This window comes from Arthrobacter sp. KN11-1C (assembly GCF_052180225.1).
In the GTDB taxonomy this organism is placed as follows: domain Bacteria; phylum Actinomycetota; class Actinomycetes; order Actinomycetales; family Micrococcaceae; genus Arthrobacter.
The window spans coordinates 793,019-907,986 of sequence record NZ_CP197467.1 but is presented as its reverse complement, the minus strand read 5'-3'; the positions used below and the strand labels follow the sequence as shown (position 1 = coordinate 907,986).

Annotated in this window: 99 protein-coding genes and 2 pseudogenes (2 of these 101 running past the window's edge); 36 read left to right on the top strand and 65 right to left on the bottom strand. The window is 63.9% G+C overall.

What is annotated here, in order from left to right:
- From ACSBOX_RS04260 to ACSBOX_RS04235, 6 genes are all read right to left on the bottom strand, one after another.
- Window positions 1–361: the 5' portion of a DUF779 domain-containing protein gene (locus ACSBOX_RS04260; protein ID WP_442544954.1), read on the bottom strand. Its footprint begins 56 nt before the window's first position; the window shows 361 of its 417 coding nt (coding positions 1–361); its start codon is at window positions 359–361; the stop codon falls past the left edge of the window.
- Window positions 361–1,383 carry an alcohol dehydrogenase AdhP gene (gene adhP, locus ACSBOX_RS04255; protein ID WP_442544953.1) on the bottom strand — a complete coding sequence of 341 codons (1,023 nt, stop codon included), beginning with the start codon at window positions 1,381–1,383 and terminating at the stop codon, window positions 361–363. The genes ACSBOX_RS04260 and adhP overlap by 1 nt, the downstream gene beginning before the upstream one ends.
- A gap of 114 nt (window positions 1,384–1,497) precedes the next feature.
- Window positions 1,498–3,021: an acetaldehyde dehydrogenase ExaC gene (gene exaC / locus ACSBOX_RS04250; RefSeq protein WP_442544952.1), complete on the bottom strand. Its 1,524-nt coding sequence runs from the start codon at window positions 3,019–3,021 to the stop codon at window positions 1,498–1,500.
- A 132-nt stretch (window positions 3,022–3,153) separates the two neighbouring features.
- Window positions 3,154–3,765 (bottom strand): hypothetical protein, encoded by a 612-nt coding sequence (locus ACSBOX_RS04245; RefSeq protein ID WP_442544951.1) that lies wholly within the window; start codon window positions 3,763–3,765, stop codon window positions 3,154–3,156.
- A gap of 83 nt (window positions 3,766–3,848) precedes the next feature.
- On the bottom strand, window positions 3,849–5,213 hold the full coding sequence (locus tag ACSBOX_RS04240; RefSeq protein WP_442544950.1) for a GAF domain-containing protein: 1,365 nt from the start codon (window positions 5,211–5,213) through the stop codon (window positions 3,849–3,851).
- A gap of 108 nt (window positions 5,214–5,321) precedes the next feature.
- A complete protein-coding gene (locus tag ACSBOX_RS04235; protein WP_442544949.1) occupies window positions 5,322–6,755 on the bottom strand; it encodes an FAD-dependent oxidoreductase in 1,434 nt (477 codons plus the stop codon).
- Between the two features lie 216 nt (window positions 6,756–6,971).
- Here ACSBOX_RS04235 and rarD point away from each other — a divergent pair, with 216 nt between their 5' ends.
- A complete protein-coding gene (gene rarD / locus ACSBOX_RS04230) occupies window positions 6,972–7,943 on the top strand; it encodes an EamA family transporter RarD (RefSeq protein WP_442545956.1) in 972 nt (323 codons plus the stop codon).
- Between the two features lie 122 nt (window positions 7,944–8,065).
- On the opposite strand, the gene gabT is transcribed toward rarD, so the two are convergent.
- Together gabT and ACSBOX_RS04220 are read right to left on the bottom strand one after the other, a co-directional pair.
- Window positions 8,066–9,421 (bottom strand): 4-aminobutyrate--2-oxoglutarate transaminase, encoded by a 1,356-nt coding sequence (gabT, locus tag ACSBOX_RS04225; RefSeq protein ID WP_078107999.1) that lies wholly within the window; start codon window positions 9,419–9,421, stop codon window positions 8,066–8,068.
- A gap of 58 nt (window positions 9,422–9,479) precedes the next feature.
- Complete coding sequence (locus ACSBOX_RS04220; protein WP_078107998.1) at window positions 9,480–10,910, bottom strand: gamma-aminobutyraldehyde dehydrogenase; 1,431 nt, start codon at window positions 10,908–10,910, stop codon at window positions 9,480–9,482.
- A 144-nt stretch (window positions 10,911–11,054) separates the two neighbouring features.
- Between ACSBOX_RS04220 and ACSBOX_RS04215 the strand changes: the two genes are divergently transcribed.
- From ACSBOX_RS04215 to ACSBOX_RS04205, 3 genes are all read left to right on the top strand, one after another.
- Window positions 11,055–12,497 (top strand): PucR family transcriptional regulator, encoded by a 1,443-nt coding sequence (locus ACSBOX_RS04215; protein ID WP_442544948.1) that lies wholly within the window; start codon window positions 11,055–11,057, stop codon window positions 12,495–12,497.
- Window positions 12,498–12,680: 183 nt separating this feature from the next.
- Window positions 12,681–13,946, top strand: coding sequence for an MFS transporter (locus tag ACSBOX_RS04210; protein ID WP_442544947.1), 1,266 nt, complete (start codon window positions 12,681–12,683; stop codon window positions 13,944–13,946).
- Entirely contained in the window at window positions 13,943–14,623 is a 681-nt protein-coding gene (locus ACSBOX_RS04205; RefSeq protein WP_442544946.1) for a FadR/GntR family transcriptional regulator, read from the top strand. Before ACSBOX_RS04210 ends, ACSBOX_RS04205 begins: the two co-directional genes overlap by 4 nt.
- Window positions 14,624–14,926: 303 nt before the next feature.
- On the opposite strand, the gene ACSBOX_RS04200 is transcribed toward ACSBOX_RS04205, so the two are convergent.
- The 12 genes from ACSBOX_RS04200 to ACSBOX_RS04145 form a co-directional block, all read right to left on the bottom strand.
- Window positions 14,927–16,306 carry a rhodanese-like domain-containing protein gene (locus ACSBOX_RS04200; protein WP_442544945.1) on the bottom strand — a complete coding sequence of 460 codons (1,380 nt, stop codon included), beginning with the start codon at window positions 16,304–16,306 and terminating at the stop codon, window positions 14,927–14,929.
- Window positions 16,307–16,400: 94 nt separating this feature from the next.
- A complete protein-coding gene (locus ACSBOX_RS04195; protein ID WP_442544944.1) occupies window positions 16,401–17,867 on the bottom strand; it encodes an FAD-dependent oxidoreductase in 1,467 nt (488 codons plus the stop codon).
- A 30-nt stretch (window positions 17,868–17,897) separates the two neighbouring features.
- A complete protein-coding gene (gene cobA, locus ACSBOX_RS04190; RefSeq protein WP_442544943.1) occupies window positions 17,898–19,154 on the bottom strand; it encodes a uroporphyrinogen-III C-methyltransferase in 1,257 nt (418 codons plus the stop codon).
- 79 nt (window positions 19,155–19,233) lie between these two features.
- On the bottom strand, window positions 19,234–20,274 hold the full coding sequence (locus ACSBOX_RS04185) for an LLM class flavin-dependent oxidoreductase (protein WP_442544942.1): 1,041 nt from the start codon (window positions 20,272–20,274) through the stop codon (window positions 19,234–19,236).
- Window positions 20,275–20,340: 66 nt separating this feature from the next.
- Complete coding sequence (locus tag ACSBOX_RS04180) at window positions 20,341–21,291, bottom strand: ABC transporter permease (protein WP_442544941.1); 951 nt, start codon at window positions 21,289–21,291, stop codon at window positions 20,341–20,343.
- Window positions 21,281–22,018: an ABC transporter ATP-binding protein gene (locus ACSBOX_RS04175; RefSeq protein WP_234748948.1), complete on the bottom strand. Its 738-nt coding sequence runs from the start codon at window positions 22,016–22,018 to the stop codon at window positions 21,281–21,283. The genes ACSBOX_RS04180 and ACSBOX_RS04175 overlap by 11 nt, the downstream gene beginning before the upstream one ends.
- 108 nt (window positions 22,019–22,126) lie before the next feature.
- A complete protein-coding gene (locus tag ACSBOX_RS04170) occupies window positions 22,127–23,281 on the bottom strand; it encodes an ABC transporter substrate-binding protein (protein ID WP_442544940.1) in 1,155 nt (384 codons plus the stop codon).
- Between the two features lie 277 nt (window positions 23,282–23,558).
- Window positions 23,559–24,971, bottom strand: a complete 1,413-nt coding sequence (locus tag ACSBOX_RS04165; RefSeq protein ID WP_442544939.1) for a sulfate adenylyltransferase subunit 1 — start codon at window positions 24,969–24,971, stop codon at window positions 23,559–23,561.
- Entirely contained in the window at window positions 24,971–26,032 is a 1,062-nt protein-coding gene (gene cysD, locus ACSBOX_RS04160; RefSeq protein ID WP_442544938.1) for a sulfate adenylyltransferase subunit CysD, read from the bottom strand. Before cysD ends, ACSBOX_RS04165 begins: the two co-directional genes overlap by 1 nt.
- Window positions 26,029–26,745 carry a phosphoadenylyl-sulfate reductase gene (locus tag ACSBOX_RS04155; protein ID WP_395798429.1) on the bottom strand — a complete coding sequence of 239 codons (717 nt, stop codon included), beginning with the start codon at window positions 26,743–26,745 and terminating at the stop codon, window positions 26,029–26,031. Before ACSBOX_RS04155 ends, cysD begins: the two co-directional genes overlap by 4 nt.
- A complete protein-coding gene (locus ACSBOX_RS04150) occupies window positions 26,742–28,487 on the bottom strand; it encodes a nitrite/sulfite reductase (protein WP_442544937.1) in 1,746 nt (581 codons plus the stop codon). The genes ACSBOX_RS04155 and ACSBOX_RS04150 overlap by 4 nt, the downstream gene beginning before the upstream one ends.
- Window positions 28,488–28,619: 132 nt before the next feature.
- On the bottom strand, window positions 28,620–29,348 hold the full coding sequence (locus ACSBOX_RS04145) for a sirohydrochlorin chelatase (protein WP_442544936.1): 729 nt from the start codon (window positions 29,346–29,348) through the stop codon (window positions 28,620–28,622).
- 63 nt (window positions 29,349–29,411) lie between these two features.
- On the opposite strand from ACSBOX_RS04145, the gene ACSBOX_RS04140 reads away from it, so the two are divergent.
- Both ACSBOX_RS04140 and ACSBOX_RS04135 read left to right on the top strand, forming a co-directional pair.
- Window positions 29,412–30,083: a trimeric intracellular cation channel family protein gene (locus ACSBOX_RS04140; protein ID WP_442544935.1), complete on the top strand. Its 672-nt coding sequence runs from the start codon at window positions 29,412–29,414 to the stop codon at window positions 30,081–30,083.
- Between the two features lie 13 nt (window positions 30,084–30,096).
- Window positions 30,097–30,522, top strand: coding sequence for a hypothetical protein (locus tag ACSBOX_RS04135; RefSeq protein WP_442544934.1), 426 nt, complete (start codon window positions 30,097–30,099; stop codon window positions 30,520–30,522).
- A gap of 141 nt (window positions 30,523–30,663) precedes the next feature.
- Here the strand turns inward: ACSBOX_RS04135 and ACSBOX_RS04130 are convergent, their stop codons facing one another.
- From ACSBOX_RS04130 to ACSBOX_RS04110, 5 genes and pseudogenes are all read right to left on the bottom strand, one after another.
- Window positions 30,664–31,131 carry an endonuclease domain-containing protein gene (locus ACSBOX_RS04130; protein WP_442545955.1) on the bottom strand — a complete coding sequence of 156 codons (468 nt, stop codon included), beginning with the start codon at window positions 31,129–31,131 and terminating at the stop codon, window positions 30,664–30,666.
- A gap of 357 nt (window positions 31,132–31,488) precedes the next feature.
- Window positions 31,489–31,569, bottom strand: a pseudogene (locus ACSBOX_RS04125) (hypothetical protein); the annotation flags it as partial.
- A 518-nt stretch (window positions 31,570–32,087) separates the two neighbouring features.
- Window positions 32,088–33,191: a polyprenyl synthetase family protein gene (locus ACSBOX_RS04120; RefSeq protein WP_442544933.1), complete on the bottom strand. Its 1,104-nt coding sequence runs from the start codon at window positions 33,189–33,191 to the stop codon at window positions 32,088–32,090.
- Window positions 33,192–33,200: 9 nt separating this feature from the next.
- Entirely contained in the window at window positions 33,201–34,532 is a 1,332-nt protein-coding gene (locus tag ACSBOX_RS04115; RefSeq protein WP_442544932.1) for a geranylgeranyl reductase family protein, read from the bottom strand.
- Window positions 34,533–34,554: 22 nt separating this feature from the next.
- Entirely contained in the window at window positions 34,555–35,331 is a 777-nt protein-coding gene (locus ACSBOX_RS04110) for a demethylmenaquinone methyltransferase (RefSeq protein ID WP_078107836.1), read from the bottom strand.
- A 94-nt stretch (window positions 35,332–35,425) separates the two neighbouring features.
- On the opposite strand from ACSBOX_RS04110, the gene ACSBOX_RS04105 reads away from it, so the two are divergent.
- From ACSBOX_RS04105 to ACSBOX_RS04090, 4 genes are all read left to right on the top strand, one after another.
- Window positions 35,426–36,838, top strand: a complete 1,413-nt coding sequence (locus tag ACSBOX_RS04105; RefSeq protein ID WP_442544931.1) for an isochorismate synthase — start codon at window positions 35,426–35,428, stop codon at window positions 36,836–36,838.
- A 200-nt stretch (window positions 36,839–37,038) separates the two neighbouring features.
- A complete protein-coding gene (locus tag ACSBOX_RS04100; protein WP_442544930.1) occupies window positions 37,039–37,992 on the top strand; it encodes an ABC transporter substrate-binding protein in 954 nt (317 codons plus the stop codon).
- 35 nt (window positions 37,993–38,027) lie between these two features.
- Window positions 38,028–39,002, top strand: a complete 975-nt coding sequence (locus ACSBOX_RS04095) for an amino acid ABC transporter permease (RefSeq protein ID WP_236812447.1) — start codon at window positions 38,028–38,030, stop codon at window positions 39,000–39,002.
- Window positions 38,999–39,775 carry an amino acid ABC transporter ATP-binding protein gene (locus ACSBOX_RS04090; protein ID WP_272909590.1) on the top strand — a complete coding sequence of 259 codons (777 nt, stop codon included), beginning with the start codon at window positions 38,999–39,001 and terminating at the stop codon, window positions 39,773–39,775. The genes ACSBOX_RS04095 and ACSBOX_RS04090 overlap by 4 nt, the downstream gene beginning before the upstream one ends.
- Before the next feature lie 68 nt (window positions 39,776–39,843).
- Here ACSBOX_RS04090 and ACSBOX_RS04085 read toward each other — a convergent pair whose 3' ends face one another.
- The 4 genes from ACSBOX_RS04085 to ACSBOX_RS04070 form a co-directional block, all read right to left on the bottom strand.
- Window positions 39,844–40,845, bottom strand: a complete 1,002-nt coding sequence (locus tag ACSBOX_RS04085) for a hypothetical protein (RefSeq protein ID WP_442544929.1) — start codon at window positions 40,843–40,845, stop codon at window positions 39,844–39,846.
- A gap of 180 nt (window positions 40,846–41,025) precedes the next feature.
- Entirely contained in the window at window positions 41,026–42,735 is a 1,710-nt protein-coding gene (menD, locus tag ACSBOX_RS04080; protein WP_442544928.1) for a 2-succinyl-5-enolpyruvyl-6-hydroxy-3-cyclohexene-1-carboxylic-acid synthase, read from the bottom strand.
- Between the two features lie 159 nt (window positions 42,736–42,894).
- Window positions 42,895–44,979, bottom strand: coding sequence for a PhoX family protein (locus tag ACSBOX_RS04075; RefSeq protein ID WP_442544927.1), 2,085 nt, complete (start codon window positions 44,977–44,979; stop codon window positions 42,895–42,897).
- Between the two features lie 109 nt (window positions 44,980–45,088).
- Entirely contained in the window at window positions 45,089–46,078 is a 990-nt protein-coding gene (locus ACSBOX_RS04070; protein ID WP_442544926.1) for an o-succinylbenzoate synthase, read from the bottom strand.
- A gap of 225 nt (window positions 46,079–46,303) precedes the next feature.
- Here ACSBOX_RS04070 and ACSBOX_RS04065 point away from each other — a divergent pair, with 225 nt between their 5' ends.
- A complete protein-coding gene (locus tag ACSBOX_RS04065) occupies window positions 46,304–47,371 on the top strand; it encodes a LacI family DNA-binding transcriptional regulator (RefSeq protein WP_442544925.1) in 1,068 nt (355 codons plus the stop codon).
- Between the two features lie 115 nt (window positions 47,372–47,486).
- On the opposite strand, the gene ACSBOX_RS04060 is transcribed toward ACSBOX_RS04065, so the two are convergent.
- Genes ACSBOX_RS04060 through ACSBOX_RS04045 form a run of 4 tightly spaced genes read right to left on the bottom strand, consistent with a single transcriptional unit; the run spans window position 47,487 to window position 52,237 of the window.
- Entirely contained in the window at window positions 47,487–48,932 is a 1,446-nt protein-coding gene (locus ACSBOX_RS04060) for a glycoside hydrolase family 32 protein (protein ID WP_442544924.1), read from the bottom strand.
- Window positions 48,933–48,957: 25 nt separating this feature from the next.
- Window positions 48,958–49,845, bottom strand: coding sequence for a carbohydrate ABC transporter permease (locus tag ACSBOX_RS04055; protein WP_442544923.1), 888 nt, complete (start codon window positions 49,843–49,845; stop codon window positions 48,958–48,960).
- Window positions 49,846–49,853: 8 nt separating this feature from the next.
- Complete coding sequence (locus ACSBOX_RS04050) at window positions 49,854–50,822, bottom strand: carbohydrate ABC transporter permease (protein ID WP_442544922.1); 969 nt, start codon at window positions 50,820–50,822, stop codon at window positions 49,854–49,856.
- On the bottom strand, window positions 50,819–52,237 hold the full coding sequence (locus ACSBOX_RS04045; RefSeq protein ID WP_442544921.1) for an ABC transporter substrate-binding protein: 1,419 nt from the start codon (window positions 52,235–52,237) through the stop codon (window positions 50,819–50,821). The genes ACSBOX_RS04050 and ACSBOX_RS04045 overlap by 4 nt, the downstream gene beginning before the upstream one ends.
- A 361-nt stretch (window positions 52,238–52,598) precedes the next feature.
- Here ACSBOX_RS04045 and ACSBOX_RS04040 point away from each other — a divergent pair, with 361 nt between their 5' ends.
- From ACSBOX_RS04040 to ACSBOX_RS04030, 3 genes are read left to right on the top strand one after another with little or no spacing between them, the layout of a single operon-like run.
- The gene (locus tag ACSBOX_RS04040) at window positions 52,599–54,770 is read left to right on the top strand and encodes an amylo-alpha-1,6-glucosidase (protein ID WP_442544920.1); all 2,172 of its coding nucleotides are present in this window, start codon (window positions 52,599–52,601) and stop codon (window positions 54,768–54,770) included.
- Window positions 54,771–55,793 carry a glycosyltransferase gene (locus ACSBOX_RS04035; RefSeq protein WP_442544919.1) on the top strand — a complete coding sequence of 341 codons (1,023 nt, stop codon included), beginning with the start codon at window positions 54,771–54,773 and terminating at the stop codon, window positions 55,791–55,793. It begins immediately after the preceding gene.
- A gap of 32 nt (window positions 55,794–55,825) precedes the next feature.
- Window positions 55,826–56,746 carry a phosphatase PAP2 family protein gene (locus ACSBOX_RS04030; protein WP_442544918.1) on the top strand — a complete coding sequence of 307 codons (921 nt, stop codon included), beginning with the start codon at window positions 55,826–55,828 and terminating at the stop codon, window positions 56,744–56,746.
- A 21-nt stretch (window positions 56,747–56,767) separates the two neighbouring features.
- On the opposite strand, the gene ACSBOX_RS04025 is transcribed toward ACSBOX_RS04030, so the two are convergent.
- From ACSBOX_RS04025 to ACSBOX_RS04015, 3 genes are read right to left on the bottom strand one after another with little or no spacing between them, the layout of a single operon-like run.
- Window positions 56,768–58,003: a hypothetical protein gene (locus ACSBOX_RS04025; protein WP_442544917.1), complete on the bottom strand. Its 1,236-nt coding sequence runs from the start codon at window positions 58,001–58,003 to the stop codon at window positions 56,768–56,770.
- A 10-nt stretch (window positions 58,004–58,013) separates the two neighbouring features.
- On the bottom strand, window positions 58,014–58,802 hold the full coding sequence (locus tag ACSBOX_RS04020; RefSeq protein ID WP_442544916.1) for a TIGR03943 family putative permease subunit: 789 nt from the start codon (window positions 58,800–58,802) through the stop codon (window positions 58,014–58,016).
- Window positions 58,792–59,844, bottom strand: coding sequence for a permease (locus ACSBOX_RS04015; RefSeq protein WP_442545954.1), 1,053 nt, complete (start codon window positions 59,842–59,844; stop codon window positions 58,792–58,794). Before ACSBOX_RS04015 ends, ACSBOX_RS04020 begins: the two co-directional genes overlap by 11 nt.
- Before the next feature lie 396 nt (window positions 59,845–60,240).
- On the opposite strand from ACSBOX_RS04015, the gene ACSBOX_RS04010 reads away from it, so the two are divergent.
- The gene (locus ACSBOX_RS04010) at window positions 60,241–62,223 is read left to right on the top strand and encodes an S-layer homology domain-containing protein (protein ID WP_442544915.1); all 1,983 of its coding nucleotides are present in this window, start codon (window positions 60,241–60,243) and stop codon (window positions 62,221–62,223) included.
- Between the two features lie 103 nt (window positions 62,224–62,326).
- On the opposite strand, the gene ACSBOX_RS04005 is transcribed toward ACSBOX_RS04010, so the two are convergent.
- Entirely contained in the window at window positions 62,327–63,109 is a 783-nt protein-coding gene (locus tag ACSBOX_RS04005) for a hypothetical protein (protein WP_442544914.1), read from the bottom strand.
- Between the two features lie 160 nt (window positions 63,110–63,269).
- Between ACSBOX_RS04005 and ACSBOX_RS04000 the strand changes: the two genes are divergently transcribed.
- Entirely contained in the window at window positions 63,270–64,064 is a 795-nt protein-coding gene (locus ACSBOX_RS04000) for an alpha/beta fold hydrolase (RefSeq protein ID WP_442544913.1), read from the top strand.
- Window positions 64,065–64,093: 29 nt separating this feature from the next.
- Here the strand turns inward: ACSBOX_RS04000 and ACSBOX_RS03995 are convergent, their stop codons facing one another.
- The 12 genes from ACSBOX_RS03995 to ACSBOX_RS03940 form a co-directional block, all read right to left on the bottom strand.
- Window positions 64,094–65,365, bottom strand: a complete 1,272-nt coding sequence (locus ACSBOX_RS03995; RefSeq protein WP_442544912.1) for an acyltransferase family protein — start codon at window positions 65,363–65,365, stop codon at window positions 64,094–64,096.
- Between the two features lie 159 nt (window positions 65,366–65,524).
- Window positions 65,525–66,745, bottom strand: a complete 1,221-nt coding sequence (locus ACSBOX_RS03990) for an MFS transporter (RefSeq protein ID WP_442544911.1) — start codon at window positions 66,743–66,745, stop codon at window positions 65,525–65,527.
- Between the two features lie 109 nt (window positions 66,746–66,854).
- Entirely contained in the window at window positions 66,855–67,805 is a 951-nt protein-coding gene (locus ACSBOX_RS03985; protein WP_442544910.1) for a hypothetical protein, read from the bottom strand.
- 136 nt (window positions 67,806–67,941) lie between these two features.
- A complete protein-coding gene (locus ACSBOX_RS03980; RefSeq protein WP_442544909.1) occupies window positions 67,942–68,793 on the bottom strand; it encodes a hypothetical protein in 852 nt (283 codons plus the stop codon).
- A 369-nt stretch (window positions 68,794–69,162) separates the two neighbouring features.
- Window positions 69,163–70,452, bottom strand: coding sequence for a MinD/ParA family ATP-binding protein (locus tag ACSBOX_RS03975; RefSeq protein ID WP_442544908.1), 1,290 nt, complete (start codon window positions 70,450–70,452; stop codon window positions 69,163–69,165).
- 359 nt (window positions 70,453–70,811) lie between these two features.
- The gene (locus ACSBOX_RS03970) at window positions 70,812–71,258 is read right to left on the bottom strand and encodes a DinB family protein (protein WP_442544907.1); all 447 of its coding nucleotides are present in this window, start codon (window positions 71,256–71,258) and stop codon (window positions 70,812–70,814) included.
- Between the two features lie 7 nt (window positions 71,259–71,265).
- On the bottom strand, window positions 71,266–72,603 hold the full coding sequence (locus tag ACSBOX_RS03965) for an FAD-dependent oxidoreductase (protein WP_442544906.1): 1,338 nt from the start codon (window positions 72,601–72,603) through the stop codon (window positions 71,266–71,268).
- A gap of 50 nt (window positions 72,604–72,653) precedes the next feature.
- Window positions 72,654–73,073 (bottom strand): arsenate reductase ArsC, encoded by a 420-nt coding sequence (locus ACSBOX_RS03960; RefSeq protein ID WP_442544905.1) that lies wholly within the window; start codon window positions 73,071–73,073, stop codon window positions 72,654–72,656.
- Window positions 73,070–73,789 (bottom strand): aquaporin, encoded by a 720-nt coding sequence (locus ACSBOX_RS03955; protein WP_442544904.1) that lies wholly within the window; start codon window positions 73,787–73,789, stop codon window positions 73,070–73,072. The genes ACSBOX_RS03960 and ACSBOX_RS03955 overlap by 4 nt, the downstream gene beginning before the upstream one ends.
- Window positions 73,786–74,136, bottom strand: coding sequence for an ArsR/SmtB family transcription factor (locus tag ACSBOX_RS03950; protein ID WP_364535614.1), 351 nt, complete (start codon window positions 74,134–74,136; stop codon window positions 73,786–73,788). Before ACSBOX_RS03950 ends, ACSBOX_RS03955 begins: the two co-directional genes overlap by 4 nt.
- Window positions 74,137–74,198: 62 nt before the next feature.
- Window positions 74,199–75,689, bottom strand: a complete 1,491-nt coding sequence (locus tag ACSBOX_RS03945; RefSeq protein ID WP_442544903.1) for an SDR family oxidoreductase — start codon at window positions 75,687–75,689, stop codon at window positions 74,199–74,201.
- 57 nt (window positions 75,690–75,746) lie between these two features.
- Window positions 75,747–78,092: a glycosyltransferase family 2 protein gene (locus ACSBOX_RS03940; protein WP_442544902.1), complete on the bottom strand. Its 2,346-nt coding sequence runs from the start codon at window positions 78,090–78,092 to the stop codon at window positions 75,747–75,749.
- A 219-nt stretch (window positions 78,093–78,311) separates the two neighbouring features.
- Here ACSBOX_RS03940 and ACSBOX_RS03935 point away from each other — a divergent pair, with 219 nt between their 5' ends.
- Window positions 78,312–79,880 carry a chitinase gene (locus ACSBOX_RS03935; RefSeq protein WP_442544901.1) on the top strand — a complete coding sequence of 523 codons (1,569 nt, stop codon included), beginning with the start codon at window positions 78,312–78,314 and terminating at the stop codon, window positions 79,878–79,880.
- A gap of 30 nt (window positions 79,881–79,910) precedes the next feature.
- Here ACSBOX_RS03935 and ACSBOX_RS03930 read toward each other — a convergent pair whose 3' ends face one another.
- The 3 genes from ACSBOX_RS03930 to lgt all read right to left on the bottom strand — a co-directional run bounded on the left by ACSBOX_RS03930 (window position 79,911) and on the right by lgt (window position 83,722).
- Entirely contained in the window at window positions 79,911–80,516 is a 606-nt protein-coding gene (locus ACSBOX_RS03930) for an NUDIX hydrolase (RefSeq protein WP_442544900.1), read from the bottom strand.
- A gap of 112 nt (window positions 80,517–80,628) precedes the next feature.
- A complete protein-coding gene (locus ACSBOX_RS03925) occupies window positions 80,629–82,737 on the bottom strand; it encodes a transglycosylase domain-containing protein (protein ID WP_442544899.1) in 2,109 nt (702 codons plus the stop codon).
- Between the two features lie 85 nt (window positions 82,738–82,822).
- Entirely contained in the window at window positions 82,823–83,722 is a 900-nt protein-coding gene (lgt, locus tag ACSBOX_RS03920; protein ID WP_442544898.1) for a prolipoprotein diacylglyceryl transferase, read from the bottom strand.
- A 76-nt stretch (window positions 83,723–83,798) separates the two neighbouring features.
- Here lgt and ACSBOX_RS03915 point away from each other — a divergent pair, with 76 nt between their 5' ends.
- On the top strand, window positions 83,799–84,326 hold the full coding sequence (locus tag ACSBOX_RS03915) for a MarR family winged helix-turn-helix transcriptional regulator (RefSeq protein WP_442544897.1): 528 nt from the start codon (window positions 83,799–83,801) through the stop codon (window positions 84,324–84,326).
- A 13-nt stretch (window positions 84,327–84,339) separates the two neighbouring features.
- Here ACSBOX_RS03915 and ACSBOX_RS03910 read toward each other — a convergent pair whose 3' ends face one another.
- The gene (locus tag ACSBOX_RS03910; protein ID WP_241706989.1) at window positions 84,340–84,483 is read right to left on the bottom strand and encodes a hypothetical protein; all 144 of its coding nucleotides are present in this window, start codon (window positions 84,481–84,483) and stop codon (window positions 84,340–84,342) included.
- 146 nt (window positions 84,484–84,629) lie between these two features.
- Between ACSBOX_RS03910 and ACSBOX_RS03905 the strand changes: the two genes are divergently transcribed.
- From ACSBOX_RS03905 to ACSBOX_RS03895, 3 genes are read left to right on the top strand one after another with little or no spacing between them, the layout of a single operon-like run.
- Window positions 84,630–85,079: an ArsR/SmtB family transcription factor gene (locus tag ACSBOX_RS03905; RefSeq protein ID WP_442544896.1), complete on the top strand. Its 450-nt coding sequence runs from the start codon at window positions 84,630–84,632 to the stop codon at window positions 85,077–85,079.
- Entirely contained in the window at window positions 85,076–86,026 is a 951-nt protein-coding gene (locus tag ACSBOX_RS03900; RefSeq protein ID WP_442544895.1) for a cation diffusion facilitator family transporter, read from the top strand. The genes ACSBOX_RS03905 and ACSBOX_RS03900 overlap by 4 nt, the downstream gene beginning before the upstream one ends.
- Before the next feature lie 38 nt (window positions 86,027–86,064).
- Complete coding sequence (locus ACSBOX_RS03895; protein WP_442544894.1) at window positions 86,065–86,637, top strand: cation transporter; 573 nt, start codon at window positions 86,065–86,067, stop codon at window positions 86,635–86,637.
- Here ACSBOX_RS03895 and ACSBOX_RS03890 read toward each other — a convergent pair.
- Window positions 86,634–87,449, bottom strand: coding sequence for an MBL fold metallo-hydrolase (locus ACSBOX_RS03890; protein WP_241706980.1), 816 nt, complete (start codon window positions 87,447–87,449; stop codon window positions 86,634–86,636). The two genes, ACSBOX_RS03895 and ACSBOX_RS03890, sit on opposite strands and share 4 nt — an antisense overlap.
- 193 nt (window positions 87,450–87,642) lie before the next feature.
- On the opposite strand from ACSBOX_RS03890, the gene ACSBOX_RS03885 reads away from it, so the two are divergent.
- A complete protein-coding gene (locus ACSBOX_RS03885; RefSeq protein ID WP_442544893.1) occupies window positions 87,643–88,734 on the top strand; it encodes an EAL domain-containing protein in 1,092 nt (363 codons plus the stop codon).
- A gap of 25 nt (window positions 88,735–88,759) precedes the next feature.
- Here ACSBOX_RS03885 and ACSBOX_RS03880 read toward each other — a convergent pair whose 3' ends face one another.
- A complete protein-coding gene (locus ACSBOX_RS03880) occupies window positions 88,760–89,404 on the bottom strand; it encodes a TetR/AcrR family transcriptional regulator (RefSeq protein ID WP_442544892.1) in 645 nt (214 codons plus the stop codon).
- Between the two features lie 250 nt (window positions 89,405–89,654).
- Here ACSBOX_RS03880 and ACSBOX_RS03875 point away from each other — a divergent pair, with 250 nt between their 5' ends.
- From ACSBOX_RS03875 to ACSBOX_RS03865, 3 genes are all read left to right on the top strand, one after another.
- Window positions 89,655–91,160 (top strand): FAD-dependent oxidoreductase, encoded by a 1,506-nt coding sequence (locus ACSBOX_RS03875; protein WP_442544891.1) that lies wholly within the window; start codon window positions 89,655–89,657, stop codon window positions 91,158–91,160.
- A gap of 62 nt (window positions 91,161–91,222) precedes the next feature.
- Window positions 91,223–92,269 (top strand): type IV toxin-antitoxin system AbiEi family antitoxin, encoded by a 1,047-nt coding sequence (locus tag ACSBOX_RS03870; protein WP_442544890.1) that lies wholly within the window; start codon window positions 91,223–91,225, stop codon window positions 92,267–92,269.
- Between the two features lie 61 nt (window positions 92,270–92,330).
- A complete protein-coding gene (locus ACSBOX_RS03865; RefSeq protein WP_442544889.1) occupies window positions 92,331–93,080 on the top strand; it encodes a hypothetical protein in 750 nt (249 codons plus the stop codon).
- A 34-nt stretch (window positions 93,081–93,114) separates the two neighbouring features.
- Here the strand turns inward: ACSBOX_RS03865 and ACSBOX_RS03860 are convergent, their stop codons facing one another.
- A complete protein-coding gene (locus ACSBOX_RS03860) occupies window positions 93,115–93,690 on the bottom strand; it encodes an NADPH-dependent F420 reductase (RefSeq protein ID WP_442544888.1) in 576 nt (191 codons plus the stop codon).
- Between the two features lie 1,015 nt (window positions 93,691–94,705).
- On the opposite strand from ACSBOX_RS03860, the gene ACSBOX_RS03855 reads away from it, so the two are divergent.
- The 5 genes from ACSBOX_RS03855 to ACSBOX_RS03835 all read left to right on the top strand — a co-directional run bounded on the left by ACSBOX_RS03855 (window position 94,706) and on the right by ACSBOX_RS03835 (window position 98,348).
- Entirely contained in the window at window positions 94,706–94,852 is a 147-nt protein-coding gene (locus tag ACSBOX_RS03855) for a hypothetical protein (protein WP_442544887.1), read from the top strand.
- A gap of 72 nt (window positions 94,853–94,924) precedes the next feature.
- Window positions 94,925–95,068 carry a hypothetical protein gene (locus tag ACSBOX_RS03850; RefSeq protein ID WP_442544886.1) on the top strand — a complete coding sequence of 48 codons (144 nt, stop codon included), beginning with the start codon at window positions 94,925–94,927 and terminating at the stop codon, window positions 95,066–95,068.
- Window positions 95,069–95,205: 137 nt separating this feature from the next.
- On the top strand, window positions 95,206–95,865 hold the full coding sequence (locus ACSBOX_RS03845; RefSeq protein ID WP_442544885.1) for a response regulator: 660 nt from the start codon (window positions 95,206–95,208) through the stop codon (window positions 95,863–95,865).
- Window positions 95,862–97,652 (top strand): hypothetical protein, encoded by a 1,791-nt coding sequence (locus ACSBOX_RS03840; protein ID WP_442544884.1) that lies wholly within the window; start codon window positions 95,862–95,864, stop codon window positions 97,650–97,652. Before ACSBOX_RS03845 ends, ACSBOX_RS03840 begins: the two co-directional genes overlap by 4 nt.
- Window positions 97,653–97,742: 90 nt before the next feature.
- Window positions 97,743–98,348, top strand: coding sequence for a YdcF family protein (locus ACSBOX_RS03835; RefSeq protein ID WP_442544883.1), 606 nt, complete (start codon window positions 97,743–97,745; stop codon window positions 98,346–98,348).
- A gap of 217 nt (window positions 98,349–98,565) precedes the next feature.
- Here the strand turns inward: ACSBOX_RS03835 and ACSBOX_RS03830 are convergent, their stop codons facing one another.
- The 5 genes from ACSBOX_RS03830 to ACSBOX_RS03810 form a co-directional block, all read right to left on the bottom strand.
- Window positions 98,566–99,387 carry a hypothetical protein gene (locus ACSBOX_RS03830; RefSeq protein WP_442544882.1) on the bottom strand — a complete coding sequence of 274 codons (822 nt, stop codon included), beginning with the start codon at window positions 99,385–99,387 and terminating at the stop codon, window positions 98,566–98,568.
- A 103-nt stretch (window positions 99,388–99,490) separates the two neighbouring features.
- Window positions 99,491–100,633 (bottom strand): acyltransferase family protein, encoded by a 1,143-nt coding sequence (locus tag ACSBOX_RS03825; RefSeq protein WP_442544881.1) that lies wholly within the window; start codon window positions 100,631–100,633, stop codon window positions 99,491–99,493.
- Between the two features lie 262 nt (window positions 100,634–100,895).
- Window positions 100,896–102,326 carry a dihydrolipoamide acetyltransferase family protein gene (locus ACSBOX_RS03820; RefSeq protein ID WP_442544880.1) on the bottom strand — a complete coding sequence of 477 codons (1,431 nt, stop codon included), beginning with the start codon at window positions 102,324–102,326 and terminating at the stop codon, window positions 100,896–100,898.
- A 2-nt stretch (window positions 102,327–102,328) separates the two neighbouring features.
- Window positions 102,329–103,456: an alpha-ketoacid dehydrogenase subunit beta gene (locus tag ACSBOX_RS03815; protein ID WP_442544879.1), complete on the bottom strand. Its 1,128-nt coding sequence runs from the start codon at window positions 103,454–103,456 to the stop codon at window positions 102,329–102,331.
- Window positions 103,453–104,685, bottom strand: a complete 1,233-nt coding sequence (locus ACSBOX_RS03810; RefSeq protein WP_442544878.1) for a thiamine pyrophosphate-dependent dehydrogenase E1 component subunit alpha — start codon at window positions 104,683–104,685, stop codon at window positions 103,453–103,455. Before ACSBOX_RS03810 ends, ACSBOX_RS03815 begins: the two co-directional genes overlap by 4 nt.
- A 171-nt stretch (window positions 104,686–104,856) precedes the next feature.
- On the opposite strand from ACSBOX_RS03810, the gene ACSBOX_RS03805 reads away from it, so the two are divergent.
- From ACSBOX_RS03805 to ACSBOX_RS03795, 3 genes and pseudogenes are all read left to right on the top strand, one after another.
- On the top strand, window positions 104,857–105,321 hold the full coding sequence (locus tag ACSBOX_RS03805; protein WP_234748882.1) for an Lrp/AsnC family transcriptional regulator: 465 nt from the start codon (window positions 104,857–104,859) through the stop codon (window positions 105,319–105,321).
- Window positions 105,322–106,037: 716 nt separating this feature from the next.
- A pseudogene (locus ACSBOX_RS03800) lies at window positions 106,038–107,356 on the top strand (ISL3 family transposase).
- A 258-nt stretch (window positions 107,357–107,614) separates the two neighbouring features.
- Window positions 107,615–109,126 carry a polysaccharide biosynthesis tyrosine autokinase gene (locus ACSBOX_RS03795; RefSeq protein WP_442544877.1) on the top strand — a complete coding sequence of 504 codons (1,512 nt, stop codon included), beginning with the start codon at window positions 107,615–107,617 and terminating at the stop codon, window positions 109,124–109,126.
- Window positions 109,127–109,635: 509 nt separating this feature from the next.
- On the opposite strand, the gene ACSBOX_RS03790 is transcribed toward ACSBOX_RS03795, so the two are convergent.
- Window positions 109,636–110,100: an alpha-1,2-fucosyltransferase gene (locus ACSBOX_RS03790; protein WP_442545953.1), complete on the bottom strand. Its 465-nt coding sequence runs from the start codon at window positions 110,098–110,100 to the stop codon at window positions 109,636–109,638.
- A gap of 1,016 nt (window positions 110,101–111,116) precedes the next feature.
- Between ACSBOX_RS03790 and ACSBOX_RS03785 the strand changes: the two genes are divergently transcribed.
- The 3 genes from ACSBOX_RS03785 (at window position 111,117) to ACSBOX_RS03775 (ending at window position 113,735) form a co-directional block, all read left to right on the top strand.
- The gene (locus ACSBOX_RS03785; protein ID WP_442544876.1) at window positions 111,117–112,184 is read left to right on the top strand and encodes a glycosyltransferase; all 1,068 of its coding nucleotides are present in this window, start codon (window positions 111,117–111,119) and stop codon (window positions 112,182–112,184) included.
- 138 nt (window positions 112,185–112,322) lie between these two features.
- Window positions 112,323–113,495 (top strand): glycosyltransferase family 4 protein, encoded by a 1,173-nt coding sequence (locus ACSBOX_RS03780; RefSeq protein WP_442544875.1) that lies wholly within the window; start codon window positions 112,323–112,325, stop codon window positions 113,493–113,495.
- Window positions 113,496–113,609: 114 nt separating this feature from the next.
- The gene (locus tag ACSBOX_RS03775) at window positions 113,610–113,735 is read left to right on the top strand and encodes a hypothetical protein (RefSeq protein WP_442546100.1); all 126 of its coding nucleotides are present in this window, start codon (window positions 113,610–113,612) and stop codon (window positions 113,733–113,735) included.
- Here ACSBOX_RS03775 and ACSBOX_RS03770 read toward each other — a convergent pair.
- The 3 genes from ACSBOX_RS03770 to ACSBOX_RS03760 form a co-directional block, all read right to left on the bottom strand.
- Window positions 113,701–113,937, bottom strand: coding sequence for a transposase (locus ACSBOX_RS03770; protein WP_442544874.1), 237 nt, complete (start codon window positions 113,935–113,937; stop codon window positions 113,701–113,703). The genes ACSBOX_RS03775 and ACSBOX_RS03770 overlap by 35 nt on opposite strands.
- A gap of 69 nt (window positions 113,938–114,006) precedes the next feature.
- Window positions 114,007–114,384 carry a hypothetical protein gene (locus tag ACSBOX_RS03765; protein ID WP_442544873.1) on the bottom strand — a complete coding sequence of 126 codons (378 nt, stop codon included), beginning with the start codon at window positions 114,382–114,384 and terminating at the stop codon, window positions 114,007–114,009.
- Between the two features lie 440 nt (window positions 114,385–114,824).
- A protein-coding gene (locus tag ACSBOX_RS03760; protein ID WP_442544872.1) for an oligosaccharide flippase family protein crosses the window boundary here: on the bottom strand, window positions 114,825–114,968 show its end. The gene runs 1,248 nt beyond the window's last position; the window shows 144 of its 1,392 coding nt (coding positions 1,249–1,392); its start codon lies beyond the right edge, outside the window; its stop codon occupies window positions 114,825–114,827.

Below are 114,968 nucleotides of genomic sequence, written 5' to 3'. Positions count from 1 at the left end.
CCTCAGGCGATTCCACGGAGAAGCCACTCCCACGGCCGTCCACGACGTCCACGGTCAGATGGGTGTGGGACCAGTAATTGAACTGCTCCCTGGACATCCAGAACTCCAAAGGCTGCGCCCGTTCGGCGTCGCCAATGTCGAAAAGTCCGAGCAGAACGTCCGAATCACCGGTAATGAATTCGCCGGCCGGGTAGCACATGGGTGAGGAACCGTCGCAGCAACCACCTGACTGATGGAACATGAGCGGACCATGCTGCTTCCATAGCTTCCGGAGGAGTTCGATGGAAACGGCGGTGAGCGCCACCCGGGAAAAGTCTTCCCCGGGCAGCGTCACTGCGGCGTCAAGCCTGTTGTGGTGCATTAGAACCTCAACACCACGCGGCCGTCGATCTTGGCATGCTTCATTTCGTCAAAGACCGCGTTCACCTCGGAGAGCTCACGCGTGGAAACGGTCGGGTGGATCTTGCCTTGCGCGTAGAAGTCCAGCGCTTCCTCCAGGTCCTGGCGCGTTCCCACGATCGAGCCCCGGACGGTCAGGCCCTTGAGCACAATCTCGAAGATCGGCGCAGGAAAGTCGCCCGGCGGGAGTCCGTTGAAGACAATGGTCCCGCCACGCCTAGCCATGCCGATCGCCTGCCCGAAAGCCGAAGGATGCACGGCCGTGACCAGGACCCCGTGGCAGCCTCCGGTTTCCCGCTGGATGACTTCCGACGGATCTTCGTGCAGCGCGTTGACCGTGAGCTCGGCGCCATGTTTCCTGGCGAGGGCGAGCTTGTCGTCGGCGATGTCCACCGCGGCGACCCGCAAGCCCATCGCCACCGCGTACTGGACCGCGATGTGACCCAGGCCGCCGATGCCGGAAATGGTGACCCATTGGCCCGGCTTGGCCTCAGTCATCTTCAAGCCCTTGTAGACCGTGACTCCGGCGCACAGGACCGGAGCGACCTCCACGGGATCCGAACCTGCCGGAATCCTCGCTGCGAACCGGCTGTCCACCAGCATGTACTCCCCGAAAGAGCCGTCCACGCTGTAGCCCGCGTTCTTCTGGGCTTCGCACAAGGTTTCCCAACCCGTTCGGCAGAATTGGCAGTGGCCACACGCGGACCAGAGCCAGGCGTTGCCCACGAGGTCTCCGACGGCGAGGTCGGTGACGTCTTCACCGAGGGCCACCACTTCGCCCACACCTTCGTGGCCGGGCACAAAGGGCGGTGAAGGCTTGACCGGCCAGTCCCCCTCCGCGGCGTGCAGGTCTGTGTGGCAGACACCGCTGGTGATGACCTTGACCAGCGCTTCCCCCAGGCCGGGAGTGGGAAGGGGAAGGGACTGGATTTGTAGGTCTTTTCCGAACTCGGTTACTACGGCTGCTTGCATTGTCGTCGTCATTGGCGAAATCCTTGCGTCGTTAAAACATTGGTATGGGTGCTGCTTTCCTGAGGGGTGGCCAGGGAGGGCCGGCGGAGGGACCTGGATTGGTCCCTCCGCCGGGTCAAGCGCGGCTTAGAAGAAGCCGAGCTTGTTTTCGTTGTAGCTGACCAGCAGGTTTTTGGTCTGCTGGTAGTGGTCCAGCATCATGGCGTGGTTCTCGCGTCCGATGCCGGAGGACTTGTAACCGCCGAACGCGGCGCCTGCCGGGTAGGCGTGGTAGTTGTTGACCCAGACGCGGCCGGCCTGGATTTCCCGGCCTGCCCGGTAAGCGACGTTGCCGTTGCGGGACCAGACGCCGGCGCCGAGCCCGTAGAGGGTGTCGTTGGCGATGCCGATGGCGTCGTTGTAGTCGCTGAACTTCGTCACGGACACCACGGGGCCGAAGATCTCCTCTTGGAAGATCCGCATCCGGTTGTGGCCTTCGAAGATGGTCGGCTGGACGTAGTAGCCGCCGGCGAGGTCGCCGTCGAGCTGTGCACGGGCGCCCCCGCTGAGGATCTTGGCGCCTTCCTGCTTTCCGATGTCGATGTAGGAGAGGATCTTCTCGAGCTGGTCGTTGGAGGCTTGGGCACCGAGCTGGGTGTCCGTGTCCAGCGGGTTGCCCTGGATGATCTTGTTGGTGCGGGCCACGGCGTCTGCCATGAAGGAGTCGTAGATGCCTTCCTGGACGAGTGCACGGGAGGGGCAGGTGCACACTTCGCCCTGGTTGAAGGCGAAGAGCGTGAAACCTTCCTGGGCCTTGTCGTAGAACGCGTCATTCTGCGCGGCGACGTCGTCGAAGAAGATGTTCGGGCTCTTTCCGCCCAGCTCCAGGGTCACCGGGATCAGGTTCTGGGACGCGTATTGGCTGATCAACCGGCCCGTGGTGGTCTCGCCGGTGAAGGCGATCTTGCGGATCCGCGGGCTGGACGCCAAAGGCTTGCCGGCCTCGACGCCGAAACCGTTGACCACGTTCACGACGCCGGCAGGCAGCAGATCGCTGATCAGTTCCATGAGGACCAGGATGGAGGACGGTGTCTGCTCTGCGGGCTTGAGGACGACGGCGTTGCCCGCGGCGAGTGCCGGAGCGAGCTTCCACACGGCCATCAGGATCGGGAAGTTCCAAGGAATGATCTGGCCCACCACGCCCAGCGGCTCGTGGAAGTGGTACGCCGTGGTGTCCTCGTCCAGCTGGGACAAGTGGCCTTCCTGGGCACGGATCGCGGAGGCGAAGTAGCGGAAATGGTCGGCCGCGAGGGGAATGTCCGCGTTCAGGGTTTCCCGGATCGGCTTGCCGTTGTCCCACGTCTCGGCCACAGCAAGCAGCTCGACGTTCTCATCGATCCGGTCGGCGATTTTGTTCAGGATCGCGGCGCGTTCCGTGGCCGACGTCTTGCCCCAGGACGGAGCCACCTTGTGCGCGGCATCCAGTGCCAGCTCAATGTCCTCGGCCGTGCCCCGGGCCACCTCGCAGAAGGCCTTCCCGGTAACCGGGGTGATGTTCTCGAAGTACTGCCCCTTGACCGGGGCAACCCACTCCCCGCCGATCCAGTTCTCGTAACGGTCCTTGAACGTGACCTTCGAACCCTCGGCACCCGGCTGTGCATAAACAGTCATCTGTAGCTCCTTTGCTGCGCATGATGGTGGCGTTACTGTGCCATCAGCGTAGGAGCGGGAAGGTTGCAATCACGTTGCAACCCTGTGGTTCAGATCACTTCGGGGACGTACTCCCCTGCCGTGCCGAGGAAGCTAGAGTCCTGCGGGGAAATCGTAGGAGCTCGGAACCGGCGAAGGTGCGGCTCCAAAGGAGAGCACCACCTCGTCGTGGGCCTTGAGAACCACGTCCGACACCGGCGCATTCTGCTTTGCGCCGTTCACGTACGCGGTCCAACCGCCGGTCCCGCTGTGCGGTGCTCCGGTGGCATCCTTACCGTCCAGGACTCCCCATTCGCTGAGGACCTGACCGAGCGTGTACTTCAGGCCGGGCGTGGGCGCTTCGATGTGGATGACGCCGGACGTGTCGTGGGTGTGCAGCGCCGAGATTCCGTTGGGCTGCCCGTCGGCACCGAAACTGAAACCGATCTCAGCCGGGACCGTGACGGCTTTGCCATCAACCAGGACGTCCAGATGGGCGTGATAATGCTCGGCTGTGCCTTCGGCGGTCAGGATATCCAGGCCTGCGGCCTTGATTCTCTGGGCGCCGGCGGCTGGAACGAGTTCCCAACCGGCAGGGGCAGCTGTGGTGGCCGCAGTCGAAGGCGCTGCCGATGCAGGCGCGGTCTGGGCAGGCGCCCCGCAGGCTGTGGCTCCGGCAAGGAGTCCGGACATGGTCAGGGCAACGGCGAGGCGTTTGTTCAACACGGAGGAGGCTTCTTTCGTTTGGCTCGCTTCTACGATACGGGCCAAAACCGGGTATTTCCCCACAGCCACACGAGGGGCCGGCGTCAGGCCGACAGTTCGCTCTCCAGGCGTTCAAGTTCGGCGACGACGGCGGCCCGCTTTGGCGAGCGCGGCGGCAGGAGCCTCAGGGCGGCACGGCGGACGTCGACGTCGTCCTTCGCCTCAGGCATCCCGGCATACTTGAGCAGCGCCTCGGCACTGCCGTCGTTCAGGACTGCCTCGCGCAAGAGCGCCGAGACCTTCTCGCGGAGCTCGACAATGCCGGGCGCTTCCGAATGCGGTAGGACTGCGCCTTTGTAGATCTCCAGCGCGATGCGGTGGGCGCCCCGCTGCAGGCAGGACAGAACCTGGGCGGCATCCTGGCCGAGGTCGATCGGGAGCCGGTACGGGCGCGATTCCGGGACCGCGGCGGGGTCGAGCTCGTGGAGAACCTTCCGCAAGCGCACCATTTCGGCCCGCAATGTCACGCTCGAGCCGTCCCCCGGATACAGGTCCAGAGCGAGTTCCTCGGCACTGAGTCCCTCGGGACGGGTACCCAGCAATGCGAGGATCTCGCTGTGCCTCGCGGACAGCGGAATACTGCGTCCTCCCATGCTCAGCAAGGCCTGGTCCCGGCCGAGGAGCTGGAGGCTGTTCCGGTACAGTCCGGTCCCCTGGCGCGAGCCGACCGCGGAAGGCGAGTTCCGGCGTCGGGCAGGCGCAGCGTGTTTGGTGGCCGCGAGCTGGAGCCGCTCCACGCGCAATTGCGCCTGCGCGGCCGCCACGGTTGCCTCGACGAGCGAAAGCGTATGGGGTGCGACGGCGGCTTCCGTGCCGGTGATGTCGACGACCCCGAGCAGGGCTCCGGAGTCAGGGTCGTGGAAGGGCACCGCGGTGCAGCTCCACGGGTGGACGGAGCGTTTGTAATGCTCGGCGCCGGAAATCTGGATGCCGCGGCCCAAGGCGAGCGCCGTGCCCGGCGCACTCGTGCCGACCGCGGCTTCGGACCAGTCCGCGCCGGCCACGAACATCATGCCTTCGGCTCGGCGCCGCATCGCGGGATTCCCGTCCACCCACAGCAAGCGGCCGAGCTCGTCCCCCACGGCGACCAGCAGCCCGCTCTCATAGCTGGGCTGGATGAGGAGCTTCTGGATGACGGGCATGATGGTGGCCAGCGGGTGCTGCTGGCGGTATTCCTCCAGCTCGTCAAGATCGATGACCAGCGGCGCCTCGGGCTGGTCCGGGTTCGCCTTGAGCTGCGCGGATCGCTGCCAGGATTCCTTGATCAGCTTGCGCAGCCCGGGAAGCTCGGCGGCGTCCCCGAGACCATAACGCCACGATTCCAATTGCTCGTGCCCTGCCCGGGCGTGATGCTGCAGCAGCTCGGCGGGGTCGGTGACCGAAGCTGCCGGATGGATCGGATTCTTCATCGAACTCCCAAAACCGGACGCAGCACAGTACGGGCCAGTCTAGTTGCGTCGCAAGGCTTTGCCTATGTTGTGCGATCGAATTCGTGGGTGCGGGCCGGCGGCAAGCCGCTAGTCTCGCGAAACCTCGATCATGTCCTCGCGAGGAACCACCTTGATGCGTTCGCGTACGACGCCGACATCCGGGTTTTCGGCGGTCCATGCGGCGCCGAGGGCCAATTCATGCGCATCGAGCTTGTTCCAGCCTTCCCAGGTGGTGTACTCGATGCCCCGCTCTTCCAGGAGATTGATGATGGCCTGGGGATCCGGGTTTTCGGCCGGGGGCAGCGTGAGGCGGTCCTCCAGGAGGCAACCGATGGTCTCCAGGGCGTCGCCCTTGGTGTGCCCGATCAGGCCGACCGGTCCACGCTTGATCCAGCCGGTGGCGTAGATCCCTGGCACCGGCTTGCCGTCGGCGTCCAGCACCCGACCGCCGTCGTTCGGAATGACACCGCGGCGGGCGTCGTACTCAAGTTCATCCAGCGGGGAACCGTGGTAGCCGATGGCGCGGTAGACGGCCTGGATCGGATAGTCCACGAACTCGCCGGTGCCTTTGGCATTGCCTGTGCCGTCGAGTTGCATGCGCTCGAACTTGATGCCGGAGACTTTCCCGGAGCCGTCTTCGGAAACGATCTCCACCGGGCTGTGCAGGAAATGCAGGTGCAATCTGCGGGATGAGGGCTGCTCAGCTTCGGCATGTTCCTCGACGAGCCAGTTGGTCAGCGTGTTGACCATGGTCTTGATCTGGTTGTTGCTGCGGATAGCCTCGTCCGAAGCTTCGTCAAACTCGAAATCTTCCGGGTACAGCACAATGTCCACGTCGTTGGAGTGCGAGAGCTCGCGCAGTTCCAGCGGAGTGAACTTGATCTGGGCTGGACCGCGCCGGCCGAAGACGTGCACATCCGTGACCGGGGAGGCCTTGAGGGCAGCATAGACGTTGTCCGGGATTTCGGTCACCAGGAGGTCGTCGGCGTGCTTTGAGAGCATGCGGGCCACGTCCAGCGCCACGTTGCCGTTCCCGATGACTGCTACTTCCTTGGCATCCAGCGGCCATTCGCGGGGCACGTCGGGGTGGCCGTCGTACCAGGAGACGAAATCGGCTCCGCCGAAGGAGCCTTCCAGCTCGATGCCCGGGATGTTCAGCTCCGCGTCCTTGATGGCGCCCGTGGAGAAGATCACGGCGTCGTAGAAGGAGCGGAAGTCATGCAGCGTGAGGTCGCGGCCGTACGTCACGTTGCCAAGGAAGCGGATGTCTCCGCGGTCGAGGACCTTGTGCAGCGCGTTGACGATGCCTTTGATGCGGGGATGGTCCGGGGCGACGCCGTAGCGGATCAGGCCGTATGGCGCGGGGTATGCCTCGAAAAGGTCGATACTGACCTCGACGTCGCCATCCTTGACCTCATTCGATTTGGTCAGGATATCCGCGGCGTACACGCCGGCCGGTCCTGCGCCGACAATGGCGACGCGCAATGGACGTTTTGAGGTGGTTTCGGCCGAGTTGGACACCGTGAACCCTTCTGAGACAGGAATCCGCCCCGCGTAGTGGGGCGCGCAGTTTCCAATTCTAGTTCTCAGTTGTGACCCTAGCGGCAGTACGTGGCGGGAGGTGACACAACCGGGCGAGGAAAATCACAAAAACTTTCCGGCCGTACGGTCAGGAATACCCTCGCAAAATGTGATGTTGTTGATTTTGTGTCTACGCCCGAACAAACCGTGCCTGCCCTGTCCGCCACCAGTGCTTCCGCAGCTTCAGCCGCTGCTGCTGCCACGGCAAAGAAGGAGACGACGGCGGGCGTCGTGTTCGGTATCGGGGCGTACGGCCTGTGGGGCCTGCTTCCGCTCTACTTCGTGGTGCTGCAACCCGCCGGCGCCGTTGAAATCGTCGCAAACCGGGTGGTGTGGTCGCTCACTTTCTGCGCCCTGCTCATCACCATCACCCGGACGTGGCGCCTCCTCGGCAATGCCTTCAGGGACCGGTCCGTCCTCGGACCGCTGGCGATGGCTGCCGGTTTGATCGCCATCAACTGGCTGACGTACACCTTCGGAGTCACCACCGGGCACGCGGTCGAAGCCTCGCTCGGCTACTTCATCAACCCGCTCGTGTCGGTGCTCCTTGGGGTGTTCGTCCTGAAGGAAACGCTCCGCCCGCTCCAGTGGGCCGCCGTCGTGATCGGATTCATCGCCGTCGGCGTCCTGACGGTTTCCTATGGAAAGCTGCCGTGGATCGCTTTGGTCCTGGCGTTCAGCTTTGGGCTCTACGGTTTCGTGAAGAAGCGCGTCGGGCCGAAGGTCAATGCCATCACGAGCCTCACGGTGGAGACCGTGGTCCTCGCTCCGATTGCCGGCGCCACGATGATTGTCCTCGGCCTCACCGGCGCCGGAACTTTGGGAAGCAATGGTCCGGGCCACTTCTGGCTGCTGGCAGCTTCGGGCATCATCACCGCTGTGCCGCTCCTGTTTTTCGGTGCCTCCGCACGCCGCCTGCCCATGACCACCATCGGCCTGCTGCAATACTTCGCGCCGATCCTCCAGTTCATCGTGGCTTTGGCGGTCCTCCACGAGGCCATGACGCCGGACCGCTGGGTGGGCTTCGGGATCGTTTGGCTGGCGCTACTGCTCCTAACCCTCGACATGCTGCGCACGGCGCGCAAGAACTCGGTCATCAGGAAGAACGCACGGCTCAGCGCGGCCTAAATCAGCACCCCAACGCCGCCACTCACGGGGGACATGCCCCCCGTTAAACGCCAAGGATGGACATAGTCACACTATGTCCATCCTTGGTGCGTAGAGGCGGGCATGTCCGCCTGAGGGTGAGGCTAAGCGTTGGCCTTGATGGCTGCAGCCAGGACCTCGAGGCCGTCCAGGAGCAGTTCGTCGCTGATGACGAGCGGCGGCAGCAGACGGATCACGTTGCCGTAGGTACCGCAGGTCAGGATGATGACGCCTTCCTGGAGGCACGCTGCGGCAACAGCCTTGGTCAATTCCGCGTTCGGTTCCTTGGAGCCGGCCTGGACCAGTTCGATGGCCAGCATGGCACCGCGGCCACGGACGTCGCCGATGGCGGGAACTTCCGAGGCGAGCTCACGCAAGCGGCCGAGTGCTACTTCCTCGATGTGGCGGGCTCGGGCGTTGAGGTCGTGCTGCTCCATGGTGCCGATGGCAGCAAGCGCGGCAGCACAAGCAACCGGGTTGCCACCGTAGGTTCCGCCGAGGCCGCCCGGGTGGACGGCGTCGAGCAGGTCTGCGCGGCCGGTGATCGCGGACAGCGGGAGGCCGCCGGCAATGCCCTTGGCCATGGTGATGATATCCGGGACAACACCCTCGTGGTTGACGGCGAACCATTCACCCGTGCGGCAGAAACCGGACTGGACCTCGTCGGCAATGAAGACGATGCCCTTTTCCTTGGCCCAGGCGGACAGTGCCGGCAGGAAGCCCTCAGCCGGGACGATGAAGCCGCCCTCGCCCTGGATCGGCTCGATGATGATCGCGGCAACCTGGTCGCCGCCGATCTGCTTCTCGATCATGGTGATGGCGCGCTTGGCGGCCTCGGCACCGGTGATCTCCGGGTTTTCCTCGCGGAACGGGTAGCTCATCGGCATGCGGTAGACCTCGGGCGCGAACGGTCCGAAGTTGGTCTTGTACGGCATGGCCTTGGCGGTGAGTGCCATGGTCAGGTTGGTGCGGCCGTGGTAAGCGTGGTCGAAGGCGACGACGGCGTCACGGCCGGTTGCCAGGCGTGCCACCTTGACGGCGTTCTCCACTGCTTCGGCGCCCGAGTTGAAGAGCACGGTGCGCTTTTCGTGGTCGCCCGGCGTGAGGCGGTTCAGCTGCTCGGCGACGGCGACGTAGCCCTCGTACGGGGTGACCATGAAGCAGGTGTGGGTGAAGTGCGCTGCAGCGTCCTGGACGGCGGCGACGACGGCGGGGTCCGAGGCGCCAACGCTCGTGACAGCGATGCCGGAGCCGAGGTCGATGAAGGAGTTGCCGTCGACGTCGCGGATGATGCCGCCGTCGGCGTCCTCAACGTAGACCGGCACGCCCGAGGACACGCCGGCAGCGACGACGGCGGCGCGGCGCTCGTTCAGGGCCTGCGACTTAGGGCCGGGGAAGGCGCCGTTGATGCTGCGCTTCTGATCCAGGCGGTAGGTGATTTCATGTGCTGTTGCGGTCATGATGGTTCTTTCTTTCTTATGCTTGCCGTGTGTGGGCGTCGGGCGCTAGGCGCCTGAGTCAGGCATCAAGGGCGGACATGACGTGCTTGATGCGCGTGTAGTCCTCGACGCCGTACATGGACAGGTCCTTGCCGTAGCCGGACTGCTTGAAGCCGCCGTGCGGCATCTCAGCGGTCAGCAGGATGTGGGTGTTGATCCAGACCGCACCGAAGTCCAGGTCGCGGCTCATCCGCATCGCGGTGCCATGGTCCGTCGTCCAGACGCTGGAAGCCAGGGCGTATTCGACGTCGTTCGCGAGCTCGAGCGCCTCGGCCTCGGTGGTGAACTTCTGGACGGTGATGACGGGGCCGAAAGTTTCCTTCTGGACGACGTCGTCAGTCTGCTTGGCGCCGGTGATGATGGTGGGCTCGAAGAAGAAGCCCTTCTCACCCGCACGGTGGCCGCCGGTTTCGATCTTGCAGTTGGCCGGGAGGTGCTCCACCACCGAGTTCACGGCGTTGAAGTGGTTCACGTTGTTGAGCGGGCCGAAGTAGTTCTCGTCGTCGTTCTGCGAACCGGTGTGCAGCGTCTTGGTGTGCTCCACCATGGCGGCAACCATGTCGTCGTGGATGGAGTCCTCGATCAGCACACGGGTGATGGCCGTGCAGTCCTGTCCGGCGTTGAAGAAGGCGAATTCGGCGATGGCCGCTGCGCTCTTCTTGATGTCGGCGTCCTTGAAGACGATGGCCGGGGCCTTGCCGCCGAGCTCCAGGTGGGCACGCTTGAGGCCCTTGGCCGCTCCGCTGGCAACGGCAATGCCGGCACGGACGGAACCGGTGATCGAGACGAGGCCCGGGACCTTGTGCTCGACCATCATGGAGCCGGTGGCCCCGTTGCCCAGGACCACGTTGAGGACGCCGGCCGGGAAGATCTCCCCCGCCAGGCGGGCCAGGACCAAGGTGGATTCCGGAGTGGTGTCAGAAGGCTTGAGGACAACGGTGTTGCCCGCTGCGAGGGCGGGGCCGATCTTCCAGATGCCCATGAGGAACGGGTAGTTCCACGGTGCAACCTGGGCCACGACGCCGATCGGCTCGCGGCGGACGTACGAGGTGTGGCCCTCGAAGTATTCGCCTGCGGACTTGCCTTCCATGATGCGCGCGGCGCCCGCGAAGAAGCGGAGCTGGTCTGCACCGGCGGCAACTTCCTCGGATGCGATGAGGGCGCGGACCTGGCCGGTGTTGCGGTGCTGTGCCTCGACGAGCTCGTCGCTGTTGGCCTCGATGGCATCGGCGAGCTTGAGCAGCATAAGCTGGCGCTGGCCCGGCGTGACATGCTTCCAGGACTTGAAAGCTTCCTTCGCCGCGTTCATGGCGGCATCGACGTCGGCCGCCGTGGAGATAGGCGCATGGGCCACAATCTCCCCGTTGGTGGGGTTCACGATGTCGAGCAGTTCGGTGCCTGCCGGCGTGACGAACTCGCCGTTGATGAAGTTCTGCAAGGTTTGGACCACGGTGTACAACCTCTTTCGGTGTCTAGGCATTGGTTGCAGCTGCTCCGAGCCTATGCCAGCACCCCGCGGCGCGGAATAGTCAGGTGCACACCGCGACCCTCACGACTTAGTGCGAATGACCAGTGCGGGGATATCCTTTTTGACATGGCAATGTCACTCGCCGCGCTCGTCGCCGTCCCCTCGCTTCGGCTCCGCAAAGCCGGCCTCGCGGAAACCACCTGGAATGAAGATATCCGCTGGGTGGCCGTGACCGAGCAGGAAGATCCCCAACGCTTCCTCAATGGCGGCGAACTGATCCTGACCACGGGGCTCAGGCTCAACGGCGCCGCGGAACAGCGCCGTTTCGTGCGCCAAGTCCAGCGCGCGGGCGCGGTCGGCATCGGCTTCGGCACCGGGCTGACCCACGAAGCTGTACCCTCCGCCCTCGTTGCGGAAGCGAACCGCTGGGGCCTGCCCCTTGTGGAAGTCCCCTACGAGACCCCTTTCATCGCCATCGGCAAACTCGTGGCCGATTCCCAATCCGCCGATCACTACTCCAAGCTCGAGCGCCTCATTGCCGGCCACCAGATCCTGGCCCGGGCCCTGCTGACAGGTGGCGGCCTCGGTGAATTGCTCAAACAATTGGGCAGCATGCTCCGGACCGATATCGCGCTCACCCAGTTCAGCGCCCAGCTCTACAACAGCGTGGCCGGCAAACCCGCGCCGACGGCTGACGATTGGGCGTCCTTCCCCATCCCGACAGGCCGTCGCGACGCCTGCACGCTATGGATCAGGCAACCCTTCGGCGACACCGGGATCGTCAGTTATGCACAGAACCTGATCAGCGTTGAACTCAACAACATGGTCAAGCAGCGCCAGAGCCAACGGGCCTTGGCGGGCCAGGTGCTGGACGATGTCATCCACGGAACCCTGGACACCGTCGAGGGCGCCCGCCGCCTCGCCGGCGTCGGAATCAACAGCACCCGCAAGAACGTGGTGCTGCTGGTGGTTTCAACAGCCCACCACAAGCAACTGGGCAGCACATCGCTTCCGCAGTCGCTCGACGGCGGGGTGACCGCCGTCGTCGGGAAGGACCTGGTGACGGTGGTGCCCGACGACGGCAGTTCCGCGAGCGCGCACGCCAAGGACCTCAGTGATCACCTTTTGGAGGCCGGGATCCACGCGGTGATCGGGATCGGCGGCGCGTACACGAAGCCGAACGGCGTGCGCTGGAGCTACTTCGAAGCGCGCGACGCCGTGGCGCACGGCCTGCCGGTCAACGAACCCGAGCGGCTCAGCCTGACCTCGCTGTTGCTGGCGAGCGAAGATGTGCCGTTGGCGGACATGGCCAGCGAGGCGCTCACTCCCCTGCGCAAGTTCGACGCCGCGCATGGCTCAGAGCTCGTGTCGACCCTGGAAAGCTACCTCAACCACAATGGTTCGGTGGCCGCCGTCGCCGAAGCCCTGACCCTGCACCGCAACACGGTCCGTTACCGCTTGGCACAAATCACGGACCTCACCGGCTACGACCCCGCGCAGACCCCGGACCGGGTGCAGCTGTGGCTCGCCCTCGCGGTGCAGCGGCTGGGCGCCCGCAACCCGCGCTAAGGTTGCCTCCCGCCGTCGGCCGTCCCCACCCGCCGCCGTCGGCCGTCCCAACTGACTCGCAGTTGTTGTCATTATGAGCGTCCAAAACGACAACAAGTGCGAGTCAGTTGGGTTCCCACGGCGGTACAGAGAGATTCGCCACAAAACTTCCCGCAGCAAACGTCAAACGTCTAACCTTTAAACATGGCTTCGACTCACCCGACACCCCACGCAACGGAAGCAACGACTACGCCCGCCAGCGGCGGTACGGTCGCGCCGAAATCCAAGGTGGTCGCCGCCGTCGGGATCATCGCCGTCATCCTCATCGGCCTGAACCTGCGCGCCGGCATCACGAGTGCGGCGGCGTTGTTCCACGATTTGCAGGCATTCCTCGGCTACGGGGCGCTCGTCGCCTCGATTCTTCCGTCGATCCCCTTGCTGTGCTTCGCCGTCGCGGGTTTGGGGACCTCGCGGCTGTCGCGCCGGATCGGCGTCGAGAAGTCGATCTTCGTCGCGCTCGCCATGCTGGCCGCCGGGCTCCTGGTCCGCAGCGTCCCCGCGACTGGCGCCCTCCTCGCCGGAACAGTCCTGGCGATGTCCGGCCTGGCGGTGTGCAACGTGGCGATGCCGTCGTATATTCGCGAACACTATGCAAGCAAGACGTCCATGATGACCGGCCTTTACACGTTCACCATGTCCGGCGGTGCCACCTTCGCCGCCGCGGTCAGCGTCCCCTTGGCCCAGCAGCTGGGGTCGCCGTCCATGGGCCTTGCCGCGTGGGGCCTCCTCGGCGTCGCCGCGCTCCTTGGCTTCCTCCCGATGGTCCTCCACACCCATCGCACATCACGCAAGGCCAGCCAAGAGCACGTGTCAATGTGGCCGCTCCTGCGCACCCGGCTGGGGTTCCTCATCACGTCCATCTTCACGTTGCAGGCGCTCCTGGCGTATGCGGTGATGAGCTGGTTTGCCTACATCCTGACAAGCCAAGGTCTCAGCGCCTCCGAGAGCGGCCTCCAGTTCGGCCTCATGCAGCTCGTTTCGGTGGCTGCAGGCATGATCCTCCTGGCCATCGGCTCGCGGCCCGGCATGATGCGGCCCGCCCTCTACCTGGGCAGCGGGACCACCCTTCTGGCGATCCCCGCAATGCTCTTGCTCCCGACGTCGTTCGCGGCAGTTCCCGCGGTGATGTTCGGTTTCGGCCTGGGCATCTTCCCCCTGGTTCTGGTGATCATCAGCCGCAGCGGGCGCACGACGGCGGAGACCACCGCCATGTCCACCGTCGCCCAGTCCGTGGGGTACTTGATTGCGGCGTTGGGACCGTTCGGCATGGGCCTGCTCCATAGCATCACCGGTGCCTGGACGCTTCCTCTGGCGCTCCTGGCCTTGGTGGCCCTGGCCCTCATGGTGACGGGCCACCAGCTGACCAGCAAACGGACGCCGATCAAGGCCGGACCAAGGCCTGTTGCATGAGCCTGACGCCTTCGCACCGGCCCGCCTTGGCCGAGGAAGTCACCAAGCAACTGCGCGGCATGATCCAGTCCGGAGAGTGGCCGCTGCAGGAGAAGATTCCGGCCGAGCCGGAGCTCATGGCCTCGCTGGGAGTCTCGCGCGGGACGCTCCGCGAAGCCATCAAAGCCTTGGCGCACAGCGGCATGTTGGAGGTGCGCAGGGGTGACGGAACCTATGTCCGGGCCACGAGCGAGATCTCCGGCGCAGCCCAGCGCATGTACAAGGAACACACGCAGGAGCACGTAGTCGAAGTCCGGGTGGGGCTCGATACCCAAGCCGCCCGGCTTGCCACGAAGCACGCCACGGCCGAGGACATCGCCGCCATGCGCGCTCTCCTCCAACTGCGCCACGACGCATGGCTCGCAGCCGACTACCCCGCATGGGCCCGAGCCGATTGGGATTTCCACGAACGGGTGGCGCTGGCTTCGGGCAACCCGCTGCTGCACCAGTTGTATGTGTCCTTCGGCGGGGTCTTCCACGACGATCTCCTGCGCCAACAACGCAAAGCCGGCTTCAATGGCATCCCGCACGAAGGCCACGGCGAGCTCGCTGATGCCATCGAGGCGCGCGACGAAGCCGCCGCCGTCGCGAGCGTGTATCGCAACCTGGACTTCGCCGCGGAGTGGCTCACGCACTGACCCTCGCTCACATCTGACCGGGTTTTGACCGACGCCCGCTCACATCTGACACCATTTTCGCCGACGCCCGCTCACCTATGACCGGGTTTTGAGCAACGCCCGCTCACCTATGACCGGGTTTTGAGCAACGCCCGCTCACATCTAGTGAACGAGGGTTTGAGGAAAAGCTGTCATAGCTGAGCGAGCGTCCGCAGGAAACACCCCATAAGTGAGCGAGGGTTTGAGGAAAAGCGGTCATACGTGAGCGCGCGTCCGCAGGAAACACCCCATAAGTGAGCGAGCGTCCGGACCGGCCCAGGGCATCTAGCCTGATGCGGCGCCCGTCAGTTCGACACCGGCGTCAGCTGCTTCGCGGAAGGGCGCGTCGATGAGCACCACGTCGCGGCCGGCACGATGCAGCAGGCTAGCGGCGACGCTCGCCCGATAGCCCGACGTGCAATGCACCCAGATCCTTGCCCGCGGCAATTCGTCCAGCCGGTGCAAAAGCTCGTGCAACGGAACATTGACCGCCCTGGACACATGCGCGGCAGCAAATTCCTCGGTACGGCGGACGTCCAGGACAGTTTCACCCGGAGCCCGGTCCCGCACGAGCCCCGCCCAGTCGGTGATCGGATACTGCACCAAAGAGCTGCCGGGTGCCAGAGCCCCGGGATCCTCGCCGACGGCGGTATCCGGGGAGTCGAATCCGATCCTTGCGAGGTCGCGGATGGCCCTTTCGACGTCGTCATGGGCGCCCAGCAGGGTCAGCGGCTGGTTCCATGGCAGGACCCAACCGAGGTAGCTCGTGAAGCTCGATCCCGTCCCGTATTCAAATGCCACGCTGCCACGCAGGTGGCTCGCGGCGAATGCGACCCGGTTGCGCAGGTCAACCACCCATTCCCCGGCCTCGAGCCTGTGCTCCAGTTCGGCGGGTTCCACGGATTCCGGCATGTCAAGCACGGCAGGTCCTGGACCGAGTGCATTGAGTGGGCTCATGTGCGCGTAGTAGCTCGGGTAGGCCGTGATATTCGCCAGGAGGTGCGTGACAAAGTGGTCTTCGTCCGGGTCGGTGAGCGCATGGTTGGTGGCGACCTGCTCCCCGATCGTCGATGCGGGGATCCTGCTCGCGGGACCGATGGAGCAGAACGACCCGAAGCCATGGGTGGGATACAGGATCGCGTCGGGTGCTGCCTCGGCGACGAGCCTCCGGACCGAGGCGTACTGATCATGGGCCAGCCCGGCGGTATCTTCCGGGCCAATCAAATCCGTCCGGCCCACAGAGCCGTAAAGCAGGCTGCCACCGGAGAACACGGCTTGCCGGACGCCAGTGCCGGCGTCGGGGTCCGAAACGATATAGGCCAAGTGCGTGTGAGTATGGCCCGGCGTGGCCACTGGCTTGACTGAAAGTCGGCCCACCTTGAACTCGTGCCCCGGAACAATCGGCTCACGCTCAAACGCCACGTTGTCCGCGGCATTCACCAAGTAGCGGGCGTCGTGGTCACGGGCAAGGATGAGCCCGCCCGTGAGGTAGTCGTTGTGAAGGTGGGTCTCAGCGACATGCGTGATGGCCACTCCCGCAGCACGCGCTGCTGTTTCGACGCGGTCGGTATCACGTTGCGGGTCAATCACGAGCGCCACAGTGCCGTCATGAACGAGGTAGCTGCGGTCCCCCAATTGGGTCGTTTCGACGACGACGACGTCCATGCGGAAAGTTTAGTCCCGAAAAGGCGCAACGCGGGGTCACTTAGCGCCCATTCCGATGCCTTGGATGGGCGCTAAGTGACCTCGCGTTGGAGATTTAGACCTGTGCAGCCACGCCGTCGCGGGAAATGTCCACCATGTCCTCACGCGGCACAACCTTGACGCGTTCGCGCTGGACCTCGACGCCGTGGGAGGTGCCGGCGTCCGAGGCTGCGGCACCCAAAGCGAGCTCGTGGGCGTCCAGCGCCAGCCAACCTTCCCAGCTGGTGAACTTCACGCCGCGGGCGCCCAGGAGCTCGACGACGGCGTCAGCCTCGGGAACGGCGGCGAGCGGCAGGTTTTCACGGTCTTCCAAAAGGTACGTGACCGTCTCCAGCGCGTCGCCTTTGGTGTGGCCGATGAGGCCGACGGGGCCGCGCTTGATCCAGCCCGTGGCGTAGAGGCCAGGAACGTGCTCGCCGGAAGCGTCCAGCACGCGGCCGCCATCGTTCGCGACGACCCCGCGCTTGTGGTCGAACTCGACGTCCGGCAGGGCCGAACCGAAGTAGCCGATGGCGCGGTATACGGCCTGGACCGGGTAGTCGACGATCTCGCCGGTACCGCGGGCGTTACCGGTGCCGTCCAGCTCGGTGCGCTCGAAGCGGATCCCGGCTACGCGGCCGGGCTCGTCCGCAGAGTCCACGATCTCCACCGGGCTGTGCAGGAAGTGCAGGTGCAGCCGGCGGGAGGCCTTGAGCTCGGAGAGGTCCTCTGGCTGCTCGGCGATCCAGTTGGTGAGGGTGCCCACCATGGTCTTGGTCTGGTTGTTCGTCTGGATCTGGCGGTCCGACTCGTCGTCGAACTCGAAGTCCTCGGCGTAGAGGATGATGTCCACGTCCTTGGAGTGCGACAGCTCGCGGAGCTCCAGCGGGGTGAACTTCACCTGCGCCGGACCGCGACGGCCGAAGACGTGGACGTCTGTGACAGGGGAAGCCTTGAGTCCGGCGTAGACGTTGTCCGGAATTTCGGTGACCAGGAGGTCGTCGGCGTGCTTGGAGAGGACCCGGGCCACGTCGAGTGCCACGTTGCCGTTGCCGAGCACGGCCACGGAGGTGGCGTCGAGCGGCCATTCGCGGGAAACGTCGGGGTGGCCGTCGTACCACGAGACGAAGTCGGCGCCGCCGAAGGAGCCTTCCAGCTCGATGCCGGGAATGTTCAGGTCCGCGTCCTTGATGGCGCCAGTGGCGAAGATGACGGCGTCGTAGTGCGTGCGCAGGTCTTCGATGGAGATGTCCGTGCCATAGTCGACGTTGCCGAAGAAGCGGATGTCGCCGCGGTCCAGGACCTTGTGCAGGGCGTTCACGATGCCCTTGATGCGGGGGTGGTCCGGGGCAACGCCGTAGCGGATCAGGCCGTAGGGAGCCGGGTAGCGGTCGAAGAGGTCGATGCTGACCGTCAGCTCGCCGCTCTTGACGGCCTCGCTTTTGGTCAGGATGTCAGCTGCGTAGACGCCGGCCGGGCCGGAGCCGACGACGGCGACGCGCAGCGGACGTGCGGCGGTTCCTACGGTGGTGCTAGATGACACGGCTGTGTTCCTTTTCAGTGTGCTTCGGGGCTAAGGGGTAACGACGCGGGGCTTGTTGGGGGTCAGGGTGCTGTAATCAGCGGTCTTGAAATGTTCGGGGGCAAACGGGCTGACACGCACAACATCGCCGATCACAATCACTGCGGGATTTGCGACGCCGGTGGCCTCGGCTTGCTCGGCGATGGTTGCCAAAGTGCCGATCGTGACGCGCTGTTCGGGCATGTAGCCGTTCTCTACGATACCTACTGGCGTGTCCAAGGGCATTCCGGATTCCGCGAGGGCAGCGGCGGATTCGCGGAGTTTGGCGACACCCATGAGCAGGATCACGGTGTGGTCCGGCCGGGCCGGGACTTCGGACAGTTCCTCGTGGCCGGTCACCACGCTGAAGCCCTTCGCGAGTCCTCGGTGCGTCACGGGAATGCCCGCTGCGGCCGGCACTGAAATCGCCGAGGTCACACCGGGAACCACTTCTACCTCGACGCCGTTCTGCCGGCAGAATTCGGCTTCCTCGCCGCCGCGGCCCAGGACGTAGGGGTCGCCGCCTTTGAGGCGCACCACTCGGTGGCCGGCCAGGGCTTCGTCCACCAGGATCCGGTTGATCTCGAGTTGCGGCACGGGGTGGTGGCCGGGGGTCTTGCCGACCTCGATCACGCGGACGTCCGGCGCGAGTTCCTGCAGCAAGTCGCGCGGTCCGAGGCGGTCCGCAACGACGACGTCGGCCTGGCCCAGCAGGCGGCGGCCGCGGACGGTGATGAGTCCTGAGTCGCCGGGCCCGCCGCCTACGAGCGCGACACTTCCGGTGGACGCACGACGACGGCGGAGCGGCAAGTCGCCCGTCTCAAGCGCGGTGGCAACTGCGTCGCGCAAGGCCATGGCGCGGCGCGGGTCGCCCCCGGCGTTGATGGCGATCTTGACGTCGTCGACGACCGCGACGGCGGGCGTCCAGGCTGCCGACGATTCGTGGTCCGAGGCGTTGACGCACCAGATGCGCTGCGCCTCGGCGTCGGCGGCTACCTGGGCGTCCACAGCGGCGACGCCGGTGGCCGTCTGGACGAACCACACGCCGTCGACGTCGGAGGAAAGGTAAGTGCGCGGCTCCCAGGTGAGCAGGCCGGAGGCGGCGAGTTCGCGGAGCGCGTCAGAGGCAACGGGGGCCACCACGGTCACTCGGGCGCCGGCGTCGAGCAGTCCCTTCGCGCGTCGGGCAGCCACGGGTCCGCCGCCCACCACCAGCACCGGGCGGCCGAGCAGCCGCAGGGCTGTGGGGTAGATGTCCTGTATTGCCATGAAAAAACTGTAGGGCCGGTCCGTAACATGCTTCAAAGGTCCGGAAACACCAGTTCACGCTAGGTAACCCGGCGTCACATTACGCTTGCGCGGCCGGCTCCTCCCAACCGATCGCCGGAGCCACGTATTTGGCGATGTTGCCCAGCAGCTTGATGTTGTATTCCACCCCGAGCTGGTTTGGCACCGTGACCAACACGGTGTCCGCTGCCTGGACCGCGGCGTCCTTCGCGAGGTCCTCGGCCAAGGCATCGGGGGCGCCGACGTAACTCTTGCCGAACCGCGACAGGGCGCCGTCGAGCATGCCCACTTGGTCCCGGTTATCCACCTGCGCGCGGAGCCCGAAATAGTGTTCGTCCTCGGCATCGACCACGGGAATGATGCTCCGGCTGACCGAAACGCGTGGCTCAAAACCGTGTCCGGCTGCTCCCCAGGCCTCCCGGAACATGCTGATCTGTTCGGCCTGGAGCTGGTCGAAGGGAACCCCGGTGTCCTCAGTGAGCAGGGTGGAGCTCATGAGGTTCATGCCTTGTTCCGCGGCCCAGACGGCGGTTTTGCGGGTGCCGGCGCCCCACCAGATGCGTCGCGGCAGCCCGGGCGACGTCGGTTGGATCGGCAGGAGGCCACGGCCGCCGCCCATGAAGGAGGGATCGGCTTCGGCTACTCCATGGCCTGCGATTGCGTGCCGGAAAACGGCGGTGTGGCGACGGGCCATCGCGGAGTCGTCCTCACCCTCGGCAGGCGTGTAGCCGAAGTAGCGGGAGCCGTGCAGAGCGGACTCGGGTGAGCCACGGCTGATGCCCAGCTGGAGCCTGCCTTGGCTGATGAGGTCCGTGGCCGCGGCTTCTTCGGCCATGTAAAGAGGATTTTCGTAGCGCATGTCGATCACGCCCGTGCCCATCTCGATCCGGCTGGTCCTGGCCGCGATGGCCGCCAGCAAGGGGAACGGCGAGGCCTGCTGGCGCGCAAAGTGGTGCACGCGGAAGAAGGCTCCGTTGATGCCGAGTTCCTCGGCCGCCACCGCAAGGTCGATCCCCTGGAGCAAGGCGTCGCCGGCCGAAGGAGTGCGCGATCCTTGGACGGGTCCCCAGTGGCCGAAGGAAAGAAAACCGATTCGTTTCATGCCCGCATCAACCACGCGGCGGGCCGGGGAATTCCTTAGCCGCGCTTAGCGCGGGCCGCCCGCGAGTTAGCGCGTGCTCCCCGCCAGCAGGCCGCGGCGCAGCAGGAGGCGGCGCTCAATCGGGGCGAACACCACGAGCTCGATCAGGATGCCCACAAACAGGATTGCCAGGATCGCGGACATGACCGTGGCCATGTCGGACAAAGTGCGGCCCTGGTCCAGGAGTGAACCGAGTCCGAAGCCGATGGTGCCGCCCACAGCGATGATTTCGGCGGCCATGAGTGAACGCCAGGAGAAAGCCCAGCCCTGCTTGAGGCCGCCCAGATAGCCGGGAAGAGCCGCCGGCAGGACGATCTGCAACGCCATCTGCAGTCGCGAGGCCCCCAGAACCTTGCCGACGCTCCGGTATTGCGGCGGGATCTGGTCGACGCCGGAAATCAGCCCGTTGATGATGGACGGGATGGCGCCCATCAGGACGACAAAGTACACCGTGCCGTCCGAGAGCCCGAACCAGATGATTGCCGCCGGAACCCACGCCACCGACGGCAGCACCTGAAGCCCCGAGATGAGCGGTCCAAAGGCGCGGCGCAGCGGCTGCACCTGTGCTAGGAGCAGGCCTACCGGAGTGGCCACGGCGACGCTGATGAGGAAGCCGATGACGCCGCGCTGAAGTGAGGTCCAGATGGCTTCCTGGGCTTTGCCTTCGGCCCACAAGGAACCGAACTGGTCCAGGACATCAAGCGGTCCGGGAACCTGGTCGCGGCGCTTGAAACCAAGGGAGACGTAGAACTGCCACGCCAGGATGAGGACCAGGAGCGCCGCAATCGGAAGGATGATGCGGGTCCAGTCGATGCGCGCCTTGCGGTGGGCATCCGACTGCAACTTGTCCAGGCCGGCCTCGAGGTCCCGCAGCTCGTCGGGGTTTCCCTTCAGGGACGGCGAGGTGATGTGGCGGGACTGCTGGGCTTGCCCAGCGGTCTCTCCCCCTGCAAGCCGGGTCTCTTGTTCAATTGGCATGGCGACGGATCTCCTCGCGCAGGCGGCGGGTAATGGTTCCGGTCAGTTCCCCGGCACGGCCGGCGTCGGTCCGGTGCTCCTCGGTGACGTTCCACTCGGCTACGACCCGTCCCGGACGGGAGGACAGCAGCAGGACCCGCTGGCCGAGCCTGACGGCTTCGCGCACATTGTGCGTCACGAACACGATGGTGCGGCCGGTTTCCTTCCAGATCCGCTCGAGTTCGTCGTGCAGGAGGTCCCGGGTGATGGCGTCGAGCGCGGCGAACGGCTCGTCCATGAGCAACAGCTGCCGGTCCTGTGCCAATGCGCGGGCCAGGGCGACGCGTTGCCGCATGCCGCCGGAAAGCTCATGGGGGCGCTTGTCCCCCGCGCCGCCCAAATGAACGAGGTCCAGCAGCTCGCCCGCGCGGGCAGCACGCGACGCCTTGCTCAGGCTGCCGGACTTGTCGGCGAGCTTCAGCGCGAGTTCGATGTTGCCGCGGGCAGTGAGCCACGGGAACAGCGCCGAATCCTGGAACATGAAGGCGGCGCCGTCGCTGGGCACCTCCAGGGCGCCCGACGTCGGCTGGTCCAGCCCCGCGAGGATGTTCAGCAGGGTTGACTTGCCGCAGCCGGACGCACCGAGCAGGGCGACGAACTCGCCTTGCTGGATAGTGGCGTTGACGTCGTCCAGCACCGGGGCGCCGTCGCCGAAGCGTTTACCCAGGTGTTCCAGTACGACTGGCATGGTCCCGTCCTTCGTTCGTTTCGTTATTGGTTTCCCAACTGACTCGCAGTTGTTGTCGTTATGAGGCCTCAAAACGACAACTATTGCGAGTCAGTTGGGCCGGTTGGTTCAGTCTTGGCCCAGTCCTGCGGCCGAGGTCTTCTGCCCGGTCACGCTGTTGAGGGCGCGGAGGTCGAAGATGCCGTTGATGTCGGCCGGTTTGGTGATGCCGGCATCGACGCCGTCCTGGAGGAGTTTCTTGTAGGTTCCGGCGAGCGGGTCCACGGTGAAGGTGATGTTCTTCAAGGAGCGGTCGATGACATCGGCCGGGAGCGTGCTGCCCGCGGTCGCCTTCAACGCGGCGTTGATCGCGGTGGCCTTGTCAGCGGCCGAGGCGGTGTTGAGCCAGTTGACCGAGGCTTGGTGGCCCTGGAGCAGTGCCGTTACCGTCTGCGGGTGGTCGGCGGCGAACTTCTTGCTCACGATCAGGATGGTGGTGGGGAACTGGCCCTTATCCCAGAGGTCCTTCTCATCCACGAGCACCTTCCCGCCGGCCTGGAGCACCAGGCGCGAGGCCCACGGCTCAGGCAACCACGCGCCGTCGAGCTTTCCGTCCTGGAAGAGCTTGAGGGTCTGCGCGTTGTCAGTCGGGTTGATGGCGACGTCGCCTCCGCCGTTCGGGTTGGTCTTCAGGCCCTGCTTGCCCAGCCAGGCCCGCAGCGCCACGTCCTGGGTGCCGCCGAGCTGCGGGGAGGCGAGCGTCTTGCCTTTGAGGTCCGCGGCGCTGTTGATGCCGGGCTTGACCACCAACTGGGCTCCGCCGGAAGCTGCGCCGGCGATGATGCTGATGGAGGCGCCCTTGCTCTGGACGAAGGAGTTGATGGCCGGGTTGGGCCCAAGGTAGGCGGCGTCGATCGCTCCGGCGTTCAGGGCCTCGATCGCGGCCGGTCCGGCGTTGAAGATCTGGGTGGTGAGCTTAGTGCTGCCGAGCTTGCTGGCGATGATGCCCTTGCTGACGCCCACCAGCGCGGGAGCGTGGGTGACGTTGCCGAAGTAGCCGAGCCGAAGTTCAGCGGCGGGCGTCGTCGCAGCCGCTGCCTGGGTTTCGTTGTTCTTGGCCACCACCGATGCGACGGCGGCACCGGCACCGATCAGGAGGACGAGCCCGACGGCGATGCCGATCTCGAGCGTGCGGCGGCGCTTGGGCTTGTTGGTTTCGCCGGCGACGATGCGGGTGGTTCCCGGGTTCGAGGCGGGCGGCGTGGGTTCTGGGGTGTTTGACATGGGAATCCTTGGGATGCGTTGCGGAAGGGGCAGGGCGTTTATCAGGCCCTGCGACATCGCCCCGAAAGGGCAGCCAAGGACCAATCCGATGAGGTCATGGATTCACCATAGGGACTGTCATATTTGCCGTTCAATGACCCGGAAACCCGGGGTCACGCACGTTCATGCGGCGTCACAATTCGGCTGGCCCCTACGCAAAAAACCGCAGCTTGTTTCCCATCCCGGGCCTTGAAGGCGGGGTTTGGGAAACAAGCTGCGGTCCGAGTCACCAGGAACGTCAGATGACGTAACGTTCGTCCTCGTGGTCGCCGGGGTGGTCCTTCACCAAGCCGGCGGCCAGGGTGTTGCCGTCCACGGGATCGATCACCAGGAACGCTCCCGTGCGGCGATGGTGGAGGTAGTTCTCCAGCGGCAACGGCGCGGCCAGTCGAAGCTGGGCGTTGCCGATGTCGTTCAGCTCAAGGCTGGAGGCAGCCTCGACGTTGAACGTGGCCAAGTCCAGCTTGCCCGTCACATTGCGGACGAGCGCCTGGACGGTCCGGGTTCCATGCTTCACGAGCACCTTGGCACCTTCGCGCAACGGCTTCGGCGAAAGCCAGCACAGGGCCGCGTACAGGTCGGCCGAGCTCTCGCGCACCGTCCCTGCCGCGGCGATCGTGTCACCGCGGGCGATGTCGATTTCATCGGCCAAGCGGATCGCGACGGATTGCGGAGCAGTGGCCTCGGCCAACTCGCTGCCGGCGAAGTCGATCCCCGTCACGGTGGTGATCCGGGGTTCGTGGCCCGGGCTCAGGACGGTGACTTTGTCCCCGAGCTTCACGGTTCCTTCCGTGACCTGGCCGGCATAGGCACGGTAGTCGCGGTACGCCCCGACGTCGAGCCCTGCGGCGACGGCGTCGGGAGCCAGCGCGCCCTGCGGCCGGATGACCAGCTGGACCGGGAAGCGGAAGCTCTCCAAGTGGCTTTCAAGCTCGTCCGCGGCCGGAAGGGTTTCGAGGACCTCGAGCAGGGCCGGGCCGCTGTACCACGGGGTGCGTTCCGAGCGGTCCACGACGTTGTCGCCGTCGAGCGCCGACACCGGGATGACCGCGACGTCGGCAATGCCATCGCTGCCTAAACCAAGCTCGCGGGCAACCTTCTGCACATCGGTCTCGATTTCGCGGAAGACCGACTCGCTGAAGTCCACGAGGTCGATCTTGTTCACAGCGACGATCACGTGCGCCACGCGAAGCAACTGCAGCACCGACAGGTGGCGGCGGGTCTGCTCCAGGACTCCCTTCCGGGCGTCAATGAGCACGACGACGGCATCCGCAGTGGACGCGCCCGTCACCGTGTTCTTGGTGTACTGCACGTGGCCCGGGCAGTCCGCGAGGATGAAGCTGCGGCGGTCCGTGGCGAAGTAGCGGTAGGCGACATCGATGGTGATGCCCTGTTCCCGCTCGGCGCGAAGGCCGTCGGTCAGGAGGGCAAGGTCGATCGCCTGGCTGCCGGTGGCGCCGGCTCCGCCGAAGCCACGGTCCGCCGAGGTGCGGGCAACGGCGTCGAGCTGGTCCGCGAGGATCGCCTTGGAATCGTGCAGCAGGCGGCCCACGAGGGTGGACTTGCCGTCGTCGACGGATCCGGCGGTGGCGAAGCGGAACAAGGTTGATTCGCGCAGGCCGGTCTCCAGGAGTGCGGTTTCGGTGCTCATTAGAAGTAGCCGTCCTTCTTGCGGTCTTCCATGGCTGCCTCGGAGATGCGGTCATCTGCGCGGGTGGCGCCACGTTCGGTGAGTGTGGATGCGGCAACTTCGACGACGACGTCGGCAACCGTGCGTGCGTCGGAAAGGACGGCGCCGGTGCAGGACATGTCGCCCACCGTGCGGTAGCGGACGAGCTTGGTAATGACTTCCTCGTGCGGTTTCGGCATGGAAACCTCACCGACCGCGCGCCACATGCCATCGCGTTCGTAAACCTCGCGCTCGTGGGCGTAGTACAAGCCGGGCAGCTCGATGCCTTCGCGCTCGATGTAGCGCCACACGTCCAGCTCGGTCCAGTTGCTGATAGGGAACGCGCGGACGTGCTGGCCCACGGTGTGGCGGCCGTTGTACAGGTTCCACAATTCGGGGCGCTGGTTGCGGGGGTCCCACTGGCCGAATTCGTCGCGCAGGCTCAGGATGCGCTCCTTGGCACGGGCCTTGTCCTCATCGCGGCGGCCGCCGCCGAAGACGGCGTCGAACTTGTTGCGCTGGATGGCATCCAGGAGCGGCACGGTTTGCAGCGGGTTGCGGGTGCCATCGGCCCGCTCGGCAAGTTCGCCACGGTCGATGAACTCCTGCACGGAGCCCACCACGAGCTTCAGGCCCAGGCGCTCCACGGTGCGGTCACGGAAGTCGATGACCTCGGGGAAGTTGTGGCCGGTGTCCACGTGCAGCACGGGGAACGGAACCTTGCCAGGCCAGAACGCCTTGGTGGCCAGATGCAGCATCACCACGGAGTCCTTGCCGCCGGAGAACAACAGCGCAGGCTTCTCGAACTCGGCAACAACCTCACGGATGATGTGGATGGCCTCGGACTCGAGGGTGTCGAGGCTGGAAAGGCGTGCGCGAGGTTCGACGCCGACTGCCGCCCCCGCCGTCGGCCCCGATGCCGCCCAGGGAGTGGCATCGGGCCTGTCGGAGCGGGACGCGATGCTGCTTGCAGCATCGCCGTCCCGCGAAGGGGCGGGGGCGGCATCGGGGTCGACGGCCACGGAAGTCTGGTAGGTGCTCATACGTGTAGTCCGCATTCTGTCTTGTCGGTTCCTGCCCAGCGGCCGGAGCGGGGGTCCGCTCCCGGCGCTACTTTGCGGGTGCAGGGCTGGCATCCGATGGACGGGTAGCCCTGGCTCAGGAGAGGGTTGACGGGAAGGATGTTGTCTTCGGAGTACTGGACCAGCTGGTCGAAGCTCCAGTCGGCCATCGGGTTGACCTTGACCAGGCCGTTGGTCTCGTCCCAAGTGATCAGCGGGGTGTTGGTCCGGGTGGGGGCCTCGTCGCGGCGGACTCCGGTGAACCAGACTTCGTAGCCGGCGAGCGTCCGGCGCAATGGCTGGACCTTGCGGAGCGCGCAGCACTGGGCGGCATCGCGGGCAAACAGGTCCTTGCCGAGAAGGCGATCCTGCTGCTCCACGGTGTTCTCGGGCAGCACATCAACGATGTTCACGCGAAGGTTCGCGGCGACTTCGTCCCGCGTGGCGTGGGTTTCCGGGAAGTGGTAGCCGGTTTCCAGGAACAAGACGTCGACGCCGGGAAACTGGTCCGCGACGAGGGCCGGCAGCACGGCGTCGGCCATGGAGCAGGCCACGGCGACGGCGGGCAGCTCGAAGTTGCGGGCAACCCAGGCGATGACGTCGCGGGCCGGCGCGTTCCAACCGAGCTCGGCCGCACCGGATTCGGCGAGGGCCTTGAGTTCGTCGTGGGAACGGAGCTTGACGGTGGTTGTCACTGGAGATCTCCTTCATCTGCGGAGTGTGCCCATTCGGCGAAGGTCTGGCCTTCGGCGCGGTCGGCCACGAACTTCCGGACGACCCGCTCTACGTAATCGGGCAGGTCCTCGACGTAAACCTTGAGGCCGCGAACCGTGCGTCCGAGGCCTGCTTCTTCGCGGTCGGAGGAAGCCAGCCCGCCGCCCAAGTGAACCTGGAAGCCCGGGGTGGGGTCGCCGTCGGGCGTTGGCAGCATCATGCCCTTGAGCCCGATGTCCGCGGTCTGGATGCGGGCGCAGGAGTTGGGGCAGCCGTTGATGTGCAGGGACAGGGCCTGCGGCAACTGGCCGCTGTCCGCGAGGTCGGCCAGGCGGCGTTCCAGTTCGGCGACGGCGGTGGCTGCCGTGACCTTGGTTTCCACGATGGCGAGCTTGCAGAACTCGATGCCCGTGCAGGCGATGGTGCCGCGGCGGAACACGGATGGGCGGGCGGAGAGGCCCAGCGTGTCCAGTTCGGTGACGAGTGCTTCCACCTGCTCCTTGGCGACGTCCAGCACAACGATCTTCTGGTGCGGCGTGGTGCGCAGGCGGAACGAGCCGCGGGCTTCGAGGGTGTCCGCGAGCTCCACGAGCTGGCTTCCGGAGAGACGACCGGCCAGGGGCGTGGCGCCGATGAAGAACTTGCCGTCCTTCTGCTCGTGGATGCCGACGTGGTCGCCCGGCGTCGAGGGTTTGGGCGCTGCGGGGCCGTCGGAAAGCTTGAAGCCGAGGTATTCGTCTTCAAGGATCTGGCGGAACTTCTCGGGACCCCAGTCGGCCAGGAGGAACTTCAGGCGGGCCTTGGTGCGCATGCGGCGGTAACCGTAGTCGCGGAAGATGCTCGTGACGCCGAGCCACACTTCGGCGGCTTCCTCGGGCTTCACGAACGCGCCGAGCCGCTTGGCGAGCATCGGGTTGGTGGACAGCGCGCCGCCCACCCAGAGGTCATAGCCGACGCCGAGTTCGGGGTGGACCATGCCGACCAGGCCGAAGTCGTTGATCTCGTGGACCACATCCTGCGAGGGGTGGCCGGTGATGGCGGTCTTGTATTTGCGGGGCAGGTTGGCGAGCTCGGGATCGCCGATGAAGCGCTCCGCGAGTTCGTGGATCAGCGGCGTGGGGTCGATGATCTCGTCCTTGGCAATGCCGGCAACCGGGGAGCCCAGGATGACACGCGGGACGTCGCCGCAAGCCTCGGTGGTGGACAGGCCGACGGATTCGAGGCGGCGCCAGATTTCCGGCACGTCCTCCACGCGGATCCAGTGCAGCTGGATGTTCTGGCGGTCGGTCAGGTCGGCGCTGCCGCGGGCGAAGTCCACGGAGATCTGGCCGATGACGCGCAACTGCTCGGTGGTGAGCGCGCCGCCGTCGATCCTCACGCGGAGCATGAAGTACTTGTCCTCGAGCTCGTGCGGCTCGAGCGTGGCGGTCTTGCCGCCGTCGATCCCGGGCTTGCGCTGGGTGTAGAGGCCCCACCAGCGGAAACGGCCGTGCAGGTCCGTGCCGTCGATCGAGTCGAAGCCGCGCTTGGAGTAGACAGACTCGATACGCTCGCGGACGTTGAGCCCGTTGTCTTCCTGCTTCCAGGTTTCGTTGGCGTTGAGCGGCGCGGTGCCGTCAACCTTCCACTGGCCATGGGGTTTAGCGGCAGGACGGGCGGTGCGGGCCGGGCGCTTGGGTGCAGCCTCGTCCGCAGACGCTCCGGCTAGAGCTGTATCAGTCATGCATCGACTGTAGGGCGGGCCAGATTTCTCCAACAACGACGCAGAAACGAAGAGTCACCTAGGGAAACATTTCGTCACGAACCGCCGTCGGGCCTTGTTCAGCTGGCCGCGCTGTGCATCCTCGGGGACAGCTCAGGAGCGAGCGGCAACCACTGCGTCGTAGCGTTCCAGGGCGATCTCCGCGAGCACGGGAGAGGGCAGAAGCGGTGCGGTCACGACGTCGGCCCCGGCCTTGGACAGTTGGTCGTGGAAGTAGCCCGTGGCCAGCAGATACGAGGACACAATGACCCGGCCGCCGTCTTCAGTGAGTTCGGCGCCGGTGAGTTCGGCGCCGGTGAGTTCGGCACGCAGGGCCGCGACGCCGTCGGGCACGTTCGGCTCGGCACTCGCACCGTAAGCGACGCGCACCTTGTTGGGCAGCAGCTCGGCGAGCTGGCGCGCCTGCTCCTCCGAATCGACGGAACCGTCCGGCAGCGACGAGCCCGCGGCGGCGAGCAGGACGCCGTCGTCGTCGCCCAGGCCGGCGTCGCGCAACCGTGCGGCGAGCAACTCGGCAAGCCGAGGATCCGGCCCCAGCGGCGGTGCCGCCAATACGTCGGGACGGGACTTGATCGCCTTGGGGATGTCCACCTTGACGTGGTAGCCGGTGCTGAGCAGCAAAGGAACGACGACGGCGGGCGTGCCTTCCGGGAGGCCGGCCACCACGCCGCCCAACTCGGGCTCTTGGACGTCTACGTAGGCCTCGACGACGGTGAGGCCGGGCCGCAGCGCCTCGATCTCGGCCATGACCCGGCGGATAGCGGCTTGCCCTTCGACGTTCCGGGTTCCGTGGGCACACGCGATCAAGACGGGGCTGTTCATGCGTGCAAGCGTAACGTTGGGCGAGCATGATCGCCCGTCTGTGAACGGAGAATGGAGCTGCATTTGTTCACTTTTGACCTTGCGCTGGTATGGCTGGATCTGGCCGGCGTCTTCTTTTTCGCCGTTTCCGGATCCTTGCTCGCGGCCAAGAAGCAGTTCGATATCATCGGCTCGCTGCTCTTGGCTTCGCTCGTCGGCCTGGGCGGCGGTGTCATCCGCGACATCGTCATCAACGCCGGTCCGCCCGCGGCCTTCACCAACCCGGTCTATCTGCTGCCGCCCTTGTTGGCAGCCGTGCTGGTGTACTTCCTGTTTTCGAGCATCCAGCGCTTCACGTCCCTTTTGACCCTGTTCGACGCCGGCGGGCTGGCGTTGTTCTGCATCACGGGGACACTCAAGGCACTGGCTGCCGGGATGAATCCGGTGGCTGCGATCTTGCTGGGAGTCACCACGGCGGTGGGCGGCGGGTTGCTCCGCGACATCACGGCCAACGAAATTCCCACCCTCTTCAATGCCCGCGATCTCTACGCCCTGCCGGCCTTCACGGGAGCCACCTTGACCGCCCTGCTGTGGAACATCGGAGCCTTCAACGGACTTGCGGCGGCCCTGGTTGCGGGCTTGGTTTTCGCCTTCCGAGTGGTGGCTTGGCGGCGCGGTTGGCGGGTGCCCTTGGCGGTCCGGGGATGGCACCGCGCCGGGGTGTCCCCGGGCGCCGAATCACGTGGCCGCGATTAGCTAGGATGGGAGCATGACTGACATGTTCCTCGAGAAGTTCCGCGCGCTTGTACCGAAGTATCTCGAGGACGAATGGCAGGAAGAAGACGGGCTGTCCACCTCCGAGCTGGACGAAGCCCTCTCCGCCCACTCGTTCACCATTCCCATGGTGCTGCGCGAGTTCTACCTCGCGATCGGCGGCTGCGAGGACCTCATGGAGGCCTACCACTACTTCTGGGACCCCGAAGAGCTCGAAGTGGACGACGAAGGCTTCCTCATGTTCCTTGAGGACGAAGAGGAACAATTCACCTGGGGCTTCCGCGTAGGCGACCTCGGCGTCCCGGATCCCATTGTCTGGCGCCGCAACAACGCCCGCGGCCAGTGGAAATCCGAAGAGGGCACGTTCTCCGAATTCGTGTTCGACATGTTCGACTGGGCTTTCAGCGACGAAGAAGACTGAGGGTTGCTTGGGGATATTTCAGCGGGGGGCGTCCCTTCCTGACCCTGTTTGAATTTCGAAGGGCCGCGACACGCCTTAAACAGGGCGTGTCGCGGCTTTTTTCGTCCCAAAGAAGGTCAGGACCGCGCGCTGTTTGCTGGATTACGACGGCGGTACCCACCCGGGCGCGTATCGTGCGGGGGCGAAGTGGCCGACGTCACGGTGTCGCAGCACGGTCAAGACCTCGTTGACCATCTCTCCAGGACGGTAGACCACGTCCTCGTAGTAGTAACGCAACACTAAGAGCCCACCCCTCACGCTGGCGTTGTCGCGGTGTCGGTCCTTTTTGACCTGGCGCGCTTCAAGATGTGTCCTGCCGTCGAGCTCCACCACAAGGCACTCGTTGATCAGGCAGTCCACCTCGCCCACGCCGGCCAGTCCCACATGCATCCGGACCCGAAGGCCTGCCCGGACAAAGTGGGTGTGCGCGAGCACTTCAAGCAAGGAATCAGCCCTGGGAAGCACGAGATCCACCACGGCTCTCGCTCCTCCGTTGCGGTTTCCTGGCAGTTTCGCCTTAAGGAAGTCGGTAGTGATCAACCCGAGGCTGACGGCAGACTGGACGATCACCAGGGATTCCAGTTCGGGACGGCATCTCAGTGCGTGGATAACGACATCTGCCAGACCGGCCACGGGAAGATAGGGATGGCCCGGATGGGTACATCGGGCGTGGTCCACCACACCGTCCCGGAACTGGCCGCTACTGCAGCTGAGGTGGATGGCTTCGGGCTTTTGGGAACTCGCCGATCGTTGGACATCCCCTGCCCCATGGAGCTGCCACAAATTGTAGAAACGAGCAGCCGAAACACAGGTCAAAACTCCATTCGCCTGGAGCGCGGCAACGATGCCTGGGTCGGCGCCCTCGATCGTGTAGATCCCGCGGCGTAGCAGGGTGAGCGCCCCACTTCGGACCCCGTTCGACAGCGCCGATTTTGGAAAGCCAGCTCCTAGCAGTTGCGCAGTCCTGGCCACGCCGCCCCGTTTCCGGAGGAATTGCACTACATCCATGTGGCAACTCCAGCAGCATCGCGCAGGCGACAGTAGCTCCGGGTTCCCCTATGTGGAAAACGTACACGGCCCTTCCTGACCTTGTTTGGGCCGATGGCCTGCAGGACACACCCTTTCACAGGCGTGTCGCGGCCATTCTGAATTCAAAAAGGGTCAGGAAGGAAAGCCACTTCCCCGACAAACGCCAGAAAACCCTTTGACGGGGAAAGTTGCACCCGTGACAAAGTTGTCATAAGCTGTAACCGGATTCACTAAATGCCTCCGGTGAGTCTGATGCGAACGGAGATTATGGTCCCGGTTCGTTGCAGCGCGTGACTCGTAGCGTTGCAAGGAACCGGGGCCATTGCATTTAAGCCCGGCCCCGCCCGGCCAAGCCCGGCTCACCCACTCTGCCCCCACCCAACTAGCTCGCAGTTGTTGTCGTTATGAGGGGTCAAAATGACAACAACTGCGAGCTAGTTGGGTCCACGACGGAAAGGGCGCCAACGACGGCGTCCTCCGCAGGTCAGGCGAAGAAGTTAGCTGGCGCGTTCCACCACGGCGTGGGCGAAGTTCGTGAGCGACTCCTTCACCACGCCTTCGGGCAGCGGCTTCAAGGCCTCGATGGCTTCGGCGGACCACTGGCGCGCAATCACCCAGGATTCGGCCGTGACGGGATGCTCGCGTAGCCCGGCAACGGCCAAGGCCAGGGCCTCGTCGGAGGACAGGTCGCCGTCCACCAGCTTCAAGAGTTCGACGGCGGAGTGGTCACCGTTGTCGGCGGCCTTGCGGAGCAGGAGGACGGGAAGCGTGGGAACGCCTTCGCGGAGGTCCGTACCCGGGGACTTGCCGGACTTGACCTTGACGCCGGTCACGTCGATGACGTCGTCGGCCAACTGGAAGGCCACGCCGACCTTTTCGCCGTACTCCACGAGCACGTCCTCGAAGGCTTCGTCGGCGCCGGCGAAGATGGCACCGAGCTGGCCCGAGGCTGCAACGAGGGAACCGGTCTTGTCGGCGATGACCGAGAGGTAGTGTTCCACCGCATCCTCGCCTTCACGCGGACCGACGGTTTCGTGCAGCTGCCCGAGGCACAGCCGCTCAAAGGTGCGGGCCTGGATTCCCAGGGCACGCGAACCGAGTTCGGAGACCAGGATCGAGGCACGGGCGAAGATCAGGTCGCCCGTGAGGATCGCCACCGAGTTGCCCCAGACTTCGTGTGCCGTGGGGGCGCCGCGGCGGTAGGGCGCGGAGTCCATCACGTCGTCGTGATAGAGGGTTGCGAGGTGGGTCAGTTCAACCACGACGGCGGCCTGGACCACTTCGGGACGGGATGCGTCACCGAGGTGGGCACACAGGAGGGTCAGCAGCGGGCGGATGCGCTTGCCGCCTGCTTCCACCAAGTGACGCGACGTTGCGTCAGCCAGGGGATCCGAGTTGGCAATGGCTTCGCGGAGCTTCTTTTCCACGCGGGCAAGGTTCGTGGTGATGGCAGGGCCCAGCTCCAGGTCCTTGGCGATTGCTGCGAAACCGGCAGGAAGCTGCAGGCCAGTGGCGATCGCGGTAGTGGTGGGAGCGGGTTCGACAGCGTCCGGCAGGCCGTGCCCGGCGTGCGTCCAGCTGTGTTCGGCAGAGTGAGTCACGGGTTAACCCTAACTTTTCGCAGAGGAAAGCGTTGATTCGGTGCCGGCGCGGGTGGAAGCGGCGGTGGACGTGGCCGGGACCAGCATCTCGAGGACGCGGATCGCGCGGTCTTCGAAACCCTTTGCGGACGGATCCGTGAGGTTGGCGAGCATCCGGACCACAAAGCGCATCAGCACAGGAATGGGCATGCCGGTCCGTAGCGCGAGTTTCATGACGGCGGGCTTCCCGATGAGGGCGGCAAAGACGCGGCCCAGCGTGAAGTGTGAACCCCATTGGTCCCGCACGTAGTCCGCGTACCGAGAAAGGTGCGCATCGGCGTCGTCGGCTGTCCATCCGGCCGAACGTGAACGCGAGCTGGCATCGATGATGAACTCGGCCGCGAAGCGGGCGGACTCCATGGCATAGGAAATGCCCTCGCCGTTGAACGGTGAAACCATGCCTCCGGCGTCGCCCAGGAGCATGAGCCCCGGTGAGTAGTGCGGGGTGCGGTTGAAGCCCATGGGCAGGGCGGCGCCGCGGATCTCCCCCACCTGGTTTTCGGGCGTGAATCCCCACTCGGAGGGCATGGCGGCGGTCCATTCGCGCAGGACCTGCTTGTAGTCGAGCTTGCCGAATTCCTTGGAGGAGTTCAGGATCCCGAGGCCGACGTTGGACGTGCCGTCGCCGACGCCGAACACCCAGCCGTAACCGGGCAGCGGCTTGCCGGACTTGCCGGGGAGCTCCAGCCAGCCTTCCATCCAGTCGTCGTCGTGGCGCGGCGAGGTGAAGTAGGTGCGGACGGCCACGCCGAGCGGGCGGTCGTCGCGTTTGTGCATTCCGAGCGAAACGGCGGTTCGCGTCGAGTTGCCGTCCGCGGCGAGCACGACGTCGGCATGGAAGTCGCGCGTCTCGCCCGTCTTGCGTCCGGACTCGTCGAGCAGCGCGGCGCGGACGCCGATCACCCGCCCGGCGTCGTCGCGCAGGGCTTCGGTCACACTGTGGCGTTCAAGCACGACCGCGCCCGCCGACTGCGCGTGCCTGGCCAGCTCCTCGTCGAATCCGAGGCGCGTGCGAATGAGTCCGTATGTGGGAAAGTCGGCGACCTCGGGCCACGGCAATTCAATGGTCCGGCCGCCGGCGATGAGCCTGAGCCCCTTGTTGCGGCGCCACCCGGCGTCCTCGGCGTGCGGGAGGCCGAGCTTCTGGATCTCGCGGACCGCGCGGGGAGTCAGGCCGTCGCCGCAGACCTTTTCGCGCGGGAAGCTGGTCTTTTCCAGCACCGTCACGGAAATGCCCGCCTGGGCAAGGTAGTACGCAGCGGTGGACCCGGCTGGCCCTGCGCCGACTATCAGTACGTTCACAGCGTCCTTGTTAATAGGCCGGTTAGCGGGACTGATCGCCGGCTTGGCGGCGCGGCTTGATCTGGCGGCGCAGCTTGGCCACGGGAACGCTTTCCCGGTGTTCGGCACCGGGCTTCTGGGCGCGGTGCACCGCCACGATGCCGCCGCTCAGGTTGCGGTAGGTGACGTCGGTCCAGCCTGCTTCCTGCAGCCAGGCGGCCAAGTGGTCCTGGTCCGGCCAGGCGCGGATCGACTCGGCGAGGTACACGTAGGCGTCCGGGTTGGAGGAGACCTTGGTGGCGATGGCGGGCAGCGCGCGCATGAGGTATTCGGTGTACATGGTCCGCCAGAGGGGCACCACGGGGGCCGAGAACTCGGCGATAACCAAGCGTCCACCGGGCTTGGTGACGCGGAACATCTCCGCGAGGGCCTTGTGTGGTTCGTTGACGTTGCGCAGTCCAAAGGAAATGGTGCAGGCGTCAAAGGAAGCGTCCGCGAAGGGCAGCTTGGTGGCGTCCCCGGCAACGAAGTTGATGTCCGGGCGGCGGCGCTTGCCGACCTTCAGCATTCCCAGCGAGAAGTCGCAGGCCACGACGTCCACTCCGGCGTCGGCGTACGGTTCGCTGGACGTGCCGGTGCCGGCCGCGAGATCCAGGACCCGCTGGCCTACCCGAACGTCCATCGCATCCACGACGACGCGGCGCCAACGCCGGGTCTGCCCCATGGACAGGACATCGTTGACGACGTCGTATTTGGGGGCGACATCGTCAAACATCGTCGCAACTTCGTCCGGACGCTTTTCCAAGGATGCTCGGTTCACCCTGCAATTGTCTCAGACAAATATGGGAAGAACTTTCGGGGCACTCCGGTCCGGGCAGGGTTCGCGTTGCGCGCGGGAGTAATGTTGTTCCATCATGACGAGTACGCTCCGCACCTTGACAGTCCCCCTCGATGTTGATTCATCCTCCGGGGGGCTGCCGTCGTTTCTGGTCCGGGACGATGTTCTGTGCTGGTCCCGCCGCGAGAACGGCCTGGTGGGCTTTGGCGAACTCGCGCGCTTCACCGCGTCCGGGCCGGATCGCTTTCTCGAGGCAGACATCTGGTGGCGCCACCTCGTCATCGAGGCCGACGTCACGGATCCCCTTGAGCTCCCCGGCACCGGCCCTGTGGCCTTGGGGTCCTTCGCCTTCTCCAAGACGTCCGCCTTCGAATCGCGCTTGATCCTTCCGGAAATAGTTGTCGGGATCCGGGATGGGCAGTCCTGGCTCACCCAGTTGACGCTCGACGACGTCGAACTCACCGAGGCGGGAGCACTCGCCGCCCTCGCCGGCTGGCTCAGCGGTGAGTCAGCGGAACGCGAGTCAGCGGACGGCGGGCCGACGGCGGCGGGAGGCTCCGGCGTCGGGCACCCAACTAACTCGCAGTTGTTGTCGTTTAGAGCGCCCATAACGACAACAAATGCGAGCCAGTTGGGGGACGGGAAGGTCACGCTCGAGAGCGGCTCGCTGAGCGAGGCCGCCTGGAAGCAGGCCGTGGCCGACGGCGTCGCGGAAATCCGCACCGGAAAGCTGGAGAAGCTGGTGCTCGCGCGCGACGTCGTGGCGACGCTGCCCGACGGCGTCAACGCCGCCAAAGTGCTGCAGCAGCTGGCCAACCGTTACCGCGAATGCTGGACGTACGGCGTCGACGGCTTGGTGGGCGCGACGCCGGAGATGCTCATCCAAGTGGAGGGCCGCACTGCACAGGCGCGGGTCCTGGCCGGAACGCTCGACCGGCGCGACGCCGAGGGCATGGACGGCTCCCCCATGGAATACGCCGAACGCGTGCTGGCGGGCTCCGAGAAACAACGGCACGAGCACGAGATCGCCATCCAATCGCTGACCACCCAGCTCGCGCCCTTCTCCGAGGCGATGAACGCCCACAGCGAACCGTTCATCCTGGAACTGCCCAATGTGTGGCACCTGGCGTCGGACGTGAAGGCCGAGCTCGCCGATATTGAGGGACATGTCCCTACGTGCCTTGCCCTGATCAACGCACTCCACCCCACGGCCGCCGTGTGCGGAACGCCTACTTTGGTTGCGGGGGAATTGATCCGGGAGCTTGAACACATGGATCGCGGCCCTTACGCAGGCCCGGTCGGGTGGCTCGACGCCGCGGGCAACGGCGAGTGGGGCATCGCACTGCGTGGCGCGATCATCGAGAGTCCTACAACCGTGCGCCTCTATGCAGGCTGCGGGATCGTCGAAGGCTCCGTTCCCGACGCCGAGCTGGCCGAGACGTGGGCCAAATTCCGGCCAATGCTCGAGTCGCTGGGAATCAGCAGCTAAGCCTCCTACGCCGGGATTCCGTTCGCAACCGGCCTGCGTGGATGTCTGGGGTGCGAGACAATAGCCACGTTGGGGGTCTTGATTTTTCACTTGGTAGGTTATCCAATAGTAAAACTTAGTTTTCTGTGACGCACATCTCATGTTCGGCGCTACACTATGAACCGATTAGTTTCGCATCCACTGCAAAAAAAGGTAAGAAAATGCAGAAATTCCGTTCGCTCCCGGTCAGTTCGACGCTCAAGGCTGCAACCATCCTCGCAATCGGCGCCTTGGCACTGACTGCCTGCACAAATGCCTCTGAGGCCGGCCCGTCGAGTGCCGCTTCGCCTTCCGGCAGTGCCAATGCAAGCTTTGACCCCAGCACCATCACCAAGGACGACACCCTGGCCGCAATGGTCCCCGCAGCGATCAAGTCCAAGGGCACGCTGACCGTTGGCTCGGACACGACGTACGCTCCCGCTGAGTTCCTCGGAACCGACGGCCAGACCCCGGTCGGTTACGACGTCGACATCGCCAAGGCGATCGGCGCCACCCTCGGCCTGAAGGTCCAGGTGCAGACCGCCGAATTCACGGGCATCCTTCCCGCCCTCGGCCCCAAGTACGATCTGGGCATCTCGTCCTTCACCATCAACCCCGAGCGTCTCGGCGCCGTCAACATGGTCAGCTACTTCAACGCCGGCACCGCATGGGCCGTGCAGAAGGGCAACCCGAAGAAGTTCTCCCTGGATGATGTCTGCGGCAAGTCCATTGGCGTTCAGACCGGTACCGTCCAGGAAGACCCCGACCTCTCCGGCCGCAACAAGAAGTGCGCAGCTGACGGCAAGCAGCCGATCAACATCGTCACGCTCAAGAACCAGACCGACGTCACCACCCGGCTCGTCAACGGCAGCATCGACGCCATGGCAGCCGACTCCCCCATCATCGGGTACGCCCTGACCCAGACCAACGGCCAGCTTGAGAAGCTCGGCGACGTCTACGACGCTGCTCCCCAGGGCATCGCCATTGCCAAGTCGGACACTGCGCTTGCCGATGTTATCCAGAAGACACTGACCAAGCTCATGTCTGACGGTTCATACAAGAAGATCCTCACTGGCTGGGGCAACGCCGAAGGCGCCATCACCACGTCCGAGGTCAACCCGGCGGTCAAGTCTTGAGTATTCCCGCCACCGATAACAAATCAGGTGCACAGATGGATCATCATCAACCAGGCCACGCCGCGCCCGTGCTGAACGACGCAGTGCCGGTCAGGCACCCTGGCCGTTGGATCAGCGCGATCATCATTGTTGGCGCTGTGATCCTTATGATTCAGAGCGCGATCACGAACCCCAACTTCCGCTGGGACGTGGTCGGAACCTACATCCTTGACGTGAAAGTCGTCCAGGGCGTGGGCTGGACCCTGCTTCTAACCGTCGCCGCAATGGTTCTGGCGATTGTCTTGGCCATCCTGCTGGCAGTCATGCGCCAGTCCGACAACCCCGTCCTGCGTTACACCTCCTGGGTATGGGTCTGGTTCTTCCGAGGCACTCCTGTCTACACCCAGCTGGTCTTCTGGGGACTCGTCACGGTTCTCTACCCCACGCTGTCGCTGGGCATCCCCTTTGGCCCGCAGCTCGTCACTTACGTGCTTTCGGACCCCACCCATGGCCTCATCCCGGCCATCTTGGGGCTTGGCCTGAATGAATCGGCCTACCTGGCCGAGATCTTCCGGGCCGGCTTGAAGTCGGTCGACAAGGGACAGACCGAAGCTGCCGAAGCCCTGGGCATGGGCAAAGGCAAGATCATGTGGCGGATCATCCTGCCCCAGGCGATGCGCATCATCGTCCCGCCTACCGGCAACGAAACGATCGGCATGCTCAAGACCACCTCGCTGGTCCTGGCGGTCCCCTTCACCTTGGACCTGACGTTCGCGACCAACGCCCTGGCCAACCGGATCTACCTTCCGATCCCGCTCCTGATCATCGCGGCCGCCTGGTACCTCCTGGTCACCAGCGTGCTCATGGTCGGCCAGCACTACATCGAGGCCTACTACGGCAAGGGCGTGGACACCAACCTCGCGCCGGCCGTCATCAACCCCGCAGCTGCCAAGGCTGCCGCAGCAGTGGCACCGAGTGCCGAAGCAGAGCCGTCCTTGAAGATGGACTTCCCGGAGGATGAGGCAAAATGACGATCACCACCCAGAAACCGCTGGTGCGGATCGAAGGCCTCCACAAGTACTTCGGGCCCCACCACGTGCTCCGCGGCATCGACTTGACGGTCAACCAGGGCGAGGTGTCCGTTGTCATCGGCCCGTCGGGTTCGGGCAAGTCCACGATGCTCCGCTGCGTGAACCTGCTGGAAACCATCAGCGCCGGCCGCATTTCCGTCGGCGACCAACTCATCGGGTACCGCGAAGTCAACGGCCGCCTCCACGACCTCAAGGTCAAGGAAATCGCCGCGCAGCGCCGGGAAATCGGCATGGTCTTCCAGCGCTTCAACCTGTTCCCGCACAAGACCGCCCTGTACAACGTCATGGAAGCGCCCGTGCAGGTCAAGGGCAAATCCAAGGGCGATGCCAAGAAGGCAGCCCTCGAATTGTTGGACAGGGTGGGTCTGGCTGACCGTGCCAACCACTACCCTGCCCAGCTTTCCGGCGGCCAGCAACAGCGTGTCGCGATCGCCCGGGCCCTGGCCATGGAACCGGAACTGATGCTCTTCGACGAGCCGACGTCCGCCCTTGACCCCGAGCTCGTGGGCGACGTGCTCAACGTGATGAAGGACCTGGCCAAGTCCGGCATGACCATGATCGTGGTGACCCACGAGATCGGCTTTGCCCGCGAAGTCGGCGACCGCCTGACCTTCATGGACGGAGGTGTGGTTGTGGAATCCGGTGATCCCCGCGAAATCATCGCCAACCCCCAGCACGCCCGCACCAAGGAATTCCTCAGCCGCGTGCTGTAGTTACGGCTGCGGTTCCTGCGCCTGCGACGCGCAAACGGTCAATCGCTGCGCAAACGGGCCGGTGACACTCATATCCGAGTGTCACCGGCCCGTTTGCTTGTCACGGACACATTTGGGTGTCCCCCAGAGGCCCGACGGCGGCGCGGCACTCCGGCGTCGAGCAGTATTTGTTCCAGTCGGCCAGGCTTGTTGAGTTCGCTCCAAACCCATCGAGCCACGTTTCTGCCCGTGGCCCGGATCCGGTCTTCGCGAACCTTCTCCTCGTACACCACGTCCGACGGCGTCCGGCCTCGCAGGTACTCCGGTTTGAGGTACTTCTCGCGGCCATCGAATTCGCCGACAACCCGCGTCTCCTCCCAATAGAAATCCGTGATGGCGATCCTGGCATTACCCTTCCAGACTTCGTATTGCAGCACCGGCGGGGCGAAGCCGGCAACGTGAATCAGCCCCCGGCTATAGGATTCTCCCGGCGAGCCGGACTGAGGATCGGCGAAATCGACCACCGCCCTGATTCGCCGGACCGCCGCCTGCGAATACCTCCCGTCTATTTCAGCCAACAGCTCTTCTTTCGGGATCGCTTGCACACCCCGCGCCGCGTCGGGCTTCAGGACGTGATCCACGGGCACCACGGCTTCCGCAAAGGGAACCGTTGCCGCGAGATCGAGGACAGTACGGATGCGGCTTGTGACGAGAAACCCCTGCAACTGTTCACTGTCGTGGGATTGCTCAGGTACATAGTGCCGACGGACTCCTGCGCGGGAGCGGCCGCCGCCGGAGAATGCGGTGAGCGCGTGGATCGGCTGTTTCCTCAGGATGACTGGTATCCCGCTGATCGCCGCGGCTGAGTGGTGCGAAAACGTGGTGGGCGAAGTGAACGTCTCTGCCGCGGCCTCGACTTGGAGCCTGTACCGCTCCCATGGCTGCAGCTCGTTCCAGCGCACCGCCTCCACGTAGACGCCATGACGGACGCGGAGGAGCTTCCCCGAACGGGCTTGCGCGGACAGGCCCCTGGTACTCAGACCGATCCTGGACAGGTCCTTCGCCAGAATCAAGCGCGGAAATGTGTTCATTCATCCACGATGACCGCCCACCAATGGGCTCGGCGAGGCACTTTCTGCCGTATGTGGACAACTGCTGAGGACGCCCTTCCGGACGCGGGACACAGTTACGGGCAGGTGACACCTGTATCCGAGTATCCCCAGTCCGATTGCGCGTCCCCAGCCCGATTGCGCGTCGCCAGGGCCGAGCGCCTACGCCCCGAGCAGCACCTGCGACACTGCCGCGGCAACCGCAACCTTGATGCGGGCGTGCAAGGGACGCAGGCCGGACCGGTCCGTGCGTACTTCCACGATGCTGCGCCCCTTCAAAGGCGAGGCAAGCACGGCGGCGAGCTCCGCCGTCGTACGCACCAAAGTGTGCCCGACGCCGTATGCCGCGGCCAGCGCGGAAATGTTCACGCTGTGCGGGGTGCCGAAGAAGCGCTCGACGGCGGTGCCGTACCCGCCGTCGTCCTCCACCTTGCCGTGCTCAAGGAGGCCAAAGATGCCCCCGCCGGCGTCGTTGAGGACCACGATGCGCAGGTCCGGCCCGGGTTCACCGGCTCCGAGGAGGAGGCCTCCGGCGTCGTGCAGGAAGGTGACATCGCCCAGGAGGAGGGTGGTTTCGCGGCCCACGCCGAGGGCGATTCCCGTGGCCGTGGAGATGGTGCCGTCGATGCCTGCGAGCCCGCGGTTCGCGAACACCGTGGCGAGAGGTTCGGGGCCGGGCTGTCCGGCGAGGTCGACGTCGCGGATGCCGTTGGAGGAGCCCAGGACCAGCTGCCCACGCGCGTGTTTCCAGACGGTGGCTCCCACTGCGGGTCCGTTGGCTGCGAGCTCGGCATCGAGAACGCCGTCGAGCGCGTGTTGGGCCGCGGCACCCGCGAGGAGCCAGGCGTCGAGCCACTCATCCGAACCGCGGCCAGCGAACCCTGCCAGCTCAGTCAAGGACTCGAAGCGTTCCTCGCGGCGCCGGCCGTGCTCGTACCAGGCCGCCGGAACGGGCTCGTACATGGCGGCAGGGAGGTCGTTGCGGGCCAGCAGGGCGGCGACGGGCCTGGACAGCGTAGGCCGGCCGAAGACCACTACCCGCTCGATCGGCATCGCCGACCCGGGCCCGAAGTTGTCCAGCATGAGGCGATACGGCCCGACGGCGTTGGGACCGAAGCGCGCGTTGGATGACGGCTCGGCGAGCAAAGGGAGTCCGTGGGCGCGGGCGAACGCCTCGGCGACCGGTCCGGCGTCGTGCCCCGCCAAAACCACCGTCCGCCGCTCGGTCAGTTCGGCGGGAGCGGGGGGCATGCTCAGTGGTTGGGGACCGGAATCGTAGAGGAAGACTCCGTGGCCCTTGGTGGCGGGCAGCGCCTCGCCCGGTTCCGGAACCAGCGGCTCTCGGAACGCCAGGTTGAGCTGCACCGGCCCGGGAGGGGTGTCCTCGAGCGCGCCGGTTGCCGCGTAAATGGCAGTCTCGACGGCCCTCTGCGGGTTGCTGCCAGCGGCAATGTCGACGGCGAAGCGAACGTGTTCGCCGAAGAGGTCGAGTTGGATGGTGGTCTGGTTGGCGCCGGTTCCATGGAGCTCCGCGGGGCGATCGGCCGAAAGGACCACGAGCGGCACGGCGGCGTGGTTGGCCTCCATGACCGCGGGCAACAGATTCCCGACGGCGGTGCCAGAGGTGGTCAGGACGGCCGCCGGGGCTCCCGTCGACAGGGCCAAGCCCAAGGCTGTGAAGCCGGCCGAACGTTCGTCGATCCGGACCAGGAGCCGGACGTTCCCGGCCGCTTCGGCCTCGGCCAGCGCGTACGCCATGGGTGCCGAGCGCGAACCGGGAGAGACCACCACGTGCCGCACACCGCCGTCGAGCAACGCCTTGACGGCGATCCGGGCAGCGGCGAGGGAGCTCAGGGAGCCTTGCGAAGTCACCGCACCAGTCTATTAGGGGCGCCTCCCTCCCAACGCTCGCTCACATATAGCGCCAAAATCCGAAGCGCCCGCTCACTCCCTTGAAGAGAGTGAGCGGGCGTTTCCCGAAAGACCCACATAGGTGAGCGAGCGTCGGGAAGGGAAGGGGGAAAGGAACCCTTAGCCGTCGTTGCGGAACACCTGCACGATCGACGGACGAGGGGCACGGACCTGGCCGGCGGCCGGCGCGGCTCCCGCCCCCACGTAGTCCGGGAAGAAGGAGTGGGGCGAATCAAAGGTCCCTTCCTCGCCCGGGTGCTGCACGGCGACGAAGACAGTCCGCTCGTCGTCGTGCACGATCGGACCACAGGTCTCGGCGTCGCGCGGCACGGCGAGGAACTGCTCCACCTTGCCGCGTTCGCTGCCCTCCAGCGTGACCTTGAAGAGCCCGTCCGCGTACCCGATCGACGACGGCGCGCCGTCAGTGGCGATCCACATGTAGCCTGCCGAGTCGAAGGCCACGTTGTCCGGGCAGGAAATGGGCGAGACCTTGTCGGCCGGGAATCCGGAGAAGTAGGTGGAGGAGTTCTTGGCCGGATCTCCGCAAACCATCAGGAGGGTCCAGTTGAAGCGCGTGGACGTCTGGTCTCCCGTTTCGGTGATTTCCACGATGTGGCCGTCCCGGTTGAGGGTGCGCGGGTTGACCTCGGTGGCGCCTTCCTTGCCGGGCTTGCCGCGGTCCGAGTTGTTTGTGCAGACCACGTAGACCTTGCCGGTGGCCAGGTTCGGCTCGACGTCTTCGCAGCGGTCCATCTTCGTGGGGCCAACTTTGTCTGCGGCGAGGCGGGTGTAGACCAGGACCTCAAGGACGGACATGTCCGGAACCGCGGAGGCGCCGTCGACCACCAAGGGAAGCCATTCCCCGGAACCGTCGAACGCGCCGTCGGACGGGAGCGCACCGTTGCCAGTGATCTCAGACGTCGGCGCGTCGCCCGTGAACTTGGCCACGTAGAGGTCGCCTTCGGAGAGAAGGTTCATGTTGTTCCGGCGCGCTGCGGCCGAGTCGCCGGGCATGTACTTGCCCTTGGAGACGAACTTGTAGAGGTAGTCGAAGCGCTCGTCGTCGCCCATGTAGGCCACTACCCGGCCGGAGGCGGCAACAATCACGTTGGCGCCTTCGTGCTTGAAGCGGCCCATGGCGGAGTGCTTCTTGGGTGTGGAGGAGGGGTCGAACGGGTCGACTTCCACGATCCAGCCAAAGCGGTTGGCTTCATTGGCGTAACCGGCGTTGTTGGTGTTGAAACGCGGCTCATCCAGCTCCCACTTGCGGGCCGTTGCCTTGTTGGAAAGGCCGTAGCGCTTGTCGCCCGCCGAGGTGCCGGGAGCCACGAAGTAGCCGTTGAAGTTTTCCTCGCCGGAGAGGATGGTGCCCCAGGGAGTGGTGCCGCCGGAGCAGTTGCCCAGGGTGCCTTTGATCTTCCGGCCTGAGGGATCGTCGATGGTCTTGACCAAGTCCGTGCCCGCGGCAGGGCCGGTGAGCTCATACGTCGTGTCGGTTAGGAAGCGGCGGTTGAGCGGCGCACCCTTGACGTAGTTCCACGGCTTGTTCTTGTTCTTGCGCTCGAGTTCAACAACCGTGAGCCCGTGAGCCGCACGCCCAATCGCCCGCGCTTCGGCGGCCGCCAAGGTTGCCGGGAACATGATGTTCTCGTTGGTGTACTCGTGGTTGGTGAAGAGCACGGCCCGGCGGTCCTTGGAATCCGGGATGGGCAGGATGTCCGTGTAGTCGTTGTTGTAGCCGAACTGGCGGGCCTGCGCTGCCGCGGTCTGGCCGTTCAGCTCGAAGGCAGGCGAGTCGGCAAAGAGCGGATCGCCCCAACGGATGATCGGCTGCCACGCGAAACCGTCCGGAACGGTGAATGCGTCAACCGTGTAGTCCACGGGCTTGATCGGCGCGAACTTGAGCTTGGCCTTGTCGAAGCCCGCTTTGGTTGCCGCCGAAAGGCCAGCGCCGCCGGGACCGCTGGCGGGCAGGTTGCCGCCCAGTACGACGGCGAGCGCACCGACGGCGCCGAAGCCCAGGGCGGCGCGACGGGACACGGCTGCGGAAGCGATGTCGCGGAAGTAGGCATTGGAGCTCGTGTTGCATACCTCGCCCGAGCAGGCGTTGTCGCATTTCAGGGCGCACGTCACAGGGCTGCGCTTGCCCTTCGTATGGCCGAGCATGGGGAGCAAGTCGAACTTGCGCTTGGTTGATTCAGACATGGGAAATACCTCCGGGGATTGAGTGATTTCCCTACCCTTGCAGCGCTAGCGGAAGCCGAGAGGGCTCCCCGGTAAAATTCCGGTGAATTCCCAGCCTTTTCACAGCAATCTATGCATTCAGGAGCGCGTGCACGCGGCGCAGCCGTTCCAGCCACCAGTCGCGACGGTCAGCGGGAGCCGCGTACCGCTCCAGCAGCCCCTCGTCGGCGACGGCTTCGCGGACGAGGATGGCGCCGTCGTCGGGCACCAACGGATCCTGCGTGATGTCCGAAGCGAACAGCCGCACAGTCCCCAGCCCGCACGCGAACGGCAGCTCCGGGAGCGCGGCGGCGAGCGCCAGACCCGCCCGGATCCCCACCGACGTGTCCAGCGCCGAGCTCACGACGGCGGGAAGTCCGGCTTGCGCCACGATGTCCAGCGCGCGCCGCACTCCCCCAAGCGGCGCCACCTTGACAACGATCAGGTCCGCCGCGCCCGCACGGGCCACCTTGAGGGGGTCGTCTTCCTTGCGCACGGATTCGTCGGCGGCGATGAGCACGGGCGTCCCCTGCCGCGCGAGCCGTCGACGGACTTCGGCGAGGCCCTCGATCTGCGGCACGGGCTGCTCGGCGTATTCGAGCCCGACGGCGGAGAGCCGGCCGAGTGCCTCAACCGCCTGCGGCACGTCCCAGCCGGCGTTCGCGTCGACTCGGATCGCCGCGTCCGGCAGGGCGTCCCGGACTGCGGTGACACGCGCGACGTCGTCGGCCAGTTCCTGTCCGCGCTCGGCGACCTTGACCTTGACGGCGTCCACGCGGCCGAAGCGTTCCAGGATCTCGGGCACCCGGGCGGCAGGCACGGCGGGGACGGTTGCGTTGACGGGAATGGCGCCCCTTAGCGGCGGCGGAAAACCCTGCCACGCGGCTTCGACGGCGGCGGCGAGCCAGCGGGACGCTTCGGCGTCGCCGTACTCGGGGAACGGACAAAACTCGCCCCATCCGGCCTGTCCCCGGAACAGGAGGGTCTCGCGTTCGGTGATGCCCCGGAACTTGACCCGCATCGGCAGGCTGACAACTTTCGCGGTGGCAAGGAGCTCGTCGAGGGCGGGGAATGGAGGCATGGTTTCACTGTAGCGCGGGGCGGGCTACGCCCCTCCGGACGCTCGCTCACCTTTGGGGCGTTTTGGGCAGACGCTCGCTCACTTGAGGTGAGCGAGCGTTCCCGCTTTTCCGCGCATATGTGAGCGAGCGTCGGGTTGGGAATGCTGGGAACGCGAACCGGGCCACCCCTCACACGCGTTAGGTAGAATGCAGCAAGAAACGGAACCACAGCCGGAGGAGCCAGCATGCAGCGCAAGGCCACAGCACTCGACGTCGCCAAGCGGGCGGGCGTCTCTCGGAGTGCGGTGTCGCTGGTGCTCAACGGCCGGGGAGACGGCAACGTGGCCAAGGAAAGCCAGGACCGGATCCGGCAGGCGGCCGCGGACCTCAACTACTCCCCCAACCCCATCGCACTGAGCCTGCGAAACCAGCGAACGCGCGTGATCGGCATCGTGTCGGACGAGGTGGTCGTGAGCCCGTTCGACGGCAACATCATCGGCGGCGCCGACGACGTCGCCCGCGCCCACGGCTTTGTCACCGTCGTGATGGACACTGAGCGCGATGCCTCCCGGGACGAGAGCGCCGTCGAGACCCTGTTGGACCGGCAAGTGGACGGGCTGATGTATGTCACGGTCGGTTTGAAGCCGCTCGACGTGCCGCAGGGCATGTTGCGGGTCCCCTCCGTGCTGGCCAATTGCTACGACAGCAGCCCAGCCCCACGGCTGCACCACGTGATCCCGGACGAAGTTTCCGGCGGCCGGGAAGCCACCGAGCACCTCCTGCAGCTGGGCCATCGCGATATCGCATTCCTCGCCGGCGCCGCCACCTCCCCGGCTGTGCCGTTGCGCATCGTGGGGCATCGGGAAGCAATGGCCAAGGCGGCCATCCCCGTCCGCGAAGACCGCGTGTTCATGGCCGGTTGGGATATCAACGACGGTTTTCAGGGCGCCATGGGACTGCTCTCCGCCACCGAGCGGCCGACGGCGATCGTGTGCGCGAACGATCGACTCGCCATTGGCGTCGCCCTGGCTGCAGCGCGGCTGGGCCTCGACGTGCCGCGCGACCTCTCGATCATTGGTTACGACGACGAATTCCGCATCGCGGCCACCATGGTCCCGGCGCTCACCACCATGGCGCTTCCCCTGCGCGAAATGGGCGCGGCCGCGATGAGCATGTTGCTCGAGCAGATCGAGGACCCGGCCAAGCGGTCGACGTCGGACGGCAGCGGCTCGGAGGCCAAGCCCGGCCTGGAAACCATGGTCCCCTGCCGTTTGGTCGTTCGTGAGTCCACAGGACCGGTACCTGCCCTCTAGATCCGACCACTTTTGGCCGGGCCGCCGGCCGGGAATCCCCGGAAACACTGAGATCCCGGACTGCGGCACCGGCCAAAAGTGGTCAAATGTTGAGTGCCCGACGCCGACCTGCCGCCTATTCGGGCAGCTTCAGTTCCCAGACGTCCGCCACCGCACCTTCGGGAAGCTCAAGGCGCCACGCTTCCCCGGCCGCTGGGTAGGCGCGGAGTGTCGTGGCCACGGAACCTGTCCGATACACCTCCACCAAGGAAGCATCCACGAAGATCCGCAGTTCTACGCCCTCGGACAAAGACCCCGCAAACACGACTTGCGGTTCCGTGCCCGAGGCCGAGGCCGTGCCCGAGGCCAGGACCAGACGGACCTCGCCGGCGCTGGCACCGGGGCCGCCCGTCACAACAGCCTCGGCAAACGGCGGCAAGTCCACTGAACCGGACGCCCCGCCCGCCGCCAAGGAACCCCGATACGCGTCTACCTCCGGCGCAGGAGCAACCACCAGCGCACCGTCCTCAACCGAGAGGAAGCGCGGGTGGGTTAAGACGCCCGCCCAGCCTGCGGCGTCGATCTCCTCTTGTGAACGGCCGCGCCGGCCATCACGGCCCGGACCTTCGTTGGACCATCCCCACAGCAAGGCGCTCGGCGTGGCACGCGGACCCGCCCCGGACAAAGACGCAGAATCCAGCTGAACGACCTGCGGAGCATAGAAGTCGCGGCCAAGGTCGGACCTGCCGCCGGAACGCGGGGCGAACACAGGGAGTCCGGTCGACGGGTCCTCGGCCAGCGAGCCGATGAGGTGGCCCACGCCGTTGGCGTGCTCGTGGTCGTCACCGGAGAGCCACAGGGAGAACATCATGACCCAGGCGACGTCCCCGTCGGAACCCGCCCCGTCGGAAGGAACCTGGACGAGCTGCGGGCACTCCCAGATCTCAGCCGGAGCGTGCGTGGCCGCCACGGGGTTCTCGGTGGTGAGCCAAATGCCCTGGTACTTCCAGTTGGACATGTCCTCCACCGTGTAGAGCAACAAAGCAGCATGTCCATTGGCCAGCCCGGCGCCCTGCATCGCGTAGCGCTTGCCGTTCAAGTGGAAGATGAAGGGGTCGCGCACGGCCGTGACCAAGTCATCGTCGGGCATGGAAGCAGCGATGTGGCCATCCTGTTCCCAGGAAACCAAGTCGGCGGAGCCCCGGGTAATCACCACTTGCGAGTGACCACCGTCGCCCCGCACGCCCGAGTACGCAGCGGTGGGGACACCGCCGTCGTCGGTCACCACACCGGTCCAGCAGCCGAACTCGTCCGGACCGCCGTCCTGCGGGCGAAGCGCCACGGGGTGCTCATCCCAGTGGACCAGGTCCGGGGAACTCACGTGGCCCCAGTGGATCCGGTGGTGCCGGGCAGATTCCGGGTTGAACTGGAAGAACACATGGTAGCGGCCGTTGATGTGGCTGATGCCGTTGGGGTCGTTGATCCAGCCTTGCGCCGGCCGGGGGTGGAAGCGCGGGAAAGCCGGGTCCGGGTGGGTGGCCGCCGTGGCGAGTGCAGGGGCGGACGATATGAGGTCCGTCATCGAAGTCCTTTCAGGGATGTAGGGATTATTTGCCGGTGCCGGCGGTGAGTCCGTCACGCAAGGCGCGCTGGCCGAACATGAACACCACCAGGGCGGGAATCATGGAGAGGATCACGCCTGCCAGCACCACGGAGATGCTGCCCGTGCCGAGGTTGCCCTGCAGGGACACCAAGCCCAGCGGGAGCGTGAAGTTCTGCTCGGAGATGGTCAGGATCAGCGGGCGGAAGAACTCGTTCCAGTGGTAGTTGAAGGCCAGGATGCCCACGATCGCCATGCCCGGCATTGCCAGCGGCGCATAGACGGAACGGAAGGTGCGCCACGGCGAGGCTCCGTCGATCGCGGCGGCCTCGCCCAAATCAGTTGGCAACCCCAGGAAGTACTGCCGCATCAGGAAGGTGCCGAACGCCGTCGGGATCGCCGGAAGGATGAGCGCAAGGAGCGTGTCGGACAGACCGATGCCGCGGATCAGCATGAAGACCGGAACGATCGTCACCTGCGCCGGGACCATCATGGTGGCCAGCACAATCGAGAAGAGCGCCCCGCGGCCGCGGAACTTGAGGTTCGCGAACGCGTACCCGGCGAGCGCCGCCGTGAACATCTGCCCGACGGCGATCAGTCCAGTCACGAGGGCGCTGTTGAGGACCAGGAGCATGATGTTGAGCTGTTTGAATACCTGGTCGTACGACGAGAAATCGGGGTTGAGTGGAAGGAACGACGGCGGCAGCTGGAACGATTCCGCCGGTGGCCGCAGCGAGGTGGACAGGGTCCACAGCACCGGGCCGAGGATGAAGACGGACGCGATCAGGAGCAGCACGATTCGTCCCGCCATGCTCCAATTCCGCTTCTTGCGGGGCGCGGGCCGCTGGGGAGCCAAGCGGTCGACGACGGCGCGCTGGGTTGAGGTTGTAGTCATGGCGGGCCTTACTGGTAGAAGACGAATCGTTTGCTTAGCCGGAACTGGGCGGCGGTAATCGCCATGATGATCAGCGTGAGGATGACGCCGATCGCCGATGCCTGGCCGAATTCGAGGCGCTGGAACGCAGACTCGAAGATCACCATCACCGCGGTGCGCGTGGAGTCGCCCGGGCCGCCGCGGGTCAGGACGTAGGGCTGGTCGAACACTTGCAGGGCGTTGATGATCGCCATGACCGATGCCACCAAGGTGGTGGGGCTCAGGAGCGGCAGCGTCACGTGGAGGTGTTTGCGCCAGCCCGTGGCGCCGTCGATCGACGCCGCCTCGTAGGTTTCGGTCGGGATCGACGCGAGGCCGCCGATGAACAGCAGGAACGAGAACCCGAAGTTCTGCCACACATACACGAGGATTACGACGGCGGCAGAACCGGCCGGCGTCGTCAGCCACGGGACGGCGGGGATGCCGACGAAGGACAAGAGCCAGTTGACCACGCCGAATTGTTCGTTGAACAGGTAGCGCATGAAGATGGACACCGACGCCGCGGACAGGATCAGCGGGAAGAAGAAGGCGCTGCGGAAGAAAACGCGGAGCCAGGCCGGAAGCTTCTCCTGCACCATGATCGCCAACGCCAACGCAAGGCCGAGCTGAAGCGCGACGGCGACCACCACGAACAGGATCGTGTTCAGGAACGAGACGCGCACTGTGGGGTCCTGGACCACTTCGGCGAAGTTGTCGAACCCGACGAAGCTTGGCGCCGAAATGATGTCCCAGCGGAAGAACGCGAGGACCACGGATGCAACGATCGGCACGAGCGTGAAAAGCCCCATGCCAAGGATGGTGGGAGCCAGGAACGCCCAGGGCAGCCAGCGCTGACGCTGTTTGCCCGTCTGGTTTTTCGCCGCAGCGGCGCCGTTCCGACGCTTGGGCCCCGCGCCGCTTCGGCGTTTGGTGGACATGCCCGTTGTTGCCGTGCTCATGCCTGCCTCCTCAAGGCGATCTCAAGGTCGCGTTGCATGGAGGCGAGGGCCTGCTTGAGCTGGTTCTCATCACCGCTGACGGCCAGGGATACGTTTTTCATCAGGGCGGTCTCGACGGCGGCCTGCTGGGGCGGTGCCGGAATGGGACCTGTGGTGGGGAATTTGTCGAGGGTGTCGTAGAAGACTTTCCAGTGCTTGGGTCCGCGGCCTGCGTACAACTGCTCGTCGACCATGGAGCGGCGCGCCGGGGTGGTGTTCGGCGTCGGGAAGACCAAGCGCATGGCTTCCAGGCTGGACGCGAACTTGAGCCACTCCCAAGCCGCGTCCTTGTCCTTCGCGGTCTTCATGATCGCGTAGCCGGCTGTGCCGAACTGGTGCCGTTGGGTGCGCCAGCGCGGGAAGAACTGGACGTCGAAGTCGTCTTCCTTCATTCCGGCTTCGTGGAGGCCTTCCACCCAGTAGCCGCCGGCGGGTGTCATGCCGATCCTGTTGGAGGCGAACAGGCCGACGAGTGAATTGCCGCCGCCCTCCTCGGGCCGGACGCCGAGGCCATCCTTGACGAGGCCGCGGAGGTAATCGAACGATTCGTACACCCGTGGGTCATCCGCGTTGGGTTCAAGCCACTGGTACCCGCCCGAGCGCAGTCCGCGGGACGGATCCTCGGCGTAGAAGCTGTCCCAGAGCCATTCGCCGCCGGTGGACTTGGATTCCTTGAGGAAGCTGGTGTCGTTGGCGTAGAGCCAGGGCACCACACCGCCGAAGAGCCTGTTGGTCCAGTAGTACGGAGTGAAGTCCTGCGGCCTGGCTTTGCGCATGGCCGCAAGGCTGTTGCGGAAATCGACCTGGGTCCAGTTGTCTGCGGGACGTTCGAGTCCGGCTTGCTGCAGGGCCGAGGTGTTGTAGTACATGTTGGCGGCGTTCCAGTCGATGGGAAGCTGGAACAGGCTCCCCTTGTACATGAACGCCTCCACGAGGCTCGGGTGGACGTCCGCGAAGTACTCCTTCATGTCCGCGGCGTCGCGGCGAAGGTACTCGTCCAAGGGGTGCGCCAGTTTCTCGGCGAAGAGCTGGGCACCTTCGGTGGCCACGTAGACCACATCCGGTGGAGTTCCTGCTGCCACCATGGTGAGGATCTTGGTGAAGAAGTCCTTCCAGTCCGCGGCCTGGATGGCCTGGACCTTCACCTTGATTTCCGGGTGCACCTTCGCGAACGCATCAATGACCCGCTGGCGGGCGGCTGCGTCCGCTGCGGTTCCCATGATGGCGATGCTAAGGCTGTTGTCCCCGCGGCCCGGGATGTCCATGCCGGTCAACCGCGGCCACGACGCCACCGTTGCTCCGACAATTCCCGCACCGAAAGCACCAAGGGCTGTCCTGCGTGAGATCTCACGCAGCTTCCCATTGCTTCCTGCCATGTCCAATTCCTTCCTAACACGTGTTAGGTAGCGTAAATCCATCACCTAACACGTGTCAAGCGTCACATCCGTGTTACGCGCCCCTCCGGCCAAACGCTCGCTCACATATCCACCCCTCTGGCCAAACGCTCGCTCACATATCCACCCCTCTGGCCAAACCCCCGCTCACATATCCACCCCATCCCCCAAACCCTCGCTCACATATCCACCCCATCCCCCAAACCCTCCCAAAACCCCACATACCTGAGCGAGCGTCCACCCAAAACCCGCCATATCCGAGCGAGGGTTCACTTCCGAAGACGCGGCGAATACGCTGAAACAAGCTGCCCCATTCCCCCGTCCCTAGCTTTGGAGCCCACTGATGACAGGTTGGAATGCCGAGAACCTTGCAGGTTCGGCCGGCGAAGGCGCCGTGACGTTGTTGGCAGGAACATCGTTTTGCGTCTCCGCGGCCAACGGCGATATGGATCAACTGCGCCCGCACGGGATGTTCTTCCGTGACACGCGGTTCGTGTCGAACTGGGTGCTGGCGGTGAACGGCCACCCCATCGAAGCCTTGGGTTCTCCTGTCCCGGAGCCTTTCCGTGCTGATTTTGTCGGCCGGGCGGCGCGCACCGACGGCTTGGCAGACAGCCACCTGCTGATTGAACGCAGGAGGAGCGTGTTCGGCGGGGTCCGCGAAGAGGTCACGGTCAGGAACTTCTCCAACAAGGCCGCCCACGCCACGGTTTCACTCAGGGTCAATGCGGATTTTGCGGACATCTTCGAGGTGAAGGAAGGCAGGGCACGCCACGAGAGTGTGCATTTGACGCGGGATGCCAACGGTTCCTTGGTCCTTGACTCCCAGAGGCAGGGCCGGCACGTCCTGGTCACCATTGACGCTCCGAATGGCGCTGTTGACGGAGATGTCATCAGCTATGACATCTCCCTTGAACCCCAGGGCCATTGGTCCACGGCTGTGACGGCCACTCCCCGCATCGACGGGGTCGGCCCCGAGGCGGACGCCGAGGTTTGGGGGAACCAACGCCCTTCCGATGTCCCGGAAGAAAGGCAGCAGGAGTGGCACGAAAAGGTTCCTACAACGGAACTTGGCAACAAGGCATTTGAAAAGGCGTTGGCCCAGAGCCGGGCAGACCTCGGATCGCTCAGGATCTTTGACCACGACCATCCCGGACGGACGGTGGTGGCCGCAGGATCGCCCTGGTACATGGCCCTTTTCGGCCGGGACTCTCTCCTGACTTCCTTCATGACCCTTCCACTGGATCCTTCGCTCGCACTGGGGACCCTCAAGACGCTCGCCGACCATCAGGGCAGGACGGTCAACCCGCTCAGTGAGGAGGAGCCGGGCCGGATCCTGCACGAAGTGCGTCTCGGCGCGAGCACGGGCCTGGCCCTTGGCGGCAGCAGTGCCTACTACGGCTCGGTGGACGCCACTCCGCTGTTCGTCACCCTCGCCGGGGAACTCACCCGCTGGGGATTCCATGCCGACATCTCGGAGTCCCTTCTGCCCGCGGTGGACCGCGCCCTGGACTGGATCCGCGACTACGGAGACGCCGACGGCGACGGTTTCGTTGAATACTCCCGAGCCACGGACCAGGGCCTCCTCAACCAGGGCTGGAAGGATTCCGGGGACGGCATCAACTTCGCCGACGGCACCCTGGCGGAGCCGCCGATCGCCTTGTGCGAAGTCCAAGGCTATGTTTACACCGCCTATCTGAGCAGGGCCCTGATGGCCCAGGAGGACGGCGACGTCAAGCTGGCCGCGGTGTGGGGCGCGCGGGCGGCAGAACTGAAGCGAAAATTCAACGAGCAATTCTGGCTTCCCGAACGCGGTTATTTCGCGATCGCCCTGGACCGCGACAAGCGCCCGGTGGATGCCTGCGCCTCCAATATGGGCCATTGCCTGTGGAGCGGAATCGTCGACGACGACAAGGCTCCGCTGGTCGCGGCCCGGCTCATGTCGGACACCATGTTCACGGGCTGGGGCATCCGGACACTGGCTTCGGACATGGCGGCCTACAATCCGGCGAGCTACCACAACGGCTCGGTGTGGCCGCATGACAACGCCCTCATTGCCGGCGGACTGATGCGCTACGGCTTCGTCGAGGAAGCCCAGCGCCTCGTCACGGGCCTCCTCGATGCGGCCGAAGCATTCGGCGGGCGGCTTCCGGAGTTGTTCTGCGGACTGGACAGGAAAAGCTACGGGACGCCCGTCCCCTACCCTTCGTCGTGTTCGCCGCAAGCGTGGGCCGCTGCCACACCGGTCCATCTGCTCCGGGTCCTTCTCCGGTTCGATCCGTGCCTCACCCACGGCGGCCTCTGGCTGGCGCCCATCGTTCCTGAAGGCTTCGGCGGGATCACCATGCGGAACATCCCGCTCGCCGGCTCCCGGATCTCCGTGGAAGTGGTCGACGGAGAAACACGGGTCACGGACCTGCCCGAAGACATCGCGTTGCACCTCGAGGCCCGCAAACCGCTTGCCGATCTGTTGGACGTCCACTCCGTCACCGCAGGACCGCAGCGGGGGCACTAGGTGCGCATCGGCCTCGTTGCCCCGCCTTGGCTTCCAGTCCCGCCGCCCGCGTACGGCGGCACCGAGTCGATCATCGACATCCTCGCCCGCGGCTTGGTTGCCGCGGGCCACGAGGTACTTCTCGCGGCGGCGTCCGGAAGCACATGTCCAGTGGCCAAAGTCCCCGGCCCGCCGCTTGCCGACGGCTCGAGGATAGGGAACGGGACGGACGAACTCCGCCACAGCGTGTATGCCTTCGCGGCCATGGACGACGTCGACCTCATCCACGACAACACGCTTGCCGGCCCGCTGTACAGGCACCGGCCGAAAGGAACGCCGATCGTCGCGACGGCCCACCTCCCCTTTTCGGCCGAGAACCACGACATTTACCAAGCGATGGCCACCGACACCGCGATCATTGCCATCTCCCACCATCAAGCGGAAACTGCCCCCGGGATCAAGGTACGGCGGGTCATCCACCATGGAATCGACACCCAGTCCGTCCCGCTCGGAGCCGGCGACGGCGGCTACGTCAGCTTCCTGGGCCGGATGCATCCCGGCAAGGGCCTGCCCGAAGCGATAGAGACCGCCCGCCTGGCCCGGATACCCCTGCGGATTGCAGCCAAGATGTACAGCGCGGAAGAACATGAGTACTACGCCGCGGTCATCGCGCCGCTGCTGGGGTCCGACGTCGAATACCTCGGCGAGCTGGGCGCGGCGGACAAGTTCGCCCTCCTGGGCGGGTCCGTGGCCCTGCTGAATCCGCTTCAGTGGGATGAACCCTTCGGGATGGCAATGATCGAGTCCCTCGCCGCCGGGACACCGGTGGTGGCAACATTCCGGGGATCCGCCCCGGAGATCGTTTCCGAGGGGATCACGGGCTACCTCCGCTCGAGTCCCCCGGAACTGGCCGAGGCCGTCGTCGCAGCCGCCAGGCTGGATCGCCGCGAGAGCCGCCGCGCCGCGGAAAACTACTTCAGCGCCGAACGGATGGTTGCCGAACACTTGACGCTCTATGAGGAACTCCTCGCCGAGCAAAAGTGATCCTCCCAGCCAGGTATGACACCCTGAAAGCAATGAGTTTTCCAAAGACGAGCCGGCTGCCGGACATACGCGGGACCTTTGCCAGACGCCGGACGGGCGCAGGCACGGGCTTCCTTTTTGTGCTCGCAACCCTCGCCTGCATGGTCGCGTTCGTTGCCACGTACTATTTTTTCGTACGCACCACGACGGGTCAGTACATCGACGAATCCGCTTTGGTGGAAGCCGCGACCATCAACGGTCCCGCCGAACGGGCAACCACCCAGTTCCTCGATTGGTTGCCGGTCATCTCGGTGGTGATCGCCGCCGTCGTCTTTCTTTTCGTCACGATCATGCGCCGCCGCTGGAAGGCCGCCGGGATCGCGCTGGCCGCTTGCGTCGCCGCAAACCTGGCCACCCAGCTCCTCAAGGACTGGTTTCCGAACAGGCCGTTCCGCGGCGTCCAGACCATTGAACTGAACTCGTTGCCGTCCGGCCACACCACCTTGGCAGCCTCGGCGGCCGCCGCAGTGTTCTTGGTGGTGTCGCCGCGCTGGCGCCCCGCTGCAGGGTTCCTCGGTGGCACTTTCGCGGTGGCGGCCGGGGTTGCCACGCTGATCAACCAGTGGCACCGGCCCGCCGACGTCGTCGCCGCGTTCCTCGTGGTGGGAGCGGTCATGCTTCCGGCCGGCTGGTTGGTGCTGCGCACGGGAAAGCGCTGGAACGTCCAGGACGGCCGCGGTGAGCACTGGGCGTCGTCGCGGTTATGGCTCTTGCTGGCGGCGCTGGCGGGTATCGCCGCTGCCGCGGTTTCGGTGTATTCGCTGTTGAAGATTGCGCCCGGTTTCGGCCGGGAAAGCAGCACCACCAATTACTTCTGGGCCGGCGTCTCCCTGATTGTCATCACCGGCTATCTGGCCACCGTCGCCGCCACCTGGCTTTTCGACTTGAGCGCCCGACGGCGGCAATCGCCTTAGTGCCGCCGGTCGCCGTCGCGTTCAACCGCACCAGCTCGGAAGAAATCCCGGAACACTTTTCAGGACGGCGCCTGATTTCATGTCCACGAGGTCCGTCCGGATGGGAGTCGGTTCGGGGAGGACCGGGTACTGGTCTCCCGTGTATTGCGGTGCTGCCGTTTCGACCGCGAGGTAATCGCCGGCCGGTGAGATGCACGTGTCAAGGATGCGCGACCAGGCGGCGGCAGGCTGGTAGAGCTGGCGCGGGCCGTTCTTGTCGGCGAGGTTCACCACGGAGGCTTCCTTTCCGCCGTCGTACTTCCTTACTACCTGCGCGTACTGGCCGGACGTGCCGAGGACCATCGGCTGGCTCGCGGTGGTGGTGACCCCATTGGCGACATCGGGCACGAACGCGCCCGGGAGGGTGAGCGGCGTCGAGGTCCCGGTGGTGAGGTTGATGGTCGAATACCGTGGCGGGTCGATGCCCTTTTTCAGCCCCTGGTCGGCAACGGCGAGTTCGTTGGTGCCGGGGACGAATCCGAGGATGCCGGCATGCGCTCCCAGGGGAGACACCTTGCCGCTTTCCAGCGCATCGATGAGGAACATGGACTGGTCGTCGGTCTGTGCCACCAAGGTGGCCGCACCCGGGACGAAGCGCCAGTCCGCGGCCGAGACCGGACCGTTGATCCCCTGGACGGCGCGTGGAGCCGAGGACGGATTGTCGACGTCGTACACGAAAAGCGATTTCCAGTACTGCCCGGTGCCCGAAGAAGCGGTGAAGGTGAAGCCAATGAGGTGTTGCGATGCTGCCGCATGGAGGTTGGCCACCGTTCCGAGGCTGGGCAACGGAACAAGCGTTGGCGGCCCGCCGGTGAGCGGCACGATCTCGAGCGAGCTGGTGTTGTCATCGTTGAGCGTGACGACGGCGAGGGCGGAGGGAAGTGCGGCATACTCCTGGATGCGGGGAGCGCTGACTATGACGGTGCCCTGATCGCTGCCGGATAGGCTCGTGCCGAGGATGGTGTCCGGCTTCTTGAGCCCTTTGTCGTCCTTTCCGGTGTCCCTCTGCAGGCTGTACAACGCAAAGGCTGCGGGGGTGGCGGAGCGGACAAGTGCCGAGGTGGAGTTGGGGTGCGGCAGCTTCGATAGGTTCGCCGCCGTCAACCCGCCGGCAAGGAGGGTGAGGATCGCGATGGTGCCGTAGAGGCGTCGCGCGAAACGGCGTCCGGCCAGGAGCTCGGCCGCGGCCGCAATCGCTGCGGCACGTTTGGCCGACACGGGGCGGCCCTTAGTAGACATAGGGCTGCGCCGGCTGAGTGGTGGGCTTGATGGAGTCCGGCATCAGGACGATTGCCTCGCGGCTGGCCGGGTTTGGGTTCGCGCGAAAACTGCTGGTGACCGTGACCCAGCTGTCGGTCTTGAATTCGTTTTGCCACCCGGGGTGATAGACGGGAACGCCGATCGGCTGGGCATCGACGGCGCAGCAGGTCACTACGAACCGGGTCACGAAGAAGAGGTTTGGATCTGTGGTGTCCGCGCTGATGAACCCGGTGACGGTAGCGGTCTTGTCGGCAAAAAAGTCCTGCCCCGCGCCGGACCGAAGCAACGATGCCCAGTCCCGCACGGTGAAGGAGGAGTAGTCTCCTTTGCCCGGCAGCGCGGGTGTTTTCAGGGTGAGGGCGGACGCTGAGCCGTTGAGGTCCCGCTGGGCGACAGTTGCGGTGGTAAGGGTCGACGGCGGCAGGATCAGCAGGGCGACGACGGCGGCGACGATGGTCAGCACGCTTCCGGCCGACCGCAGCCAGCCCCATCGCGAACGGCGCGCGTCGTCGCCGTCGGGAGCGTCGCCGTCGTGCTCGTGGTCGTGGAGGTGCCCGTCGCCGGCGCCGGGGACCAAGGCGAAGGCCGCCAAGGCAAGCACCCCTGCGATGACGGCCATGATGACCGTGAACACAAAATACCGTGGATGGATATACAAGGCAAGCTGCCCCGTCAGGCCCAGCCAGATCGTCGCGACGAGGCCGATGAGGCTGAGAACCACGCCTTGCCAGCGGCCCACGAGCCGCCTAATGACCATAGTTGACCGCCAATCCGAGGACCGCGGCGCACAGTGCCACGAGCAGGCTGAGCTGAAGGAGCGTCTTCGCCGTGAAGGTGGTGCGCATCAGGGCGAGCATCTTCACGTCGATCATGGGCCCGAAAACGAGGAAAGCCACGATGCCTCCGGGCATGAAGGTCGCACCGAAAGACAGGATGAAGAAGGCATCCACGTTTGAGCAGATCGCCACGACGAAGGCGAGCAGCATCAACGCCAGGACGGACCAGACCGGGTTGCTGCCGAGGGCGACCAGCACTTCGCGGGAAACGGCAACCTGGATCAGCCCCGCCATGCCTGCGCCAATGAAGAGGGCAGGCATCATTGCCCGCGTCTCCTGCGAGAACATCTGCACGCTGCGCCGCACCCTGCCGGCGGCGCCGCCGTCGTGGTCTGCCACGTTGCAGGTTTCCTGGAACCGGGCGGTCAGCATCTCCCCCGGACGCGGATGCCGGCTGTAGATCCAGCCGACGAGGTTGGCGATGAAGAAGCCGCCCAGGACGCGGGAAACCAGGATGCCGTTGTTCCAGCCGAACGCCTGCGCCGTGGTGACGATGGTGACGGGGTTCAGGATGGGCGCGGCGAACAGGAAAGTCATCGATTCCGCGACGGTCAGTCCCTTGACCACCAGGCCGCGGGCCAGCGGAACATTTCCGCACTCGCAGACCGGCAGCAGCATTCCCAGAAGCGACAGGACCAGCCTCCGCAGTACCGGGCTCCGTGGCAGGCGACGGAGCAGCATGCCCTCCGGTAGCCAGACCTGGACGGCGATCGAGAGGACAATCCCGAGGAAGACAAAGGGCAGGGACTCCACGACGACGCTGATCGACAGCGTGGCAAAGTCGCGGGCGGCGTTGGGAAGCCCGAACGTCTCCGACGTGGACGGCGCCAGCACCCGCACGACGGCGAACAGCGCAACGAACGCAAGGCCGACAACCAGCCCGGCAGCTGACTTCGACGTGAGAGCCCGGGCCGGGGTTATGTGCCCGTGTTCCGGCTGTTTACGTTTGTCGACTGCAGGCAGCGCCACGGGCACTCCTTCCTCCACGGAGCCGGTCGGGCAGGCCTGACCGGAGGGGGCTGGCGAAGTCGACTGTACACGCGGGGTGCGTGCGCGACTAGCCCTGGAAGGGGCCTGGGCACCAGTTCGAGTGGAGCACTCGGCAAGCTACCTAGGCGCACCGGAAGCACCACCTAAAGGTGCGTAAGGAAGCGTCGCAAGAACAAGTATCGACCACTCGTTTCAACGGCTGCTCGGGGTCGTAGCCTCGCATGTACGTGAGCGTGAATAAACAACCGGCACCGAGTGCCACCGCTGGAAACCCAGATCGGACTCCCCTTTCGAGCGGCACCTTCTTGGCCCACCAACGAGGGACCACCCGGCTGCTTGTACATTACCTAGCCTGGGGAGGAGTTGACCATGAGTACCACTAATGACCAGCAAGGGACGACGGAATCGCCGCGCGAGGGACGCACGCGGCCCAAGATGACCCGAATACGGCTCGCTAAGCATTTTGGCAAACGATGGACCGCATTCGGCAGCACGGCGCTGGTTGTCGCCGGCCTGCTGGCCGCGGTGGGATTCGCCGCGCCCGCACATGCTGCCCCGAACACGGTGGTGTCGCTGACGTTCGACGACGGCAACGCCGACCAGTTGACGGCCGAAAGCACCATGAAGAGCCTGGGCTTGGTCGGCACCTTCTTCATCACCACTGGTTGGATCGACCAGCCCACCTACCTGACAAGCGCCAACCTCCAGCAAATCGCCGCCGACGGCAATGAGATCGGCGGCCACACCGTGACCCACCCGGATCTTGTGTCCCTGACAGCCGCTGAGTCGACGCGGCAGATCTGCGACGGGCGCGTTGCGCTGATGAACATGGGCTTCAAAGTCACCAGCTTCGCGTACCCCTTCGCTTCGGAAAACCCGGCCACCGAGGCCCTGGTGAAGGGATGCGGTTACAACAGTGCCCGCGGCCTGGGTGACGCCGCCAGCAAGGATCCCGCATCGGCGACACTTCCCGCGGCGGACACCATCCCCCCGGTCAACGCCTACGACACTGCGGCACCGGATGAGGTAGACAGCACCTGGACCCTGGCCAATCTGGAGACCCAGGTGACCCACGCCCAAACAACCACCGGCGGGTGGGTCCAACTGACCTTCCACCACATCGCCGTCGGCACGGACCCGACCCTGACCATCTCCCCGACCCTCTTCACCCAGTTCGCCACCTGGCTGGCACAGCAAAAGGCGGCGGGTACCGTCGCTGTACAGACCGTGGACCAGACCGTCGGCGGCACCCAGCAGCCGGCAGTTGCGGGTCCGGCTTTGCCTCCACCGCCCGGGCCTGGAGTCAACATGATCCAAAACCCCAGCCTGGAAACGTTGGTCAATACGGTCCCGCAGTGCTGGGCAGCCGGCGGGTACGGCACCAACACCTCGGCCTTCTCGATCGTCACACCCGGTCACACCGGTACCAACGCTGAACAGCTCACCGTGACAGGTTGGGTGTCCGGGGACGCGAAACTCCTACCGGCCTTGGACCTTGGCGGCTGCTCGCCCACAGGTGTACCCGGACATACTTATCAGCTGAAAGCCTGGTATAAATCCACGGCGGATACCCAATTCGAAGTCTATTACCGTGTAGGCAACGGGTTCTGGACGTACTGGACGGCTAGCCCCTTGGTCCTCCCGGCGGCGAACTGGACCCAAATCACCTGGACCACGCCTCCCCTGCCGGCCGGCGCGTCAGGAATCAGTTGGGGCCTGAACATCCAAGCCAATGGCACCATCACCACGGACGACTACGAGATGTACGACAACGGCGCCTCGTTCGCCGACATCCCGTCGACGTATCCGTTCTACAACGAGATCACGTGGCTCGCCGCGAACCAAATCACCACCGGATTCCCAGGTCCCAACGGAACCACCCTGTTTGAACCGCAGCAGTCGATCAGCCGGGAAGCGATGGCCGCGTTCCTCTATCGGTACCAGGCCAGCCCGGCGTTCAATGCCCCGGCGGTATCCCCGTTCACTGATGTTCCCACCTCGGACCCCTTCTACAAGGAAATCACCTGGCTGGCCACCACCGGCATCACCAACGGGTATCCCGGGCCGAACAACACGAAAACCTTCCACCCCTTGGATTCGGTGAACCGGGATTCGATGGCCGCGTTCCTCTACCGCTTGAGCGGCAGCCCAGCAGTAACCCCGACCACCACATTCCTCGACGTACCCGTCAGTTACCCGTTCTACAAGGAGATCAGCTGGCTGGCCTCCACCGGCATCACCACCGGATGGCCAGTAGCCGGAGGATCGATTTACCAGCCACTTCAACCCGTACACCGCGACGCGACCGCCGCGTTCCTGTTCCGCCTCAACGCCAAATTCCCCCGACCCTGACAGGCCGGGCGCAACATCCGACCACTTTTGACCAAGCCGCCAGGCCGGAGTCCCCGTATTTTCGCGGATTCCGGCCTGCCGGGCCGTTCAAAGGTGGTCGAATCTAGAGGCTCGGCCCGTTGAGAGCTTCCGCCCGATAGAGGTTTTCGATGATGGTGTCGGCTTGGGCTGGACCCATCTTGGGGTACATCGTGCGGAGTTCCTTCACCGCCGCCTCATGTCCGCGGCTGACGTGGATGACGCGAAGCCAATTGATCTCGAGGCCGGAGAGGTGCACCCCGACCTTGGCAAACTGTCGGTGTTCGATAATTCGCCAAACGCTCACGGCCGCCTGAGCGAGAGCCAGCACGATGATCAATGGCGTAAAAGTCGGAAGCTGCCGTGGCCAGGTGAAGAACATGGCAGTGAAGAAAAACGCAAGCCCTAGCGAGCCGGCACCGAACTTCTGCCATCTGAGCCAGTCAAGGAACCGTCCCGGGCGTAGTGGCGGGATTTCCAAGAGGGCCGTCTTCTCTGCAGGTGCTACGGAAATGACAGCCGATCCCAGCAGCAGGCCGCCCATCCACAAATATGGACCGGCGGGGTCTGTGATCTCGGGGATGGAGAGAAACTCGGACACCATCACCGTGGCGGGCAAGATGACAGGAATCGCATCGGCCGCCTGCGCCCGCATCAACGCCATCGGTTTGGACCGTCGGTCCCATGACAGGATGACGACACCCCGAATCAGGCCAAAGACACAAATATAGAAGGCCAGGAAAACGAACTTGCCGTTCTGTGTTCCAGCCGGCGCTGTGGCGGCGAGCCACATCCCGGCGCCGCCTTCAAGCAGCAGGGCGCTGCCTGCCACCCTGGATACAAGTTTCGGATTCCGGATGACCCGCATGAACTGTTCCTCCCCGCCGAGACAGTTCCCCCTGCGATCATCGAACGCCAATGCTTCGCGGGTGTCAACGATTCCGCCTCCGGATCGCCCGTCGCTTTGGACATGAGCGCCCGACGGCGGCAGTCGCCTAGGTGCCGACGTCGAGGCGTACCCTGATGCTATGGGCGCTGAAGTCCTGGATCTCAGGCTCACCACGGGCATCCGGATTCCGTGTCTTGTCCACGGGGATGCCGATGCGAGGCCGTTGTTGCTCTTGCATGCCTGGGGCGAGTCCCGTCGTAGTTTTGACCGCCTGGTGCCCTTGCTGACGGGCTTCAGGGTTTATGCGCCCGACCTCCGCGGACAGGGGGACGCGGAGAAACCGGAGCAGGGCTATTCGCTGGTGGAACAAGCCGAGGATGCCGCAGCGATCCTTGATGCGCTCGGCGTGCACAGGGCGTCTGTCCTTGGTTCGTCCAGCGGCGGCTACGTGGCCCAGCAGTTAGCCATCGGTTACCCAGATCGCGTCGCTGCGCTCGTGCTGGTGGGCTCTCCCCTCAGCCTTCGGGGCCTTCCCGCTCTCGCCGACGAAGTCGCCACGCTCCAGGACCCCATCGACGAGAACTGGGTGCGGAATTCCCTGGCCTGGTTCCCGCTGCTGCACGCGGTCCCGACCTGGTATATCGAGGACCGCGTACGCGACGGGGTCAGGATGCCCGCGCATGCATGGAAGCGGATCCTCGATGGTTTGCGGACGGCAATTCCGCCCACCGAGTCCGGAACCATACTCGCACCCACCATGATCTTGTGGGGCGCACACGACGGCGTGCTGCCTCGAAGGCATCAGGAGGCCTTGGCCGCTCGAATACCAGGGGCTGTGTTGAAGGTGTATCCAGGGACAGGGCATCTCGTCTTGTGGGAATGCCCGGACCGGATTGCGGAGGACACTACCGCGTTCCTCGGTTCCCTGGGCTGAGGTTCCCTCGGCTAAGGTTCACGAGCGGTTCACACTCTCGCAGCGGTCACCCTCGGCACCAGCGCGCGCAACCGGAGCCGGGCCGGTTCCTCGACGTACTTGAACAGCAGGTGGGTGGCCAAGGCAATCCCCAGGAGGCACGACGCCGCGAGCAGGTTTTCCGCCAGCGGACTCGCACCATGCGGCCAGTCCCTGATGAGCCAATAGAAGAGGTAGATGAAGAACATGTGGACCAAGTACAGGCTGTAGGAGCTGTGCCCGCCGTACTGCAGCCACCGCGCCGACAACACCGAGCAGAGCCAGCCGCGGGTCAGGCTGAGCAGGGCGATGAGTAGCGGGAAGGCAAGCACGGCCAGCCGTCCCGGCCCGGGTTTTCCGGCCGTCGCCAGGAAGACGAGGACGGCGGTTCCGGTCAGGAGGGCACCCGGACCGGCCAGGGCAGGATTGAACTTCATGCGGTCAGCGTTCCGTGCGGCAATGCAGGCAAAAGCGCCGGCAACGAAGCAGCACGCGATCCGCAGTAGCCATTCGTACGGTTGATGCTCAATGGTGGCGATTGGCAGGTCCGGACCCCAGACGGCCGTCGGCAGGAGGACGAGCACGGAGGCGGCCAGCGCCGCGAGCGGATGCAGCCGGCGCAGCCGGAACAAGACCAGTGCGAGCAGCGGGAACGCCAGGTAGGCCAGCCACTCGGCACTGACCGTCCATCCGGGGCCGAACCAGCTGGCGCCGTCGGTACCCGGTTGGAACCAGAGATGCATCATCAGCAGCTGCTTGGCCAGCCCCCACGGCGACAGGTCCGGGGCCTGGGTCTGGAGGGACCATTCCCGCACGGATTCCTGCGCTGTTCCGTACACGAACCAGAGGCCCAATACGCCCACCACCAGTGCGAACGCGGGCCACATCCGGGCGAACCGCGCCCAGACGAAGTCCGCTGCAGCCCGCCAGCGGAACCGTGGGCCCAGCCGGTCCAGGTACGTGTAGGTGATGATGAAGCCGCTGAGCACAAAGAACACATCCACGCCCAGGTCCCCGTTGGCGATGATCGGACGGAACAGCTCATAGACGGGGGCGAGGAAGGTCTGCTGCATGGCTTGAAGATGGAAGAACACCACCCACAGCGCGGCCACAAAACGCAGCGCGGTCAGCGTCGCGAGATCAGGCCGGGACTGCTTCGGAGCGCTTGTCGGCAGGCGATTCTCCGGCCCGGAACCAAGCGGCGTTGCGCTGTCTGTGACGGGATTCCCAGCGGTCGGATTCGCAGTGGGGGCACCGTGCGGAGGCGAGATGACTGAGAACATCCAATTCACCATACCGGAGGCACCTGACCGGAGTCTGGGAGCTGCCTACCCCAACTAGCTCGCAGTAGGTGTCGTTTTCAGCCCTCAAAACGACACCTACTGCGAGTCAGTTGGGCCAGGGCCCGCGCCGGTGAGCTAGGCGCCGATGATGGGTGGGGACTAGTAGTTCCTGCGGTGCTTGAGTTTCGGGAGCGCGACGGCGAACACCGCCGCCGCGGCCACGCCCAGGACGCCTGTGGCCCAGACGCCCGCCGCGAGGGACACTGCGGCAGTGAGGGCGGAGAGCAGCACGGGCCCACCTGTGGCACCTGCGTCGGAAATGAACCGCCACAAGCCGAGGAATTGCCCACGGCCCTTGTCCGGGGAAAAATCGGCGCCGAGCGTCATGATGAGTCCTGAGCTGATGCCGTTGCCGAAGCCGATCAGGAGCGACGCCAGCAGCAGCCCCACGAATTCCGCGGACGACGGCATCAGGAACAACGCCGCACCCATGATGAGGGTGGACGGCACGGCGACCCACATGCGCCCCTTGCGGTCCATGAGCTTGCCGGCCGGATAGAACACCAGCATGTCGATCGCGCCGGACAAGCCGTAAATCAGTGACGCATGCGTTGCGTCCAATCCCAGATGGTCCGCCCACAAAGGGATGACCACTTGGCGCGAGGCCCGCAACGCGCTGAGCAGCAGGATCCCGGTACCGACCGTGAGGAACACGCCCGCGTGGGAAACCGCGACGCCGCGGAGGGTGGGCTCGGGACCCTTCGGGCCGCCGTCGACGTCGTCCGGCAACACAAGATCCGGGATGGTGAGGGACAGCACCGCGGCGGCCGCCATGCCCACTACGCCAACCCAATACGCGCCGCTGATCCCGGCGAACTGCATCACTGCCGCGCCGACGAACGGGCCGATGAACACGCCGATCCGGGTGACGCCGCCCAGGGTGGAGAGTGCGCGTGCGCGGTAGATGACCGGGACCGCTTCGGTGAGGTACTTCTGGCGGGCAAGGTTGAAGACGCTCGTGGACATCCCGACGACGGTCATCGCCCCGGCGAGCAGCCAGATACCGTTGTGCGCAAGGAGCGGCGCGAATCCGGCTGCCAGCAGGGCCAACGCTCCGGCGGCGCCTGCGGCAACGATGGCCCATCGCTCGCCGAACTTGATGGTGATGAGCGACGCGGGCAGGTTGAAGAACCACGACCCCAGCCCGATCAACGTGACCACCAGTGCGGACACGGCCACTGAGGCGCCAAGGTCGCGGGCGGACAACGCCACCACCGGAAGCACCGCGCCTTCGCCGATACAGAACAGCAACGCGGGCCCAAAGGCGGGCAACGCAATGCTGCGGAGATTGAAGGGTTGAAGGGTGCTGGTGGTGGTCATCCCCTTCATCCTAGGACGCCATCTCGTTTGCGACGCGCCAAATACCTGTCGCGCAGGGAATTCCGGCTGCGCCAGGCATCCAGCGCAGCGTCAGGCATCCAGCGCAGCGTCAGGCTCCTCGCGGACGACACCGGGGCACCCCTGCCGCTGACAGCTTCCGTTCGAGCACGCCGGGAGCCATGAGTTCCGCCCACACCCAACGGACGACGCCGCACCCCGTGGCACGGATCCGGTCTTCGCGCAGCTTCTCCTCGACGACGGCTTGAGCGGCAGTCCGGCCCCTGAGGAACTCCGGTTTTAGGTACTTATCTATGCCGTCGAACTCCCCGGCCACCCGCACGCCCTTCCAATAAAAGTCCGAATAGCCCACGAGGCCCGCTTCATCACGGAATTCGCGTTGAAGAACCGGAGCCTCGAATCCGGTGACATGCATCAAGGCCCGGCTGTAGGATTCCCCCGCGGATCCTGACAATGGGTCTGCGAAATCCACCGCCGCTTGGATTCTCCGGATGGCCGCCGCCGTGTAAATTCCGTCCGCCGCGACCAGAAGCGCCTCTTTCGTGATGGCGGGCAGTCCCCGTTTCCGGTCGGCCTTGAGCACGTGATCCACCGGAGCGATGGCTTCGACAAACGGGGTGAAAGCGGCCAGGTCTAGTACGGTGCGCACCCTGTCAGTCACCAGAAGTCCCTCGCAGCGAGATACCTTGAGGCTAGCTGGGTCCGCATAGTGGCGGGTTATCCCGGCCCGGCTGCGGCCGCCGTCGTTCTGGAGGGTCACGGCCTGCACTGGATGATGCAGGCCGATGGTGGGGATCCCCCATACAGACGCCGCCGAGTGTCTGGCGAAAATGGTCCGCGCACTGGAGGTTTCGGCGGCAGCGCTGATCCGGACGCGGTATTGTTCCCACGGCTTGAGTGCGGCCCACGCAGTGCCGTCGACGTACACGCCCTGACGGACGCGATGCAAGGCACCTGTCTTGGCGCTCCGGGCGAGTTCCTTAAGGGTCGTTCCGAGAATAAGGTGATCTCGGCTGAGGATCGGGCGGGGCAAACGGGTCATGTCTAAGAACTTGCCACGTGGATTACGGCACGCGGCAGCACCGAGTTCCTCCATGTGGATAACTCCGGTACTTTTCGACCCCGTGTATTCCCTGCGCCCCCGGAATTCCAGCTGCGTCAGGAATTTGGCGCAGCGCCTACTTCAGGAAGCTCGCGTTGAACGAGTTCAGGTCCACGTTGATGCCGTTCAGGGTGTGCTCGAACTTCTGCTGGATCCCCACGCGCATGGTGCCGGCAGTGTTCCAGCCGCCGTACTGCACAGGCGCCGGCGCGAGGTAGTCCGCGGTCCAGCGGGCGTAGTTGAGGTTGGTGGTGTCGGTATCCCAGAGGGGTAAGTCCGAGAATGCTGTGCTGTTGCCCATCAACCCGGGCCACATGCCGCTGCCGCTATAGATCACGGGCCGCACGCCGAGGCTCCGCACACCATCCACCATGGCCCGCGTCACCAGGGATCCACCGGGTTCGATGTCCAAGGCGAAGAACTGCAATTGGGACATGTACGGACCGGCGGCTTTGATCCCGTTTTCCCAGCACGACGCGTCACGCGTGTAGACCGCGATCTTGAGTCCGGCGTCGAGCGCCATCTTCAATTGGGCCTGGGTCTGTTGCCACGGTGTGCACGTGCCCCAGACGGTCGAGTGCATCACGTACAGTCGGAAGCCCTCGGCGTAGGCCTGGCGGAACCAGTTGGGGTCGGTGATGGCCGCGGTGGTGTCGAGCACCTTCACCGAACCAGCCTGGGGCACGACGACGGCGGGCGCCGGCGCGGCGGCAGGCTGCGGAACGACGGGGGTTGCCGGAGTCGGAACGGCGGCCGGTGCAGGCTTTGGCGCGGCGAGCGGCGCTACCTCAGCGGCGGGTGCGGCGTTCGCGATTGGTGCGGGTGCGGCGTCGGGCGCTGTGTTGGCGGAGGGGCGAGCGCCGGTGGCGCCCGTCAGTCCGAGGAGAAGCACGGCAGCGAACACGAGCATAAGTTTATGGGGAATCAAAGGAGGCTCCTGGGTGCTGGCCTCGGGTTCAGAAACGGGCGCAGCGGGGTGTCATGAAGGCACGGGATGGGTGCACCATGCCCGGGCCCAGTTCCCGGTCATGGCGAGGATGCCACGCAAAAGCGAACGACGTCCAAGGGCAACTCTAGGGAAATCCACACAGAACCGACAATTTGCAATCCACGTAGTAGTCGAGTAGGAGCCCCATCTACCCGCTCAAATCCAAGTAGCAAATAGAGTGTCGCCGGCGTCGCGCTAGGCAATAACTAAGTAACCCCACCCAACTGACTCGCAGTAGATGTCGTTTTGAGCCTTCTAAACGACATCAAATGCGAGTCAGTTGGGCGGGGCTGCCGAAAAGGGGAAGCGCTACACGTACCCGTCCACGATCGCGGCCGCGATCTCTTTGTACGCGCGGCGGGTGTCGGGGCGCAGGACGTCCAGGGTGACCAGGTCGCCGTCGGCCACTCCCCGGTCGTGCGGCACGGCAATCAGCTGGCGGCAGATCCCGGAAAGGTGTTCTTCGATCGCGTCCTTGTCCACGCGGGACGACACCTCGTCCTTGTCCGTGATCACCACGATCGCGTTGCGGGCGAGTTCCTCGTAGCCGTGGCTCGCAAGCCACTGAAGGGTGCTGCGGGCACGCTTGGCACCGCTCACGGCATAGCCTGCGGCGATGATGAGGTTGTCTGCCGATTGCAGGATGCCGCTCATCGCATTGTGCGTGACACCGGTGCCGCAGTCGGTCAGCGCAATGGAGTAGTAGCCCGAGATGAGCTCGCGAATCCGCAGGTATTCTTCGGCGGTCAATGAGTCCGAAACTTCCGGGTCCTGTTCGCCGGCGATCAGGTGCAGCCGGCCGGCGTGGTGCATGTAACGGGCCAGCGCCGTGAGCGAATCGACGTTGTCGACGTTCTTGAGCAAGTCCGTGATGGTGCGCGGCGTGGCCTTTTGGTAGATACCCTCGCCCAGGGCACGCTCCACGAGGTCGCCGGAATCGGGGTTGGCGTCGATGGCGCAGGGCGGGTCGCCGCGGAATTCCGCCAAGGTGAGGCCCACGCCCACGGTGGTGGAGGTCTTGCCGATGCCGCCCTTGAGGCTCAGGACGGCGGTGTTGTAGCTGCCTTGGAGTTGCCGGGAAATGCGTCGCGCCAGTTCGTCTTCCTCGCGCTGCTTGGGGCTGGGCCCGAGATTCCAGGCGCCGCCTGTCAGCTTGTAGAGCATGCCGCGGAATCCGCCGACGGGACGCGGCTTCTGTTCCCGCACGAAGGAACCCGGCGAAGAAATGAAGTCGGAAATTGGAGCATTGGCGGCTGCGGCGCGTCCGGCCCGTGTGGAAGCCGGGGAAACAGCGCCCGACGCCGGTGCTGCCGCCGTCGGGATCGCGCGGCGTGGTTCCTCGGGGCTTGCGTCCGCGCTGGTCGAGTCTGTTACGGTCCCGGCGGACGCGTCGGCGGCTGCTGCCGCTTCGGCCCAGGATCTGCTTTGGAGCGGGGCAGGACTGGATGCGGGTGCGTCGGAATCGTTCGGCGTAATGATCGGCATGGTTCCTGTCCAGGGGTCACCCTCTTCGCGGCGGCGATCGCGGCGTCGACGAAGTTCGGGCTGCCCTTCGTTTGATGCAGCGGCGCTGGCTTCGTTGTCCACAGAATCCGGCATGGTCTTGTCCCCTAGGACTCGCAGCGTTGTGCGCCGCGGCTCTCGTTTAGATTGCTTCAACCAGCAATTCTAGGTGGCAACGGCCTCAAACCTGACATATGGGCCGAATCGGGCAGTTCGGACCCCGGTTTTGGGTCCAACGGGCGGGCGACGGATTCTGCTGGATCATCCGGCGTCGCCCGCGGCTTGCACCCCGGAAACACGCGGGTCTTCCTGCGTTGCCCAAGGTGTGATCCAGCAGAATGTGTCGCTACCCGGCCATCAGGACGAGTCAGGCAAGGAACCCTGCGGCCGTAGGCTCAACTGCTTTGCGTGGAAGTCGAAATGGAGCGTGGCGTAGGCGTAGACGTCCGCGACCGTCATGTCAGCTGTGAAGAAGGGTCCCACCGGGTGGGAAACGGCATCGATCTGGCCAGGGAGTCCGGGCTTTCGCGTTCAAGCCGGAGCGCCAGTGCAGTCATGGTTGTCTCGAGTTTCCGGCCCATCCGGCGCCGGTCATAGACCATGGCGGCCGCCCGGGAACCCCAAAAGTTCACGACGTCGAACGGTCCTGTGGCGGCATCCAACATAGCCGCGAAGCGCTTGCCCCAGGATCGGGGCAGGCGGCCCACCACGCGGACCAGAGGCAAGAGAGACCGCACGATCATGTACCCGAAGACCATATGGAAAAGCAGTTCTTCGTTGGTCCAGCGGGTCCCGGCGCTCTTGCGCTTCAGGTCCGGCGTCGATGCGTTCTCCAGCCAGCTGTTCAGCTCCTGAAGGGCCCGTCGGTATCCTGCGAGGCATGCTTCCCGGGTCGGATCCATCGCTTTGCTACTTCTCGGCGAGCTCTAGCACCGGCTCGGGAGCGGCGCAGCAGCCGGTGTCCACGGATGCGAGGGTGTCCGGGGCGGGGACGTCGCAACTGGTGCGGGCGTCCGTGGAGCAGACGCCTGTTTCGGGCAGCTCCAAGTGGACTGTGTCGGCGGCGGCCTGGTCGCCTGCAAGGGACGCGGCGACGGAGCGGACCTGTTCGTAGCCGGTGGCCAGCAGGAATGTCGGCGCGCGGCCGTAGGACTTCATGCCCACGATGTAGAAGTCCTTCTCCGGGTGCGCCAGAACACGGGCGCCGTGCGGGGGCACCGTGCCGCAGGAGTGGAATTCGGGGTCGATTAGCGGGCCGAGCTCGACAGGTGCCTCGACCGCTGGGTCCAGGTTGAGCCGGAGTTCGCGCAGGATGTCCAGATCCGGCCGGAATCCGGTGCAGGGCACGACGACGTCGGCGTCCAGCGTGCGGCCGTCAACCGCTTCGACGCTCACGCCGGAGTCTAAGGATTTGAGCGAGGAAATGCCGAAGCCGGTGTGCAGTTCGACGGTTCCGGACTCGACCAGGCGACGTAGGCGACCCCCAAGCTGCCCGCGGGCGGGCAGGCCGTCGGCTTCCCCGCCGCCGTAGACCTTCTCCGCAGACGCGCCCCGGACGGCCCACAGGATCGTGGTTCCGGGTTCGTCCTTGGCGAGGTCGGCGAGGTTGATCAGGGTGTTCGCCGCGGAGTGCCCTGCCCCGACCACGAGGACACGGCGGCCTGCGAAGGAGGCCCGGTCCCGGCCCATTACATCCGGCAGGGGCGAAGAGATCCGTTCAGTGGCCGTGTTCTCGCCGATGGACGGAAGGCCCGAGGTGCCCAGCGGATTGCGGGTGGACCAAGTCCCCGAGGCGTCGATGACGGCTGCCACGGTGTGGTCCCGGATTTCGCCGTCCTCGTGCTCAACCCGCACAACGAATGGCGTGCTGTCGCGGTCCCGGACATGGGTTTTGTCGAGGCCCGCACGGGTGACCGCTATGACGCGCGCACCTGTCTGGACACGGGAGCTGATGGCCGGAAGGGCGGCCAAAGGCGCGAGGTAGTGGTCGATCAGTTCCCCGCCGTACGGGAGTGCCGTGAGTCGCGGTGTTTTCCAGCCGGAGGGTTCGAGCAGGCGGACGGCTGCGGCGTCGAGGTTGAACCGCCACGGTGAGAACAGGCGGATGTGGCGCCATTGGTCAATGGCGGCGCCCGCCGTCGGGCCTGCTTCGAAGATGACAGGTTCCAGGCCGCGTTCAAGCAAGTGCGCGACGGCGGCCAGGCCGACCGGTCCGGCGCCGATCACGGCGATGGGTAGTTTCTTCATTGAATCCAATCCTGTCCTCTGTTTGATCCGTGGCCTCACTGCGCCCGAAGCTACGCGGCTGGGGTGAGGGACTCGATCAGGCCCTCGATGCGGGACTTGATCTCGTCGCGGATGGGGCGGACGGCTTCGATTCCCTGGCCAGCAGGGTCTTCGAGGACCCAATCCTCGTAGCGCTTGCCCGGGAAATAGGGGCATTCGTCGCCGCAGCCCATGGTGATGACGACGTCGGATTCCTTGACGGCCTCGGTGGTGAGGACCTTCGGGATCTCGGCGGACATGTCGATGCCGAGTTCGGCCATGGCTTCGACGGCGGCCGGGTTGACCTTGTCTGCGGGCTCGGAACCCGCGGAACGGACCTCGATCCGGCCCTCGCCAAGCGTCGTGAGGAAGGCCGCGGCCATCTGGGAACGGCCGGCGTTGTGGACACAAACGAAGAGGACGGAAGGCTTCTTGACGGTTTCAGTACTCATGAGAGGACCTTTCGATCGGATGCGGAGTCGGGCAAAGATGCCGGCAAAGGCAACGAGGCAACGCGTGGGAACAGGGCACGGACCAGGAAGAACCCGACGGCGCCGCCCAACAACTGGGCGAGGATGAACGCCGGCACGGAGGTCGGGGCGATGCCGGCGAAGGTATCGGTAATGGTCCGGGCCACGGTCACGGCGGGGTTGGCGAAGCTGGTGGAGCTGGTGAACCAATAGGCGGCCGTGATGTAGCCGCCGACGGCGAAGGCAACCCTGTCGGGCCGACCGGAGCGGATGGTGCCGAAAATGACCAGGAGCAATCCGACGGTGGCGATCAATTCGCCGAGCCACAGCCCTCCCCCGGCCCGTTCATGCGTGGAGAGCGTCACGGCGTCGAGGCCGAACATCAGGTTGGCGAGCACGGTCCCGGCCAGGCCGCCGGCGAACTGCGCGGCGACCAGTGCCAGCGTAGTAGGCGTGTCCAGGATCCCCAAGGCACGTTCCACCAAAGTGACCACAGGGTTGAAGGAGGCCGAGACCGGCTGCAGGGCCAGGATCAACGCGACGAGCGCGGCACCCGTGGCGACGCTGTTCTGCAAGAGCTGCAGTCCGACGTCGTTCGGCGAAAGTCGCGAGGCCATGACGCCGGAACCCACTACGGCCATGACCAGGAAGGCGGTGCCGGCGAACTCCGCCACGGCCCGGCGGGTCAGCAGGCTCACTGGGCCTGACCCCCGATCAGGGCAGCCAAGCCGGACAGCGCATCGGTACGGGCACGGTAGTAAACCCATACACCGCGCTTTTCGCGTTCAAGGAGACCCGCTTCGTGCAGCACCTTCAGGTGGTGGCTGATGGTCGGTTGCGACAGCTCGAAGGCGTCGTTCAAATCGCAGACGCAGGCTTCGCCGCCCTCGTGGGATGCCACGAGTGACATCAGCCGAAGCCGCACCGGATCGCCCAGTGCTTTCAGCAGCGGCACGATTCCTTCGGCTTCGGATTCCGACAAGGGCTCCCTGGACAGCGGCGAGCAACACGCCACGGTTTGCACGGGCGTCAACTCCAATGACATAGACACACGTAAATATTTACATTCGTCAATGTTTAACGCAAGACCGTTTAACGCAAGACCGTCTAACCCAAGGCGGGACCGTCGTCCGCCATCGACGCCGCCGCGGCCGTGATGCGGTTGGCCATTCCCTTGAAGATGACACCGTGGAAGGGCAGGACCGCCAGCCAGTACAGCCGTCCGCCCAAGCCTTTGGGGAAGAAGACCGCCCTTTGCCGGTAGAGAGCCCCGCCGTCGGCCTCCTCGGCGCGCATCTCCAGCCAGGCGCGCCCCGGTACTTTCATTTCCGCGCGGAGGCGCAGCAGGGAGCCGCGGTCGATCTGCTCCACGCGCCAGAAGTCCAGTGCGTCGCCCGTGTTCAGCCGGGTCGGATTGAGCCGGCCGCGGCGGAGCCCGACTCCTCCGGCGATCTTGTCCATCCAGCCGCGCACGGACCAGGCCAAGGGGAACGAGTACCAGCCGTTGTCGCCGCCGATGCCTTCGATGACTTGCCACAGTTGTTGCGGGGTGGCCGTGGTGAGTTGCTGCTGGTTGTCCTGGTACACCAGGTGGCCGGCCCATTGCGGGTCGCTGGGAAGCGGATCGCTCGGGGCGCCGCGAACGGAGGAGTTCTGCCAGCTGGTTTCGATTTCTCCGCCCGCCTCGCGCGCCAACGCCAGCCGGAGCGATTCCCGGTAGCCAAGCAGCCCGGGGTCGGGCGGCTCGATGTATTGGTGGATGTCCTGCTCTCCGACCACGCAGTTCTGCTGCAGGGATCCGATCAGCGGCACGGCCAGGGAACGGGGTATGGGGGTGACGAGGTTGACCCACTGGGATGCCAACCATGGAGTCAGGACGGGCAGCGCAATCACCGGTCGGCGCCGCAGGCCGGCTTCCGCGGCGTAACCGTTCATCATCTCGTCGTAGCGAAGGACGTCCGGGCCGCCGAGGTCGAAGCTGCGGTTGAGCGAAGCGGGAAGTCCGGCCGCTGCGACCAGGTAGTACAACACGTCCCGGATCGCGATCGGCTGGACTTTGTTCCGCACCCACCGTGGAGCCACCATCAGTGGCAAGACTTCGGTCAGTTGCCGGATCATTTCGAACGACGCCGAACCGGAACCGATCACGACGCCGGCCTGAAGCACTATCGCGGGCACCTGCGGTTCCGCTAGGAAAATGTCGCCCACTTCCTTGCGGGATCGGAGGTGCCGGCTGAGCGTTCCTTCCGGGTGGAGCCCGCCCAGGTAGATGATCCGTCCGGCACCGGCGTCGGCCGCTGCCCGGGCAACGTTGCTGGCGCAGAGCCGTTCGGTCTGTTCAAAGGACCGCTGGCCGGAAGGGCCCATCGAGTGCACCAGGTAGTAGATGGCGCCGGCCCCGGCAAAGGCCTTGCGCAGCGAGTCCACGTCCTCCAGGTCGCCGATCATCACGTCCACGCGGGCTGCCCAGGGGACGTCCTTGAGCTTATTCGCGTGACGCACCAGGACGCGGACGTCGTAACCGGCGTCGAGCAAGCGTGGGACGAGCCGTCCGCCGATATAGCCGGTGGATCCCAATACCACCGCAAGTGGATTCATTGTGCCCCTTCCGATCGCCTTGGAGCCGGAACACCGGCATCCAATGCCAGCGTAGCCCTACACCGATCCGGCCCGTTTCCGGCGGTCGTTCTTTCCGCGGAGGTCGCGGTTCAGGCGGCGGTCTCCGTGGTAGAGCAGCGACTCCCAGTCCACCTGTTCCGGGGTTTTGGGAATGATGGCCGGCGGCAGCGCTTTTGGTTTTTTGGGCGCGACGTACAGCCAGTTCAGCACGCCAAGGTACATGTCCACTCCGGAGTTGGCCAGCCCGATGTAGGCCCGGATCGCGCCGGCGGCCATGACGGCGTTGAAGGCGGCGAAGGCGGCGTTGCCCCAGTTTCCCAATTCCCAGTTGCGCCAGACCGTCAACAACGAGAACGCGACGATCAAGTACGGAGCGAGGACGTAGAGGGCCGGGGCTGCGGTGCGGTCCTTGACCTTCGGGGTGCGGACGAACGGGATCTTGTCCCCCGTGAGCGCCTGCTGGAGGGACTTCAGGACGCCGGCAAGATTGACCGGCAGGAGAACCAGGTTGAATCCGTAGATCCGGAAGATGTCACTGAACCGGTGCCCGCAGTCCCGCAGGTCGCTTCCCATGGCCAGGAAGTAGGGCAACGCGGCAAGGAAGACCAAGGGGCTGAGGAGACGGCTGTCGTAGGGGTACGCGAGGAGGAACAGCAGCCCGAAGCTCGCCCAGGTGATCGAGGCCATGTAGTTGACCCGCAGCAGGATTTCGCGGAAGAGGACCGGCCGGGCCTGGCGCCGGCGCTTGCGGATCTGTTCCCAGAGTTTGGGCAGGATCAGGAGGCCGCCGTTGGCCCAGCGCCGTCGCTGCACCACGAGCGATCCGAAGTCCGGCGGCGTGGCGCTATAGCTAAGCCGCTCCGGGTAGTTGGCCAGGGTCCAGCCATGCGTCCCGAGGTCCACGCTGGACTCGGTATCTTCGATGACCGTGCGGTCCTGAATGTAGGTCCTGACTTCGAAGCCACCCACCGTGGAGATCTCCACGATGTCTTCCAGCGCGCGTTTGCGGATCACGGCGTTCGCGCCCACCCAGAACGTGGCGCCGTATTGGGTCATCCCCTGGTGCTGGATGTGCTGGATATCCGTGGTGGCGCCGGCGATGCGTTCGATCCGGGTAGGGGCGCCCCGGAAGGAGGAATAGGGCGTCTGGGTCACGGCTACCTGCTCGTTGCCCGGGGATTCGAGGAGGTGGACCAGGCGGAGGCAGTAGTCGCGCAGGAGCATTGAGTCCGCGTCCAGGGTCAGGACGTAGGTGGTGTCCGGGACCGACAGCACATCGCCGTCGTCGACCCCTGCGGGCCGCAAGACGGTGCCGTCCGCGGTGTGTTCCGGGTGCCAGGTCCCGCCCATGAGCGAGAGGTAGGCGTTCAGGTTCATGGCCTTGTTGGCCTCGTGGGAGAGGCTGGCGAAGCGCTTCCGTTCGAACGTGGACACCCGTGCGTTGAAGATCCAGGTGAGCCGTGCGTAGAGTTCGGCAATGCGTTCAGGGCCGGGCGAGGCGTGCTGTGCCCTGGCGGCGGTGAGGGCCAGAATCACCAGTCGTAGTTCCCGGGCAAGGCCCATGAGGACCAGGTCAACGAAGAACTCATCCACGTGGTCCTCGACGGACTCGGACTCGGCCATTGCTTCGAGCCAGTCGGCAGCGTACTGGTATTCGGCGATGAGCCGCTCCACTTCGGTGCCCGCGTTCGGCCCCGCTTCCAGGCCGGGTTCTTGATCACGACGACGGCGGTACCTCGCGTAGGCGTCGTTGACCCTCGCCGCCGGTTCCTTGAGGGTTTCCGTGATCTGGCCGGCGAGCGCGCGGGTGGCTTCCAGGCGCGCCAGAACCTCGGGGTCTTCCGGGAAGGGCGGGTCGTCGAGCAGCAGCACGACGCTCAGGTCCGGGAATTCCTGCAGGACCGCGGACCACATGGTGCCGCGGACCACTTCCGGTTCTTCCGCGTAGGATGGGATCAGCACGGTAATGCCGTCGGAGTAGTCGAAGAAGTGCCGGTCCAGTTCCCCGCGGGGAACGCGACGGTGGGCGCGAAAGCGGATCAGGGCACCTTGGCGTGCGGTGAGATACATCAACGCCGAAAACGTCAGGAAGGACACCACCACCAAATAGGAGAGGGTTTCGGCGCCGAAGCGGAAGCCGGCGCCGGGGTTGTCCACCAACTGTTTGAGCACGGTGGTGACCACGTAGCCGAGCCAGGCAAGCACAGTCGTGAGGACACCGATCCGGCCGAGGACTATTTTCCGCCGCGACGGCGCCGGATGGACTATCGAGAGCGGTTCAGATCGTTTTTCCGCGCCCCATTGGCGCTTTCGGACTTTTGCGGACTGCCCGTCCGCCGTTCCCTGCTCATCGGGCCGAAGCAGCACGATCTGATCCGACATGAATCCCCATTCGCTGTCCGCGTGCCCCCAGTGGGCACGCGGCACAGTACGGGCGTAATGTGACGACCCGCACTACAGTGCGCCCCTATGATAGGCGAACGACGCGTATTTGGGACAGGACTCGTGGAAATGCTACGCCAAGCTGCGCAGCTACCACCGGAGTGAGGCCTTTCCCGGACATCCGCGACGTCCTATTCAAAATGCTCTGGGGGTATTTCTGTGTCGAAGCGCTTTCCCGGCCGCCGGCTGTCCATCCTGCGGCTGGGCGTACTTTGCGCCATCGTGGCCGCGTTGGTCACGGCAGGCTATCTCGGCCTCCGCAATGTCCAGGATGTGAGTGCCGCGGCATCCATGCCTTCGGTGTTCTCCGGCTACGTGGACGTGACGGCGACGCCGCGGTTCGCCTTCGAAGACCCGGCGGTACCCAGCGCGAAGGCCGTGGTGCTGTCCTTCGTCGTCGCCGATCCGAAGCAGGACTGCGCCCCGTCCTGGGGTGCGGCGTACAGCCCGGACCAGGCGGCTTCCGACCTCGACCTGGACCGGAGGATCGCCCGCCTCCGCCAGCTTGGAGGGGCCACAGCTGTTTCCTTCGGCGGGATGAACAACAGCGAACTCGCGGTTTCCTGCAAAGACACGAAGGCCCTGACCGACGCCTATCGGCAGATTATTGATCGCTACGACGTCGCGACGATAGATCTCGACGTCGAAGGCGTCGCCTTGGGCGACACGGCCGCCGCCGACCGGCGGGCGCAAGCCATTGCCGCCCTTCAGAAGGAACGCACCTCCAGCGGCAAGCCCCTCGCCGTATGGCTGACCCTCGCAGCAGACCCGAACGGCCTCACGAGCCAAGGCCAGGGCATCGTGGCGCATACCCTCGCTGGCGGGGTGGAACTGGAGGGTGTGAACATCATGACGATGGACTTCGGCGCCAGCAAGCCGGCGGGCTGGAGCATGTCCCGGGCGGCGGAATCAGCCGCGGATGCTGCCCACGGACAGCTTGCCGCCCTCTACCGCGACGCCGGAACTGACTTCGGCAGCGAAACCCTCTGGCGCAAGCTCGGCCTGACCGTCATGGTCGGCCAGAACGATACTGCCGGTGAAATATTCACCCTCAATGACGCGGCCACGATGAACAGCTTCGTCAAGGACAAGGGCCTCGGCAGGTTGTCGATGTGGTCCATGAACAGGGACAGGACGTGCAGTCCCAACTACCCCGATTTGAGCAAGGTCTCGGACAGTTGCAGCGGAGTCGTCCAGGGTTCCCAACTATTCTCGGCCACCCTTGCCAATGATGTGGCGCTGCCTACGTCCACTGCCGTTCCATCGTCCACGGCCACTCCTTCGAGCGGTGCCACGGCCGCCATCACCGATGACCCCGCAACAAGCCCGTATCCGGTGTGGAGCAGCTATGCCGCCTACGCCGCCGCGGACAGGGTGGTCTGGCACGGCAGTGTCTATGAGGCAAAGTGGTGGACCCGCGCCGACGTCCCGGACAACCCGGTCCTGCAGGGCGGTGCCACCCCGTGGAAACTGGTCGGCCCGGTGCTGCCGGGAGACAGGCCCAGCCCCAAAGCAACGGTGCCTGCGGGAACCTTCCCGGCCTGGGTGCCGGAGACCGTCTATCACAAGGGCGACCGCATTCTCTTCGAAGGATCCGCGTTCGAGGCCAAGTGGTGGACTCAAGGCGACAGCCCGGAAGCCGCAGTCCAGGGCGCCCCGGACTCCCCCTGGGCAAAATTGACCCAAGCCCAGATCTCGACCCCATCGCCCACCGCGCCGGGTTCCTGAACCGAAGATGCCGTAGCTAAAGGTCGCGAATTAGGCCCTAGTAACTGAAAGAAATTCGCGGATCGTCTCTCGAACGGGCAGCAACGCTTCCGGGAGTTGCTCGGCGCGCGCCATGACGTGCAGTCCCCGCATAGCCAACCCAGCGTCGGTGAGGTTGCCGTCGAGCAGGTGCTGCATGAACTCGTTTCGAGGCATCTCATGGGGGCGCCCCATCTCGCCGTCGTCCCATGTCGGGGCGGCAATTCGGACGCAACCGGCAGCAATGATCAAGTGTTTGCGCCGGGACGAGTTCGCTGATGCCCATTCCGAACCCGCATGAAAGACATCCTCAGCTTGGTAGCCCGTCTCTTCCTGGAGCTCACGGCGGCCACTTTCCTCAACGGACTCTCCATCTTCAACACCGCCGCCAGGCAACTCGGCCAGCACCCTTTGAGGACCGACGCGGAACTGGTCGAACATGACGATGCGCTCAAGGTCCGGTGTGAAGGCCACAACAGCCACGCTGGTCTGTTCTTCCAGCACGTCCCAACTACTGACGGATCCGTCCACGGTTCGATAGACGTCGCGGCGAACCCGAACATAGCCGCTGTACGTTGATTCGCTCCCAAGCCGCGTCCACGGCTGCGCGGTACTCACAGTGCCCATAGCAACGATCCTTGCCCAGAGCAGCGAGAACGCCTAGCGCGGCACACCGAACGATCGCGAGGCATCGCAAACTGGCGTCCCGCGCCGGGTTCCTGAAGGCGTTTTACCGGGCCATCGAGTCCGGGGGCAGGGGGAACGGATTGCCGGTGTATTTGGGGGCGGCGGCGTTCATCAGCTGAGCCCACTGGCCACCGGCGATGTCCGCTCCGTCGACGCCGGCATAGTATTTTCCGTTGATCGTGATGTCCTGGTTCACCCACTGGGGTCCGATGCCCTTGTAGCTGCCGAACCAGGAAGCGGTGGAGATTCCCGTGGTCGCTCCGACGGTCCAGGTCATGGTGTTTCCGTCGGTGGTGCCGGTCTTGGCGAAAATATCGTGATCCTTGTTGACGGGGATGTTGTAGCCGGACCCTTTCACCAGGACGTTCTTGAGCGCATAGGTCACGCCCGCGGCCACGTCCGGGTTGATGGCTTGTTTGCAGTCCGAGCCGGGCAACGGGTAGTTGTGCCCATGGGCGTCAGTGACAGAGTCCAGGGCGACCGGGTTGCAGTGGACTCCGTGGGCCGCAAACGTCGCGTAGGCATTGGCCATGTCCAACGGTGCGACGTCCTGGGTACCGATCAGGCTGGCGATGCTGGATAGGTCGTAGGGCTTGTTCGTGTGGCCGTTCGCGATCCCGGCCGCCGTCGCCATTTTCTGGATGTTGCAGAAGTCCAGTTGGGTTGCGGACTGGAAGGTGATCGTGTTGATGGATTGGTACAGGCCTTGGAGGACGCTCATTTTGAAGTAGTGGTTGGCGTCGTCGTTGGGCAAGGGCGTTTGCCCCAGGGCCGGATCGTAGGATCCTGTGGTCGTCCCGCACGAATTCTTCCAGGGGTAGCCGGCCTTGTAGACGCGGACTGATCCGTCCAGCTTGGTGGCCATCGACCGGCCCGAGTTCAACCACTCGGCAAAGACGAACGGTTTCATGGTGGAGCCGATCTGGAACCCGCCGGCACCGTCAAGCGGCAGGCCGTTCGCGTCCTTCTCGGGCAGGGCGAAGTTGCCGGTGTAGTTGCCCGGCGCTGTTGCAGGGTCATACACGGTGTTCTGCGCCATGGTCAGGATTTTGCCGGTTCCGGGCTGGACGCTGACAAGCGAGGCCCCACGCTGCAGCGGATCGGCCGCGGCCATCGAAGCATTGACCTGGTCCTGGGCAACCTTCTCAAGCCCGGCGTCGAGAGTCGTACGGATCGTCAGCCCGCCCAAGTACAGGAGGTTCTTCCGGGCTGTCTCGTCGGCACCGAATGCGGGGTCGTTGAGGATCAGTCTCTGCACGTAGTCGCAGAAATACGGTGCGGAGGCCGCCGCTGCGCAACCTTGGGCGCTTTGATGGACGTTGAGTCCGATCGGGGCTTTCACGGCTGCGTCGTGCTGGGCGGCAGTGATGTGTCCTTGTTGGAGCATCTTGTCCAGCACTTCGTTCCGGCGGGCCACCACATGGTCTGGTTCCGTGAGGGGATCATAGTAAACCGGGCTGTTGACGACGCCGGCCAGTGCCGCGGCCTCGGGCAGTGTCAGCTCGCTGGCTGGAACGTTGAAATACTCCTTCGCGGCGGCCTGGATACCGTAGGCACCATTGCCGAAATAGACGATGTTCAGGTATCCCGCAAGAATCTGGTCCTTCGAGTATTTCTGCTCCAGCGCGATCGCGAGCTTCATTTCCCGAAGCTTGTCACCCACGGTTTTGGCCGCTCCCAGTTTGACCTGGTCGCTCTTGCCCTGGGCCACGAGCGATTCAATGATCATGTTGTTCACGTACTGCTGCGTGATCGTTGAGGCACCCTGCCGGCCGCCTTGGGCGGTTACCACCAAGGCACGGAGGATGCCGGTGGTATCCACTCCGCCATGCTGGTAAAAACGTGCATCTTCGATGGAAACAATTCCGTCCCGCATGAAGGGCGACATCTGCGCCAGGTCAACCGGCACCCGGTTTTCCGAGTAGAACCTGGCGATCACGGAACCGTCGCTGGCCAGCACCTTCGAGGCCTGGGCCGGTGCGTTGACATCCATGTCGGCCGGCAGTTGGTTGAAAAAGCTGATGGAGCCCTCCGCTACCGTCGCACCCACCGCCGCAGCCGGAATCCACAGGCCCGCGACCAGAACACCGCAGACCACGCCGGCCGCGACGAAGGCAAGGATCTTCCCCCAGAAGGTGTCTTTCATGCGCATAGAGATATTCCTTCGGTGAGAGAGTTGCCCGGGTGTCGGGCACATGGGCTGGGTCGGGGTCCGCGCCGTCGCACCGGCGCTAGGGTCAGCTGCCGGCGGTCAGAGGTTCAGAGGAGTGCGGGGCGGAATCCCCGGGCACGGCCATCGAGCGCCTGCGCCGGAACAGCAGGGCAAACGCGACGGCGCCCCCGAGGAAGATCAGGGCGGCAACCCAGGTGTTCACCCGGAGCCCGAGGATCAGGTTGGCGTAATCGGAGCGCATCAGTTCAAAAGCGAAGCGCCCCGCCGTGTAGCCGGCTACATACAGGGAGAACACACTTCCCGCCCCGAGGGCGAAGCGCCGGTCCACATACAAAAGAACAAGCCCGACGACGACACACCACAGCGATTCGTAGAGGAACGTGGGCTGGAAATAGCCCAGGACCACCGGTGCGCCCGAGGGATCGGTCACCGCCGAGCCAGTGGCAGCGTCCATCTGATGGATCTGGAGTTTCCACGGCAGAGTAGTCGGATCCCCGTAGAGCTCGTTGTTGAACCAGTTACCCCACCGGCCCAGGGCCTGGGCAAAAACCACGCCCGGTGCCACCGCGTCAAGGAACGCCACCAAAGACACCTTCGCCCTGCGGCAGCCGATCCATGCCCCCACTACGCCCAAGGCCACGGCGCCCCAGATCCCCAGGCCCCCGTCCCAGATGGCAAACGCATTCCATGGATTCTTTCCCGGAAGGAAGTAGAGCTCGGGGTCGGTGATCACGTGGTAGAGCCTGCCCCCGATGATCCCTGCGGGCACGGCCCAGAGGCAGATGTCCAGAACCTGCCCTGGCTGGCCACCCCGGGCGGTCCAACGCCGGGAAGTCAGCCAGACGGCCAGCGCGATCCCGGCCAAGATGCACAGCGCGTAGAAGTGGATGGTCAGGGGGCCCACGTGAAAGGCACTCACAGTCGGCGACGGAAAGAATGAATCGCTGGCAGTCATGGAGGTCATGGGCTCTATGCTCTCGAAGAAAGTTGTTCGGTTACAGAACTATTCTATAAGGGGACTATCGGGATAGGCTAATGCCATGAAGACCGCCAACGCATCCGCCCTCGCCACCGACCCCACGGTCCGTGGCTATACGGGCGCCGATGCCTGGTCGCTGACCGGCGTGATCGCGCGCCTGCGACGGGTCCTGCGCTCCAGCGTGCGGCAGGAGTTCCCTTGGGAATCCCTTCCCATGGCCCAAGTGGAGGTAATGCAACGCCTCGCCGAGGAACCTGGCATGGGTGTCAGCGCCCTCGCCGACCGCCAACGGCTTGCCACCAACACGGTCAGCAACCTTGTGCAGCAAATGGTGACTGCAGGCCTGGTCGAACGCACCCCTCGGCCGGGTGACCGCAGGGCCGCGAACCTGAGCCTGACACAGAGCGGCACGGAGATATTGGCGGCATGGCAGGCCGCCAACGACAGGCGACTCGGGCAAGCCCTCGAACGGCTCCCGGAGAGCTACCGGAACGCAATAGAAAACGCCGTCCCCGCCCTGGCGGCCCTCGCCGCCTTGCTTGAAGCCGACGACGAGACCCAGAACCGGGATCAGGCCCCAGCGTCCTGACGCGAGCTGGCAGCTAGCGTCGCAGGGCTATGACGACGACGACCACGGTCGCCAGAGCGAGGATCCCCAGCCCCACGTACGCGAGCACGTGAAGGCGCTGCTTCCGAATTTCCCGCTTCGATTCACGAGCCGACAGCCCAATCATCTTGTTCCCCATACGGGGAACAGTACGCCGCAATTGTTTCGCTCGGGCAACAACCGGGATAACTCCTACGAAGTTCCCAGACGGCAGCCGCTGGCTGGGATTTGTGACCCCTTCGCCTATACTGACATCTGAATACTTGTTCATACGTTGGAGGTCCCGTGGCTGCCCGAGAAGCCGTCGATGAATGCGGCGTGAAACTCGTCGACCCGGACAGGGTCGAACTCGTCCGCGCGTCCCTGCCCTCGGATCATGACATTGCCGAGCTTGCTGATGTGTTCTCGCTGCTGGGCGATCCGGGGCGCTTGCGTCTGCTGACGTCCCTGCTGGAAGGCGGGGAACTGTGCGTGTGCGACCTCGCGGCGACGACGGCGATGAGCGAGAGCGCGGTCAGCCATGCGTTGCGGCTGTTGCGCGCCCACCGGGTTGTTTCCGTTTCGAGGCGCGGCCGGATGGCTTACTACCGGCTGGACGATGCGCACGTGCGGATGCTGCTGGACCTGGGCCTGACCCACACCGGCCACACCGTCGCCGTTCACCCCGAGCGCACAGCTCCCGCCAGCACAGTTCCGGCCAGCACAGCTCGTTCCAAGAAGGACGGTGCCCCATGAGCACCCACCACACCCACGACTCCCCGGACAACACGGCCAAGCACCACGGCCACAGCCACGCAATAGCAGCGAACGCGGACCGGCGCTATCTGGTGATCGCGTTGGCGCTGATTGTCGGGTTCATGATCGTCGAGGTGATTGTCGCCGTCGTTTCCGGGTCCTTGGCGCTGCTCTCGGACGCCGGGCACATGCTTACCGACGCCGGTGCGATCGCCGCCTCGCTGTGGGCGATCAGCCTTGCTGCCCGTCCGGCGCGCGGAATCTGGACGTTCGGATTCAAGCGCGCGGAAATCCTCTCCGCCGCGGCCAACGGAATCACTTTGCTGGTCATCAGCGCCCTCGTGGCCGTGGAGGCCATCCACCGCCTCGTTGATCCGCCACCGGTGGAGGGCGGTCCGGTCTTGGTCGTCGCGATCTTCGGGGTGATCGTGAACCTCGTGGCGGTGTGGGTGCTGGCCAAAGCCAACCGGTCCCGCCTGAACGTCGAAGGATCCTTCCAGCACCTCCTGACAGACCTTTACGGATTCATTGCGACGGCGATCGCCGGGCTGGTGGTCCTGACCACCGGCTTTACCCGTGCGGACGCGATCGCTTCCCTCATCGTGGTGGCCCTCATGCTGCACGCGGCGTGGGGGTTGCTGCGGGACTCCGGGAGGATCCTCCTGGAAGGCGCACCCGAAGGTGTGGACCTGGACCAGGTCAGGAAACACCTCCTCGAAACCGGGCACGTGCACGACGTCCACGATCTGCACGTCTGGACCGTCACCTCGGACCTGCCCGCTCTCTCCGCGCACGTTGTCCTGGACGAGAGTTGCTTCCACGACGGACATGCGCCGCTGATCCTTGATGAGCTGCAAAGCTGCCTGACCGGGCATTTCGACGTCGAGCACTCCACCTTCCAGCTCGAACCGGCTGGCCACGCCGTCCACGAAACCGGAACCCACTGATGGCCCCTCCCCTGCCTCAGCAAGGGAGCAAGGAGCGCGTGATCTTGTTGCGTCGCGGGCTGCGGCTGGAATACGCGACCCTGGGTTGGAACGTGGTGGGCCTCGGCGTCCTGGCAGCCGCCGCGATCCAGGCCGGGTCCCCGGCGCTGGCCGGTTTCGGCCTGGATTCCCTGATCGAGATCTTCGCTTCGATCGTAGTGGTGTGGCAGCTCAAAGGTTCCCACCAGGAGCGCGAAGCCCCCGCGATGCGCCTGATCGGAATTGCCTTCGCAGTGCTCGGCGCCTACTTGCTCATCCAGGTGGCCGTTGTGTTTTCCACCGGGGTCCGCCCGGCCGCCTCAGTTCCGGGCATCGCCTGGACGGCCCTGACCTTCGTGGTCATGCTCGCCCTGGCGTGGGGCAAGATCCGCACCGGGCACCGCTTGGGCAATCCGGTGCTCAGCGCGGAGGGAAAAGTGACCCTCGTGGACGCCTACCTGGCCGGCGCGGTGCTGGCCGGACTCGTACTGAATGCCCTCTTCGGTTGGTGGTGGGCCGATCCCCTGGCGGGGGTCGTCATCATCTATTACGCAGCCCGCGAGGCGCGCCACGCCTTCAAACACACCCCTTAGTGCTGCGCTTGCGTCTCCTGGAGCCGCTTGATGAACCAGCGCGATTGCTCGGGTCCGTAGGGAAGCACCGGGATCGCTTTGGTAGCGTCCGACGGCGTGTCCCGGATCGACTGCCTTGCTTGGCGTACCGCTGTGGACATGGTGTTGGCCATGGTCTTCACGAACTGGTCGCTGCATGGCTTGCCGTGGCCGGGGATGAGGAACTCGTAGCGGTGGCGCAGTGCGGAGATGTGCCGCAGGGCGTCGGCCCAGTCCTCCGGGTAGGAGTCCTCGAACGACGGATGCGCTCCTTGTTCCACGAGGTCACCGGCGTAAAGGGTGCTGGGCGTGCCCACCAGGAGGTCGCCGTCGGTGTGGCCACGGCCGAGGTAGAACAGCGTCGCGGTGAGGCCGCCGAGGTCAACCAGCACAGGCTGGTCCTTGACGATCGCGTTGGGAATGACGATCTCGACGGCGTCGCCCTGGCCCGCGGCCATCTCAGGTTCGGTGGCGGCCACGAAGCGGCGCTGGTGGTCGCCGTCGTCGTCGATTGTCGCGGCACAGTTGACGTGCCCCCAAAACTCGGTGACGCCGTCGTCGGCAAAGACGGCGTTGCCGAAGTAGTGGTCGTAGTGGGCGTGGGTGTTCACGACGACGAGCGGCAGCTGGGTCTTTTCGCGGACGGCGGCGAGGATCTGCTTGCCCTGGCGGGGGCCGCAACCGGTGTCGATCACCATGGCTCGTTCGGTTCCCACAACGAGGCCCGTGTTGAGCAGGCACCCTTCGGTCTCCAACACGTAGTTGTTAGGGCCGACTTCGAGCCATGCTGACATTGTTTCTCCGTCTGATGCGTTCCGGCAGTGTTCAGGCCTCGATTCTACCCACGTGGAGCTGGGAGGATCGGGAGCGCTTTCCCTCCAATTCAGATTTCATTCCAATGCAGGCCTGCCGGATTGTTCGCCTGTAGTATTCCCCTTGTTTGCAGGTCCCGGGCTCAGCCGGAGCTAAAGGCAAAGGAATGATTTCATGTCGACGCGAAAACCGTCCCATTTTGCATTGACCGACGCCGGGTTGCGGGCCAGCGGGGAGACTGCCGAGCGGCCGCTCAAGCAGCTCAGCGGGCTGCGCCGCCAGGTCCTGGAAATCATTGATGAGGTCTTAGGGGACTCTTCGCAGGCAACGGATGCGGTGCGTGAGCAACTTCGCCAGCACATTGCCGCCAACCCCGGGCGTCCGGAAGAGGCGCTGCTGGCGCACTTGTCTGAGCTCAGGTCGGAACGGCCGGACCCTCAGGACGAACCGGCCGCGCAGGGCGAGCAGGACGAGCCGGAGTCTCAGCACCCAAGCAGCCCGCGGCTCGAGGCCGTGCTACGGGACCACATGCTGATGACCGCCTTCCAGCCCGTTTTCGACCTCACCACTGGCACGGCGGTCGGCGCCGAGGCTTTGACCCGCTTCGTCAGCGACAGCGGAGACCCTGCCGATTTCTGGTTCGCGGAGGCCGAGGACTCGGGGCTCAGGACGGATCTCGAATTCGCGGCGTTGGAGTCGGGGCTTGAGGCTGCCCTGAAGCTGCCGCCCCATCTTTTCGTGGCGTTGAAGCTTTCCGACGAGGTCTGCTTGGATCCGCGTCTTCCTGGGCTTTTCGAGCAATCCCCGGTAGCGCCCGGTCGGGTGATCCTTGAGGTTTCCGGGAAGTTCCCCCAGGATCAGGCTGATTCGCTCGACGCAGCCGTGGCTCCGCTGCGCAGCGCCGGCGTGCGCTTGTCCATCGAGAACACGGGTTCCTTCTTCGCCGGGGCCAGCCATATTCTTCGGCTCAAGCCCGAGATGGTCAAGCTGGAACGGAATTTGACTGCAGGTCTCAGCCTGGATGCCCTCCGGCAGGAACTCGTCGAAGCGGAGGTAGCGTTCGCACGGGAGATCGGGGCGGTCTTGACTGCCCAGCGCATCGAAACCAAGGACGAACTCCACACTCTTACCAGCCTGGGTGTCACCCTTGGACAGGGGTATCACCTTGGCCGGCCCTCGGTCCAGCCCCGCGAATGGGCGAAGTGGGGCGGGAAAGGCCGGCACCTCGCCTCTCCCGGCGGTCGCGGCCGGACAGCGAAGAGCTAACAGGCTGGGCAGAACCCGGGAAAACTCAGGCGGCTGCCGGGTGCTCCGGGCCTCGGTGTTGTTCTATCAGCCAGGCGGCCATCTGTTGGGCGCGCTTCGACGCCAGGACGTCGCCTTCGGTGGCCGAGATGATGGAGCCCTTCATCAGGATGTGCCAGGAGCGCGCGAACTCCTCGGTGCGTTCCAGTCCGGCTTCTTCTGCCAACTCCTGGATGTGTCCCCTGATCCTGGCGAGGTAGCCGATGCTGGCTTTCCCCAGCGGATGTTCACGCCCCATTTCGAGCAGGACGTTGATGAACGAGCACGCTTCGAAATCCTCCCGCTGGAACCAGTCGCCGAAGACGTCGAAGATGGCGAGCAACTGCTCCTCGGGGGTGTTTCCCCGGCTTCGCGCGTCGGAGATGATCAAGTCCACGGTCCAGATCTGGTCGCGAAGCGCGAGGAAGGCAAGAACCAGATCGTCCTTGGAAGGGAAATGGCGGTAGAAGGTGGCCTTGGCTACTCCTGAACGCTCGATGAGCTGGTCGACCCCCACCGCGCGGATCCCGCGCCGGGAGAACAGTTCGTAGGCGGCATCCAAGATACGATCCACCGCGTCATCACGGGTGGTCGTTTGTCCGGCTGGTAATGAAGACGAACCGGGTGCTTCCGAGGCATCTGGCGAGCTCATGATGAAAGCAATCCTACTCCCGGAGCAACCAGACAGACCGGTCTGTCGGATCCCATTTTGCGCCAACGCGGGGTCACTTACGGCCGATGTCGGGCAGCAACATGGGCCGTAAGTGACCCCGCGTTGGGTAAAAGGCCAGCACGCTACCCTATTGCTTCTCTTGCGGCCTTCTGCTTCTCTGGCACTACCGGGCCGCCGCCGCGCTAATTCCGGTGCGGTCCGCGGCCGGCTGAAGGGACGTGGGACCGCTATGACTTCTCTGTGGCTAGACGCGCGCGAGGCTTCCGCAGTAGCGAGCCCCGATGAATTCACGCCCGGGAACAGCTACGACGCCGTCGTGGTCGGCGCCGGGCTGACGGGCCTGGCCACGGCCCTCATGCTGGCACGGACCGGGAGCAGCGTGCTGGTCCTCGAGGCCCGACAAATCGGGGCAGTCAACACCGGCAACACCACGGCCAAGTTGAGCCTTCTGCAGGGCACCACGCTGTCCAGGCTCCGGGACCAATATTCAGTGAACGTTGTCCGCGCATACGTCGACGCGAACAGGGCCGGCCAGAAGTGGCTGCTCGATTACCTTGAGGGCCGGGGTGTCCCTTTCCAGTACCGGGATGCTTACACCTTCGCCACGACGCCGACCGGCGCGGAACACCTCGTCGCGGAGGCCAACGTCGCCCGGGCTGCCGGGCTCAACGTCAAGTCCACCCGCGAGACCGGGCTGCCGTTCGACGTCGACGCCGCCTTGCGGCTTGCGAAGCAGGCCCAGTTCAACCCGATGGACGTCCTGGATGCGCTGGCTGCGGATGTCCGCGCCGCGGGCGGCAGCATCGTCGAGGGTATCCGCGTCATGAACGTCCGCAACGGCGATCCCCTGACGGTGGTCACCAGGAAGGGCGAAGTCCGGGCCCGCAACGTGGTTCTCGCCACCGGGACGCCCATCCTGAACCGCGGGCTCTACTTCGCGAAGCTGCGGCCGAATCGTTCGTACGCCGCCGCGTTGCGGCTGCCGGACGGCATGAGCCCGCCTCCGGGGATGTACCTTTCCGCCGAGCCGCCCACCCGCTCGATAAGGGACTACCCAATGCCCGACGGCGGGCGGTTGCTTTTGGTGGGCGGGTTCGGGCACGCGGGCGGCCGGGCGCCGTCCACGCAGGTCCACGTGAATGAGCTGCTCGGGTGGGCCCAACAGCATTATCCGGGTGCCGAGGCCACGCACACCTGGGCTGCCCAGGACTACCAGGCCGGTAATCTGATGCCCTTCTTTGGCAGGTTCCCCCGGGGCCACGGGAAGATCTTCTTCGGCACCGGTTACAACAAATGGGGCATGACAAATGGTGTTGCGGCGGCACTGGATATCACCGCGGATATCCGTGGCGAAAAGCTGGAGTGGGCCCGTATCATCCATCACCGGGTCACGGGTGCCCGCGGGGCGGCGTCGACCATTTCGCTCAACGTCGAGACTCAGCAGCAGAATTTCCGGGACAAAGCAGCCTTGAAGGAGAAGCCGGCCATCACGGAGGAGACCAGCCCCGCCGAGGGCACAGGCGTCACGGGACTTTTCCACGGGAAACCCGCCGCTATCTGCACGGTGGATGGGGTGGTGTGCAGGGTGTCGGCAGAGTGCGCGCACTTGGGCGGGATCCTGCACTGGAACGACGCCGAGAAGTCGTGGGACTGCCCGCTGCACGGCTCGCGCTTCTCGGCAGCGGGCAAGCTGTTGGAGGGTCCGGCGACGCACAATTTGTTCAAGCTGCAGTAGTGGTTGGCCGCGTTCAATATTTCCCCTGGTTCAATGCGATTGAACGAGGTAAAGTATTGAACATGGCTTCCAGTGTGATGTTTTCAGCGTTCCAAAGGGCATGCCTTGATCATGGTTGGAAGGTTGAACGTGGGTCCGCCCTAAAGGGAAGGCCCTCCTTCCCGAGCTACGAGGCCCTTTTGGACCTAGGCGACGTGCGCGTACCTCTGCGTGTAGTCGAAATCGAGAGGTACCCCCTCTCGTCTGACGTGGCCATCAGGGTCGCGAGGGAAGAAGCCGCGGATTTCATCTTGGCTCCGCGAATCGGGTCCAAGCAAAGTTCAGAGTTTCGCACTCTCTCAATGAATCACGCAGATCTAAGCGGACGAATAAGTCTCCGGTCACCCCATGCAGTCTTGGAGATGGAAGGGCGTGCAAGCGGGTCTCCAATGGAGAATGCGTTCAGCATCTGGCTCCAAGAGCACAAAAGATCTGCTGTCGTGGATCTAACCTCTCCTAAATCCGCTCAACTCATATTCTGTTTGCTGACTTGGCCAAAACTCCTGAAAGCACCCACTCGGATGATTTCCGACGTGGCCGGCGTTTCCCTCGGACTGGTTCCGCGCACCATGGGGTACATGGAGGATCAGGGATTACTGCGTAATCGAACGTGGGTGGACTCCGGCCGATTGATCGTTGCTCAGGCCTGGCTGGCCTCCTACCGCAACAAACTCGGACCTTCTCTACACCTCACGTTCATGGAGGGGCCCGAGGACGGCAGCTTCAAAATTGAGGACGCCACTCTCGGAAGTGGCTCAGCGATTCCCGGACTAATCCAACCAGCGGTATCCACGGTCTACGTGTCCGATCTGACAGCGAAGTTCGTTCGCGCGAACAGACTAAGAAAGGGTGACCGGCATACCGTTGAGCTCCGCAGGCTTTTCTGGCGAACGCCACGCGAGGAGTTCTGGGACTTCCATTTTCACTCGTCTGTTGAAACCGCTACGGCACCCCCTCTTCTGGTCTATGCCGACCTCATCACATCTAAAGATCCCAGAGAGCGGGAGGTGGCAGGTGTTTTCCTCCAAGAGGAGTCTCGACTTCACTGGCTTAGTCCGGGGGCAATTTGAACCGCTTGCGAGCGTCGTGGCATCAGTTACTTCGAAGACAAAGCTGACTTCGAGTCAATTCATGGTGGTAGGAGCAGAGGCACGAAATCTGCTGCATCTGAGCTTTGGCTTAGACCCGGCACACTTGAGCACAACGAGCGACGTCGACATAGCCTTGGCCATGCCCTCCTGGCGAGGATTCGGGCAGCTTACCCCAACTTTCCGAGTGATGAACTCGAGCAAGTCCGCGATTAGATTCAGAATCGATGACATTCCGGTGGATGTTATCCCCTTCGGGGGCATTGAAGACCCGAAGGGCATCGTGCAGATTCCGGACGACTCCCAACAAATCAATGTCCTGGGTTATACGAGGGCATTTGAGTGCGCGGAAGAATTCGTTCTGCCTGATATCGGTCCGATCCTCGTGGTGTCGCCGCCCTTCTACGTGATTCTGAAACTCGAGGCTCTGGCCGATCGTTCCAAATGGCACAAGACAAAAGACGCCGAAGATATCGGTACTGCTCTAACCTGGGTTGATGGCAACGAAAATGAAGACCTCATTTTCGAAGACGAGTACGAACTCCTCACATCAAATAACTTTGATATGGCTGTCACCGTGACCGAACTCCTTGGACGCCAACTGGCTGGACTTCTCGACCTCAGCGAACACGCCCGGCTCGTAGACAAAGTCTCAGAGCTTGCGATCAGCCAGTTTGCGTCCGACCTCCGGAGAGGGTTGTTTCGAGGGAGTCAGGTCAACAAGAGCGAAGCTGCAATGGCCCGATTTGGAGCGCTAATCAGGGGTCTACGGTTCGATGAGGCCCGGAAATAGCCCACGACTTCCGGCGAGCGTGTCGCCCCGCCACTCAGCCGGTGTTGCGGCCTAAGCGTGCCGCCAGCTCGCCGGGGCGGTTGAAGCGGTAGAAGAACGGACCGAGTTCTCCCCTGTCCAGCGTTGAGGTCAGGGCGATGAGGCTTTCCAGCAGTGGGGCCTTCGCCAAGTCGCCAAGGTGGATCGGCTCGAATCCTGCATCCCGGATGAGCTGCTCGGTCGCCTCGCGAGCATCGGCGTCGGATGCGAAGAGGGTTCCTGGTGGCGTTGGCTCGGCGTCGACGGCGTCATAGATCGAAGCGAAGTTGGTGTTGAACGCCTTTGCGGTGGGCCCGCCGATGATCGCTTTGACCTGGTGGGCAATCGAGTCGTAGCCCGGCGGCCGATCGCCGAAGGTATTGCTGGCATCGATGGTCACCTTGCCGTCGAGGCCGGCAATCTTGGCCAGTCCGACGGCGATCGAGTCTCCCGGGATGGCGACCACCACGACGTCGGCGCCGGTTGCATCACCGCCGTCACGGCCGAGCGCAGTCACGTGGTGGCCTGCGGCTGTCCAGCGTCGAGCGAGGGCGCCGCCGACGTGACCCCGCCCAATCACGGTAATCCGCATGGATTCCACCTATTCATTTCGAGGCAAGTACCGACGGAAGACACCTGCCGGATGCAGCACTGCCGACTAGTCGCTGGGGCCTACCGGCTCGTGGCCACCCGATTCACCACGTGAATTTCGTTCGGCGTCGAGGCAATCATCGCAGCGGCCAACGAATTGATGTGGGCAATCGGGCCCGCCATCGCCCTCCCCGCGGAGCAACGTAACTTTCATTCCGGCATCCTAGTCCCCCGCGCTGACCGTCGGAAGGCTTCGCGCCCGTGTCCTTCCTGGGAACGGCAAGCCACCGTCAAACGGATGCTCGAAAATCCCTTCCAACAAAAGCGATAGTGTCGTATGATTTCCTGCAAGTCGTGGGTCGCGGGGGCACCTAAATGAATAGGAGCTTCCCTTGCGACGTCTACATATTATTGCCTCAGCTACTGCATGTCTTTCTTTGATTGCGACCGTCCTTATCAGCGTGCAAGCAGTTATCAGAACTGTTTCCATAGCACTTTGTGCCGGATTTCTGGCTGGGTGTTCTGGGCCCGCGGTCTCGCCTTTGGCGACCTTCAGCAGTCCGCCGGATGGTGGCGACACGGCCCTATTGTCCGGTTCGCTAACCCTTGAGAATGGCTGCCTTTACCTGACAAGCACTGAGACAAACAAGCGCTGGCTACCGGTGCTTCGGGCGGAGTCCGGTCCCGAATTGAGAGACGACAATTTGGTCTTCGGCGGAGCGAAGTTCGCCGTTGGCAGCCAAGTCGGCCTGGGCGGCGGTGAATCAGGCCGATCCGATGCCAATTTCCACATCCCAAGCTCATGCGACGGTTCGCCACGATGGCTAACCTGGAACGTAAATGCCGCGGCTAAATGACCGCGCGATCTAGATACTGGTTGACTTTGAGGGCGTTGCTTGGCGCGACGGTAATTGTGAAGAATGTCCGTGGGGGGGGCAATCGTGAAATGGTACCGCTGGGTGCATCAGCTGATCTTCGCTGTATCCCTGGCACCGCTTTGGATGGGTGTTTGGGACGTGTCTCTTCGAATCCTCCTCCCGTTGCTTGCCCTGATTCCCTATGGCATCAATGAAGTGATTCTGCACCGGAGGGAGAAGGCCGGGCGTGCACGCGCGGCCGAGCTCGATCGCAGCGACCAGATGGTGCACGCCTACCGGGAGTAAGCGGCACGGACCCGGTCGCAATACCCGAACCCCGGGAGGCGAGCGCAGATTCAGCGGGGCTATCCTCGCGGCATGGGGAACTACAGCACGGGATATCTGGCCAGGGATGAACGGCGCGAGCGTCGGAGAAGGTTTCAGCGGAGGCTGTCCTACGTTGGATTGGCAATTCTGGCTGCCGCCACAATCGTCGTTGTCACCATCGCCCTCCGCCACTGAGGCAGTCGTCTAAGGCAAGCACTCCGGCAGGCGGCGCCGCGTAGAGTACCGGGCGCACCGCCGTCGTAATCCGTCCTGAGCCGTAACCAACAGACGCTGCTGGTGAATCGAAGGGCGCGCTCGGATAGCCTTCAACCATGGGGGCTATGGGGTGGGTTCGGCGGGTGCTGGTTGTCGAAGATCAGCCGTTCATGCGGGGGCTTGTGGCCGATGCGTTGAGGGGCGCGGAATTCGACGTGCATGACTGCGCGTCGGCGTCCGAGGCCATATCCATGTTCACCGACGTCGATCCTGATGTTCTTGTGACTGACATCGATCTGGGAACCCGGCCTAACGGCGTCGAACTCGCGCACGTCGCGAGGTCCCTCTCCCCCGGGTGCGCGATCGTTTTCCTTACCAACTATCCGTCGGAAGCTCCCTTTTCCGAGTTGCCGGCGGGGTCAACCTTCGTCAACAAGTCGTCCCTTGACTCCGTGGACGGCCTCATCAGTGCGGTGAACTCGACCCTCGTGGAGCTTCCCGTCACCGTGACTCCCCCTGCGGCGTCGGACGCCGCGAAGATCGGCACCCTGACCCGCGTGCAGCTGGATATCCTGCGCTTGATCGCGGAGGGCTGGTCGAACGCTGAAATCGCCAAACAGCGGGGAAGCAGTATGCGCTCCGTGGAGAAGGCCGTGTCCCGCACCTTCGAGGCCCTTGGCCTCACACGGAATCCTGGCGTCAATCCTCGGGTTGCCGCGGCAACGCTGTACGCGCGCACGTTTGGGTTGCCGGCCCCTGCCGATAGCGATGCATGAGCGGCCGCTCCCCTGCGCTCTGGGCCCGGGGTATCGGCGGTAGCAATGCCCTGAGCTTCTGGTCGTGGCTTCTGACCTTACCGTTGGCGCTGACGGTCATGAACATGTTCGCCGGATCGGTCACGCTCGCTGGGACGAGATCGGTCCCGCTGGCTGCGGAAAGTTCCGGCACTGCGGTTGTGTTCGTCGTGCACGTCCTGCTCGGTCTTTTGGGGATGCTTCTCCGCCCCTTGATCACGGCGCGCCCAAGCCTCAAAGGCAGGATCACGACGGCGTTCGGCACCTTCGCGTTCCTCGGCGCCTGCCGCCCTCTCCTGGTGGCTTGGTCCGCGCAGGCCCTGAACATCGCCGACCTCAGTGAAGATCTTTGGGCCCGTGTCCTCATCAACGTCGGGGCAGCCTTGGTCTTCCTCTCGGCGAGCGCGATGCTGACAGACTCGATCCGCGGGCACGCCGTACTCGAACGCCGGCTCCGCGAGGCTCGGGCTGCGATCGAGGCGCAGCTCGGCTTCGATGAGCACCGCTTGCGCTCGATCCGTTCCGACTATGTCACCGAACTCTCCAAGCGCCTCGACACGGTCCTCAGTGCCGGGATGGGGACAGCCCTTGACAGAGCCGGGGCCTCACGCCTGCTGCGGACGATCTCCGATGACGTCGTCCGCCCGATGAGCCACCAGCTCTTCCACGACCACACACCTTTGCCGCCCGCGACGGCCCCTCCGCGGCAGCCGCCTTCCCGTGCAGAACGCACCGAGCGACTCACGGATTTGATCCGGCCTGCACCGCTCGCATTGCCTGTGCTGCTCTTCGAATCACTCATCTCAGTGCGCCTGCTGACGGAATACGACCTCCTCTTCCTGCTGGTTCAGTGGGTTGTCGGAGGGGCCATCCTGCTCATCGGGAACGCCGTGACGGCCCGGACGGTACGGAGGATCACCAGTCCGCTGCAGCGAATTTCCGCAATGACTCTTTGCTATGCGGGCACAGCCGCAATTGGCGCGTCGGTGACCTGCCTGCTCCAGGAGGCGTTCGGCTATGTCCCGTTCTTCTTTTGGGCCGCCATCTGGGCCTATCCGCTGACTGCGCTCACTGTGGCGGTTCTTCGAGCTGCCGAACGCCGACGACGGCGGCATGAGGTCAGGCTGGCAAGCTCGCTGAACGAGCAACTCAAGTTAGCCGACCGCGGGCAGCAGAAGCTGCTTCACACCCGCCGGAGGGTGGCCAGAATCCTGCACACTAAGCTTCAGGGAAACCTGGTTTCGAGCGCCCTCGCCCTGGCCGGCTCCGGAAGGAACGACCCCGAAGAGGATCTTTCCCCGCAAGACGTCAGGGACATCCTCACGCGTGCCGTGGCTACTGCGGAGAGTGAGATCCTGGGCGAGTCGCCCGGGCAGGAGCCGCGTGCAGCATCCAGCGTCCAAGAACTGCTGAGTACTTGGGGGCGCGTGCTGAAGCTGTCGTGCGACATTGACCCTAGGGTATGGGCGTTGTGCGACGAGGACCCCGCCAGGGCCGAGGCAATCATCGAAGTACTCTCAGAAGGCTTTACCAATGCCATCCGCCACGGTGAACGAAACAATGTCCGGGTCACGATGTCGGTCCCAGAGCCGGGCCCAACGCGAGCGGCGGCGGACCCCGGAGCCATTCACATATCCATCAGTTCAACTGGCCGGCTCCGAGGCCCGGTTCGCCCCAGCCTCGGGATGACGACGCTTCAGGCCCTGTCCGAGGAAGTAACACTCAGGGCGGACAGCGACAACGTCGTCCTCCGGGTGGTCCTTCCATGAGTCTGCCGATGGGTCTCTTCGCCAGCAGATAGTAGTCTTAGATCCAGTGCAGCGCTGCCGCCCGTATCCCCGCATTGGTAAGAGGACGGTATGACCCTTCTCCGCGATCACGAAACACAGGCCACTGCGCCTTCCCGAAAGAAACGTCTCTTCTTCCGGTCGTTTGTTGTCATCGCAGCCTTGGCGATCTTCTGGGCCGTTGCTGGCATCTTTCTGTACGTGGCCCCGCCTGCTGACGAACCGAAACACGCTGACGTGTTGTTCGTCCTGGGGCCGCCGGACCAACGCATGGTCTATGCCGAACAACTGATGCAGCAGGGGTATGCACCGACGATTGCTGTCTCAAGCCCGGTGGGGAAGGACGGCAGATTCACGGCGGATATATGCGGCGCTCAGCGCTCGTACCGAGTTATCTGCTTCCACTCGGAACCGTTCACGACTCAGGGTGAGGCGCGGACACTAAGGGACCTGTCCGAACAGTATGGCTGGAAGAGCGCTAACGTCCTCACAGCTCAGTTCCATGTGACCCGCGCCCGGGTGATCGTCAGCCGCTGCTACACAGGAGACCTGCACATGGTCACCGACCGGAGGAGCTTGCCAATGTTCTCCTGGACAAACGCTACCTATTCCTGGGCGTATCAATACCTCTACCAGACAGCGGCCTTCGTCAAGGTTGCGGTCCATCCGGAGTGCTAAAGAATCAATGAGTGAGCGCGGCAGTTGCCACAACAGAGGCAAGCGCGAACAGCATTACGAGCCCGAGATAGACGAACAGATCCTGACGTGTTCTCCGACGACGCTTACGTCGCCATCCGGAACAGACCCCCCATTATTCATAGAGTCAAGCTACGGTTTGCCACCTGAAGCAGTTTAGAAGTGGCGTTTACCTGCTCTTTGTGGACATCCGATCAACTCAGTCGGGTTGTGCACGGTCGTGAGCACACGGATCTACATAGGCAGGACCACGCCCCAATAACTCGTGGACCCGACTCATAGCGGCAATGTCGTGCCCCCGGTCTCCGGCACCGCGGCACCGAATGATGAAGGTAGACGAAACCGCGGCGAAAGTTAGTGACTGCAGCGCTTCAGCGGTGCAAGCGTCAACTCTCGGTATCGGACGGGGCGACACGCCTGCCCTTTCCATTGATCGGCCCAAGGCGAGGTCATCAATAAGATCGAAGTCCCACTCTTTGTCATATGCGGCGTGCTCGACCATCTCACGGCTGAGCAGAATGGATGTCCCGGTGACATACGTCATTCCGTTCTTCTCCCAGAGCGTGCCTCCGTAATAGCCCGTATTCGGCAGGCTCTGAACGAAGCGCTGCAGCAGGGGCAGATTCACGTAGCTAGAAGTGTTGGTACGGAGAATGTAATCAAAGTCCTCTGTGTCCAGAATATGGCGGAACGCAGCCACTGTCTTTGCATTTGTCATTAGATACGTCTCTGGGGTGCTGGTTTCAATCCGATCCCCCACTGTCCGAACACGCCTTGAGGCCACCCATTTACCAACAAGATTGTAGAATGCAGTCACCGCGGAGCCGCGGAGCATCGTGGGGATGGCGCGAGCAGCGAACCGCACCAGCCCGCTGCTCTGGCCATGGAGCCACCGCACGGGCACGTCGGGGTCTGCTGCCCAGGTTCGCTTCTGCCCGTCCTCCTGGATTGTCCGCCACGGCTCGGCATCATGGGCCAAGACAATAACAAATACCCGTTTCATGTTTCCCCCAAAAGTCATGCCCCAAGTGTAGGCGCCGGACGACGAACAAGTGGCTATCAAAGTGCCCGTGAGCCGATACTGTCCGCTGAACAGAGAACCCGGACGGCCGTATGGTCCCCTTTTACTTGACGAGCGTTTGACGGTCGGGTGCGGGCGAACCGGGCATGCGCGCCCTTAACCGTTGGTTCAAGGGATGCTCTACATATTGATAGAGGATTCCGGAAATGAAAATAGCCGCTGCGAGAGTAGCTGTCGCCTTAATGGCATTCAGTGAAGGGGAGTCGGTATGGGGAAGGATGATACTTAGTCCGGTCACCAAGACAAGGTGGCTAAGGTAAAGGGCGAATGACCACTGACCGAGGCGAACGAACATGGGCGATCTCAAGTGCGATGTCCTGCCACTAAGTTCCGCTGTCGCCGCAGCAGCAATGAGTAGCATGAATGCCGGAATCATTATCAGTGAAGCCAAATCGGAAGGAAGGGACTTCATTCCAAACTGCGCGAGAGGCCCGATCCTCTGCGTTATCCCAACAGACAATCCGACTGTGCCAAAATAGCACAGCACTGTGATGGCACCGGCTGACCGAAGTCCAAGTCGAAGTCGCCACCCGGCCTTAACGAACACCGCTAGGACGATTCCGAGGATAAATTCCCAGAGCCTGTAGAGCGGACTTACATAGAAGAACGCGACGGTTGGACCGCCGCGAATCAGCACGTGCCCTACGAGAGTTATGAAAGCAATCCCGAAATAAAGACCCAGGCAGCCTAGAAGGACTTTGGATCGACTGGCAGCGGTGATCCGCCGCGAGATCCATGGAAACAGAGCGTAGAAGAACGCCTCGTCCGAGAGGGACCAACTGGGGCCATTCATTCCAAAATAGACGGACTCCAGGGGCACCCAGGCCTGCAACATAAACAGCGTTGCAATGGCCGTCAGCGGACTGATGGTTTGCCCGCTGAGCAAGATCACCACCCCGATGGCCACCCAGGTCAGCAGGTGGAGTGGGTAGACCCGGGCGAAACGGTTCCTAAAGAAAGGCGTGGATCGCTGAGCTTCCCGTCGAGACCAAGTCAAAACAAACCCGGAAAGAACAAAGAAGAAGCTGACGCCGACGCTGCCCTCGGCGAACAGATCACTGACGACTGGGATCGGTGCATAAATTCTTGTTACGTGGAGCATCACGACCACCACCGCCGCATAGAAACGCAAGCCAGTCAAGTTGTCTAGACGCGATGAGCGCGACCGTGCAGCGTCGACAGTCATGATTTCCCCCAGAGAGCAGATTTTGATCGCGCCGCAAACAAACGGCCACGAAACTAGCTATGTGACCCTATCCGGCGCGCTTCCGCGTGTCGCCATGCGAGTCCAGTGGTCGGTCGAACCATTGACCGACCACTGATCATCTCTACAGCAGAGGACTATGAATTTGCGTTCAGGTGGATACGGCCGACTGAATCGGTGAATTCATGGCAAACTTCAGAATTCACCAAAGGCAGCTTTTGCAGCCACCTCGTCTATCCGTCCTCTACAAATCCGCCAGCACCGTCCCCGGGTTCTCGATCGCGTCCGCAACATACCTAAGGAAACCCGCAGCCGTTTCCCCGTCACATATCCTGTGATCAAAAGCCAGCGTCAGCTCGGTGACCTTCCGGACAGCAAGCTGCCCGTCCACCACCCAAGGCTTGTCGATGATGCGGCCAACGCCGAGCATCGCTACCTCGGGGTAGTTGATGATCGCGGCGGAACCGTCAACGCCGAACACGCCGTAGTTGTTCAAAGTGAAGGTGCCGCTGGCCAACTCAGTTGGTGTTGCCTTGCCCTCACGTGCAACGGCGGTGAGCCGGCGGATTTCGGTATCGAGTTCGCGGGCATTCAACAGGTGGGCGTTGCGGACTGAGGGAACCACGAGCCCGCGGTCCGTCTGTGCGGCGAAGCCAAGGTTGATGCCGTCGAATGCGATGATCTCCTGCATTTCACCGCCGGCAGTATCCTCGGCCGTGACAAACCGGGTGTTCAGCTCGGGGAATTTTTTTAGCCCAGCTGTGACAAAACGAGCGATGAACGCGAGCAGCCCGGGAGCGCCGTGCGGATCGCGCTTCTTGAGTTCGGCTCGCATCTCAAGGAGCGCGGTGGCGTCGACGTCTACCCAGACAGTTGCCTCCGGGATCTCTGAACGGCTGCGGGTCATGTTGGCCGCAACAGCCTTCCGTATCCCGCGGACCGGAGTGCGCGAAGCCACGGTCAAACCGGTACGCGCATCCTGGACTCCGGCGGATGGCTGGACAACGGCGGGCACCTCAACGGGTGCGGTCTCGCGCGTGGCGCCTCCGATGGCGGCCTCAATATCGCGACGCAGGATGAGCCCGCTCTCCCCCGAACCAGGCACCGCGTCCAACGAGACCCCATGGTCCCGGGCCATCTTCCGCACCAGCGGAGAAATCACGGCAGAAAGCTTTCCCGGAATCCGCGTACGGGACAACGAGAGTTCGGCAAAGTCGGGCTCCGAGGTCACCGCAACGGCGGAACCGGCAGACACCTTCCTCGGCCGGGTGCGGCGAGCCTCGCCACCTCCGGATGTTCCGTAGCCGATAAGGACGTTCCCCGATCCGGCTTTCTCCTCGGTCCGGTAGGTCTCGGCGGCAGCGGCGGCCGCGGGTGCCTCGGAGACCTCTTCTTCCAAAGGCTCGGGTTCAGCAGCAAGCGAAGCGCCAACAGGAGCCACCGAGATGAGCGGCTTCCCGACATCGAGCGTCTGGCCGGCTTCGCCATGCAGCACGGCGACAATGCCTGCGTAGGGCGAGGGCACTTCCACCATGGACTTGGCGGTCTCAACCTCAGCAATCGGCTGGTCCACGCGGATCTCGTCACCGACTGCAACAAGCCAGTTGACGAGTTCGGCCTCAGTGAGACCCTCGCCCAGGTCCGGAAGCAGGAACACCTGCATTTCTGCGCTCATGGTTAGTTCTCCCATTGAAGGTCGTCAACGGCGTCGAGGATGCGGTCGACGCTTGGCAAGTAGTAGTGCTCCAGCTTCGGAGCCGGGTATGGGACATCGAAGCCGGTCACGCGGCGGATCGGCGCGGCCAGGTAATGGAAGCAGCGTTCCTGCACCCGGGCAACAATTTCGGAAGATACGGACGCGAAGCCGTGAGCCTCGGCGATGACGACAGCGCGGCCGGTCTTGCGCACCGATGCGCAGACGGTTTCGTCGTCGAAGGGCACGATCGAGCGGACATCAATCACTTCGAGGCTGCGGCCCTCTTCAGCGGCCGCAGCGGCAGCGGCCAGCGCCGTCGGGACCGAGGGGCCGTAAGCGATAAGCGTTGCATCAGTTCCGGGGCGCGCGACGGCGGCGCGGCCCTCGCTGCTGGATCCTGTCGTAGCATTCGTGTCGTGCTCGGCGCGCAGAGCGCCCATGTCCACCTGATCCTTGGACCAGTAGAGCTTCTTGGGTTCCATGAACATGACGGGATCGTCGGAATCGATAGCCTCGCGGAGCATGCGGTAGCCGTCCGCTACGGTCGCCGGCGTGAAGACCTTCAGGCCTGCGGTGTGGGCGTAGTAGGACTCGGAGGAGTCGCAGTGGTGCTCTACGCCGCCGATACCGCCGGCATACGGGACGCGGATGACCATGGGCAGCTTCACTGCACCCTTGGTGCGATTGTGCATCTTGGCGACGTGGCTGACGATCTGCTCGAAGGCCGGGTAGGCGAAAGCGTCGAACTGCATCTCGATCACGGGACGCATTCCGTTCATGGCCATACCCACGGCCATACCCACGATGCCGGATTCAGCAAGTGGGGTATCGAAGCACCGCTGTTCTCCGAATTTGGCCATAAGGCCGTCGGTGATCCGGAAGACGCCACCCAGGCGGCCTACGTCTTCACCGAATACCAGAACGGAGGAGTCGGCCTCCATGGCGTCTGCCATCGCGGTGTTGAGAGCCTTTGCCATGGTGATGGTCTGCGGACCGGAGGCTTCGGCGACTGCTGCTGCGCTGGCTGCCGCACTTGCGGTCGCGGAGCTGACGTCGCCTGTTGCAGCGTGTTCAGTGGCGGCAGAGGATGTTGTGACGGCGGGGCTCACTTGCCTGCCTCCTTCTGGTTGGATGCCTCACGGGCGAGTTCGTCGGCGAGCAGGGCGGACTGCTCCTTCAGTTGCGGAGTGGGTGTCGAGAAGACGTAGCGGAAGAGATTCTGCGGGTCTACCGGTACGTCTTCACCCAGGCCTTCGCGAAGTTGCGAGGCAACGGTCTCGGCCTTCGCCGCGATCCGGGAGGAACCTTCGTCGTCGAGGAGTCCACGGTCGGTGAGATAGGACGTCATGCGGCTGATGGGGTCCTTGGCGGTCCATTCGGCCACTTCGCTGTCCTCCCGGTAGCGGGTGGCGTCGTCGGCGTTGGTGTGCGCCTGCATGCGGTAGGTATGGGCCTCGATCAGGAGCGGGCCGGAGCCTTCGCGGGCCAGCTTCACTGCCCGGTCCAGCACGGCGAGCAACGCGACCAGGTCGTTGCCGTCAACGCGTTCGCCGGCCATGCCGTAGCCGACGGCCTTGTGCGCCAGCGACGGCGCCACAGACTGTTGGCTCAGAGGCACAGAGATCGCGTACTTGTTGTTCTGTACGAAGAAGATGACGGGCAGGTGGAAGACGGCCGCGAAGTTGAGGGCTTCGTGGAAGTCCCCCTCGCTCGTGGCACCGTCGCCGCACATGGCCAGCACTACGGTGTCTTCGCCGCGGAGTTTGGCCGCATGGGCAACTCCGACGCCGTGGAGCAGCTGAGTGGTCAGCGGCGTGCACTGGATACCGACCTTGTGCTTGGTGGGGTCGTAGCCGCCGTGCCAATCGCCGCGGAAAATGGTCATGGTCTCCACAGGGTCGACACCCTTGGACATGACTGCTACGGCATCACGATAGGTGGGGAACAGCCAGTCGCCTTCGCGGAGGCACAGAGCGGCCGCTACCTGGCAGGCCTCCTGGCCGTGGCTAGACGGGTAAACCGCCATGCGGCCCTGCCGGACGAGGGCGGAGTTCTGGTCATTGACGCGGCGCCCGACGACGAGCTGTTCGTAAGCAGCCATGAGTTCCGCATCGCCAGGGATGGGATATTCGTGACCGGGTTCAGTGCCCTGCTCAGCTTCGGGCTTGAGCACGCCAGAAGGATCGACCATCTGAATCTGATGGCGGGCAGGCAGCATGTAGTCTTCCACGCTGATTCCGAACTTGCGCCGCACTTCGGAAGCTTGGTCGTTGGCTTCGGTTTCGTCCGGCCGAGCGTCAGCCAGACCCTGGGCCTCATGGTCCGCGGAGATCGTCATTGGTCCGTCCTTCTGTATCCACTATTTATCACCAGTATGTTCCCTAGAGAAGTTTCGTATCCAGCTCTGGCCACAATCGTGGAAAAGCTTGCCGGAAACCTCTAGTCTGGAAGACAAATCGCGAATGTGAGCTGGCTAACGGGCGCACGCTGAAGACGAATTGGAGATGCGATGGCCGAGGTGGAAGCGGATCAGGCGGAGGTTCCTCTTGACCAAGTAGACAGGGACATCATTGCCGAGCTGACGCGGGACGGCCGGATGTCGGTCACCCAAGTGGCGGAAAACGTCCACATCAGCCGGGCCCACGCGTATTCGAGAATTTCCCGGCTGACGGGCGAAGGCGTGCTCACCAAGTTCACTGCGCTGGTGGACCCCATCAAGGCCGGCTTGAAGTCATCGGCCTACGTCACGCTCAAGGTGCAGCAGCACTCCTGGCGCGAGCTCCGTGAAGAGCTGAGGCTCATTCCGGAGGTGCAGCACATTGCGCTGGTGGGCGGCGATTTCGACGTCATCCTGCTGGTCCGCGCAACTGACAACATCCACCTGCGCAGGGTCATTTTCGATCAGCTGCAGTCGATGCCAGGCGTGCAGGATACGCAGACGTTTTTGGTGTTCGAAGATCTGGATACGCGGTAGGCGGCGAGTGGCCGGGCGCGGTTGCGGGGAGGATTAAGTGCCGATTCCGCAGCCCTTCAACTACATCGTCGGACAGGCGCACCTCATCGCGGGTGCGCAGCAAGTATGAGGAATCCCCCTGGTCATTGCCCCGTCTCCGAACGGCGAGGATCAGTATGCCAGGTGCTCCCGCGATGCACAGGAGTCCAGAATGATTGCCAAGCCCATGACGTAGTGCTCGAGGGACATCCGAGGATTAACGAGCTAAGGCTAGGTAGACCACTCCAGCCGTCACCAGTAGCAAGACCACCAGACCGCCGAACTTGAACCGTTTCCGAGCGGTCTTTCGGTAGGGGTTGATGTCTACGTAGCCCGGCAAAGCGTCCTCCATTTTGATGTTTCTGAACGTCCCTGATTAAGTATCGGCTATCACACGACACATGTAAGAACACTAAAGAGCCTCTCCCGGAGGACATTGTTGGTTTCGATGACGGGGGCGGCTCAGCCCTACTTTGCAACCGCGGTGGTCGAGCAGGTCCGCTGAACCTAACGGGCCGACCGTCCGAAAAGTCACGACCCTCTGACCAAGCAATTCTAGTGCGGCTGACAACTGGAACTTAGGGGTCCGCCGCTGCAACACCGTCGTTTCAACTTGGGCTTAAAGGGCTCTCCGTGGTTCGTGGTGAAACGGATTCCGTGTCTTGAAAGCTGAAGGGCTCGTAGCCCTGCTGTGATGGATGTTCTCTACGCATTCATCAAGAGTCAGGAGCTACGAGCCTACTTCCCCGCGCCCCGATGCTGCCACCGCCCTCTTCAATCTGCTCGACTACCGCGTCACCGACAGTGAGATCCTCGCTTTCGGGCAGCGGCGGGTCCGCGTCGAAGCCACTGCCGAGGCCGGCTGTCCGTCGTGCGGCGTCATCATCGCCCGCGTGCATTCACGCCGGCCCCAACGTGTGCGTGACATCCCCGTCGCCGGCCCGGTCGAAGTGATCTGGTCCAAGCGGAGATTCTTCTGCGATGAGTATCTGTGCCCCCTCAGGACATTCGCCGAGGAGACCACCCAGGTCCCGCGCCGCGCCCGGTCCACCCGCCGGCTCCGCGACGCCCTCGTGGCCGCCGTGATCGGATCCGGACGGGCCGCCGCGGAAGCGGCCTCCTCGTTCGGCGTCTCATGGTGGCTGGTCCAGCGGGCCCTGGACTCTGCGGCGCTGACACTGCCTGACGTGGATGCCCTCGCGCCACGGATGCTCGGCATCGACGAACACCGCTACCGGTCTGTGCGGTTCTTCCGCGACCCCGAAACGAACGCCTGGAAACGGTACGAACCCTGGATGACCACCATTGTCGATCTGGACACCGGACAAGTGCTCGGGATCGTGGACGGCCGCGACAGCGAGGGCGTCGGAGACTGGCTGTTCGCCCGGCCCCTGCAGTGGCGCCTGGGCGTGCAGGTCGTCGCGATCGACCCGTCAGCGGCATTCCGCAAGGCCCTGCGGATGTGGCTCCCGCGCACCGCAGTCTCGGTAGATGCGTTCCACCTGGTCAAGCTCGGCAACGACATGCTCACCGAAGTCCGGCAACGACTCACCCAGCAGGTCCATGGCCGGCGGGGACGTTCCATCGATCCGGTGTGGGCCAACCGGCGGCTGCTCCTGCGCGGCGGCGATACACTCTCGGACCGGGCACGGAAAGGCTCAGCACCGTGTTCGCCACCGACGACGCCACCGGGAAGCTGCAGGCTGCCTGGCTGGTCAAAGAACAGCTCCGGACGATGCTCGCCCTTGGGTCTCTTGCCGACGCGGCCGCGGCGAAAGACCGCATGCAGGGACTGGTCGAACGAGCCGGGCAGCCGGAAACGAAACGGCTCTGGCGCACGATCTGCCGGTGGTGGAAGGAAATCGAAGTCCTCAGTGTCACCGGCGCGACCACGGCGAAAGTAGAAGCAAACACCACGGCCATCAAACTCATCAAACGGCCAGTCCGGGGATTCACCAACCCACGCAACTACAAAACGCGTATCCTGTTGCGCAGTGCCGCCAAAACAGCGGCATGAACATCCATCACGGCAGAACAATCACCACGAACGTGAAGAACCGCTTAACGCCAGGCTTGTCCGAAAAGACGCGCGCAATCGGGCGTGGTCGCCTCCGGACAGGGTCCGCACTGACAAATGGGCGGCCACCTAGCAATCCGAGTCGCAACAGTCTCAAACGACAATTGAGGCCGGGTACAATGAGTTAACCATACGAAGTTTGCCGTTCTGGTGCTTGCCAACCGGCTGCCCCAGCAATCGACACAGGGGGATCTCGGTTTGGACATACGCGACTATTTGCGAATCCTACGCCGCAGCTGGATTTTGATCGCTTCAGCAACGTTGGTTGGCATCCTAATTGGCGGAGCAGCATCTGTCTTAGCCAAGCCCGTCTATACGGCCGATACGCAGTTATTCGTCGCCATCCAGGGGTCAGGATCAATCCAAGAACTCCAGCAAGGGAACACCTTCGGGCAGGCGCGGGTCCAGTCGTACGTGAAGACGGTTGACTCCCCAATCGTCCTTCAGCCGGCCATTGACGCCCTAGGGCTGCAAACGACGGCGAAAGAATTAGCGAGCAGGGTTACTGCCAGCACCGACGTAAACACAGTTTTGATTAACATTTCCGTGTCTGACAGCTCACCAGTCCAAGCCGCCGCGCTAGCCAAAGCAGTGGCGACGAGTTTGATCAATGCCGTCGACACCCTCGAAAAGCCTAAGGCTGGCGGCACTTCCCCGGTAAGCCTTTCAGTGATCAAACCCGCGACGGCGCCTACAGACCCCTCTGCGCCCAACACGCGCCTGAACTTGTTGCTCGGCCTTCTTGCAGGTATCACCCTAGGTGTCGGTGGAGCATTTTTAAGGTCTAGCCTCGACAACCGAATTCGTGGAGAAGCCGATCTTCGCCGAGTAACCGATGCGCCTCTTCTCGGCGGTATTGCATTCGACTCAGACGCGACGAAAAGGCCGTTGCTCACGCAGGCAGCTCCACAAAGTCCTCGAGCGGAATCTTTCCGCCAGCTCCGCACAAACCTCCAATTCGCCAATGTAGCCGGACGAGCCCAATCAGTTCTCATAACATCGTCGTTGCCTGGCGAAGGCAAAAGCACGACGGCCACAAATCTCGCCATCGCCTTGGCCCAATCAGGTCAGTCCGTGTGTCTCATAGATGCTGACCTTCGTCGTCCGATGGTAAGCGAGTATCTCGGACTCGACCGCAATGCCGGTCTGACGACCGCGTTGGTCGGGGCTGCAGACGTGGATGACATTCTGCAACCTTGGGGCGAGGGCAGGCTTTTCGTCCTTGCGTCAGGACAGATTCCCCCCAACCCGAGCGAGCTCTTGGGTTCTGACCAGATGAAGCTCCTCATAGGTCAGCTGGAAGAAACATTTGATGTTGTTGTTATTGATGCACCGCCTCTGCTGCCTGTCACTGATGCTGCCGTACTTTCACAGCATGTCGGTGGCGTCGTTGTAGTTGCTGGAGCGCAAAAACTCAAACATCACGATCTACAAAAGTCTCTGGCTGCGCTGAAGATGGTAAATGCGAGCATCCTCGGAATCGTACTGAATCATCTACCCGCCAAAGGTCCAGACGCCTATTCGTATGGATACGGATACTACAGCGCCGGCCCAGCACAGCAGCCGAAAAGGATTGCGGCAGAGAACGTGGAGACGGAGCCGGACTTCGACCTCCCCGATAACGGTGGGAACGAATTTGACAGAATTTTCGAAGACGAAAGTCCTCGACGTGCTGTTGTACATCCGAGGCAGGGACGAAATAGGGTCTAACTTGGCTCGGCATGTCGATTAGTTGCCAAGGAAAGTGAATGCAGCTTGTTGCGGCGGGATCGGTGTCAGACAAGCGATCTGTCGGCTCGACGTTCTGCTGCATCGGACAATTTAGGCCTGATTTGACCCTATCAATTGGTTAGACCCGACAACACTACCTCAGACGACGCTAGGCAATCCACGACGTGGCGGTAAGAGCCAACCTTCTCCACGCCATCCTGTCACGAACGTATGCCACCTGAGTTGCCGCTCAGTGAGCATGGCGCCCAAGAGCCTGCTTCTCTCGGACTAAACTACCGAAGACTCCCTTGCTGGATAAAGGTCGCCCTTAAAGTCCACGCGTGCTCGATCCGTTTTGCCGAGATTGACAGTGTCATCTCAGGACTAGGTTCCTGTATTTGCGGCGCAGTTCGCGTTGCAGGTTCAGGTGTCGGGAACCTCGACTTCATTCAACATCCCCATCGCTGACTTGTTCGCCGCTTCACTAGGACGGAACAGCAATAAGAATGTCAGCTCACGGGATGTCGAAGCCAGCCAGAATAGTCGAGGACCGCTTCTGGGTAGGGAGTATAGGGGAATGGCGAGATAACGTTGCGCTCTGGTCGAGCCGGTAACACTCCTGCCCACCAGCTGAAGGTGCTCCTCGACAGGACTAAGTATTCAGACGCCAAGAGGGCGGCAAAATCCTCTTTGGTGTCCCGCGGCGGCGAAAAGTCAACGGGGACATCGAACGACAACGAGCTTTCACACCATTCCGGATCGTCAGAAAACACCACCACCCGTGTCTTTACCGGATCCAGTTCGTGCTTAGCAAAGAGCTCATTCAGAGCACCGCGATAGTATTCCGGCGAAAGCAACAAGTCGTTCCCAACGTAGTCGCCCCGCCTGACATGAATTCCTACAGTGGCAGGGACAATCTGGGGCATGATGGCTGCCATGGTCCGCCTAAGCTCCGGTAAGACCGACCGGACCATTTCGGGTGACTGCCAGTATCCGTACCACCAGGACGGTGTCTCCTCGATCGGAAAAACGGGCAGGCCGCTATCCATCTCGAATACTATCCGTCGCGGTCTGCGCAAAATCCGAATAAACTCTCCTGATTTCCCGAATCGTCCTCTGGGATAGGGCGCGAACCGAAGCCAGCGCTCCTGCGGGAGTAAGTCCCTAGCGACGAGCGCGGAAAGCTCTAGTTTCCTCCCACCGGACCGGAGGGCGGAGGCGTCGAAAGAGACCGACCTGCCCGATTTTCTAAGTGAGAGTCCGAAGGAGTACTGGAAGAGTTGATTGCCCAGACCACCCAAGAGCCCAACCACATCACGCTCACCACCGGGAGTCAGAAGTGTTTCCCCACGAGTCATGCCACGAGTATAGCGGTCCAGCAAATCCGATATTCCCCATCACATCTGGCTTGGCAGAGTCTCTTTTCGCAGAAACCTGCCTGCACCAAGTGATAAAAAGGCTTATTGGTCAAAGAAAACTCGTCATGCTCCAAAACTTGTTCGCACCCTCACCATCCACAAGGCGCGAATGTCAACACCCAAGCCCGGAAAGATGCTCACTAAGCGCGGGAGATAGCGTTACAGTCCTGGCCCCATGTCGCCCGTCAGGTAGCTTTTAGTGGTGATCCTGCGAACGGCACGACTGATGGGCACCTCGCTTCGATCCAACCAGGAAACCGCGTCTGTAACGGAATCAAGGGTCTCGCGGTCTGAACGCCGAAACCCAATTCGTCAGCTCGTGCTATTAGGCGCCCAACGACTCTCGGACGGGCAGATTCCAGCGCTCATTCTAACAAGGGGAACGGCAGGTACGATTGAGGTGACCGAACAGATGTTGCCCCTCGCAGCTCTCAACTACTAGGCGAGAAAATTAAACCTCTTTGCGGGCTGCGCCGAAATCCAGCCAGCCTGACCAACATTTGTTCGATTACTTCCACCTTTAGTGCCCGCTCAATATCAGTTAGATTACGACTCGGAGGACTGCGGAATCCATGCGCTTCATAGTAGATCTGTTGGGAGCACCTGCTAAATCGGGAGGAATGCGACTCTACGCTGAACAGTTGGTTCGAGGTTGGCAGGAGTCCTTCCCTGATGATGAACTGGTCCTAGTCGGCGACCAGTGGCTCCACGACTCCTTCAAACCGAGCCTCTCGCTCCGCATATTGTCTCTCCCTGGGAATCGGACAATTAGTAGGCTACTTGAGAAGTTCTTTGTCGTTCCGTTGATATATTGGAGTTCAAAATTCGAGGCAGTTTTATCGATCAGCCCGGTTGTGAGTCCATTTGTTCCAAAATCTCAGCGCTTTGTAGTGGTCCATGACTGGCGCCATTTGAAAAATCCCGAAGAATTCGGATCCGTTCATAGACTTTATCGCCGTTTCTGGACTTATAGTTGCCGAACGGCGGCCTGCGTCATAAATATTTCACCAAAGACGCTCGCCGAGACAAAATATTTCTCGCCTGAGGCCAACTCAATATGCGTCAATAACGGTCAGGATCACCCAAGGTTTTGGAGCCAACCAAATTCGATACAAAGTCACCCCGGCCCCCTGGTGGTAACTTTTGGGCACAACACCAACAAACGTCCAGAACTATTGATTGAAGCCATAGCCCGCCGCAAAGCCAACCACCAGACACCGAGCACTCTCTTTGTGCTGGGAGCTGAGGGAGAACGGAGATCCCATTTACAGGAAATCGCACGCCGACTGAATGTTGATCAGGAGTGCGTATTTGAGGGATTTGTCTCTGACCGGAGGTATCGCGACCTAGTCCAAAACGCATCCGTCATCGCTCTCATGTCGAGCGATGAAGGATTTGGGCTGCCCATTGCCGAGGCGGGATACTTCGGCATTCCATGCATCGTCGCCTCCGACAGCGGAGTGGCCCAACTTCATGGAAACCACGTCATCGAGTCTCTTCCCCAACCGGAATCCGTGGCTGCTGCCCTTGAGAAAGCGCTAGCGGGTCGATTTGAAGGCCGTGGCGCAACCTTGCCGACTTGGAACGAAACAGCGTCCGGCATTCGAATGGCACTTTTGAAGAATGCTGCTACGAAATAGATCGAATAATTAAGGCGAAAGAACACCCGCGTCCGACTCTTCCCGCAGCTCTTTCGATTTCGTACCGCACCTCACCGTAAATTGATTTTTGCGAACTCGACACACCTAGCTTGTAGACTTGAACGTATTAGGAGAATCATGACAACCCCCACCATAGTAATCCTCCAGGAATACGTTCCACAGTACAGAGTTCCTTTTTTCCGGCGCCTAATTGAATTAGGTGCCCAAAATGGGGTTGAAATTCAAGTTGCCGCCGGCGTGGCCAACAAGAAACAGCATCAGCGCCAAGACGGTGTTCCCGCAGAATTTATAATCCCTATCTCTCAAAAGGAAATCAGGATAGCAAATTTGAGGCTGGTTTTCCGACGAGTCCGCTCGATTTTAGACTCAGCCGATATGGTCATTTTGGAGCAAGCAAGGCGTAACGTCGACGCCTACTGGCTTCTTCTTTCACCATGGCGTCGTAAGAGGATATGCCTCTGGGGTCACGGCAGAGACTTTGTCACAAGCCCGTCGTGGTTTAAGAAACAAGCCATGGCAAGGCTGACCCAAGCCGCTGACTGGTTCTTCGCCTATACTGATGCCTCCCGAGATTCGGTTGTATCAATCGGTTTCCCGACTGCACGGGTCACCGTGGTCCAGAACTCAATTGATACAACCGACCTTGAGGAGTATGTCGCCGGCGTATCACCGGCTCAACTCTCGGATTTTCGTTCTAAAAATACGCTGGGCACCTTGAACGCAATTTTTATAGGGGGTCTTGACGAGTCCAAAAGACTGCCTTTTCTGTTCGAAGCTTGTCGAAGCGCCTACAGAATGGACGACCGGTTTCGACTCATGGTCGTCGGCGGCGGCTACCTTAGCGAGACGGTCAAAAATCTGGCCAAATCGGAGCCGTGGCTTCGATATTTAGGTCCGCTGTTTGGGAGGGAGAAAGCTCTGGCGATGGCGGCTGCGGACGTGATCTGCATGCCGGGACGAGTCGGACTCGTGGCAGTTGATAGTTTTGCCGTCGGCCGGCCTATTGTGACGACGGACTGGCCCTGGCACGGTCCTGAGTTTGAATACCTAGAAGATGGCAAGACATGCGTCGTTTCCGCGGACGAGGAATCGTCTTACGCCGACGCATTGATGAGCTTGATCACTGACAGGCAACGACTACACGGGATGCAGGCTGCCTGCAGGTCGACCAGTAAGAGATTTACGACTGAAGAGATGGCAGCTCGGTTCTTCGGAGGCATACAACAGGCTCTGGTTTCCGGAAACGTCCAGAAGGACCGCACTTGGCGACTCCCGACAGATATCGGTTAGGCGGGGTGTACCGATCAATCGGAGTCCTATCGCAAACGGCTGCTGACCGACAACGGGCAAGAGACGGCTGTTGTGTTTCGTCTTGTAAAAAGAGCTGAGGACTCTCCACGGTTCGTGGTGAATGAACTGCTGCTGGATGTTCATGCCGCTGTTCTTGCGGCACTGGGTCAGCTGCGTCAATCGTTGACGGACTTCGGTAAGCATGTCATTGCCCAGCTTGACCAAGGTGAAACGCATTGACTGAAACCACGGTGCGCGGAAGCGACATCCGCAGTGCCTGACGGAACGCCGCGGACGGGTCGGTCGAGACATCCCGCACGCCCAGGCGCCATTGAAGCGGCCGGGCGAACAGCCACTCGCTGACGCCTTCGCCGTCCCGTCCCGTCCCGTCCGTCCACGATCCCGAGGATCTGGCCGGTGTCCAGGTCAACGATCGTGTCATCCACGGTTCGTACCGTTTCCAGGCGTTCGTTTCGGGGTCGCGGAAGAACCGGACGGACCGGTGGCGGTGTTAATCGATGCCCATCAGCCGCGAAGCAAGCGGGTCCACGTCAGGAAGCGTCCGCGCCGCGGTATCGAGGGCCCGCTGGACCAGCCACCACGAGACCCCGAAGGACGCGACCGTTTCCGACACCGCCCTGCCGGAGGCGATGACGGCACTGACAAGAGCGTCACGGAGTCTGCGGGTGGAGCGGGCCCGGCGCGGGACCTGTGCCTTCTCCTCAACGAAGGTCCGCCGACCGCACGGTGGGTAGCCGGCCTCAGCCGTCAATTCGATGCAGATCCGGCGCTGCCCAAATGCAAGGACTTCGGTCCCGATGACACGGTAGTCGGGCAGATTGAAAATGACGGTGGCAGCCTCCGGGCGCTGGGCAGTGGGTTCGATCAAGGCTCGTAGCTCCTGACTTCGATGAATGCGTAGAGAACATCCATCACAGCAGGGCTACGAGCCCTTCAGCTTTCAAGACTCGGAACCCAATTCACCATCAACCGCGAAGAGCCAGCTAAGGGCTCGTACCGGTACGGCGACGACTCCGCGTCTATGCCACCGCCGGGGCTGACAACCGTCTAGCCAATGGTCGAAGAGGTCGCGAATTGAGAACATCGAATTGAGAACATAAGGCTCATTGGCGCCACCGCCAACGGGACGAGCAACCGGCTTCATGAGCGCTATCTAGCGACGCGGGGCCAGAAGGACGAAATACATCGACGCCAGGAATACGACGTGCTGCGCCAGGCTCATGATGCTCCTCGAACTTGGGACAAACTGCTGATCAAGATTTTGATGGATCGATCGTCGACTTCGAGACTCGACCAAAGCTCAAATAGTCACCGTGTCTGAATCAGACCATATCTACGGGCGACAACTATTGCTGGCAGCTTATTCCGGATCCTGAAATAAAATCCGACTGGTACTATCAGAATCAATATCGCAAGGAACCAATACACCGCGGAAAAATTCGTCATGTAAAT

What these genes read in the sequence shown, in the direction of transcription:
- adhP (WP_442544953.1), bottom strand. Translation starts at nt 1,383, where the DNA reads ATGACGACGACAATGCAAGCAGCCGTAGTAACCGAGTTCGGAAAAGAC.
- exaC (WP_442544952.1), bottom strand. Translation starts at nt 3,021, where the DNA reads ATGACTGTTTATGCACAGCCGGGTGCCGAGGGTTCGAAGGTCACGTTC.
- ACSBOX_RS04240 (WP_442544950.1), bottom strand. Translation starts at nt 5,213, where the DNA reads ATGAAGAATCCGATCCATCCGGCAGCTTCGGTCACCGACCCCGCCGAG.
- gabT (WP_078107999.1), bottom strand. Translation starts at nt 9,421, where the DNA reads ATGACCGCAACAGCACATGAAATCACCTACCGCCTGGATCAGAAGCGC.
- ACSBOX_RS04215 (WP_442544948.1), top strand. Translation starts at nt 11,055, where the DNA reads ATGGCAATGTCACTCGCCGCGCTCGTCGCCGTCCCCTCGCTTCGGCTC.
- ACSBOX_RS04210 (WP_442544947.1), top strand. Translation starts at nt 12,681, where the DNA reads ATGGCTTCGACTCACCCGACACCCCACGCAACGGAAGCAACGACTACG.
- ACSBOX_RS04205 (WP_442544946.1), top strand. Translation starts at nt 13,943, where the DNA reads ATGAGCCTGACGCCTTCGCACCGGCCCGCCTTGGCCGAGGAAGTCACC.
- ACSBOX_RS04200 (WP_442544945.1), bottom strand. Translation starts at nt 16,306, where the DNA reads ATGGACGTCGTCGTCGTCGAAACGACCCAATTGGGGGACCGCAGCTAC.
- cobA (WP_442544943.1), bottom strand. Translation starts at nt 19,154, where the DNA reads ATGGCAATACAGGACATCTACCCCACAGCCCTGCGGCTGCTCGGCCGC.
- ACSBOX_RS04185 (WP_442544942.1), bottom strand. Translation starts at nt 20,274, where the DNA reads ATGAAACGAATCGGTTTTCTTTCCTTCGGCCACTGGGGACCCGTCCAA.
- ACSBOX_RS04180 (WP_442544941.1), bottom strand. Translation starts at nt 21,291, where the DNA reads ATGCCAATTGAACAAGAGACCCGGCTTGCAGGGGGAGAGACCGCTGGG.
- ACSBOX_RS04175 (WP_234748948.1), bottom strand. Translation starts at nt 22,018, where the DNA reads ATGCCAGTCGTACTGGAACACCTGGGTAAACGCTTCGGCGACGGCGCC.
- ACSBOX_RS04170 (WP_442544940.1), bottom strand. Translation starts at nt 23,281, where the DNA reads ATGTCAAACACCCCAGAACCCACGCCGCCCGCCTCGAACCCGGGAACC.
- ACSBOX_RS04165 (WP_442544939.1), bottom strand. Translation starts at nt 24,971, where the DNA reads ATGAGCACCGAAACCGCACTCCTGGAGACCGGCCTGCGCGAATCAACC.
- cysD (WP_442544938.1), bottom strand. Translation starts at nt 26,032, where the DNA reads ATGAGCACCTACCAGACTTCCGTGGCCGTCGACCCCGATGCCGCCCCC.
- ACSBOX_RS04150 (WP_442544937.1), bottom strand. Translation starts at nt 28,487, where the DNA reads ATGACTGATACAGCTCTAGCCGGAGCGTCTGCGGACGAGGCTGCACCC.
- ACSBOX_RS04145 (WP_442544936.1), bottom strand. Translation starts at nt 29,348, where the DNA reads ATGAACAGCCCCGTCTTGATCGCGTGTGCCCACGGAACCCGGAACGTC.
- ACSBOX_RS04135 (WP_442544934.1), top strand. Translation starts at nt 30,097, where the DNA reads ATGACTGACATGTTCCTCGAGAAGTTCCGCGCGCTTGTACCGAAGTAT.
- ACSBOX_RS04105 (WP_442544931.1), top strand. Translation starts at nt 35,426, where the DNA reads ATGACGAGTACGCTCCGCACCTTGACAGTCCCCCTCGATGTTGATTCA.
- ACSBOX_RS04100 (WP_442544930.1), top strand. Translation starts at nt 37,039, where the DNA reads ATGCAGAAATTCCGTTCGCTCCCGGTCAGTTCGACGCTCAAGGCTGCA.
- ACSBOX_RS04095 (WP_236812447.1), top strand. Translation starts at nt 38,028, where the DNA reads ATGGATCATCATCAACCAGGCCACGCCGCGCCCGTGCTGAACGACGCA.
- ACSBOX_RS04090 (WP_272909590.1), top strand. Translation starts at nt 38,999, where the DNA reads ATGACGATCACCACCCAGAAACCGCTGGTGCGGATCGAAGGCCTCCAC.
- ACSBOX_RS04085 (WP_442544929.1), bottom strand. Translation starts at nt 40,845, where the DNA reads ATGAACACATTTCCGCGCTTGATTCTGGCGAAGGACCTGTCCAGGATC.
- ACSBOX_RS04075 (WP_442544927.1), bottom strand. Translation starts at nt 44,979, where the DNA reads ATGTCTGAATCAACCAAGCGCAAGTTCGACTTGCTCCCCATGCTCGGC.
- ACSBOX_RS04070 (WP_442544926.1), bottom strand. Translation starts at nt 46,078, where the DNA reads ATGCCTCCATTCCCCGCCCTCGACGAGCTCCTTGCCACCGCGAAAGTT.
- ACSBOX_RS04065 (WP_442544925.1), top strand. Translation starts at nt 46,304, where the DNA reads ATGCAGCGCAAGGCCACAGCACTCGACGTCGCCAAGCGGGCGGGCGTC.
- ACSBOX_RS04060 (WP_442544924.1), bottom strand. Translation starts at nt 48,932, where the DNA reads ATGACGGACCTCATATCGTCCGCCCCTGCACTCGCCACGGCGGCCACC.
- ACSBOX_RS04055 (WP_442544923.1), bottom strand. Translation starts at nt 49,845, where the DNA reads ATGACTACAACCTCAACCCAGCGCGCCGTCGTCGACCGCTTGGCTCCC.
- ACSBOX_RS04050 (WP_442544922.1), bottom strand. Translation starts at nt 50,822, where the DNA reads ATGAGCACGGCAACAACGGGCATGTCCACCAAACGCCGAAGCGGCGCG.
- ACSBOX_RS04045 (WP_442544921.1), bottom strand. Translation starts at nt 52,237, where the DNA reads ATGGCAGGAAGCAATGGGAAGCTGCGTGAGATCTCACGCAGGACAGCC.
- ACSBOX_RS04040 (WP_442544920.1), top strand. Translation starts at nt 52,599, where the DNA reads ATGACAGGTTGGAATGCCGAGAACCTTGCAGGTTCGGCCGGCGAAGGC.
- ACSBOX_RS04030 (WP_442544918.1), top strand. Translation starts at nt 55,826, where the DNA reads ATGAGTTTTCCAAAGACGAGCCGGCTGCCGGACATACGCGGGACCTTT.
- ACSBOX_RS04020 (WP_442544916.1), bottom strand. Translation starts at nt 58,802, where the DNA reads ATGGTCATTAGGCGGCTCGTGGGCCGCTGGCAAGGCGTGGTTCTCAGC.
- ACSBOX_RS04010 (WP_442544915.1), top strand. Translation starts at nt 60,241, where the DNA reads ATGAGTACCACTAATGACCAGCAAGGGACGACGGAATCGCCGCGCGAG.
- ACSBOX_RS04005 (WP_442544914.1), bottom strand. Translation starts at nt 63,109, where the DNA reads ATGCGGGTCATCCGGAATCCGAAACTTGTATCCAGGGTGGCAGGCAGC.
- ACSBOX_RS04000 (WP_442544913.1), top strand. Translation starts at nt 63,270, where the DNA reads ATGGGCGCTGAAGTCCTGGATCTCAGGCTCACCACGGGCATCCGGATT.
- ACSBOX_RS03995 (WP_442544912.1), bottom strand. Translation starts at nt 65,365, where the DNA reads ATGTTCTCAGTCATCTCGCCTCCGCACGGTGCCCCCACTGCGAATCCG.
- ACSBOX_RS03990 (WP_442544911.1), bottom strand. Translation starts at nt 66,745, where the DNA reads ATGACCACCACCAGCACCCTTCAACCCTTCAATCTCCGCAGCATTGCG.
- ACSBOX_RS03985 (WP_442544910.1), bottom strand. Translation starts at nt 67,805, where the DNA reads ATGACCCGTTTGCCCCGCCCGATCCTCAGCCGAGATCACCTTATTCTC.
- ACSBOX_RS03975 (WP_442544908.1), bottom strand. Translation starts at nt 70,452, where the DNA reads ATGCCGGATTCTGTGGACAACGAAGCCAGCGCCGCTGCATCAAACGAA.
- ACSBOX_RS03970 (WP_442544907.1), bottom strand. Translation starts at nt 71,258, where the DNA reads ATGGATCCGACCCGGGAAGCATGCCTCGCAGGATACCGACGGGCCCTT.
- ACSBOX_RS03965 (WP_442544906.1), bottom strand. Translation starts at nt 72,603, where the DNA reads ATGAAGAAACTACCCATCGCCGTGATCGGCGCCGGACCGGTCGGCCTG.
- ACSBOX_RS03960 (WP_442544905.1), bottom strand. Translation starts at nt 73,073, where the DNA reads ATGAGTACTGAAACCGTCAAGAAGCCTTCCGTCCTCTTCGTTTGTGTC.
- ACSBOX_RS03950 (WP_364535614.1), bottom strand. Translation starts at nt 74,136, where the DNA reads ATGTCATTGGAGTTGACGCCCGTGCAAACCGTGGCGTGTTGCTCGCCG.
- ACSBOX_RS03945 (WP_442544903.1), bottom strand. Translation starts at nt 75,689, where the DNA reads ATGAATCCACTTGCGGTGGTATTGGGATCCACCGGCTATATCGGCGGA.
- ACSBOX_RS03940 (WP_442544902.1), bottom strand. Translation starts at nt 78,092, where the DNA reads ATGTCGGATCAGATCGTGCTGCTTCGGCCCGATGAGCAGGGAACGGCG.
- ACSBOX_RS03925 (WP_442544899.1), bottom strand. Translation starts at nt 82,737, where the DNA reads ATGCGCATGAAAGACACCTTCTGGGGGAAGATCCTTGCCTTCGTCGCG.
- lgt (WP_442544898.1), bottom strand. Translation starts at nt 83,722, where the DNA reads ATGACCTCCATGACTGCCAGCGATTCATTCTTTCCGTCGCCGACTGTG.
- ACSBOX_RS03915 (WP_442544897.1), top strand. Translation starts at nt 83,799, where the DNA reads ATGAAGACCGCCAACGCATCCGCCCTCGCCACCGACCCCACGGTCCGT.
- ACSBOX_RS03910 (WP_241706989.1), bottom strand. Translation starts at nt 84,483, where the DNA reads ATGGGGAACAAGATGATTGGGCTGTCGGCTCGTGAATCGAAGCGGGAA.
- ACSBOX_RS03900 (WP_442544895.1), top strand. Translation starts at nt 85,076, where the DNA reads ATGAGCACCCACCACACCCACGACTCCCCGGACAACACGGCCAAGCAC.
- ACSBOX_RS03890 (WP_241706980.1), bottom strand. Translation starts at nt 87,449, where the DNA reads ATGTCAGCATGGCTCGAAGTCGGCCCTAACAACTACGTGTTGGAGACC.
- ACSBOX_RS03885 (WP_442544893.1), top strand. Translation starts at nt 87,643, where the DNA reads ATGTCGACGCGAAAACCGTCCCATTTTGCATTGACCGACGCCGGGTTG.
- ACSBOX_RS03880 (WP_442544892.1), bottom strand. Translation starts at nt 89,404, where the DNA reads ATGAGCTCGCCAGATGCCTCGGAAGCACCCGGTTCGTCTTCATTACCA.
- ACSBOX_RS03875 (WP_442544891.1), top strand. Translation starts at nt 89,655, where the DNA reads ATGACTTCTCTGTGGCTAGACGCGCGCGAGGCTTCCGCAGTAGCGAGC.
- ACSBOX_RS03870 (WP_442544890.1), top strand. Translation starts at nt 91,223, where the DNA reads ATGGCTTCCAGTGTGATGTTTTCAGCGTTCCAAAGGGCATGCCTTGAT.
- ACSBOX_RS03865 (WP_442544889.1), top strand. Translation starts at nt 92,331, where the DNA reads ATGGTGGTAGGAGCAGAGGCACGAAATCTGCTGCATCTGAGCTTTGGC.
- ACSBOX_RS03860 (WP_442544888.1), bottom strand. Translation starts at nt 93,690, where the DNA reads ATGCGGATTACCGTGATTGGGCGGGGTCACGTCGGCGGCGCCCTCGCT.
- ACSBOX_RS03850 (WP_442544886.1), top strand. Translation starts at nt 94,925, where the DNA reads ATGGGGAACTACAGCACGGGATATCTGGCCAGGGATGAACGGCGCGAG.
- ACSBOX_RS03845 (WP_442544885.1), top strand. Translation starts at nt 95,206, where the DNA reads ATGGGGGCTATGGGGTGGGTTCGGCGGGTGCTGGTTGTCGAAGATCAG.
- ACSBOX_RS03840 (WP_442544884.1), top strand. Translation starts at nt 95,862, where the DNA reads ATGAGCGGCCGCTCCCCTGCGCTCTGGGCCCGGGGTATCGGCGGTAGC.
- ACSBOX_RS03835 (WP_442544883.1), top strand. Translation starts at nt 97,743, where the DNA reads ATGACCCTTCTCCGCGATCACGAAACACAGGCCACTGCGCCTTCCCGA.
- ACSBOX_RS03830 (WP_442544882.1), bottom strand. Translation starts at nt 99,387, where the DNA reads ATGACTTTTGGGGGAAACATGAAACGGGTATTTGTTATTGTCTTGGCC.
- ACSBOX_RS03825 (WP_442544881.1), bottom strand. Translation starts at nt 100,633, where the DNA reads ATGACTGTCGACGCTGCACGGTCGCGCTCATCGCGTCTAGACAACTTG.
- ACSBOX_RS03820 (WP_442544880.1), bottom strand. Translation starts at nt 102,326, where the DNA reads ATGAGCGCAGAAATGCAGGTGTTCCTGCTTCCGGACCTGGGCGAGGGT.
- ACSBOX_RS03810 (WP_442544878.1), bottom strand. Translation starts at nt 104,685, where the DNA reads ATGACGATCTCCGCGGACCATGAGGCCCAGGGTCTGGCTGACGCTCGG.
- ACSBOX_RS03805 (WP_234748882.1), top strand. Translation starts at nt 104,857, where the DNA reads ATGGCCGAGGTGGAAGCGGATCAGGCGGAGGTTCCTCTTGACCAAGTA.
- ACSBOX_RS03790 (WP_442545953.1), bottom strand. Translation starts at nt 110,100, where the DNA reads ATGGTCCGGTCGGTCTTACCGGAGCTTAGGCGGACCATGGCAGCCATC.
- ACSBOX_RS03785 (WP_442544876.1), top strand. Translation starts at nt 111,117, where the DNA reads ATGCGCTTCATAGTAGATCTGTTGGGAGCACCTGCTAAATCGGGAGGA.
- ACSBOX_RS03780 (WP_442544875.1), top strand. Translation starts at nt 112,323, where the DNA reads ATGACAACCCCCACCATAGTAATCCTCCAGGAATACGTTCCACAGTAC.
- ACSBOX_RS03770 (WP_442544874.1), bottom strand. Translation starts at nt 113,937, where the DNA reads ATGACACGATCGTTGACCTGGACACCGGCCAGATCCTCGGGATCGTGG.